A 112869-nucleotide genomic window follows, 5' to 3' on the forward strand; every position below is an offset into this window, starting at 1 on the left:
GCAAGAATGTGATGCCGCGCGTGGCAGCCCTCCTCGACGTGATGCAGGTCTCCGACGTCATCGAAGTGATCGACGCGAAGACGTTCAAGCGGCCGAGCTATGCCGGCAATGCCATCCAGACGGTGGAGTCGGCCGACGCAAAGCGCGTCATCACGGTGCGCACCTCCTCGTTCCAGGCGGCAGGCGAAGGCGGGCAGGCTCTGGTCGAGACGGTGGCTGCCGCAGAAGATCGCGGACTGTCCACCTTCATCGAGAACAAGATCGCCGCCAGCGAGCGGCCGGAGCTCACCTCGGCCCGGATCATCATCTCCGGCGGGCGGGCGCTGGGCTCGGCGGAAAAGTTCCAGGAGGTGATCCTGCCGCTGGCCGACAAGCTGGGGGCCGCGGTCGGCGCCAGCCGCGCGGCGGTCGACGCCGGATACGCGCCGAACGACTGGCAGGTGGGGCAGACGGGCAAGGTTGTGGCGCCCGACCTCTACATAGCCGTCGGCATCTCCGGCGCCATCCAGCATCTTGCCGGCATGAAGGACTCCAAGGTCATCGTCGCCATCAACAAGGACGAGGAGGCGCCGATCTTCCAAGTCGCCGACTATGGGCTTGTCGGCGACCTCTTCCAGATCCTGCCGGAGTTCGAAAAGGCGCTTTGATCCGCCCCGCCGCTGCTGACGCTCTATGACTCCGTATGACTTGTTGCTGGGCACCCCCGTTCGCGGTCGAAAGACCCGCCGCGCCCGCATGGCCCGCATTGCGCGCCCGATGTCGAATGGTTCCTCGTTCAGTTCGACGAATTCGGCTTCCTCGAGCATCGAGACTAATGGCTATTTTTTGATGGCTCCACACGTCTAGCACGTCTCGGTATACGCCGAAGGCCACATCAGTACGTATCTTTGTGGCCGCCAGGATCACGCTCGTTGCAGGTCAACGAGTGATTAGGGGGAAAATTCGCATAAGCGTCGTAGAAATACCACCACCAGAAGAAGGCCGGCGGTGGATAGAACGGTATCCAGCGATCTCGAACCACGGCGTTCCAAGCTGAGCCTGGAAACCTAGGCGCCACGCAGTCCACTGCGTCGCCACTCCATGTCGTCGCCAAAACAATGAAGAGCACAACGGCGAGCTGACCCCACAGTATGCGGACATTCATTTCCTCGCGCGTGAGTGAACGCGCATCGAAAGCCGCCGTGGCGAATGCGACAAGCGAAACCGTCTCCACCCAAGGTTCGATTGCGCTACGACTGGCAATTACGTGCGCGGGGCGAGCCGGAACGTAACCATGCGCAACCACTCCAACAAAGGAGGACAGTTGCTCATTATGTTCGCTTGAGGCGCAAATTCAGCCGCTGCAGCTGCAGTGTTGGACTCACTTCCGTGCAACCAGTTAAGCCGACTCGCTGTTCCGCGCCCAGGGCGGCAGCCCTGCGCGCCCCGTCCCCGACTTTTGATAAACGGATCAAAGGAAACGGCCATCCTGTTCAAGGTGGCCCGCGCATAGGGCTACAGCCATCGGATCGCGAGGAACTCATCCGGGAGATCGCTCTGCAGGTCTGAATTCCGTCGATGGATTCCACGCCGATGCCAGGGTCACCACGTGGATTCCAACTTTTTTCGCTCGGGCATAAGAGATCTGCTCTCAACGATCAGGGGTAAGCTTCTGACCTGGTGCGCTTTGGCCGTGCACAGCGGTGACTTGGAGTCCCGCAACCTCCCGATCTTCCGCCCGGCTGTAGCGGCCGCGTCGTCTTGATCGTGCTGGCCGAAGGTGCTCACGTCTCAAAGCCTAAGTCTCCCGATGCAGAGTGCGCGTGACTCACCCGGTTGAGCTTCCTGATGCATCCAGAGCGAAACTGCCCACTCCAACGGGAGCCCGCCCATCCCCTGCTTCGATGTTTGCTGCGACTCCCTCGGTCGAGAACCCCACCATACAGTTCGATAAGGCCGTATCCTGAGTGGGCCAGCTCCGCGGCGACGCGCGCACCGGTCGCCTCGTCAGGGACGGGAACGAAGGTAGTCTCCTGCGGCGGGGAGACCTTCACGAAGCGGTCCCGACCCGGATCAGCGTCGCGCTTTAGGATCACGAGGGCCTCGCGTGGCGGCTTCCCCTCGCTGAACGCAGAGTTATAGACGGCGGCCGGCTGGAGGGATTCAATGCCGAATGTGACCGAACTCACGCGCAGCTTCGGCCCGACAGCAGCGGCCACCTTTGGCCGCCAGACAGGTGAAATTCCTCCGCAGAGCTCTATGAGGCGGATTCCCAAGTCCGCGAGTTCCCGCGCCACCTCCGAAGCCTGCGCAGCATCACCTGCCGCGACGATGATGACCCTTCCATCGGCCCCCTCCAGCGTGAACCGATCGGCCGCTCCGCGGGCTCGGCGTGGAGCCCGTTGCAGCGCCCTTCGATCTGGGGTCGGCCACGGCGGCGGAGTCTGATCCTCTTTGCCGAAGCGGCGTGCCGACGAGCATTGCCCTGACTGCAGCGGAACCGTTCAGGACCGAATATCGGATCACCTGCAGGGCGGCCTGAGATCACAGACGCGCAAGCGAAGATGAGGAAACGGCGTTGACCTATCGCGAAGAAAACTTCCTGCAATCGCAAATTCGGAGCATCGTCGACTTCTAGTATCCCGTGTGCATCGACCACGAACGCGGCGGCTTCATCAACCAGCTCCTGGACGACGCAGGAGCCTTGATCTGGGAGCACTACCACAGTGATTGGACCCCGGGCTCGGAATACAACAAGGAGGATCCGAGGCATCTGTTCAAGCCCTACGACTATCTTACCGGCCACTTCGTCGAATGGGCCAAGCTGCTCTTGATCCTCCGTCGCTATCGGCCCGAAGACTGGCATGTCGAGTCGGCGGAGCGGCTGTTCAATACGGCAATGGAGAGGGCCTGGGATGGAGAAGGCCAGGGTGTGCACTACAGCTTTGCTCCCGACGGCGGCATCCTGGATACGGACCGCTACTATTGGGTCCTATCCGAAATGATCGCCGCCGCCGCCCTGCTCGCGCTGTAGACGGGGGGGCGGCAATACTGGGATTGGTACGAGCGCGGCTGGGAATATGCCGACCGGCATTTCATCGACCACGAACATGGCGGCTGGTTTCGCGTTCTCGACCGTTTCGGGCGGAAGTATAGCAATGAGAAGAGTCCTTGAGATGAACTCCGCTGCCGAGACGAATAGACGCCTACAATGCCGTTCTATCGCTTTAACCTGAAGCCCGACAAAACCTTCCTCACTGCATAGACGAAGAGGTGCTTTTGCCGAACCAAGAGGCCGCGCTGAAGGAGGCCACCAGAACCTGCGGCGCGATGATCCGCGACATGGACGGCTTACCTCTTGGCTGCGAATGGCAAATGGAAGTCGCCGACGAGGAGGGACCGATCTTCGCCATCACCGTTGGTGCAAAGCAGATGCGCTGGGCATCGCGCTGAAATGTCATTTGATTGCGCCCCCGCTGGCTCCTGCCGGCGGGGCTTTTTTGTTCGCGATCAGTGCTTCGTCAGGGTGTCGCGATAGGCTTGATCTTGCTCCTCATAAGCCTCGTCGACCACTGCGGGCTCGGTGATCCCGCTGCCGTGGGCAAGGAAAGTCTCCAGCCAGATCAGGGTTCCTTCATCATCGAGAGTATCGCCCAGCTGGATTCGATGGCCTGCAGTTCGATCGAGGGCCCATACTGCTCCATCGTCCAGTCCAGCAGAGAGCAGATCTTCGCTTTGATGTCTTCCTCGGGCATGCGAGTCCTCACTTCTTCCGTTTTGACGGACGCTTAGGCGTGGACTGCATTGTGCGTCATCTTCTCAGGCAGCGGCCCCATGAGGTGAACGCCCTTGCCGCCGGTCAGCTTGGCCAGGTCGCGATCCCTTCCTGCTTCAGGTGATCGCGCAGGTTAAGCGCCGTCTCGACCACAAACTCCCACGGGATGCCCTCACCGGGATCCAGGTCGAAGATCAGCGTGTCGGCGTGCTCTATGTCGTCAACCGTCGCCGCTCAGGGGTGCACCTCGACGACGCCGATTTCGACCAGGCCGAGGAGGCCGGCAAGATCGTCCACCCATAGCCGAACTCCTTCGCCGCCCTCGCGCTTCTGGATGCGCAACTGGTGCACCTCCGGCGGGATCGGGGGGAGCGGTCAATGGCCGGCCGCCGAGGGAATCCCAGTGCGCGATCGGCTACCCGCGTCCAGTAGCCGACGAGTTCCTCCTTTGATGGCACGACCGCGTCCCGCAGCAGCTGTAGAATGTTCTCCTTCGGCACGTCGCCGCTGGTTCTCGCGACCTTCGGTGTTTTCCGCGCGGGCGCCTGACTCTCCTCTACCAAACCCTTGAAGGCCGCCTCGCGGAGCAACCCGTTATCCGTCTCAGCACCATAGGCGATCTCCGCCTCAGCGGGCTCTTGCGGGTGATATGAGGATCGAGCCGCTCCCTTATCTCCCGCGCTGCGGCCATGGTGTAGCCCGTTGCAGCCTTGCCGGCATAGACCAGGCGATCTTCCTCCCATCGGCCGAGATAGAGCGAGGCAATCCGGCGCGTCCGGGCCCCAAGCTTCTCCACGAACGCGATGCATTTCTGGCATGTAGTTCCAGCGGTCGTAATTCTTCGAGCTGACGTCCTGGAGCACGTGGTTCTGAAGGCTATCAAACGAGTGGATCGGCGGCGGTGCGGTACCCGGCTCGGTAAGGCTGGGGCAGGGGACTGGGATATGGGATCGACAGATGGTGTCCTTTAAGGACCTCAACTCCTGCCGCTTTGCGCCCCATTTCAGTCGGACAGGAAAGCTGGTCGACACTCCTGAAGCGGACATTCTACAGTGGTCATAGCAGTCTGTACCCGCCTGCTCGGCGACGTTCTATACCAGCGGGCCTGAGGGTTCTGTGAGCCGCCATGCTCACAGCCGTGGCCACTCACCTTTCTCCAGCCAGTGGTCGAGCATCCAGAGGCGGTCACAGCCCCACAGCGGCTCGCCATCTGCAATGAAGAAGGGCACTCCGAAGACGTTGCGCGAGATCGCATACTGAACCGCGTCGTGTAGCCGCTGCTTCAACTCGCGTGATCCGAGCGCTTCCTCCATGCCCGTCGTTACGATGCCAAGTCGCTGCGCTTCTTTGATCACTGTCTCTGGTGGCGTGATGTCGAGCGCATCCGTCCACAGCCTGGCCGAGAGATGCCGGATCAATTGTGACGCGGCCTCGGGATCGCGATCCTTGAGCCAGAGAAAAGCGCGGCAGGCAGCAAGGGAGTTGATGCCGGAAAGCCCGTGCCGGTTCAGCGGCACACCGAACATCGATGCCAAGCGCTGGACGTCGTGCCAGAAATAGACCGATTTCAGCGGCGTCTCCGGCACAGGCTTAAGTCCCATGACCTTGAGGGTAGTGATCCCGATCAAGGTTGGGCGCCAATCAATGGCACGCCCGTGGTGCGCAGCGATTTCGTCTATCCTGGTCGTCGCCAGGTAGGAGAAGGGCGAGATCGGGTCGAAGAAGAACTCGATCGGCGGCTTCACGATGCACTCACCGGCTTGTCCAAGGCTTCAGTAGCCAGCACCCGCAACTTGGCCTTCGAAACCTTGCCGAAGCCGACACGCGGCAGTTGGTCAATGAAGATGATACGGCGCGGAACCTTGAAGCGCGCAAGTGTCAGCTTACAGGCCTCCTCTATCTCGGCGCGAAGCTGCCCTTCCGACCCGTCCTTGGAATGCCTGACCACGAAGGCCACCGGTACTTCGCTGCGCAGCGGGTCGGGCCCGGCGACCACCGCCACTTCTGCCACGCCGGGTACTGCCTGGATCACCGCTTCGATCTCGCTTGCCGCCACGCCCTCGCCCCCTACCTTGATGACATCCTTGATGCGATCAACGAAGGTGATCGTACCATCTTCGTTAAGACGCACGCGGTCGCCGCTGCGGAAGAAGCCGTCTTCCTCGAAAGCGTTGCGGGTTGCGTCCGCGTCGCCAAAATATTCAAGGAAGATCGATCTTCCACGGATCCCGCGCACGAGTAGTTCGCCGTTTTCTCCGGCCAAGGCGCCTCTGCCTCTCTCATCGACGATGCGCACTTCGTAGCCCACCGACGGGCGCCCGACCGCGTTGGCGGCGAGCGGCCCGAGGCGAGGATCGCCGATGATCGGCTGCGAGATCATCTCGGTCATGCCCCAGGCCGATGAGAATTGTTCGATCCCGAAATGCGCCTGCTCGCGCGGCATCTGCCGATTGGTGATCCATTGACGGAAATGGTGCGCGGGAGGCCGCTCCTGCTGCATCAGCGCCGCCATGGTGAACGGCACGTGCGGTGAGACGGTGGAGCGATGTGCAACCGCTGTCGGCCAGAACCTTGTCGCGGAGAAGCGTGGCTGCAGGACCACGGTGCCGCCGGACCAGATAGCTGGCAGGAACGCCCAAGAGAAGCCGACGACGTGGAACAGCGGCAAGAAAAGCTGGGTTACGTCCGAGGCCAGGAAGCCCTGCTGTGCGGCGCCGAGACGTGCTGCCCAGAGCATATTCTCATGGGTCCACAAAACCGCCTTGGCTCGCGCCGTGGTGCCGGTTGTGAACAGGATCAGCGCCGGTAGCGTTAAATCCGGTGCACGCATGGGCATTGGCTCGCCGCAGAGCGAGGCGAAACGGTCAGACCTTTGCGGGAGTTCGTTTGGTCGCGCCGTATGGCCCGCGCCGCTGTCGGTAGTAGCGATCCAGTCCAATCCCCGGACATGCGATGCCACCATCTCCGCCAGCGATGGCTGTGTTATTGCAGCCCTGACGCCGACCGCGTCGGCGAGGACCGCAAGTTCCGGACCCGTCGCCATCGCGTTCGTTGCCACGCAGATGGCCCCCAGCCAAGCACAGGCAAAGCGGGCGATGAGCGCCTCGGGCGCATTTTCGAGATGAACTAGGATGCGATCGCCCACCGAAATCCCCCGCGCGGACAGGCCGCCGGCAACGCAGCGGACCTGATGCACGAACTGCGAATAGGTCCAGCTCGCCTCCTCGCCTTCGGCGGGCACCCATACCAGCATCGGATGGTTTGGGCGCGCGTCGGCCAGGCGCACGAGCATTGTTGCGACGTCGATGCCTGCAAAAGGCGAGACGTGGCCGCCGCCGTCAGTTGAACGCATGTGTGGCTTTGGATCCTCTTACTGCGGCTCGATACCGGCAGCCTCCACGTAGCCCTTCCAGTCATCGATCTGTTGGAGGAGCAATGCCTGGCCTTCCTCGGGCGTGCTGATGAATGGATCGCCGCCATTGTCGTTGAGGAACTTGACCGTCTCCGGCTTTGCCAGGATCGCATTGAAGTGGCCATTGATCTTGTCCACGACCGGCTTCGGAGTGGCGGACGGAACGATCGCCGCGAACCAGCTGAGCATCACGAGATTCGGCATGCCCGCTTCGCCGAAGGTCGGGTAGTCGGGCGCGGATTTTAGCCGCTCGGGGGTGCTGACTGCGAGAATGCGCGCAGCACCGGAGCGTGCCTGCGCCAGCGAGAACACCGGGTTCATCATGGCGAAGTCGATCTGCCCGCTCTTCATGTCATTCACGATTTCCAGGTCCGTCTGGTAGGCGACCGCCGCTGTTTTCAGGTCCGCGGCATCCGTAAACAGCCGGCCCATGACGCGGCCCGTTGTGTTCGAAAAGGCGTAGTTGCCGCCATCGCCCTTAGCCTTCATCGCCTCGACCAGCTCTGCCACCGTCTTGTGCGGACTTGCCGCCGGGACGATCAGCATGAAGGCTTGCTGGTTGATAGTTGCGGCGATCTGAAGGTCCTTCGCTACGTCAATCGGCGGCTTTTTGAATAAGTGCATGTTGGCGGCGATCGAGCTCGCCGCATGAACGTAGATCGTGTGGCCGTCGGGCTTCGAGCGCGCGACATACTCAGCACCGATATTGCCTGCCGCACCGGTCTTGTTTTCGACTACGACAGTCGCACCGGTTGCCTCGGCGAGTTCCTTGCCTAGATAGCGCACGAGAACGTCCGAACCGGAACCTGGCGGAAAGCCAGTGATCAGATGAACGTCACGGATGGGGAATTGCACGTCCTGTGCGATCGCTGACCATGCGCCAAATGCCAGCGCCGTTGCACCGATTGCGCCCACTAGGCAGCGTCTCGTCAAGCTCATGATGCTCCTCCATCGCTCAGCGGGTGCGCCTCTCAGGCGCGATTTCAACCCGCATGCTCCTCCAGCGTATAGCGGTTAGCGGCCGATGGTCGGCTACACTACTCGCTCATGCCTTGGCGACCATAAAGGCTGGGCAAACCTTGACTAGGCGCACGCCGAGAACCTAAGGTACCGAATATGGAACACTCGCAATCGAGGCCAGGGGCTCGATCGCCGCGCATCGATCTGAATGCGCTGATGCTGTTCTACGAAACGGTCAACGCACGCAGCATCAATAAGGCATCGGCGTTGCTCGACATGCCGAAGTCGACAATCAGCAGGCGATTGCGCATGTTGGAGCAGCAATTCAACTCGACGCTGCTGAAGCGCGGCGCGCGCTCGCTTAGCTTGACGGAAACCGGGCGGGCGCTCTACCAGCGCTGTCTAAGCATAGTAGCGGAACTGGAGAAGGCGAACCTCCAGACTGCCGCCATCCAGGAGGAGATGAGCGGTGTCCTGCGGATCAGCATGCCATCATTCTTCGTGGGATGGGTGGCCGAGGCGATAGCTGACTTCGCGCGCCAGTATCCCGCGCTCCGGCTGGAGATCGAGGCGCTCAATCGCCATGTGGACGTCTCCGAAGAGCCATTCGACCTCGCAATTCATTTCGGCAAGCCTGCCGAAACCTTTCATCCGACGCGGTTGCTGGCAGAACTCCCGCGCAACTTCTATGCAACGCCGGGCTACCTAAAAAAGCACGGGACGCCCACGCGCTACTCAGAACTGGCGCGACATGACATGATCGCCCACCAGTTTCAGATGCGCGACAAGGTCTTCCCATGGTTCACCAAGCCGGACGGCGACGCGACGCCACTGCCACCGCGCGCTGTGGTCAATAATGCGGTCCTCGTCCGTGACCTCATCCTTCGCGACCTCGGCATAGGCCTGATGCCGGATATAATGTGCCTGGAGGACGTGGCCGACGGGCGATTGGTGCGCGTGGCGCTTGATTGGCAGAGTCCGCCTCTAGCGGCTTCGGCGACGTATCTTGCCCGCCGCTACGCGCCTGCAAAGACGCGCGCGTTCCTCGACCATCTTTCAGCGTTCCTCCGTAAGCGCGCGTACTGCTAGCCGAAAGAATTTCTCGAGTGGGCCGCGTTTCGAACACTGGATTCGATGACGTCAGCTATTTGAACCGGAATGCCTCTGGTAGCGTCGCTATTGTCGTGGGAGGAACGTGGCGTCCCGACGCCGCGCTACCGGGAGGAGGTATGCAAGTCACACATCCATCCCAAACGTCGCCACATCTGGTCGCCCTGCGCTATCTCAGGGGTGAAACGCCGCTCCCTGCGGTGGTGGCCAGGGGGCAAGGCGGGATAACGGATCCGATGGCGGCCGAGGCCCGCCGCCTCGGCATGCCCATCGTCATGGATCCTCCCCTGCTTGAGCCGCTCTTCGGGAACAAGCGCAACGGCGCCTACATCGCCCAGGATCTCTTATCGCCAGTCGTACGCCACCTGTCCGCCTCGGCCTGACATGGTTGGAGATCACCTGCTCTGGACTTATCATGGCTGCCGATACGGTCGCAGGCTATATCCAACGTTCTGAATAGCAGGAGCCGTAGTTGTTGGATAAGCAAGGGAACTGGTGAACCTCGCGCGTCACCGGCTGCACTCCCCATCGCGGCCGCGGATGAACCCGGGAGTGGATTCGGGCATCACCAGCCAGTGATGCCGGCTCTGCTCGTAGACCGAGCGAGCCGGTGCGGGGAGCGCCGGATCGCCAATCGTGCCCACTGTCACTCCGATGATGTCGGGGAACGCGCTGGCCTTGCCGTAAAGCGTGCTTCCGCACGTCGGGCAGAAGCCGGTGATGTAAATGTAGCCGGAGTCCGTCGGGCGCGAACTCGCGCGCTTCTCCGGACACCGCAACGGCGTCGCGCGGATAATAGGCCATCGTGCCGAAGGGCGAGCCGCTGCGCTTCTGGCAATCGACGCAGTGGCACGCGACCACCGTCGGCTCGACGCCGTCTGCGATCGTGGCGGTTAGACTTCCGCACTGGCAACTCGCTTGCATGGGCGGATCGTAACGCGCGGCCTCGATATAGGAAAGGCCGAAGCCCTCATTTTAGAGGAAGGGGCTAGGGTGCAGGGGTGCCGGGCTGCAAGCTCGCGCGCGCCGCGCACCACCAGCCTCCCTTGCAGCTCAGAAGCCATTGGCTTGTGGAGTGACCGTCACCCGCATCCAAAGACACTGCAGTTGCACCCGCCCATGCGGGGGTCTCCGGTTTGAGTGGAGCAAGCAAGTGAGGTGTTCCGATAGTCGCCTGATAGGCCAGCCGCTGTGCGCCCCACATCGTAGCAAAGGTTGATCCTCGGTAGTCGGAAAGCGGACATGCTAAGCGGCCTAAATGGAGCTTGAAATTGTGAGGGAGGCTGAGTGTTGGATCGTCCGCATGCACATGAACGCTACTTCGGCGTGGGCAATACGACGGCGGCCACTCACGTTTGCGACATTCCTGGCATCCACGGAGCCGATGAGGACCTTGGTTGACGCTATAGGACTTGGGAGCCACACTGCCGGAAACGCATAAGCCCAGAGTCATGATATCTCAGAAAGCAAAATACGCACTCCGCGCCCTGATTGCGCTGGCCAGGAGCGCCCGCCCGGGCGAGGTGCTCCTGATCTCGCAGATCGCAGAGCAACAGCGCATCCCGCGCAAATTCCTCGAGCAGATCCTGCTCGACCTGAAGCATCACGGCATTGTTACCAGCAGGCGCGGCAAGGCCGGCGGCTATCTGCTCCTGAAGGATCCGGCCGAGATCAGCTTTGGCGAGGTGCTGCGAACCATCGATGGCCCAATTGCGCCGCTTCCGTGCTTGAGCCGCATGGCCTACCGGCGCTGTATCGACTGCCGCGAGGAGGAAAGCTGCGAGGTGCGGCGGGTGTTTGCGCGCGTTGCCGAGGCGACGCGCGCCGTGCTCGACCACACCACGATCGCCGATTGCGTCGGCAAGCCTGTGGAAGCGGAAGTGCGCGCACTGCTCGCCTGAGGAAATCCTTTTCCAAGACAAGCCTTGATTTTGGGTGGCGCGGAGGTTTCCATACTCTACTTACTAGATAGAGTTAATGCGCTCACAAGGAGGCAGGCATGACTCTCGACCGGAAATCACTTCTCTTCACCGCCGCGCTGGCGGCCATGGTTCAGTTCGGCGGACTGGGCTTTGCCTTTGCCGACAGCACGATCCTGAATGTGTCCTACGATCCTACGCGCGAGTTCTACCGCGCTTTCGATGCCGCCTTCGCGGAGAAATGGAAGGCCGACACCGGAGAGACGGTGACCATCCAGACCTCCCATGGCTCCGGGGCGCAGGCACGCGCGGTGATCGACGGGCTTGAGGCCGATATCGTGACGCTCGCTCTCGAGGCTGACATAAACGCCATTGCCGAGAAGACAGGAAAGATCCCGGCCGATTGGCGCGGCCGCCTGCCCAACAACAACGCGCCCTACACCTCCACCATCGTCTTCCTGGTCCGCAAGGGAAACCCGAAGGCCATCAAGGATTGGGGCGACCTGATCAAGGACGAGGTTCAGGTGATCACGCCCAATCCGAAGACCTCGGGCGGCGCACGCTGGAATTTCCTGGCCGCCTGGGCCTGGGCCGAACAGCAATTCGGCGGCGACGAAGCCAAGGTGCGCGACTATATCACCACGCTCTTCCGCCATGTGCCCGTGCTCGACACCGGCGCGCGCGGCGCGACGACCACCTTTGCCCAGCGTGGTATTGGAGATATGCTCCTTGCCTGGGAAAACGAGGCCTTCCTCTCCCTGCAGGAGCTGGGCCCCGACCAGTTCGAGATCATTGTGCCCTCAATCTCCATCAAGGCGGAGCCCCCGGTTGCGCTCGTTGACGGCAATGTCGACGCGAAAGGCACGCGAAAGGTGGCCGAGGCCTATCTCGACTTCCTTTATTCCAATACGGGGCAACAGCTTGCGGCCAAGCATTTCTATCGGCCCTCCAACCCTGAAGCGGCGGCGCCTGACGATATCCGGCGCTTCCCTGACCTGAAGCTGGTCAGCATTGACGATTTCGGCGGCTGGAAAGAGGTGCAACCGCGCTTCTTCGGCGATGGCGGGATCTTCGACCAGATCTACAAGCCGGGGAGATAGGCATGGCCGCCGCGCTCACCGGCGCGGGGTGGCGATTTCGGCGGCCGAGCGTCATTCCGGGTTTCGGTCTGACGCTCGGCTTCACGCTCGTCTACCTTTCGCTGATCGTACTGATCCCGCTTTCGGGCATCGTCTGGCGTTCCGCATCGCTGGGCACCGCCCAATTCTGGGCAATCGCCACCGACGAGCGCACCGTTAAGGCGCTGAAGATCAGTTTCGGCGCCTCGCTGCTGGCCGCCACGGTGAACGTTCTTTTCGGCACGGTGGTGGCCTGGGTTCTCGTGCGGTACCGTTTCCCCGGGCGGCGCCTGGTCGATGCGGTGGTCGATCTCCCCTTCGCCCTGCCCACTGCGGTGGCGGGAATAGCACTGACCGCGATCTATGCGCCCAACGGGTGGATCGGCAGCCTGCTTGCTCCCTACGGAATCAAGGTGGCCTTCACGCCGCTTGGCATTGTCATCGCTTTGATCTTCATCGGGCTCCCCTTCGTGGTGCGGACCGTCCAGCCGGTCATGGAGGAGATCGACAAGGAGGTGGAGGAAGTGGCCGCCACTCTCGGCGCCCACCGCTTCCAGACGATTGCACGCGTCATCCTGCCTGGCTTGGCGCCGGCGATCCTGACGGGCTACGCTCTCGCCTTCGCGCGGGCGGTGGGCGAATACGGCTCGGTGATCTTCATCGCCGGCAATATTCCCTATGTTTCGGAGATAGCTCCGCTCCTGATCGTCATCCGGCTCGAAGAGTATGATTACGCCGCTGCCACCGGCATCGCGGCAATCATGCTCGCCATCTCCTTCGCCATGCTCTTCGTGATCAATCTGCTCCAGGCCTGGAGCCGCAGGAGGTACGGCTATGGCGGTTGAAGCCTTCCTTTCAGCCGCAATTGCGCACAGCGCGCGGCCTGTCGCAACGGCGACGGGCGAGCGCGCCGGTATTCGCCTCCTCCTGATCGCGATCGCGCTCGCCTTTCTCGGATTCTTCCTGTTCCTGCCGCTCGTCGCAGTTTTCGTCGAAGCATTTCGGGAGGGGGCCGCCGCCTATGCCGCGTCGCTGGCGGAACCCGAAACGGCGGCGGCGATCCGGCTCACGCTCACCGTCGCGGCGATCGCCGTGCCGCTGAACCTGGTCTTCGGAGTGGCGGCGGCCTGGTCGATCGCCAAGTTCGAGTTCAAGGGCAAGGCCTTCCTGATCACCCTCATTGATCTGCCCTTTTCCGTTTCACCGGTGATAGCGGGACTTGTCTATGTGCTTCTGTTCGGGGCGGGCAGTGCGCTTGGACCGTGGCTGAAAGCCCATGGGATCGAGGTTCTTTTCGCGGTGCCCGGCATCGTGCTCGCGACCGTCTTCGTAACGTTCCCCTTCGTCGCCCGCGAACTGATCCCGCTGATGCAGGAGCAGGGCAGCGGCGACGAGGAGGCGGCGATCTCGCTCGGCGCTTCCGGTTGGCAGACATTCTGGCACGTCACCCTGCCCAATATCCGCTGGGGGCTCCTCTACGGCGTGCTCCTTTGCAACGCGCGGGCGATGGGTGAATTCGGAGCGGTGTCGGTGGTGTCCGGCCGCATCCGCGGACTCACCAACACCATGCCGCTGCAGGTGGAGATTCTCTACAACGAGTATAATTCGGTTGCCGCCTTCGCCGTGGCGTCCCTGCTGGCGATGCTGGCGCTTGTGACGCTCGGACTCAAGAGCCTGCTCGAACACCGTTTCGCCGACGCGATCGCCGCCAAAAACCATTAGGAGTTGCGCCATGGATGTTTCGATCCGGAAGGTCCGGAAGGAATTCGACCGCTTCGCGGCACTTCATGAGGTCTCGCTCGACATCGCTTCCGGCGAGCTGATCGCGCTGCTTGGCCCCTCTGGCTCGGGCAAGACGACCTTGCTGCGCCTGATCGCCGGGTTGGAGAGCCCGAGCGCAGGCGCCATCTTTTTCGGCGAGGAGGATGCCTCCCGCAAAAGCGTGCAGGAGCGCAATGTTGGCTTCGTCTTCCAGCACTACGCGCTGTTCCGGCACATGACAGTGGCGCAGAATGTCGGCTTCGGCCTGAAAGTTCGGCCGGCTGCAACCCGTCCGCCAAAGGCGGAGATCCGGCGCCGGGCGGATGAGCTCCTGGAGCTCGTGCAGCTCTCCGGACTTGGAGGCCGCTACCCGCATCAGCTTTCCGGCGGTCAGCGCCAGCGCGTGGCCCTCGCCCGCGCGCTCGCCATCGAGCCGCGGGTGCTTCTTCTCGACGAGCCCTTCGGCGCGCTCGATGCGCAGGTGCGGCGCGAACTGCGCCGCTGGCTGCGGGGGATCCACGATGCTACGGGGCATACCACCGTCTTCGTAACGCACGACCAGGAGGAAGCCCTCGAGCTCGCCGATCGCGTGGTAGTGATGAGCCAGGGGCGCATCGAGCAGATCGGCACGGCAGACGAGATCTATGACAGCCCTAACTCACCCTTCGTCTTCGGGTTCATCGGCGATTCCAGCAGGCTTCCCGTGCGCGTGGCGAACGGCCAGCTCTGGCTGCAGGATCGCACGATCGGCCTTGCCGCCCGCGGGATTCCAGACGGGGACGCGACGCTCTATTTCCGTCCGCATCAAATCGAGCTTCTTGATGGCTGCGGCGGCTGCATAGCGGGAACCGTGGTGGCGAGCCGCCGCGTTGCGGCTTCAAGGCGGGTGGAGCTGGAGGTCGGAGGGGAGCGCCACCGGGTCGAAATCGAGCTGCCTGCCGGTGATCCGGCAGCGGGCAAGAGCCGGATCGCCTTCCGCCCGAAGCGCTGGGCCGTTTTTCCCGATCGCCTCGCCGGTCAGCCGGGCTTGGCGGAGAGAAATGTCCCGGGCAGGCCGGAGCCGGAACTGGCTCTGACGGGGGTCTGAGCCGAAGCGGTACCACTGGCAGGCGGCTGCTTCTTGGCGTCCCGATGGTATGGGCGCGCTAGTCCTCCTTCGTCGGCACATGCTATTGGGTCGGCTCGGCAAACGGAGACGCATGCGCAGATGATATTCGAGCAGGCCGCGATTCTTCTGCTGCTTGCGGGCCAGCTCGTCATCTTCGCCTCCGACCGCTTCCGGATGGAGGTGGTTGCTCTCGGCGGCTTGTGTCTGGGGATCCTCTTGGGGATCGTTCCCGGGGAAACCGCCTTCCTCGGTTTTGCCAATCCGGCCTTCGTCACGGTCGTGGAAATCCTGCTGATCGTTCCCGTCCTCGGACGCTCGGGTCTATTGGACCGTCTTGCGGCGCGCCTGCCCGCCGAAACACTCGGCCATACTGGCGTGCTTGCGCTTCTATGCGTCATCACCGCGGCCATATCCGCTTTCATGAATAATATTGGCGCGCTTGCGCTCATGATCCCGGTCGTCAGCAGCGTCTGCCAGTCTGCGCGGATCGACCGGCGGCAGGTTTTGATGCCGGTAAGCTTCGCCGCCCTGCTTGGCGGGCTGTGTTCGATCATCGGCACACCGGCAAACCTGCTCGTGAGCCAGCAGCTTGCGGCGCAGACGGGCGAGGGCTTTGCATTCTTCGATATCGCCTATGCCGGCGTGCCCACGGCCGTGGCGGGATTGGCCGCCATCCTCTGGTGGAGCCGTAAGGCGCTGGCTTTGCCTCACGAAAAGGACCAGACGGCCACACCATCGTCACGCCTCGTCGTCAGCGAGTCGCAATCCCTGAGGGGTCTCCCTTGTGCGGCTTGGCGGCAGACGCATTCCCCGCCCGCATCCATGCGCTTCGCCGGCATGGCCGGAACGTGATGTTCCAGCGTCCCGGAACGATTGTCGAAGCGCACGACCACCTCCTGGTCAGCGCCGATCTGCCGGCACTGGAAGGCTGGCTCGCGGACGGCGCGGCAGGGCTTGCAGCGCAGGAGGCGCCCGCACCGGCGGGCAGGTGGATCGAGGCTGTGATCATGCCCGAAAGCACGATCGTCGGCTCGTCCCTCGCCACTTTGGAAAGCTTTGCTCAGCGCGGCATCACCGTCGCGGCGGTCGCCACGCAGAACCCGCGCATCGAAGGAGGCTTCGCTGATGTCCGACTTGGCATCGGCGATATTCTCTATCTGCACGGCGATCCGGAGGCAGTGCGCCAGACGGCCGATGAGTCGGAGATCCTCCTGCTGTGGCCGCGCGCCGAGCAACCGGCTGCAAAAACCTCGTGGTTGGCAGCCGCAGTTTTTGCGCTCGGCGTTCTGCTCACTGCATTCGGCGTGGCCCCTCCGGAGCTTGCATTCGGGCTGGTAGTGATCGTCCTTGCCGGGACAGGCACGCTTGACCTCCGCCGCGGCCTGGCAGAGCTCAACTGGTCGATCCTGATCATGCTGGCGGCGCTGATCCCTCTGGGGCTGGCCGTACAAAGCACCGGTGCCGCCGCCGTCGTCGCCAATCTGTTGACATCCGCCCTTCCTCCCGACGAGCCCCTCGTCCTCCTTGCGGCGGTGCTTGGACTGGCGGTCGCCATCACTCCCTTCGTGAACAATGCCTCGACAGCGATCGTGCTCGGCCCCATCGCGGTGAGTGTCGCCCAATCCGCTTCACTGCCTTTAGAACCCTTTCTGCTCGCGGTCGCCATTGGCGCTTCCATCGATTTTCTGACCCCGGTCGGCCACCACAACAACACAGTCGTCATGGGATTGGCCGGCTACCGCTTTTTCGATTTCGCCAGAACCGGCTGGCCGATTGCTTTTGCGTCGTTCCTCGCCGCTTTGATCGCAATATGGCTGGTTTGGCTGTGAGTTGAGAACCACACGGTAAGACATGGACCCGTTCCCAGCTCCGGATATGCTCTGGTCATCACTCAGAGACTGGACGACCTGCTTACTTAACGGAACTCTGCTATCACGCTGTTGGTGTAGGATGGGGCCTACTTCCGGCCCCAGCTGTAGCGTTGGCGCTCGCCGGTTCTAAAGGCATCTTGAGGTGCCAGTCTTTGCCAGGTCCAACGCTCTCAGGCTTTAGATTGACCAATGACCATGCCTAACCCCCGTCAGGGCACGTGGGAGCGACCGAGGCTTTACGCGTCCTCCGAGGTGAATTCGTAAATGCCGATTTGGCCGTACTCGCAGAATCCGAGCAGCTCGTAAACCGACTTTCCCATCGGAGATGCAGCGATAACCGCCAGATCGTTTCCCATTGAGGGCGGTGCCAAGAACCCGGGACACCGTGCAGCCGGAGCCGTGAGACTACTTCGGCGATCGCGCTGTCCACCTCGTCTGGGGCGAGATGAGCCTGAACCACCGCATTGTGGTAATCGATAGGTGAGCCTCCAATGGTCCAGCACAAGTGAGCGTCGTCATTGCGGCCACCACATCAAGGAGAGAGCACTGCTGAAGAAGGAAGCGACCTTGGTCTGCTGAATGGCTCGTTTAAGGGAACTCATTTTGAGGCGTGCCGTGTCCAGACACATCTTTCCCGCATCGCTTTGTAGATTGAGAAACAGCGGAGCGGATACGGCTGCTGTAGCGGCGATGCCCCAAAACGCATACCGAAACTCCTCAGGCCCAAAAATATGCTGGTCACGCCAGGCGAGCGCCAGGTTGAGCAGCAAGGCGCCAACGGCAGTACCGATGCTCTGGGATATTTGCTGAGCCGTACTCGCAAGGGCGGTTGCGCGGCTCATCTGCTCCTTCTCCGTCGCAGATGGGCACTTTTGGCCCTTTTCCAATGCAGGGGATTTGAGCCGTTCGCCATCTCCCGGCCATGGATGATGTAGCCGGTGTTTTTTGGCCCCACCGATGATCAGCCGCAGAACCACTCGATGAACGCCTGGAGCTTTGGCGGTTGATTGCGCGAGGGATAATACAGGTGGAACTGGTGAGCTGCCGGCTCGAATTGTTTCAGAAGCTCAACCACGTCCCCTGAACTCGCGGCGGGTGTTCCCGTGACCCGATACCGTTGGGCGATGCCCAACCCCTCCTGCACGGCGAGGCCAATGTGGTCGTCGTCGTTGAACACCAGGCGCGGTGATGGGTCGATCTGAAGTATCTCACCTTCGACATTGAAGGTCAGTGGCACCAGCCGCTGGCTGCCTGGGAGCCGAAAGCGGATGATGGCGTGGGCCGCGAGATCCGCCGGATGTTGGGGGGTACCAGCAGTTTCCAGGTATGTGCGCGAAGCGACGGTCACCCGGCGCAGCTTCGGGCCGATGGGTCGAGCGATCATGTCCATCTCCAACGCGTCCGGAAAACGGATGCCGGCATCAAATCCGCCGGCCACGATATCTGTCAGGCGATCGTCCGATGTGAGTTCAAGTGCAATTCCGGGGTAACGCCGGACAAAGCCGGGCAGCTGCGGCACGATACAGACCTGAGCCGCCAGCCGTGACAGATTGATGCGCAGATTGCCGGCCGGCTGCTTCCCGAGCGCCTGGATTCCCTCGATCGCACCCGTGATTTGGTCAAAGGCGGTGTCTACATTGTCGAGCAGGATTCGACCCGCCTCGGTCAGTCGGACGCTGCGGCTGGTGCGTTCGAAAACTCTAACCCCCAAAAGAGCTTCAAGCTGCCGGATTTTCTGCGAGACAGCGGAAGGTGTGACTCCGAGCGGGCCTGACGCGGCTGTAAAACCGCCCTTCGTCGCGACTATGCGGAATACCGGCAGCAACGAGAAGAGTTCCGGTCGCATCGTATAGTTCCGCTTCAAGGCCCTTTTAGCATGCGCCGGCTCAACTTCGCGATCAAGATGCGGCAATCGTAGCGGAACCACTTCCTGACCTGGAGTACCGAATGACCTACGAGACGGTGCCGGTCGCGCCGAGCAGGCCGAACAAGCTGGCATCTGCCATTGATGCCGCTGTCGACGAGGCGCTCACGCAGCGCCGTATCGTTGGTTGCGTGGTGCTGGTCGCCGAAGATGGCCAGCTCGTCTATGAGCGAGCAGCCGGCTATGCCGACCGCGAGACAGGACGGCATATGCAGATTGATACGCCGTTCCGCTTCGCTTCGGTGACGAAGCCGTTCACCCTCATGGCGGCATTGAAGCTCATAGAGGCCGGTCAGTTGTCGCCTGACGATCAGGTGACAATGTATCTGCCAGAATTTCTCCCCAGTCTCGAGGATGGCTCGATCGCCGATATCAAGGTCGCTCACCTGATGGCGCACATGGCCGGACTCGATTATCGCTTCCAGCAAGCTGAAGATGGTACCTACGCTCGTGCGCGTATATCCGATGGAACTGACGAAAGCCAAGGTTCTCTCGCCGAGAATATCGCCCGCATCGCAAGCGTGGCACTGGACCGCCGACCGGGCGAGGGCTGGCGGTATTCCGTCGCGACGGATGTGCTCGGCGGTGTTATCGAAGCCGTCACCGGCACCGCTCTTGACGATGCTGTCCGCGCACTGGTCTGCGAACCGCTGCAGCTTGGCGCAGCATTCTACTGGCCCGGGGAGGACCTCGCCGTGCCCTACTACGACGGCCAGCCGCAGCCGATACGGATGACCGGCACGGTCGAAGTGCCGCTGCCTTTTGTCGAAGGACCGGGCGTCCGCTTCGACCCGGAGCGGATACGCACGAGATCGGCCTGGCCTTCAGGCGGCGCTGGCATGGCCGGGCGGGCTCGGGACGTGCTGGCGCTGCTTGAGGCGTTTCGTGCCGGGGGCTTCCTGCGCGAAGATCTACGCGAGGCGGCGAGGAAGCCGAGAGCTGGCGCGGAAACACAAACCGCTGGGCCGGGCTGGGGCTGGTCCTGGCTGGGCGCCGTCCTGATCGAGCCGACAGCCGCGGGTAGTAGATGGAGCGAAGGGTCCGTCTCCTGGGGCGGTGTGTATGGAAACTGGTGGGGCATCGATTTCGCACGCAAGAGATGTGTCGTATCCCTGACGAACACCGCCTACGAAGGCATGATGGGCAGGTTCGCACAGGCGATCGCCGCCGCTGCCTCGGCGGAAGAGCGCCAGTGCCGTTGAGTGTAAGAACCTGAAGTTTTCCGGCAAGTTGTGGGTCCAATAATATCCTTCCTCCACCAACTCCGCTATTTGCCAGCCTATTGACGTACGGACGATGCGATCTCGATACCAGAGACCTTGAAAGAAGACCTGCCTCTCGCCGTCTCCGAGATCAACGACCATGGGACATGAGCAGTGAACTCGGGCCGAAGCTTCATCCCCATTGATGTTCAGGAGAATTGTCGAGATGGCGTGCTGAGAGAGTACTATCTTTGCCAGAGCTTTCTGAAGGTAGGCTATATGTTCTTCAACGCCGCTTTTAATGCCGCCGGTTACGGTGTCGTCCAATATCGCGTCGGGCGTGAACAGACGGCGATACTCATCCCAGTTGCGATCATCGACGGCGTAGCAATAGCGAACAAGCAGATCCTCAATCTCCAGGCGGTCGGAAATCTGTTGCAGAGAAAGAGTCATGTCGAAATCTCCACTCAACGTGGTATTTCTGCCGGCCTTCATCGATCTGCCTGGCAGGGGGAGAGGCCAAGTGCAGATGCTACAAGGGTCGGATGAGCTCAGGTCGAAAGATCGAGGCAGACTCCGCCCTGCCGCGTGCCTCCATACCCATACCCGATCGATACACTCCAACAAGTCATTCGCTCATGCTGGTGTTGGGAGTACCACGCTATGAGCACCGACACCTCGGACGACACAAAGCGTCGGGATATGCGGCGTTTCTTGATGGCTCGGCGTGCAGCCATTTCCCCCGAGAGCGTAGGCCTGCCCAGCGGCTGGCGACGGCGTACGCGCGGTCTGCGCCGTGAGGAAGTCGCCGCTCTCGCGGGTGTTGGGCTCTCATGGTACACATGGCTCGAGCAGGGGCGCGACATCCGGGTGTCAGCGCAGACCTTGGAGCGGATCGCAAATGCACTGCGCCTAAGTCGAAGTGACACCGACTACCTTTTCGCACTTGCCGGAGTAGCCCGGCTGGAGTCGGCGATCAGGCCCGCCAATGAGGTCGACAGGTCCATTCAGGACACCCTCGATGGTTTTCAGTCGGATCCGGCGCTCTTCCTCAGCCCGTGGTGGGACGTGCTCGCCTACAACGAGCTTGCGGATGCGGTTTTCGAGTTTGACGACTACGACGGCCCGTTCGCCCGCAATCACTACTGGCGCTTCTTCATGGATCCTAAACGCCGGGCGAAATATCTGAACTGGGACGCGCTGGGCGAAGTACATGTGCACTACCTTCGGCTCCTCTACGGCCAGATGCCCGGAGATCCGCACTTTACCCAGCTCGTGGAGGCGCTGCGCAGCAACAGTCCAGAGTTCTGCCGGTTTTGGGAGGCACAGTTTACCGCAGCACCAAGCCACTCCTTCGAGATCGGGATGACACTTCCCCGGGTGGGAGTTGTACACTTCATGTCTATGCGCTTTCGCGCGCTGGGCTCGCAGGAATTATTGATACTGTTGCCTCCTGCGAACGAAGTGACAGCTCGTGCCATGAAAAATCTCCAGCAGATGCTCAACAGGTCAGCGCCTCGGAAGACAGCGCGTGCCCGGAAGAGCAACAGCAACCCTGAAGCCGTGAGTCCCTGAGGAAACGCCTTGCATAGGCCGGCCATACGAGCGCCGCGTTAGCCCAAAAAGGTTCGTGCCATGGGAAGGCCACTAAACGATTGAGGGGCTGCTTTGACGGCCGCAAGGTCCGCTGGCGGCGCGACCACCGGATCAAATCTGTCGGTCCGTCGCGGGGAGGTTCGAGCCTTCAGCTTCCCGAAGGAGACCAGCGATGTCATCATAGCCGTAAACTTCTGCCAGCTCTCGCGCGGTCATACCGTTGTGACCACGCAAGTCGAGACGTGCGCCAGCCGCCACGAGGACGCGGACAGCCTCGAAATGCCCATGCCAGACAGCATCATGCAAAGCCGTAAATCCGTTGTAAGGACCTTGGGCATCCAACTCCAATCCGCGCGCGCCGTGGGCTTCTCGATGCTGAAGCAGGGCCTGCAGCACTGCGTGATGTCCCATATATCCGCCTTTGTGACCTGGTGTCGCCTTCATCAGCCCGTCGACACGCCGTGGATCGGCTCCGGCATCCAAGAGCTCCCTGACAATATCCGCATGGCCGAGAAGCGCTGCAACGCCGAGCGGCGTGTAACCGTCAAAGAAGCTTCCGGTCATTGGTGCGCGTTCGTCCACGGCAGCCCGTTCGGCCACCAGGCGGCGCACGCTCTCGGCATTTCCTTCGAGGACAGCGGCCATGAGGGTTTGTTGCTCGATCGCCTTGGCATCGGCACTGTCACGCTCCTCTATCATCTGGATGATCTCCGCCAAACTGTCCTGCTTCGCCCAGTCCATCGCCGTCCGCCCGTAGTGCGTGCGTAGGGACGTTTTGGCACCGCGGTCGAGCAGAAATCGAACCAGCGTTGCATTCTTGTGCCAGACAGCATCGATGAGCGGTGTGTGGCCCAAGGTAGCCGACTGAAGGTCGATGAAAGCGCCGTGATCGAGCAACAATCGCGCAACGTCGACACTGCCGCTCTGGGCCGCCTTGTGCAGCGCGGATGCGCCCATGCGCGGCTCGAGCATGTAGACGTCCGCCTTGGCAGCGAGGAGAAGCTCGACCATCTGCGGACTGCCCGACCCCGCCGCGATCATTAAGGGCGTATAACCTTCCGGATCTCTACTGTTCGCCGATACGCCTGTGCGAAGCATCAAGGTCGCAACGGCGAGGTCGTTTTGTCGAACGGCTTCGGAAAGTGACGTCATTGGAATACCCAAGCTCTCTTCAGATGGTAGCCCCAGCGCTGCTTGGCATGCGCGGCGACCACCGCGGAGACCAAAGCAGGCCTCTTAGCGCACCCCGTATGAGGCGATCAGCACTCACCAAGCTGTATAGCCGCCGTCCACTAGCATCGCCGAGCCAGTGCTAAAGCTCGCACGCTCCGACAGTTGCCATAGAACGGCGTCCGCGACCTCCTCGGGAGTGGCCGCCCTTCCGATGGGATGTGCCGCCTTGACCGGTTCCAGCACAGAGGGATCGCCGGACTCGTGCACGAACTTCTGCGCCATCGGCGTGTCGACGAGGGCGGGGCAGACTGCGGTCACTCTGATGCCGCGTTGGGCGTAGTCCAAAGCCGCGCCTCTGGTTAGGCCAAGCACCGCATGCTTGCTTCCCGCATAAGCGCCCTGTCCCTGCGCAGCGATATGCGATGCGACACTGCCGACATTTACGACAGCGCCGCCCCCCGAAGCGAGAATGGCGGGAATTTCGTACTTGAGACAAAGCCAGACCCCTTTGGCATTCACAGCCATAAGCTGGTCGAACTGCTCTTCAGCTAGTTGGTCTATTGGCATTGCAGGTTGCGCAATGCCGGCGTTGTTAACTGCTCCGTCGAGCCTACCCGCCCGCGAAACTGCGGTCTCCACCATCCGCTGGACATCTTCAGCATTCGTCACGTCGGCCGCGATCGCTGTTGCTTCCGCGGCGCCTTCGACTGAGATCGCACGGGCGACAGCCTGTACACTTTCCTCGTTCCGGTCGGCGAGCACGACGTGAGCTCCTTCGGAAGCGAGCGCTCGTGCGGTGGCCGCACCGATCCCGGAAGCGGCTCCCGTGACAACGATAACCTTGCCGTTCAGCCCAAGATCCATGGTCTCCTCCTTCAAAAGTTGATCTGCTGCGCCGCCTGACGGAAGCTGCGGAAGCGCCGCTTTATCGGTTAGCCGAAGCACGTTATGCCTTCCCGTTGCTTCTGGCACTCTGTTGCTGATTGAATGTCTTAACAAGTCACCCGATTATGCTGGTGTTGAGAACACCAGTGTGTCGGAGGCGGGAGGTAAGCGGGCTCCGAGGCAAGCCTTCCAGGCATGCTCCGAAAATTTCAAACGGGTCATTCTGGGATCTTAGCTCCACCGGATCGATGTCCGCTATCGCATTTTGAAAGCCAGAAGCGGCCAGTCCGCTTGGCTCCAAAATTGAACTTTTCCAACGCCAGCGGCAGTGACATAACCAAAGCAGACCCGACTGCTCCCCGCGCGTGCAGACTGTCTTGACGGATTCGATCGCTGACATCGGCCGGATCCTCCTTGTCTTCCTCAATGTTCCTGGCCGCCGCGTGCAATCCTCGCCTTGGCCTCGGTCTCGCACCGGCTGTGCGGCGGAGGAAGCAGTTGCAATTGAAACACCGCACCAGCTTCGCGGCCGGGCTGAAGAGCCAAGCGCGTAGAGACTGGAGCGGGTCACGCGTTGGAGGTGGCGACGTCGTCCCTACAAAAAGATCCTCCGATCACCACTGCCGCCATCTCATCAAGGAGAGCACTGCTCATGAAGGGAGCGACCTTGGTCTACAGAATGACTCGTTTAGGAAAGTCCTCTTTGAGGCGTGCCGTGTCCAGAGACGTTTCCCCGCATCGCTTTGTGGGTTGAGAAACAGCAGAGCCGATAGGGCTGCAGTAGCGGCGATGCCCCACGCGGGCTCGATCGCAATCGCTCTTTCCGAACATTGCATCCACCTGGCTGTTTCGCAGAGACAGCCAACCAACCCTCGCCAGCCTCGGCTCACAAATGAAACGAGTATGAGTATGTCTGGAGTATTCAGCGGCGTTTACCAAATCGCCTACGTCACCACCGATCTGGACTACGCTCTCAAGGTTTTCACCAACGACTATGACGTGCCGCGCTGGAAAGTTCTCGGAGAGGTTTCGCTCGCACTAGACGATGGAGGTTCGACCAGAATTCGTCTTGCGCTGACATTCGTTGGCCCACTGCAGCTGGAGATCATCGAGCCGCTCGGCGGCGAGGACGCCCTATACCGTGAGGCGCTGCCGCCCGAAGGATTTGGGCTGAAGTGGCACCATGTCGGCTTCAAGGTACCCTCAGTTGAAGCACTTGCAGAGATTCGCGAAAAAGTCGCCGCGCGCGGAGACCCTTACGTCATCGGCGGCGGCGATCCGAAGTCCGCTAAATTCTTTTACGCCGATGCCCGCCATCGCTTGGGCCACTTCCTTGAATACATCTATCTCAGCCCTGAGCGGCAAGAGCTCCATGCCTCATTTCCCCGCAACTGAGCCGGGGCGATGCCCTTCAATCGCGCCATCGTCTATAGCTGAATTGCGGTTTCGTCCTTGCCCGTCCGGATCACCATCATCGTGAAAAACCGCGCCACATTGCTCTGATCACGGAATAGCTTGTCACACAGCGCATCGAACTCCTCCATGTCTCGCAGGCGGAGGAACAAGACGATGTCGATCTCTCCAGTGACGGCGTAGGCTTGCGCGAATGCCTCCTCCTGACCGCAAGGTCGAGAAAAACCACCCATATGCTGTTCTCCGTCAAGCTTGAGCTCGATGCCTTTGCAGTGGCTGCGACGGCGTTTATTGCGTGGATCATTCGATCTGTCCCGGACGAGACATTCTTCGCCTGGATGTTCGTACGAACTGGCCAGCAGGAAACACCCCTGTAAGATCGAGCGGATCATCGGCTATCGCTTGGTGATCCACAGCGACGTCTACGTGAACGTGCCGCACTTCGCCGGCAAGTACGGTGTCGAGCGGATGATCGTGCAGATGGGGCTCAACGCCAGATCCTGCGCCCGGCCTACTTCATAGACAACGACATCACGATCAAGGCATCATCGGCAGTTATGGCATCTACCCGATGCCTATCGGCAACAAGGGTCTCGCCATGATTGGCGCGCGCGATGTCGGCGAGCGCGCCCGTTTCTCCCCCCCGGCCTTTGCACGCGCTGCAATATCGTGGGGGAGCGCGACCCACCTTGTGCGCGAGGCCACGATCGCCGGCTTGCGCGAGATCATCACCCTCGACCCGCAGAGAAAGATTACCTTCTTCCAGTCGACCGGTCCTCGCGAAGGCGCGATCATCAACGAACTATATGAGGATGACGCGGGTCGATCCTCCACTCGTCGATGCTGTCGGCGCGTGCCAGTAGCTAGTGAACAGCCGCTCATTGAGGCAATCCCTGAGGCGGCCGATGACCCTTCTCCGGGTGGCACTTCTGCCGTTCCCCGTAGTAGCAAGCGCTGTCGCAGCGGCACCGCTCGGCAGCGTCGGTACCACCACCGATGAGAAGACAAGATGGAATGGTGTCATGGGTCGCTCTTCCAGTTTCAGGAGCATTATCGATCCAGGGCGGGAGAGGGGGACAAAGCAGCGGTGATTTTTTATGATGCACTGAATTGTAGGGCACTCATCTGGTGTGACGTCACCTTTGCATGGTGGAAGCCACTCGGAAGCGCCGAGATCGATACGATTCGGATATTCACCACCGATTCATGGACGCCGACACTGATAGTCCCTTTGAACGCAAGAAACGGCCCTAGCTACAGGCAATAATGAGGAGATCATCGCGATGAGATCGGATCTGGCGGAACAGAGCCGGCCGCATGCGATTGTCTACGGGGTGATAAAAGAGCTGTTGCTGACCAATGCTGAGACGGAGGAGATCCGAATCTCGGTCGGGGCGGTGGCGCGGCTATTTTCTGTCAGCCGCTCGCCGGCCGAGCGGGCACTCAACATGCTGGCGCGGGAGCGCCTGTTGGAGAAGCGGGCCAACGGCAAGTTCGCCCGTCCACCCCTCTCGCCGAACGGAGAGCCACGGATACTGGATGTCGAAGATCTCGTGCGCGAGCCGCAAAACGAGATTGCCGGCATTGGACGCCAGCGCGGCTCCTGGTTGCACCTCTACGACCAGGTAGCTCAGACCGTCGTCGGCGTGACAGCCTTCGGGTCCTACAGAATCGTGGAATCGGCGATGGCCAAGCATTTCAACGTCAGCAGAACCATCACCAACGATGTTCTGCTGCGGCTCGAGGAGCGCGGGCTCATCACCCGCGGGCCGCGCGGGAGGTGGCTGGTGGAGCAACTCAGCCAGCAGCAACTCGCCAATATTTATCAGTTGCGGCGGACACTCGAGCCGGTAGCGCTGATCGAGTCCGCGCCGGAACTGGATAAACAGTTCCTCCAGGCAGCGCGCGCCCGCATCGATAGTGCGCTTGGCGCGGAGGGTCAGCTCACGCGCAAGCAGGCGAACGAGATCGAGCGGGATCTCCATACCACGAGCCTTCGGCACTGCAGGAATGGACGGCTGCTCGGCGTTATCCGCAATTGCCAGGTTCTGCGCATCGCACAGCTTTACATGCCGAACCAGTCGGCTTCGAAAGAGGAACGGACAGAGTATCTTGGCGAGCATCGCCTCGTCATCGAGGCACTTGAAAAAGGTGCGGCTCGCCTTGCGGCCGAGGCACTGGTTTTTCACCTGGAGGCGTCGCTGCGCCGGGCCTCCTACCGGCTGGAACTGGCATCGCAAGCGACACCGCCCGAGGTGCCGCCTTTTCTGGTTCCCGCGGATGCGGAATAAGGAACAGCGCCGTCGGACGCTAAGAGAGGACTTTCCTATCCGCAAAGAGCCTTTGCAGATTGCCGCCGAAGAGGAGGCCGCGTTCGGCCTCCGAGAGGAACCTGTAGTGCTGCTGTACAACTTCGAGGGCCTGCGGATACGACATAGCGCGGGTGACGACCGGAAAATCCGAGCCCCAGATCAACCTTTCCGGCCCGAAGGCGCTGTAAAACTCGCGGGCAAGCCATTCCTGATCTGCATAGGGAAAGGCGCCGGAGGGGTCGGTATGGGCGAAGCCGGAAATCTTGAGGAAGATGTTCGGCAGCCGCGCTGCGGCAAGCACCGCGAAAAGTCCCGTTTCGGCGTTCTGCGCCCCTATCCTGATGCCTCCCATATGATGGAGTAGAACAGGGAGCGAGGCATACCGTTCTGCGACCGAGAGCAGTGCCGTGAGATGACGCGACATGGCAGCAATGCTTGCGATGAGGCCAAGCTCGGCAGCCGTGGCGAAGAGCTCCGTTCCCACGGCATCCGCCAGCCATTCGGCATCCTCATCCTCATCGAGATAATGAGTGAAGCCGGCAACTCGGAAGCGTTCCACCGCTACGCGCAGCCTCGCTCCTGCGCCGGGCATGCGATGCTCGGGTGTCCAGCGCGAATCGATGTCCGCAAAAGGAATGAGGCGGCCGGGATATTTTTCCGCCTCCGCCGCCACATAGGCATTGTTGTCGTCATTGCCGTTGAGCCGAGCGCAGATCACGACCGCACGCGCGATCCCGGCCTGGTCCATTTCCTTCACGAGCTGTTCGGCCCTGCCTTGGCTCTCGGGACTGGAGGCGCCCGGCCACGGCCAGCGATGCCACGCGTGGACATGACCGTCTACCATGATGATGGCGCCTGTCATTCGGATTTGCCGGCGGGCGTCGGAGCGTCCGGATGGAGCAGCCCGCGTGACTTGAGGTCGAGCCAGAAGTCAAGCGGAACGGGATGGTGCATCAGCACCCGGTTGCGCTCAACCTCCACCGCCGACACCGCACCTGCCACCACGGACGCCACTGCGGGATGGCCCAGCGGGAACTGTAGCGCTGCAGCAGCAAGAGGCACATCATACTCTCCGCATACAGCCTCTATGCTACGCACGCGGCCAAGAACTTCCGGCGGTGCTGGCCGGTAGTTATACTGCGCGTTTTCAACCGAGCCGGTCGCCAGAATGCCGGAATTGAAGGGCGCAGCAACCAGAAGGCTGATCTTTCTTTGCGCGCAGAGCGGCAAAAGCTTCTCGATCGCGTCCTGCTCAAGCAAAGTGTAGCGCCCGGCAAGCATGATGCAGTCGAGTTCACCGTGTTCCGCGAAGTCGAGGCAGGTCTGTACCTCGTTGACGCCGATTCCTATGGCGGCGACCACGCCTTCAGAGCGTAGCCTGCATAGCGCCGGGTAGGCGCCATCAAGAGCCTCCCGCAAGCGGGCCGGGAAAGCGTCGCCATGTGTCCAGCGGTCGATGTCGTGAATGAGCGCGATGTCGATCCGCGCCAGGCCGAGCCGTTGCAGGCTGTCTTCTATGGAGCGCATGGTGCCGGCATAGGAGTAGTCGAAGACCGGCTCGAACTCGAGCCCACCCTTGAACGGCCTCGGTCCCTGGTCCGCAGCCCTGCGCGGCCGCAGCAGCCGCCCGACCTTGGTGGAAAACACACATTCTGATCGCGGGCCCTGCCGCAGAAAGCGGCCGACCCGATGTTCGGCCAATCCATAGCCGTAAAATGGGGCTGTATCGAAATAACGGATTCCCGATTGGAAAGCGGCCTCGAGCGTCTCTTCCGCCGCGGCTTCGGGCACGAGCATCTTGTGCTCGCCCAGCGGCGCCGTGCCGAAGCCGAACGCCGTCACTTCGAGATCCGAGGAGCCGAGCCGCCGCCTTCGCTGGCTTCCGCTCGGCTCCGTCTGAGGCTCATCCATGTGCTCTATCAGACCTAATAATGTGCGCGAAGTCCATTTCCAGGACGGATCCTAGCCGGCGGACAGCACCCGATCCGCTTCCGCAAACAGTGCGCGCGCACCTTCCTGGGGTGAGGACTGCCCGAAACCGACCTCCTCGCTGATCCGCTTCAGGGTGGCGTTCATCTCCGTCGCCCCTTCCGGTGGCGCCGGCGGCATCGGGCCGCCGACAGGACCAACGAGCTCAAGATACTCGGCCATCTTGCGGCTGTCCTCATCGAGCTTCGGAATGAGCAGCTCACGGATTTTCGCGGAAGCGGGCATGCCGCGCTCGACTCCTAGAACGAGAGCCGCTTCGGGATCCCGGACGAAGAAATTGACGAAGTCGACCGCCAGGTCAGGATCAGCCGTCGTTCTTGCGATGCTGAAGAACTGAGCCGGCTGGAGGTAGATCCCATGCGACCGATCGCCGTTTTCCATCGGTGGCGGCACCAGGGCGAGAGGGTCCTTGTTGACAGCCTGGTAGCCGACGAGCTGGTTCGCGTATCCGTAGGACATGGCCGCATGGCCGAGCGTGAGCATCGCCGTCTCGATGTTCAGCTGGTCGAGCGCCTGCAGGTCGGCCGGGGGGCAGGCGCCGCTTTCGCGCAACCTGGCCCAGAGGGCGAACCAGTCGGCTGCATCCTCCTCCGAATAGCCCAGTTTGCCTTCCGCTGTGTAGAGGTCCTTGCCGCGCTGCCTTACCCAATTCTGCAGTGCGCCAACCACACCGCTGCCATCCTGGATGCCGTAGTGGTTCGGCCGCCCGGCCGCCCTTGTCACCTCGGCCGCCATGCGCTCGAACTCATCCCAGGTCGTATCGAGATTCGGCAATTCGACGCCCGCATCCTCCCATGACTTGGCATTGACGATCATGCCGAATGCGGCGTAGCCGAGGCTGACGCCATAGAACTTGCCATCGACCGTACCGGCATCGATCTGCGATTTGTCGAAGTCGCTGATGTCCAAGCCGTTGCCGACATACTCGTCAAGGGGCAGCAGGATGTCGCGTCGGGCATATTCCGAGATCGTGCTGTGGTTCTGCTGGACGATGTCGGGAGCATTTCCACCGCTCACCTGCGTTGCCAGACGCGGCCAGTAATCGGCCCACCCCGCACCCTCGCCCTCGAAGACGACGCCTGTCTTCTTGCGATAGAGTTCGCCGACGGCGAGCGTCCGTTCCGTCCGGTCGTTGGAGCCCCACCAGGCTCCGCGCAGACGCCGTTCCTGGCCGACAGCGGATGCGTGCGAAAACGTAGGAAAAGCAATCGATGCAGCGCCCAGCTGCAGCAGGTTTCTGCGCGTCAGATGCATTTCATCGTCTCCTCCTCATCAAGGCCGCGGCTCCGTCATTGCGGGCCGAGGCGGGCCCTCCAAAAATCAGGTTCTGCCGAGAATGTCGGTCGCCTGCGCGACCAACGCCTCGCCGGCTTCTGCCGGTGTCAGCTGCCCGAACGCCACTTCCTCGCTGACGCGCTTGAGCGTGGCGTTGATTTCCGCCGCTCCGGCGGGCGCAGCTGGGGGCAACGGACCGGCGATGGGGCTTACGAGCGACACGTATTCCGCCGCCCGGCGCTCCACCTCTCCGAGCTTGGCGGTCAGTGCTTCCCTCACCGCAGCGGAAGCGGGAATGCCCCGTTCAAGCCCGAGGATCGATGCCGCCTCGTTGTCGCGCACGAAGAAATTGATAAAGGCCACGGCCTCGTCCGGGTAATCGGAGCCTGCCGCGACGCTGAAGAACTGCGAGGGTTTGACGTAGATGCCGTTGGTCGGGTTGTCGCCCAGTTTCGGCATCGGCGCCGGCAGGATCGGATCCTGGTTGAGCGCCTGGAAGCCGACGAGTTGGTTCGCGGAGCCGAAAGAAGATGCCGAATGCCCGAGCGTCAGCATGGACGTCTCGATGCTCACCTGGTCGAGTGCCTGCAGGTCGGGTGTCACGCAGGCGCCGCGCTTCCGAAACTCTGCCCACATGGCGAACCACTCGCCGGCGTCTTTAGCGTCGTAGCCCAAGGTGCCGTCCGCATTGTAAAGATGTTTGCCCCGCTGGATGAGCCAGCTTTCGATGACAGCCTCGATGCCGCTCGAATCCTGGAGGCCGAAATAGTTCGGGCGGCCGAGCGCCTTGGTGACCTGTTCGCCCATCCGGCCGATATCTTCCCAGGTGCTTTCCGCCGTGGGCAGTTCTACGCCAGCCTCCTCCCAGGCCTTGGCATTGACCATCATGCCATTGGCCGTGGTGCCGAGACTGACCGCATAGAAGCGGCCGTCCACCATGCCGCCGTCGATCTGGCTGCGATCGAAATCGGAGAGGTCCAGCGCCTTGCCCAGGTAATCGTCGAGCGCTAGCAACACGCCGCGGCGGGCATATTCGCCAAGTGTGCTCAATTCCATCTGCATGATATCCGGCGGATTGCCGCCGCCGACCTGAGTGGCGAGCCGCGGCCAGTAGTCGGCCCAGCCTGCCCCCTCGCCCTCGAACACAATACCGGTCTTCTGCTTGTAGAGCTCACCTACTGAGAGCGTGCGCTTGCTGCGCTCCTGCGAACCCCACCAGGCGCCGCGGAGCCTGACTGCCTGTCCATGGGCGCTCCAGGGCAAGAGCATAGCACCTGCTATGGCTGCGCCGCCCTGGAGCAAGGTCCGCCGCGAAATGGTTTGTTGCATCGGTGCCTCCCAGCTACCGCGCCTCAGGCGCTTTAAACTTGCGTCGCCGTCATCCACGACCGGAAGACGTAGCCCTCTCCCTGCCGAAGCTCTTTCGGTCAACGGCGTGCGATCTGATGAATGCCCAGTTGTAGGCGACTCCCAAACCTGGGCCGGTCGGCACGGGAAACGTGCCGTCGCCCGCAACGCTCTCCAGCGCGTCGGCGTAGTCGCAGGCGTAATAGGGCGAGGTCCATCCATCGCCCGGCCCGACAAGGGAGAGCTCGTAGAAATTGGAATTGCGGGTGGCTGCCATGCAGTGGCGCTGGGCCGGACCGCAGCCGTGATACTCCACGTCCAGCCCCAAGGCTTCCGCAAAGCGCGCGATCTTGATAGCCCCTGTAATCCCCATATCGTAATCGGGGTCGGCGCGGACGACGTCCGTGCCGCCGGCCAGGACAAAGTCCGCCTTCGGCTCCACCCCCCGGACGTGCTCTGTGATGAGGAGCGGCGTCTTGATGGACTCGCGAAGCTTGCGGTGCGCGAAGGCGGAGACACTGCTGTCGCGGAACGGGTCCTCGTACCAGTAGTAGCCGGCCTCGTCGCAAGCGCGTCCAACATAAAGGGCATCGGCGAAGGTGCGCAACTCGCAGGCAGGGTCGAGCATCAGCGTCATGCGGTCGCCGACCCTGCGGGCCACATGGAGGACGTTCTCGGCCTCCTCCCGGGCATTGCCCTCGTTCCAGCCATGGATCTTGAAAGCCCGATAGCCCAGATCGAAGCAGTGCTCCGCGAAATCGGCGTAGGCCTCCTTGCTGTCGAGGCGGCCTTCCCTGTCGCCATGAAAGGTGGAGGCATAGGCAGGCAGCCGGTTGCGATAGCCGCCGAGCAGCTTCGTGACGGAGCAGTCGTACTTCTTGCCCGCGAGATCCCAGAGAGCGACGTCGAGAGCGCCGTGACCCATATGGTCGAACTGACGGATTTCGCGCTTCAAATCATCATAAATCTGTTCACGCGCTTCCGCATCGCGCCCGATGAGGAAGGGGGCCAGATAGGCCGCCTGTTGGAAGGCGATCACGTTAGCGCCGCTGACATATTCGCCGACAAGCCCGTCGCTTGTCGCGATAGAGACTGCGAAGCGGCGCAGCACCCGCTTTTGCGGCGATACAGGATAGCGGGATGAACGATTTGCGACCGCCGCCAGATCAGCTTCGAAGGCAAAAAGCGTAAGCTCCACGCTCTCGATGATGCTCGTCTTCATCATTGCGATCCCGTACGGACGGAGAGAAGCCCGGCGGCCTCCGCATGCCGGAGCGCTATCTTCCTGCTCCAGGATCGGAGCGGCGGCGCAATGCGCGCATGCGCCGAGCCGATGATGCCCCTCGCGGCGAGCACCTCCTTGACGGCAAGGACCGACAGCGGGAGCGACTGCGCCTTGAAGACCAGGAAAGGCATCAGCTTCAGGTGCAAGGCACGCGCGCCTTCGCGGTCGCCCATGCGGTAGCGCCGGGTGATCTCGCGGAAGACGGCCGGCGCCTCGAAGGCAGGGATGACGCCCGTCACGCCGGCGTCGAGAAGGTCGAGATAGTGCAGCCCACCCGTTCCGCCGAAGAAGGTGAGGTGGCGACCGACATCCGTCGCCAGCAGATCCGAGACCGCCTGACCCGTATTGTGCCCCTCCAGTTTCGCGTAGCGTACATTGGGAGCCCTCTCCACGATGCGGATGATAGTCTCCGGCTGGAGCATGACGCCCAATTCGTTCGGCGCGTCCTGAAGCATGATCATTGCTCCGCGCGCAGCGCTTGCAACGGCGGTGAAATGCTCGACTTGCTGATCCGCGGTGAGACCTGCAACGGCGGGAGGGGCGACCATCAGGAGGTCTGCGCCGAAGGACGCGGCCTCGGCGGCAAGCCGGCATGCCGTGGGAGTATCGTCGGCGCTCACACCCACCAGGGTTGGACACCGTCCGCCCACCGCGCGGACTGCGGCTTCTACGACCTGTGACCGCTCCTCCGGTGAGAGGCAGCGGACTTCTGCTGCCAATCCCATGATCGCGAGGCCATCAACGCCTTGCGCAAGGGCATCGTCGACCAGCCGGGAGATGGCTGGGAAATCGACATCGCCGCCGCTGAATACCGTCGGCAGCATGGGGAAAACACCATCAAACAAAGTTCACTCCGAGTCCGCACGTTCCAAGGCGGGCGATACTGAACACTTTAGAACTATGTAATTTTGCACGCAATGCTACTATCGGAAATATCTCGCTGGGGCTCTCCTGCCTCCGTCTAGTGATCCAATTGAGTATATTTGCACGCAAAGCGGGGAATGCGCCGCCGACTATCCCTCAAGAAGAGCTGATCCGGTGGAAAGTTTTTGTTCGCAGGAATTCTGAGCTCCCCCACCACACCAGCGACAGTTGGGTATCTGGTCATCGCCGCTGCCGTGTTCGGCAGCACCAGCCTGTCGGGAAAAGGAACGGTCATCGGCTCGATGTGGGCGCGCGCATGATCGGGCTGATCAACAATGGCCCGACTCTGATCGGGCTCGAATACTCTCGGCAGCTCATAGCGCGCGGGCGGGGGCATGGCTCGACCGCTTCCCGCCATGCCATTTTCTTGCTCCTTCCTCGCCGCTTACTGCACCTCAAAGATGCGCTTGCGGGCGGCTTCGAGGCGCTCGAGGATGGAGTCGCGTCGCGACGGGTCGACCATGAACTCCTGAAAACCGTTCATGCCGATCTGCGCCATCTCCGGATTGGTATCGCGGTCGTAGAACTGCGCCGTTCCCTCGGCCTTTGCCAGCATGTCCAGCCCGGATTGCAGGAGCTCGTCCATGAAGGTGATCTCGACGTCCTTGCGCGGCGGCAAATAGCCCTCGGGCACGATCCACTCTTGGAGATTTTCCGGCCGGTAGAAATAGGCGAGGAATTCCTTGCCAAGCTCCTTGTTGCCCGCGCCGGAAGGCACGTGCATCGAGTTGGCAGTGAATTCCTCGTATTGCGGCACGTTCGGATCGAGCGTCGGGAACGGGAAGAAGCCGGTATTGGCGATCACCTCCTGCGGCAGGAACCGGCGCGCGAACTGGCCGAGAAAGATCATGCCGGCCTGGCCCTGGCTGAAGAAGGTGGCGCCCTGTTCCCAGGAATAGGAGGTGTGGTTGGGCGTGAAGAAGCCCGCGCTGACGAGCTCCGCCCAGCGGTCGAACACCTTTATCACGCGCGGGTCGGTATAGGCTTCCTGGCCCGCCATCAGCCGCATGTGGAAATCGAGGCCGTTGGTGCGCAGGTTGATGTAATCGAAGAAATAGCCGGTCGGCCAGAGATCGCGGCTGCCAATGGCGAAAGGCGTGATGCCGGCCTTCTTCAGTGCCTCGCCGGCCGCCATCAACTCGTCCCAGGTGGCCGGCGGCTGGCCGATGCCCGCCCGTTCGAACAGGTCCTTGCGGTAGAAGATGCCGATGAAGGCCGCTTCGGTGGGGACGCCGTATTGCCGCCCGTCCACCGTGACGGAATCGGCAAGCGCCCCGGTCGGCTCGTAAAAACCGTGCTTTTCCCAGACGTCCGTCACGTCCTCGAACAGGCCGAGCCGCACGAAGTGGCGCATGCGCTCGCCGCTATACCAGAAGCATACATCAGGCGGCGAGGTGACGAGGAAGTTGCGGATCGTCGTCTTGTAGGATTCGGGGTCCGTGGTGTTGATCGTCACCGAGCAGCCGAACTCCTTCCCGAACGCGGCGGTCATGCGCTCCAGGAGGGCGCGGCTCTCGGGGTTGTTGACGTTCGAATTGATCACGAGGGTCTGCCCCTGGCCGATGGCCATGCGGGGCAGAAGGCCTGCCGCGCCGAGGGCGCCCATTCCTGTTAGCGTCTTTCGGCGGCTGATCGGAATTTTGCGGAAGCTGTTCATGTCTCTCCTCCTTCAGACGGTGCATGCTCCTCCCGAGCATGGGAATTCGGTCTCACCCTTTTACTGCACCCACAGTTAAGCCGGCGACGAAGTGTTTCTGCATGAGGAAGAACAGGAGCACCGGCGGCAGCGCGACGAAGATCGTGGCCGCCGAGACGAGGTTCCAGGCGGTGATGTACTGGCCTTTGAGGGTTGCAAGGCCGAGAGTGACGGGCTTCACCTGGTCGCTCTGGACGAGGATGAGCGCCCAGAAATATTCGTTCCAGACGAAAGTGAAGGTGAGCACGCCGAGCGCGGCAAGGGCGGGGCGCACCAGGGGAGTGACGATCATCGACAGCATCTGCAGGGGCGTTGCCCCGTCCACCCGCGCGGCCTCGAACAACTCGCTCGGCAATTGCGCGATGAAGGCGCGCATGAACATGGTCGCAAAGCCGGTCTGAAAGGCGGTGTGGAAGATGATCAGCGCCCAAAACGTGTCGTAGAGCCCGAGCGCGGTCATCAGATTGCGCACGGGGATCATCAGGATCTGCGGCGGGATGAAGTTGCCGGCTATGAAAAGGCCAAGGATCAGGGTCGAGCCGCGGAAGCGGTAGCGCGAGAGCGCGAAGCCCGCGAGCGTCGAAAGCACCAGCACGAACAGGACGCTCGGCAGCGTGATGATGAAACTGTTGACGAGGAAGCGCAGGATAGGCGTGCCGGTGAAGACGGCGCGATAATTTTCGACGAGGTCGAAGGAGGAGGGCCAGCCCCAGTAATTGCCCAACATCAGGTCTTCGTTGGCTCTGATCGCCGTCAGCATGATGGCGACGAGCGGCAGGAGCCAGCAAAGGAGCACGGCCGCCACGCCGAGGCCATACAGCCGGCGCCTCCAGATGGCGTTGGGATCGATGGGCGCGGGATAGCTCAATTGCGAGCCTCCTCGCCGAGGACGCGCCGCAAATACCAGGCTATGAACACCGCCACGATGAGAAACAGGACGACGGCGATGGCGGCGCCGTAGCCGAGGCGGTAGCTGAAGATGGACTGCTCATACATCTGATAGGCGAGCACCGACGAGCTGCCGAACGGCCCGCCCTGCGTCATCACGGCGATCAGATCGAAGCTGCGCAGGGCGCCCACGACGGAGACGGCAAAGGCAATGAAGGTCGCGCCGCGCAATTGCGGCAGCACGACATGCCGGAACAGGGAAAAGCCGTGCGCGCCGTCGATCCGGCCGGCGCCGATGAGGTCCTCGTCGACATTGGTGAGGCCCGCGAGATAGAGAATCATGCAGAGCGCGGTCTGCGGCCAGATAGCCGCCACGACGATGCCCCAGGTGACGAGGCTGGGATCGGAGAGGATCGCCGGCGCCGTCGTGCCGAAGGCGCGGGCGATCGGGGCCAGGAGCCCGAAAGCGGGATCGTAGAACCAGGTGAAGACGACGCCGACTGTGACCGGAGCCAGGACCAGCGGCACGAAGAAGAGGGATTTCGCAATCCCCATCCAGCGCAGCGGCTGGTTGATGAGCATCGCCAGCGCAAGCCCGAGAGGCGGTGCCAGGAGAAAGACGGCGAGCCAGATGAGGTTGTTGCGCAGGCTGACATAGAACTGCGGATCGCCGAAGAGCTCCACATAATTGGCAAGACCCACCCAGCGCGGCTCGCCGAGCCCGTCCCAGTCATGCAGGCTGATCCACATGCTCTGAAGGATGGGAATGATGATGACGACGGTGAAAAGAATGGCGGCGGGCGCAAGCAGCGCAAGCGACGTCAGGAAGTCGCTGCCTGGGCGCCATGGGCCGAAGGTGGCCTGACTTCCCGCGCCGGAGGGCAGCGCGATCTCTCGTGCCCTCCGCCCATGCTCGTTGCCCGCAGCCGTCATTGCTGGAAGACGCGCTTCCGAGTTGCCTCGAGACGTTCGAGGATCGCCTGGCGCTCGCCCGGCTGGACCATGAATTGCTGGAACCCCTGCAGCCCCGCCTGGGCCATATCCGGGTCGGTGTCGCGGTCGTAGAACTGGCTGGTACCATCCGCCGCGGCGAGCAGCGCCATGCCCTTCTCAAGGAACTTGTCGCGGTTGAGCAGTTCCACATCATTGCGCGGCGGCAGGTTGCCCTCGGGCACGATCCATTGAGCAAGGTTATCCGGCTGGTAGAAGAAGGCGAGGAACTCGCGGGCAAGCTCCTTGTTGGCGGCGCGCGCAGGGATATGGAGGGAATCCACCGGATATTCCTCGAAATTGCCGACCGCGGGATCGACTTTCGGGAAGGGCATGAAGTCGGAAGCGTCGAGCACCTCCGGCGTCATTTGACCGCGGGCGAACTGTGCAAGCAGCATCATGGCCGCGGTGCCCTGATTGTAGAAGGCGGCCGCCTGCTCCCAGGAATAGGAAGTGTGGTTCTCCAGGAAGAAACCCGCCTCGATGGCCTCCTGCCAGCGGTCGAAGACGGAGCTGAGCTTCGGATCGAGATAGGATTCCTGTCCGCCCATCAGACCCATGTGGAAATCGAGGCCGTTGATGCGAAGGTTGAGGTAGTCGAACCATCCGGCGGTGGTCCAGGGCCGACGGGAGCCGATGGCGAAGGGGGTGATGTTTTGACCGCGTAGCGTCCTGCCGGCCTCGATCAGCGTGGGGAAGTCGGCGACGGGCGCCTTGATGCCGGCGCGCTCCAGGATGTCTGCGCGATAGAAGATGCCCCAGAAACTCGCCTGCATCGGGATGCCGTACTGCCGGTTCTCGACGGCGAGCGCGCCGGACAGCGCTCCGGTTGGCGCGAAGAAGCCGCGTTCCTCCCACAGGTCGGTGATATCCTCGAACAGCCCGCGCCGCACGAAGGCGCGCATGCGCTCCCCGCTGAACCAGAAGCAGATGTCAGGCGGGTTGGTGACAAGGAAGCTGCGGATGGAGGTGTTGTAGGATTCGTAATCCGCGTAGTTGACCTGCACCTCGCAATTCTCCGCCTTCTCGAACGCGGCCACGATCTGATCGAAGACCGGCCGCAGCTTGTTGTTGGCGTTGCTGTTGATGACGAGCCGGCGCGTCTGCGCGATCGCCGGCATGCTGAGCGTGGTTCCGGCCGCGGCAATGCCGGCGAGAACCTGCCGGCGGTTTGCTCCCTTGCTGAACATATTCATCGCTCTTCCTCCCTGATTCAGGCTTCGAAGACTTCCCGCCCGACGCTGTTGGCGTTGATGAAGGACCAATCATAGGTGACGCCCAGCCCGGGGCCGGTCGGCACCGGCACATTGCCGTCGGCATCCACGCATTCGAGCTGATCGCTGTAGTCGCCGAGATAGACGGGCGGCACGAGGTTTTTCACCTTCGGCCCCAGGAGCGACACCTCGTAATAGTTGGTGTTGCGCGTGGCGGCGATGCAGTGGCGTTGCGCCGGGCCTGCGCCGTGGAACTCGACATCGAGGCCCAGGGCCTCGGCAAAACGCGCGATCTTCATGGCGCCGGTGATGCCCATGTCGTAGTCGGGGTCGGCGCGCACGAAATCCGTGCCGCCAGCGAGCACGAAATCGGCCTTGGGCTCGATGCCCCGCACATGCTCGGTAATGAGCAGCGGCGTCCTGATCATCTCGCGCAGCCTGCGGTGCGCGAAGGCAGAGGTGCCGGCATCGCGGAACGGGTCCTCGTACCAGAAATAGCCGGCCTCGTCGCAGGCCTGGCCGACATAGAGCGCGTCGGCGAAGGTGCGCAGCTCGCAGGCCGGATCGAGCATCAGCACCATCTCATCGCCGACCTCCCTGGCGACATGGAGCACGTTCTCGGCCTCTTCGTAGCGGTTCCCTTCGTGCCAGCCATGGATCTTGAAGGCGCGGTAGCCAATCTCGCGGCAGTGCCTGGCGAAATCGGCGTAAGCCTCCTTGCAATGGAGGCCTCCCGAGCGGTCGCCGTGATAGGTGGAGGCATAGGCCGCCAGCTTCGTCCGGAACCCGCCGAGCAGTTTCGTGACCGAGCAGCCGTATTTCTTTCCCGCCAGGTCCCACAGCGCGATGTTGAGGGGCCCGTGGCCCATATGGTCGAATTGCCTCAATTCCCGCTTCAGGTCATCGAAGATCAGCTCCCGCTGCTCCGCATCCCGGTTGAGGAGGTGGGGCGCCAGATATGCCATCTGCGCGTGGGCGAATGCGTTCACGAGCAGCACATATTCGCCGCGGATGCCGTCGCGTGTCTCGATTGCCACGGCGGAGGCGTTGAGCGTGATGCTGTCGCCCTCCCGATAGGAGGTGCGGAGCGTCCGGCCGGAAGGATCGGCTGCGCCGAGCCCGTCAACGCGATAGGCGAAGCGGACGATCTCGACTTTTCTGATGATGCTCGGCGTCACGCCAGACTTCCGTTGCTGGTGATGATCTCGGCTTCAAGGGCGTGGCGGCGCAGCGCCTCGCGGCTCCATGGCTTGAGCGCCGGAGCGATGCGGGAATAGGGATCCTTCAGGAGACCTTTCCAGGCGAGGATCTGCTTAACCGAGGCTACGGCGATTGCGAGCGACTGCGCCTGAAACGTCCAGAGCGGCAGCATCCGGCGATAGGCGGCAAGAGCGCCCGCCCGGTCACCCGCATCGTAGAGCCGCTGCACGGCGACGGCCCGCTCCGGCGCCTCGGCGGCGGGGATCATGCCGCTGCCGCCGGCGTCGAGCACGTCGATATAGCGCAGGCCACCCTTGCCGCCGAAGAAGGCAAGATGGGCGCATTCCGGATGCTCCCGGAGATCGGCGATCGACTGGCCGTCGAGTGGGCCCTCAAGCTTCGCATAGCGCACATTGGGCGCGCGCGAGACGATGCGGGTGATGAGGTCAAAGGAGAGTTCCACGCCGAGCTCGGCCGGCGCGTCCTGCAGCATGACCGATGCATTCCCGGCCGCACGAGAGACGCTCAGATAATGCTCGAGCAGATCGTCCTCGCTCGCCCGGCGCTCTGCGACGGGCGGGGCAACCATGATGATCTCGGCGCCGAGCGAGACGGCGTGTTGCGTCACGTCCACAGCGTCCCGCGTCCTGTCGCAGCTCGTCCCGATGAGCATGGGCAGGCGGCCGTCCAGCGCGCGGGCGGCCGCTTCCGCGACGCGCTTGCGCCCTTCGATCGAAAGCGCCCGCACTTCGCCCGCTAGGCCCAGCAGCGCCAGCCCATCCGCCCCGCTCTCGACGATATAGGCGACGAGCGCCGGGATCCCGGCGAGCGCCAGTTTCCCATCGCCGTCGAAAGGCGTGGGCAGCATGGGAAAGACGCCGCGTCGGGTTGGATTCACCTGCCTCTCCTCCTCCACAGAGGACTAGCAGTACTGCTTTTTGGGCGCAATATGCAAAAATCAGAAAGAAAACTGCCGCTCGTCTGGCGCAATGGTTGAGTTTTTGCGCTCATAAAGTGACAAACGACACGGGAGCCGCAGCCCTTGGGCGCGGTCGGGCGACTCGGTTAGATTGACAGGGCACGTAGGAAGGAAGCGTTGGAAAACAGAATCGAGACCCGGCGGCCTTATGCCATCGTCCACGAGGCGCTGCTTACTGCGCTTTCGGAGGATCGGACGGGAGCGGAGATCGTCATTTCGGTCTCGTCCGTGGCCGAGCATTTTGCCGTAAGCCGCCCCCCGGTGGAGCGCGCGCTTCGCATGCTCGTAGCCGAAGGGCTGGTGGAGAGGACTTCCGGGGGGAAATTCATACGCCCTGGCGCCAGGGAAAACCCGGTTCCGGTGAAGACGGTCCTCGACAGGCTGCCGCTCGACGTGGTCAGCAGGGCGCGCCAGAAAGGCTCATGGCAGCCGCTCTACGACCAAGTCGAGCGCATGATCGTCCGGTTCCTGCCTTTCGGCTCCTACAAGCTGATCGAAAGCGCGATGGCGGATTATTTCGGCGTCAGCCGCACGGTGACCAACGACGTCCTGCACCGCCTCGAAGAGCGCGGGCTAGTCAGAAGGGGAGAGAAAGGACGCTGGATCGTCGAGCAGCTGAGCCAGCATCATCTGAGCGACATCTACCAGCTGCGCCGGCTGCTCGAGCCCGCCGCTCTCGTCGAATCGGCTCCCCAGTTGGATGCAGCCTTCCTGGAGGGCGCCGTGGAGCGAATACACCGGGCGCTGGCGGTGCGCGGGAACCTTTACGCCGAGGAGCTGCAGGCCATCGAGCGCGACCTGCACACCCATGCGCTTTCCCACTGCCGAAATGCGCGGCTGCTCGCCGTCATCCGGCAGGCGCAGGTGCTGCACATCACCTATCTCTATCTGCCGAACCAGTCTGCATCCGAAGCGGAGCGGACGCAGTATCTGAGCGAGCACCTCCAGGTCTTCGAGGCGTTGGCGCGGGAGGCCTTCAAGGTGGCGGAGCAGGCGCTTGTATTCCACCTGGAATCGTCCGAGAAACGCGCTTCCGAGCGCCTGCGCCAGGCATCCGATGCCGAAGCAGAAGCCGCCCCGCCGTTCCTTCTGCGGCAGCCGTAGCGCAACAGCCCGCCACTAAGCGTTTCGATCTCTTGCATGAGATGCCAGGAGCATCTCTCAAACAGATGGGGAACTCGTCTCCTAAAAAGCGCTGCTACAGTCATCCTGCGTCGTGCAGCGGTAAATGGCGAATGGAGACGAACGGCAGAAAGTGCCGGACGTGACGCCCGGGTCATGAGGTGTATGGCACACATCCGCTTCGTCGTACCAAAGCACCCCAACAGACGGACCCTGCGGATCGTGGCGAAGTGATGGTTCTGGCTCGAAGGCGCCGAGGGATGGACAGCCACTACCCAGCGGCTGCGCAGCGGAAGCCCATATGGCCGGTGCTGGAATCGGGCGTATTCGTGGTCCGAGCCGACAGGCGGTAGCGGGAACAGTAGCTTTCATGACAAAGATAGGAGCCGCCGCGGATCACGCGGGTCGCACTCTCCGGCGGTCCTTTTGGGTTGACGCGGCTGTCGGGTACATCCAACAAATGCCAATCGGTGCTCCACCCGTCCGCGCACCATTCCCAGACATTGCCCACCACGTTATAAAGACCATAGCCGTTTGCGCTGAAGGCCTTCACCGGAGCCGTGGTAAGGAAACCGTCGTCGCGGGTGTTCACGCGTGGAAAATCCCCCTGCCACACATTGCAGCGGTGACGCCCGCCTGGCGCAAGCTCGTCGCCCCAGGGAAAGAGCGTCTGGTCGAGGCCGCCGCGCGCAGCCTTTTCCCACTCCGCTTCGGTCGGCAGCCGTTTACCCGCCCAAGCCGCATAGGTGGCGGCATCGTTCCACGAAACGTGCACGACCGGATGGTCTCCGCGATCTCTCACACTTGAACCTGGGCCTTCGGGTGCCTGCCAGGAGGCTCCCCGCACGGCCAGCCACCAGGGCGCCTGCGGCACGCTTCCTTCAATCACATAGCGCCGCGCTTTGGGGTGCACGGCGGCGTAAAACACATACGACCAGCCATAGCGCTCGGCATCGGTAGCGTAACCCGTTTCGCGCGCAAATTGCGCGAAGCGACGGTTCGTCACCGCCGTGGCATCGATCAGGAATTCCGACACCGCCACGGTGCGTACCGGCCCCTCGCCATCGGCCGGATAGGCTTTCGGGTCGTCGCTCCCCATTCGAAAGGGCCCTGCGGGTATACGCACCATTCCGGCACGATCTGCAACGGTGCGCGACGGCATCGGCACGCATCCGGCTTGCCGCGAGGGAGCGGAGGGCGAGCAACACTCTTTCATGGTGATGATTATCGGTTCATTCAGATGGAAGTCGCTAGGATTGTTCGCTGCAAGGTCCGGCTTGCCATCCTTTCCTGCCAACCAGCGTCCTCGACAGTCACAATCTTCGGGGCTGCCTCACCGGCCTCAGCCATGGCCGCGGCCAGTAAAGAGCGTAGCTCCTCCCGTATGCCGGAATGTGCGCGTGAACGGATCAGGTTTTCGAGCTCGTGCGGATCGGAATGAAGATCGTAAAGACGCGCCTCCACGTAAACCTGCGCGCCGGGAACCGCGTAGCCATCCAGTTCCGGCGCCTCGACCTCATATTTCCATCGCGCGGTCCTGAGCGCGCGGCCGACATGATGTTCGCTGATCTGGATGAGCACGCCTTCCCGTCCTTTCCTCTCGCCACGAAGAGCGGGAAGGAGGGATTTTCCCTGCATGGCCGCAGGCACCGTAACGCCGGCCGCATCGAGCAGGGTCGGCGGGAGGTCGATCAGGCTGACCAGCCCGTCATAAGTGCCCAACCCGTCGAACGCTGGGCCATGGAACAGCGTCGGCACCCGGATAGACGCTTCATGGCTAGAGCGCTTGTACTCGTCGTTGCGGGTCTTGAAGTGGCAGCCATGGTCGGAGGTGAAGAGGACGATCGTGTCGTTGAGAATGCCAAGGCTGTGCAGCGCCTCAATGATGCGGCCGAGAGCCTCGTCCAGTCGCTTGACCATCCCGAGGTAACCCGGCAGATGCTCCAGGGTTGATCCGCCGAGTTGGGCGAGGTCAGTGGGGACGACCAGCTTGTCGCGCAGGCTTTCCTCGTAGCCGAGTGGGGCTGGGTAGCTGTCGGTGCTGTTCTGGTGATGCGGCTCCAGGAAAGACAGGAACAGGAAGAAGGGCCGATCCTGGCGCCGGTCGATATAGCGAATCGCGGCGTCGGCCAGCGCATCAACCCTATAGCCCGGCAGCTTCTGCCGGTGGCCGGACTCGTCGAACAGCACCGTGTCGAAAGGGCCAGAAACGAATTCGAGCAGGTTGGCAGCGAGCCAATCCTGGTACCCCCCCCGTTCCTCCGGCGGCACCGGCTCGTTCTCGGCCAGGTGCCATTTGCCGATATAGCCCGTCGCATATCCCGCATCGCCGAAGAGGGTCGCAAGTGTGGGCAGTGTGCGGGGAAGCGGGATGCCGTTCTTGTAGCAGCCGCTCGTCGTTGGATAGAGGCCGGTCTGGAAAGCCGAGCGCGCCGGCGCGCAGACGGGCTGGCAGGTAAAGGAATTTTTGATGAAGGCGCCGCTCTGCGCCAGCCGGTCGAAATTTGGCGTAAGCCCCATCGGATTGCCGTGGGCGCCGACGGTGTCCCAGCGCTGCTGGTCGGTCAGGACGACGATGACATTCGGCTTTTTTCCAGTCACGAGGTCTTCCATTTGTAGTGAGGTGGCGCCGGTCAGCCCTTCACCGCGCCTTGCAAGAGGCCGCGAGTGAAATAGCGCTGGCCAAAGAAGAAGATGACCAGGATAGGCAGTGCCACCAGGCCGGCGGCGGCGCCAACGCGATTGAATTCGAGGGTGAAGTAGTCGACGAAGTTGACGAGGCCCAGTGTCACAGTCTTCTTTTCCGGCGATTCCAGCAGGATCGAGGCGAAGGCGAATTCGGCCCAGGAGCCGACGAAGTGCCACAGGGCTGCCGTCACCAGGGAGGGCACGGCGAGAGGCAGGATCACCCTGATCATGGTCTGGAGACGGCTTGCACCGTCCACCATCGCCGCTTCCTCGAGCTCCATGGGGATTTCCCGCAGGCCGGCGGTGATGATCCAAGTGGCGAAGGGCAGGCCGAAGGCAGAATAGATAAGGATGAGGGCCCAGGGGGAATCGTGCAGGCCGAGGAAGACCATCAAACGATAGGTGGGCAGCAGAAGCACCGCACCTTGGAACATGCGGCTCACAAGCAGCCCGCCCAGGATCAGGTCGCGGCCCGGGAAGGGGATGCGCGCGAAGGCGTAGCCCGCAATTGATGCCAGGACGACGACGATCACTGTCGAGGTGACGGATATGAAGAAGCTGTTGGCGATGAGCCGACGCCAATCGAGCAATTGGCTCGACTGCGTGCCGGCTGTGAGAAGATCCCGGTAGGCGCCGAGCGTGAACTCATCAGGCAAAATGGTGGCTGGCAACCGCGCAAGCTCGCTGGCAGGCTTGAAGGAAGCGAGGATCAACCACAGGATCGGAAAGGTGATGTAAAGCGCGATAACGCCGGCGCAGAGTGCGAAGAGCGTTGTTGCGATGGGCTCCCTCGTCACCGTCGTCACTCCTTTCGCGACCAGGAGCGCCGCATCACCGTGAGATAGAGCGTCACGAGCGCTGCAAGGCACAGGAGGTTGACGACGGACATGGCGGACGCCACACCCCAATTGAAGAATTCAAAACTCTGCTGGTAGATATAGGTGGACATGATCTGGCTGGAATTTGCGGGGCCGCCGCCGGTCATGACCCAGGGCAGCGTGAACTCCGCCGTCATCCAGATCATCGAGATCACCGTCACCGCGGTGAAGGGGAAGGCGATCTGCGGCATCACGATATACCGGAAAGTCTCCCAGCGATTCGCTCCGTCGATGCGGCTCGCCTCAATGAGCTCGCTCGGCACGTTGCGGATCGCGGCCGTCAGCACGAGTGTGATGAGCGGAACCTTGCGCCAGATGACGACGGCCACTAGCACCCACATGACGAAGTTGGGATCCCCAAGGAAAGACATCGGCCGTTCGGTGATGCCCAGCGCCTGCAAGGTCTGGCCGACGATGCCGACCTGCCCGTGCAGCATCCATTTCCAGGCCATGGCAGTCACCACGTCTGGAAGGATCCACGGCAGGAGGATCAGCGCGCGCAGCACGGTCGTCACGCGGCTTTCGATGGCGAGGAAGGTGGCGAGCGCGAGTCCCAGGACGACGCAGCCCAGCGTGCCGCCGAGGATCCAGATGGCGGTGTTCCTGAGCACCTGGAGGAACATCGGGTCGGCCAGCAGTGTCTTGAAGTTGACAAGCGTACCGAACGCCACTTCCTGCCCCATGATGAAGCGGGTGAAGCTCAGACGGAAGACGTCATAGGCAGGCCCGAGGACGAAACCGACCACCGCGAAGACCACGGGAAGGATCATCGCATAGGCAAGCCACCGATCGTGCCGCCGCAGCGGATCCGGTGCGGCGCGGCTCCTACCAGCAAAACCAGTGCGTCGCCGCACCCCACCGTAGGGTGCGGCCGCGGGCCCCGTGGTGGCTCTCTCAGTCAACTCTCACATCCAGAGGCTGGCTATGGCTATTTGAGCAGGTCAATCTGCTGCTGCGCTGCCGCCGCTGCATCGGCGAGCGCCTGCTCGGGTGATTTACGCTCAAGGATTGCTTCCTGGATTGCAGCGCCCAAGGCTGTCTCCACCTGCGTCACGCCGACGAAACGGGGAATCGGCTCTGCGCCCGCAAAAAGCGTCCCGCCCTTATAGGCTTCCACCCAGCTTGGCCATTTCTGCGCAAGCTCCGGTGTATCCCACGCCGCCTTGGCGGCCGGGATGCGCGAGTATTCGGGATCGCCGTCCCACATCAGGAGCTGCTCGTTCTGCGACCAGAAATCCACATAGGAAAGCGCCGCCTCAGGATTTTGCGTGCTCGCCGAGATGAAGAGGATGGCGGAGGAATCCATCAATGCGTTCACCGGTGCCTGGCCGCCGCTGGGCTTGTCCGGCCGAGGAAAGGGCGCACCGGTCCAGTTCAGCGTCTCCGGTGTTCCCCACGGCGTGTTGAGCCAGGAGAAGGCGATCCACATGGCCACGCGACCCTGCGCGAAGAGCTGCGCCGTATCGCGGAAATTCGTCTCAGCCATGGACGCGGCCGACGGCGTCGATAAGTCCTTCACGAGGTCGACATAGAACTGCAGGGCGTCGACAACGCCGCGGTCGTCGAGCGTCACCTTGCCCGTCGCGGGATCATAGACGCGTCCGCCATTCATGTAGGCGACGGACTCGAAGATGTTGATGTCGCCGGGCGCGGTTGTTGCCGGGAAGGCGAAGCCCGGCCGGTCCGGCTTGGTGAGTTTCTTGGCGTAATCGCGCAGCTCCGACCAAGTGCGCGGTGGCCCATCAAAGTCCGCTTCCTTCAGTGCATCGATATTGTAGGCTAGGAACGGCGCCATATCGACATAGACCGGCAGCCCGTACAGCTTGCCGTCGAAATTGCCGTTGGTAAGAATCTGCGGGACGATCCGTTCCTGCCACCCCGCGAGCTTGTCGCCCGCCAAGTCGTTGAGCGGCTGGATGGCCTTGAATGTGGCGAGCTCGGGCACGTCTTGGCCGAAGCCAACGATCACATCCGGGATCTGCCCCGTCTGCAGCGCGGCCTGCATTTTCTGCCGCCGCATCTGGCCGTTAAAATAGGAGTACTCCAGTTTGACGTCAGGATTGGCCTTGAGGAAAACCTCGTTCTGCTTTGCCCAGAACTCGACTTCGCGCGGCGTTCCACCGAACTTCCAGACAGCGATCGTTCCGGACGCTGCCCTGGCAGGCCGGGACAATCCGAGCGGCGCGGTGCCCGCGACAGCGAGACCGGCAGCGCCGGACATGAAATGGCGACGGGTGACCCTCATGCAGCACTCCTCCCTCACTGCTGGTTCCATGATGACGGATGATATACGTATGTCAATACTGCCATGATGAGAATCGCTGGAGGCAAGGAATGAAAGCAGACGGAAGCCTGGAGGCGGTGCAAAAGGGACAGCAGGATGTGCGCCGGCCGGACATCGTGCTCATCCTGTCCGACGAGCACGCGCCACATTTCTCATCCATCTATGGAAACGACTTTGTCGCGACGCCTAACCTTGCCCGGCTGGCCGGCGAGGGCATGACCTTTGATGCCGCCTATTGCTCCTCTCCCTTGTGCGTTCCCTCGCGCATGTCGTTCATGACCGGGCGCTACCCCTCCCGCATCGGCTGCTTCGACAATGGCTCACCCCTGCCGAGCGATATACCGACGCTTGCCCATGTGCTGAGCGCTTGCGGCTATGAGACCGTGCTCATCGGCAAGATGCACTTCATCGGGCCTGATCAACTCCATGGCTTTGAACGGCGGCCGGTCGATGATGCTCGCGTGTGCGGCAACGCGATCGAGGCGCCCGACTGGAGCGAGCCGCTGGCGACCATCTCCGATGCGCGCAGCCGTCTCACAACCGCCGGGATCGGGCATACGCCGCATCTCGAACAGGATGAGGATGTGCTCCATCATGCGCTGCAATTTATTGAGGAGCGTGCCGCCGCGGGGCCCGAGCGGCGGCCCGTTTTCCTATGCATCTCCTTCAACGCCCCGCATTTTCCGCTGAAGGTGCCGGAGCACTATTTCGCCCGCTATAAACACGCGAACATTCCCCTGCCGCAGGTAACGCGAGATGAGCTGGATGCACAACATCCGTTTCACAAGCGCCTGAGGCGCTATTTCGATATTGAGGAGGTGGATGAGGCGGTGGTGGCGAAAGCGCGCGCAGCCTATTTTGGGCTCGTTGCGCATCTGGACGACATGATAGGCGCCATCCTCAATGCCATGGATGGTGCGGCGCCGAGAGGATTCGACCCGCTGCTTTGCTATGCATCGGATCACGGTGAAATGCTGGGCGAGCACGGCCTGTGGTGGAAATGCTGCCTGTTCGAGGAATCGGTGCGTGTTCCGCTCATCATCCGCTGGCCGGGCGTGGTAGAAGGTGGGGAACGCTGCGCTGTTCCGGTTTCCCTGCTCGATCTTTCCGTGACCTTTGCCGACCTTGCCGGAGCCAGCCAGAAACCGGCAACGCGGGCGTTTGTCGAGGAAGCCGACGGAGAGAGCTTGAAGCCCACGCTTGCAGGCGGCACAATCCGCCCTGAGCGCGCCGTTGTCTCAGAATATCTGGCCCATGCCGCTGAACGACCGATCCGCATGATCCGCCAAGGCTCCTGGAAATACGTCTACTACCATGGGGAGCCGGATGAACTCTTCCATCTGGATGACGATCCGCGCGAGCGGACCAATCTCGCCGAGCGACCGGACCTTGCCGGGATGAAAGCTGCGCTTCGGGGGCTGCTTCTCGAAGGCTGGTCTCCCGATGAGCTTGACCGGCGTATCCGCCAGAGCCAACGCGAGCGCCGGCTGATCGCAGCCGCAGAGGGCGCGCGGGCATGAGCCTGGACGAGGTCAGTCTCGCCAAGGACCGGCAGCGCAAGTCGGTGACGCTCAAGGACGTGTCGGAAGCGGCCGGCGTGTCACTCATCACGGTCTCGCGCGCCCTGCGCCAGCCCGACACAGTGACCCCCGCCACCCGCCAACGCGTGCACGAGGCGATCAACGCCACGGGCTATGTGCCCAACCTCATGGCGCGGGCGTTGGTATCGAGCCGGTCCAACATCGTCGGGCTGGCTGTCCCAACCATCAGCGCCTCGCTCTTCGCTGATCTTGCCGAACTCCTGGCCAAGGTGCTGCAGGAGCACGGAAAGCATCTTCTGCTTGGCATCTATGACTGGTCGCCGGAGAAGGAATACGACGTCGTGACAACCTTCATGGGGCGGCAGGCGGACGCGCTGGTGCTGACCGGATACTCCCATTCGGCCGAGCTCAGGCAGCGGTTGGAGCGCTTCGACGGCCCGATCGTGGAGATGGGCAGCATCCGGGCGAAGCCGATCGACATGGGGGTCGGCTTCGATAATTTCGCAGCCGCCGCCGAGATGACGCGGCACCTGATCGATCGCGGCTATCGGAAGATTGCCCTCGTGCATGGCTCGACAGAGAACAACGATCAGGCGGCGGAGCGCTACCAGGCGTTCCGCACGGTGATGCGCGAAGCGGGATTTTCGGTAGACGATGGTCACATCATTTCGGTGCCAACGCCCACCACCATGGAGCAGGGGCATGCGGCGATGTTCGAACTGCTTGACAGCCCGCGCCCGCCGGACGCGGTGTTCTTCCAAACGGACAATCTCGCCCATGGCGCGATGATGGCCTGCCTCTCGCGCGGCGTTGCCGTGCCAGCCGGGGTGGCGATCGCCGGCTTCGGCGATCTTGCTATGTCAGCCCTCCTGCCGGTACCGCTTACCACCGTAAAAGCGCGCCTTGAAGCGCATGGCCGTGAAGCGGCTTCGCTTATTCTTACACGATTGCGGGGCGAGAGGCCCATTTCACCAGTACACGACGTTGGATACGAGTTGCTGATCCGGGAGAGCACATGAACGCGGTCGTATGATCCATGGCTGAACGGCTTTCTTGATTGTGATCCGCTCCAGGTCGTCCCCGACCGTTTTCTCGTTACGCCACGCATTGGTACTCCGGCGACAACGATGTGCGAGCTATCCTTTGCTGTTGCGATCCGCCTCCCAGCTTCTTAATTGCGAGCGCGAAGTCTCCCGCATTGCGCAAGCGCGCCTCATCGACGGAGTCCAGCAGACCCAGCCCTTGTCATTCGATGCCAGCCACGTCTCGAACTCTTCGAAAGTACCGACCTCGAACCCCTTCTCGAAAACGTTGGGTACATGTTCGAGACGGATAAAATATTGCGAATTTCAGCAGTTTTTCCTGAACCGGCTTCCGACAGGATAATTAAGAAATCGGCATGATAACTGGTTTCCATTGGCGACACATGCGCCCTCCAACGGTGGCCACAACTCAACGCCCGTGGCACCCGCGCGAAATTCCACAACCTCACTAGCCGCCAATCGCCGCGGCGCTCCTCATCAACGGCCTGTTCGTTACGCGTGACGTGAAACGGCGTGCGTTCCCAACCTTTGGTCGTCTTCATCTCAATCAGCCGATTGCCACGAACCGCTCCAGTGATGCGCTCTGCGATGCGCGGCACCGCCGCATCGATCGCAGCTAGCGAGGCTGCGCGTTCCTGAACAGGCAGATAGGTGAGGTCGATATCGTCCGAAAGCCGTGGCAGGTCCGGGATGAATAGATTGATGGCCGTGCCGCCCTTCATCGCAAAGCAATTTTTCCGCTGCGACTGAAGGCAGCGCGCGGATCAGGAGCGCGACCTGGTTGCGGTGGGCATCATGAAAAGCCATCAGGGTGCCTCTTCCAGTTCTTTCGGCACGATCTGGTAGGTGGGATCGTAGCGCCCCTCCTTGACCAGCATGCGCTTCCCCGAGCCAAGATCGATTGCAGCGCGCTCAATGTGTTTGAGCCACGCGTGGCGATGCCGATCGGCAAACGCTTCGGCAGCGGACAAGCAGCTTCTGCAGCCCCGCGGAGTAAGATCGCTCAGTTCTTCCATCAGCACATCGACCTGATGGAAGCTTTCATGATCGGGCAGCTCGTCGAGAAGCTGGAGGATCGCACAGGTGCTGAAACCGTCAGCGGCCAATCCCATTGTCCCCAGGGAAGGAAGCGCAATCCGGCATCTTGGAGAGATCGGTCGTCGCGTATGCTGGCGTGATCCCGATCCATAACAAAGGTTTCAAACCAATAGCTCTTATTATCGGGTGTGAGCTATAGGCCGGCGAGGGCCAATCCGATGCGAATCGGCTGATGACGGTATTTTCCGCAAGAACTCCCCTAAGCGGTTGACACAGGAATTACCTATCGGACAGGCTTGCCCGGTGCTCAGCTGCGTTTCGCAGCGTGGCCGCGAGCTGCTCCAGCTGGTACGGCTTCGGCAAAATCTCGAGCCCCTCGCTCCAAAGATTGGCGTTGAAAGCCTCAGCATTGCCGCTCGTCAGCACCACAGGCAGGTCAGGCTTGCGACGCCGAATCTCGCGCGCGAGCTCGATCCCGTTCATCCCGCCCGGCATCATGATGTCGGAGAACACCACGTCGATCCGGCGCCCGTTAGCCAGCGCGCCGAGCGCAGCTTGCGCATTGGATGCCCGGGTAACGAGATAGCCGAGCTCATCCAACATTTGGCCAAGAAGGGATGCCACCTCGTCGTCATCCTCCACCAACAGCACGCAGAGGGCGGGCCCAGATAGCCCTGGCGCGATGTGGGTGGCAGCCCCGTCCATCTCGGGCGCCGGCGCCTTTGAAGAACGGGGCAGAAGCAGGGAGACGGTGGTGCCTACGCCGAGCCTGCTTTCGATGGTTACCGTACCGCCCGATTGCTGAGCGAAGCCATAGACCTGGGCCAATCCCAGCCCTGACCCTTTCCCGACCTCCTTGGTCGTGAAGAACGGTTCGAATACCCGTTGAAGAGTCTCCTCGGACATTCCGGTCCCGTTGTCTTCGACCGACAACCTGACGAAATCGCCGGAAAGATTCCCATCCTTCATTTCAGGCACGTTGTATGCCCGGACAACGATTGTGCCACCATTTGGCATTGCGTCCCGCGCATTCACGGCCAGGTTCAGGATCACCAGCTCAAGCTCGCCGGGATCGATCTCGACCGGCCAGAGATCCTCGTCCGCTTCCAGTCTCACATCGACGTCCCCGCGCAGGCTGCGCTCCAGCAACTCGCGCATCCTGCTGATCTGGCGTGACAAATCTACCGGCTGTGGATTGAGTTCGGTTCTGCGGGAAAAGGCAAGCAGCTGGCGTGTCAATCGAGCACCGCGCTCGATCGCCTGGCGCATACTGTCGACGATGCGGACGCGCAATCCGAGGTCGTCCCTCCGCTCCAGCATTTGTAGGCCAGCCGAAATCACCATCAGCAAGTTGTTGAAGTCATGCGCTACGCCGCCGGTCAGCTGGCCGATCGCTTCCATTTTCTGTGCCTGCCGCAACGACTTTTCCGCACGCTCACGCTCACGAATTTCGTTGCGCAGCTCGATATTGGCTGTGGCCAGCTCGCGTGTCCGCTCCACGACCAGCGCTTCGAGTTGCTGGGCTGCGCGTTCGCGTGCGGCGAGAAGATCGCGGAGCTGATACTGGCGCTTGCGGGCGCGCAGTGCCGCCCGAATGGCACTCATCAAGGTGATGCCTTGGATCGGCCGCTCGAGCAGCGAAACGTTGCGCAGGACCTCGATCAATCTCTGCCGCCACTGCAGGATCGCGGCTTGCTCCTGCTTGCTCGTCAACACCACGAAGGGCAGGTCAGACCATGTCGGCTGCCGTTCAATCCAGCTGGCTAGTTGCTGATAATTCTGTCCGTACAGGCCCTCCTCGGCCATAAACACAGCCGCGGCGCCCTCCTCAATACCATTCAGCAACGCGCCGAAATCGGTGCAGTTCTGGGTATCTATCCCCGCTCGCCGAAGCAGTTCCGCCGACGCCGCCCCGTCACGGCCGATCGGAGCGAAAACGAGCACGCGCCCGCTATCCTCCTGTTTTGGGTCCATTCTGCTCGTCCACCATGAGCGGCGCCGGATCACCGAGATATTGCGGAGTGCCTGAGAAAACGCCGCTGAACTGAGTTAGCGGGGGGCCGACCTTCAGCCCTTGATTGCTCAACTTGAATTCGCGGATTGTGTGCTCGTGATTTCCGCTGCGCTTCTTCACCACTGACAATGCACGTCTCACCGTCCCGGCATGCTCGAAGTAACGCAGCATGAGGACGGCATCACTGAGATAGCTGATATCAACCGGCGTTTCCATCGGGCCGACAAGGCCATGCTGGGCAAGCACCAACATGCTCAGCACGCCCTGCTGACCGAGATAGCTCAGAAGCTCATGCATCTGCAGGATGAGAAAGCGCTCGTCGGGCATGGCATTCATATAGCCATTCAGACTGTCGATCACGACGAGCCGGGCACCGTCCAGCTCCACGCTGCGCCGTACATTGTTGGCGAATTCACCGGGGGAGAGTTCGGCCGGGTCGATCTGCTGCACCCGCACCAGACCCTCCTTTATCTTGCCGCCGAGGTCCAACCCGAGCGTGCGCGCGCGCGCTTCCATGGTGCCGCGGCCTTCGTCGAAAGCGAAGATCACCGCATGTTCGCCACGATCGGCCGAGGCAATAGCATAACTCAGCGCCAGGGATGATTTGCCGACCCCGGCAGCGCCGATCAGCAAGGCGTTGGTGCCCCGTTCCAGCCCGCCCCCTAAAAGCTGATCAAGCTCGCGGTTTCCACTCGAGGCGACCTCCGCGGAGAATTCCGCATGGTGCTCCGCGGCGATCAAGCGAGGAAAGATCTTCAGCCCGCCTCTTTCGATAATGAAATCGTGATAGCCGCCGCGGAACTTGATGCCACGCATCTTGATCACGCGGAGCCGTCGCCGCTCCGAACCATAGTCGATCGCGAGCTGCTCCAGCAGCACCACGCCATGGGAAATGGAATGCAGCTGGAGATCGTTCTGTTGCGATGACAGATCGTCGAGCAGAATGACAGTACATTGGCGGCTGGTGAAGAAATGTTTCAGCGCCAATACCTGCCTTCGATAGCGAAGTGGGCTTTGCGCGAGAAGCCTTAGTTCCGACAGGCTGTCGATGACCACCCGCGTCGGGCTTAACTCCTTCACCCGCTCGAAGATCAGGTTCGTCGTCTCGCTCAGTTCCAGCTCCGCAGGGTGGAAGACGGTAAGCTCCTGGCTAGGATCAAGCGAGGTTTCGGCGGGGATCAGTTCGAAGATATCTACGCCAGAGAGCGACCAGCCGTGCCGCTCAGCGACCAGATGCAGCTCCTGCGTCGATTCCGAGAGCGTAATATATAGGACGCGCTCACCTTGGCGGGCGCCCTCGAGCAAGAACTGCAGCGCTATTGTCGTCTTACCGGTGCCCGGATGACCCTCATAAAGATAGACGCGGTTCGGATCCAAGCCGCCGCATAGGATGTCATCGAGACCGGCGCTACCGGTCGAGATGCGCGGGTCATTCCCAACACTAGAGCTTCCCTTAGTTTCCGACACCGAACAATCTCCCCGACGATTGCGTTCTGGGAATGATTTCTGGCTGCGCCTGGTTCCCAGTGGTTCCGGGTGACGCTCAGGGTTCGAAAGGAAACAGAGGATCGGCCAAGGCCGAACTTCGCTTGCGGCGGCCAAATATCGACGTGGCGCGCTGGTACCGCGTCAGGTCATGGCGTAAGCCTGTTTTGTGCGTCCCAATGGTGGGCGGCGCTTCTGCCTTCTGTGGGATCGCTCCTAGGGGTGCGCCTTCCGACCACACCTCACCTTTAGGCCGATATTGCCGGTAATGGCGTGGTTGTCGGCGAAGTTTGCAAGCCTGGTGTCGAGGGCGATTTCGCCATGGACGGCATATTTGTTGCCGGCCTAGCTATAGGTGCCGCCAAGGCCGAGCCCGCCCCACAGCCGGTCGTTCTGCGTCGCGAAGCTGGTCCCGGCAAGATTCGATCGCGTGCGCTCCGGCAGGATTTGATAAGCAATCTTGCTGCGGATCCAACGGGTGCTTGCGGATGAGCAGCTTCAGTTTAGCCGTTGCTGCGCGCTAAGCTCATTCCGCGGTAGCGCTGCTTGATTCCGCCCTGGAGATCTTGAGCGGTGATCACCATATGACTGGCAGCCAAGCGGGAGAGCATCGTGTCGGAATTCATCAGCTATCTGTTCGCCATTCTTGTCGTCGGTCCGCTTCAAGCCGAACTCTCCGAGCGGCTTCAGGGCGTCCCGTCCACGGAGATTGTACAGGCCGGCCGCGCCTGCATTTCGGAGGGTGGTCCCGAGCTTCTCCGGCGGGCCCGGGAGGACTGGGCGTGGGCCGCCGCGAATGCGATCGGGGTTGGAGTGGGCGTGATCGACCCGCTCAACCTGTTGGCCGGTCACAGCGGGGATTGCGATCGGCTCTTGCAGGCTGTTTCGAATCGAAGCGGGGGCGAAGCCTGAAAGAAGAAGAATCCAGAGGCGACGTCAGAATTACAGAGACATAGCGATTAGGCTTCGCTCCATCGGTCGGCGACCACAGGGAGCGACGATCTAGGATTGCTGCCGTGTTCTCCGATGGCCGGGTGATCACGACTGACAACGGCGCTGAGCACGCTAGCTCAGGACGCCTTCATATGGATACTTCGGAAGGCAAGTGGACGCCCTCTTCAGTGACCACCACGTCCAGAGCTATGTCATGGCGTTGTGGGTAAATCGTAGGAATCGCGGCAACGCTATAGCCCACTCCTACTACCCGCGGCCGCTTTGGCAGGACCGCAAGTGTTCGATCGAAGAAGCCGCCTCCATACCCCAGACGATAGCATGCCGGATCAAAGCCGACGACCGGCGCGATGACGACGTTCGGAGTAACCTCTAGCGCGCTCGGCGGAGGAACGGGAATATTCCAAATGCCTTTCTCCAGCGCATCACCCTGGGTCCAGGCGCGGAAGACCAGCGGCGCACCGCGTTGCACCACGACGGGGAGTGCCGTGCGGCCGCCCTTGCGGGAAATCCGCTCCAAGAGCGGCCGAAGGTCGGGCTCGCCGCGGAAAGGCCAGTAAGCGCTCACCGTTGCTCCCGCAACTTCCCCGATAATTTCCTCAAGATAGGCAGCGATCCGCTCTCCGTACATCCGCCGGCGGCCAGCGGGGGTTTCGAGCCGCGCCTGTATCAGCCGCTCGCGTTCTGCTTTCCGCCAACGCATTACGTCCAGGCGCTGCTGCGGATCCGTGGCATCCGGTGCCGGATCAACTTCATGCATGAAGCACGGCGGCGAGGCATATCCCGCCGGTCGCTTGTCTTCATCACTCGTCATACGCAATCTCCTGAACGGCGGAGCTCAAGCTCTTCACCGTTGACGCTCACGCTTCGGAGACGCTTGAGGTGAAGACAGCAGTCCGATCCCGCGTCAATATCCGGCCACGTAATCGCAGCCGCAACTGAAAAAATCCGGCGAGTGCTTGCGGGGAATAGGTGCCGAGCGCGGAGGTGCCCTAGCCGTTGCGGGGTCGCAAATTTCCGCGCGACCCGCTTCGGGGATCGCATCCGCCGTCGCATCGGGCTTCTAGCCGCATCGAGAGCTTGTCTTGCGGAGAGCTTCTCGGATGCGATCAAAAGCATCCGGAGAGGCATATGGTGCTTCAGGTAAAGGTCGCCTTATCCGCCTTTTTGGGCGCCGCTTACGACAGCGGCGACAACCGAAACGCAGTCGCCTGCCTGCACCAGCCCTGGAAAATGCCGTGCGGCAAGAAGACCCGCCATCTTTGACTTTATTTCGTGCGGCGCCTGGCCGGTCCTCCCGACGGGATGAACGCGCGCGATGGTCGCGCCTTTTGCGATCTCACCGCCAAGATCGATCATCGGTTCCAGGAGCCCGTCCACCTCGGCAAAGGAGAAGCAATCATCCGAGGGCATGTCGAGCCAGCGCGTAACCTGCCGGTCCACTGGGCCTTTCACGATGCTCGCATGGCGCAGCACGTTGAGCACGCCGCGCTTGGCAATCCTGACAGTCTCCGCGCGCGCCGTACCGCCGCCGCCAAGCTCGGTGGTGACGAAGATCTTGCCCATCTCCTCAGCTGCCGTGTCGTACATGCCCACGGCATCGATCTCCAGCATTTTCACGGACCAGGGCGCGGAGAACGCCTCGACGGCAGCGAAAGCTTTCCGCTCCAGCGCCTTATCGGCAAGGATATGGGCGGCGGCGAAGGGCAGGAAGTCGAGCGTCTTCCCGCCGGAGTGAAAGTCGAGCACGAGGTCGGCCCGCGGCAGCAGCTCGCGCTGAAAATAGTCAGCGATCTTCTGGGTCACGGTTCCGTCCGGGCGGCCGGGAAAGCTGCGGTTCAAATTCCCCTTGTCGATCGGGGAGGTGCGAGTCCCCGCCACGAAGGCCGGATAGTTCATGGCAGGCACGATGATCACGGTGCCGCTCACCTGATCCGGTTGAAGCGTACGCGCAAGGTCATACAGGGCGACCGGCCCTTCATATTCGTCGCCGTGATTGCCGCCCGTCAGCAGCGCGGTCGGCCCGCGGCCGTTGCGGATCACGCAGATGGGGATCATGACCGATCCCCAGGCGCTCTCGTCGCGGCTGTAGGGCAGGCGGAGGAAGCCGTGCTGCACGCCTTCAGCCGAAAAATCGACAGTCGGCGCGATGGGCGACGGCGGCAGGGAATTGGTGGCCATCGTCAGTCCTTCACGAAAAGCTGCCGCGGCACATTGGCGAGGCATTCGACGCCGCTCTGCGTGATCAAGATCGATTCGGTGATCTCCAACCCCATATTCTCCAGCCAAAGCCCAGTCATGAAATGGAAGGTCATGCCCGGCTTGAGTTCGGTGCGGTCGCCCGGCCGCAGGCTCATGGTGCGTTCGCCCCAATCCGGCGGATAGGACAGGCCAATCGGATAACCTGTCCGGTTATCCTTCACGATCCCATATTTTTTCAGGACGGCGAAGAAGGCGTTGGCGATGTCCTCGCAGGTGTTGCCCGGCTTTGCAGCCTCGAGCCCGGCCTCCATGCCTTCCAGCGTGGCTTTCTCCGCATCGAGAAACTCCTGCGTCGGCTTGCCCAGGAATACGGTGCGCGAAAGCGGGCAGTGGTAGCGGTTGTAGCAGCCGGCCACCTCGAAGAACGTGCCTTCGCCGCGCTTCATCGGCTTGTCGTCCCAGGTCAGGTGCGGCGCGGAAGCATCAGCGCCCGAAGGAAGCAGCGGGACGATCGCCGGATAGTCGCCGCCGAAGCCTTCTACACCTCTTGTGCCGGCATCGTAGATCTCGGCCACGAGATCGCATTTGCGCATGCCCGGCTCGACCTTCTCGACAATACGCGTATGCATCGCCTCGACGATCCGGGCTGCCCTGCGCATATAGTCGATCTCGGTCGTGCTCTTGATCGCCCGCTGCCAATTGACGAGCCCCGTCGTGTCGGCGAAGCGCGCATTTGGCAGGTGCTTCTGCAGCGACGCGAAAGCCGCCGCGGAAAACCAGTAATTGTCCATCTCGACGCCGATGGCGAGCTTGTCCCAGCCGCGCGAGGCCAGCACCTGCGAGAGATAATCCATCGGGTGCCGCTCGGTCGATTGCACATAGTGGTCGGCATAGCCGACGATGTTGTCGTGCGAGAGGTATGCCGTGCGCTTGGCGCCGTTGGCATCCTGGCCGCGGCCATACCAGACCGGTTCGCCCTCCGGCGGCACGATCACCGCCTGGTGCACGTAGAAGGACCAGCCGTCATAGCCGGTGAGCCACGCCATGTTGGACGGGTCGCTCACGATCAGGAGATCCACGCCGCGGCTTTCCATCGCCGCACGGGTCTTGGCAAGCCGCTCGGCATATTCGCTGCGGCTGAATTTCAGGTTCGGCTGCGTCATGACTGAAAAACGTCCTTATTGTTGTTGGAGTTCTTTCGCTCAGCTCTCGAAGGCAGTTCCGGCTCCCGCCCGCCTGGCGCGGTCGCGCGCAAGCGTGGCGATGGCGGTGTCCTGCACGCCGGTGCCGGTGAGGTCGGCCACGGTGATGTCGTGCGCGGAGGTGCGGCCTTCCTTCTCTCCGGCGATGATCTGGCCGAGTTCCGCAAAGGCGCTGTCGACCGTCAGCACACCCTGGGCAATGGCGTGGTGCAACTCGCCCAGGCGCCGCGTCTGCGCCAGGCTGTCGGCGACGTAGCGGATCGGGCTGCCGAAGATCTGCGGGTCGAGCTCGTTCTTGTGCTCAGCGTCGGATCCCATGGCGGTGACGTGCTGGCCGGGCTTCAGCCAACCGGCGCGCAGGATCGGGGCGGGGGAGGGCGTCGTGGTCACGACGATATCGGCCCAACCGACGGCCCGTGCCGCGTCGCCGTCAGGCTCAACCGCGATGCCAAGCTTTTCGCTCAACTCCGCAGCGGCCCTTGCCGCTTTCTCAGCCTCGCGCGCCCATATCCGCGCTTGCCGGAGCGGCCGCACCAGCATCAGCGCTTCAAGCTGCAGCCGCGCCTGCACGCCTGCGCCCATGATCGTGACGCGCTCGGCATCCTCCCGCGCCAGATATCTTGCCGCGACGGCTCCCGCGGCCGCAGTCCGGATATCGGTGAGGTATCCGTTGTCGAGCAGCAGGGACTCGACCATGCCGGTGCGCGCACTCAACAGCACCATCATGCCGTTGACGCTCGGCAGGCCGAGTTTCGGATTGTCAAAAAAACCCGGACTGATCTTGATCGCAAAGGCGTCGATGCCCGGCACATAGGCCGTCTTTACATCGACCTCGCCCCGATGTTCCGGAATGTCCAGCCGCAGGATCGGCGGCATGGCAACCGCCTCTGTCGCCAATGCGCGGAAGGCGTTCTCGACGCAGGCTACCGCGTCGAGATCGAGTGGAACGATCCTGCGCAAGTCCGCCTCGGTGAGGATGGTCATGCGCGGCATCATTTCCCTCCCGTGGCAGCGGTCGTTTCGCCGCAGACGATCCGGCGGTGAAGCTCCATGTCGATGTTGCGGCCGGAGAGGATGATGGCGGTCACGCCGCGCGGATTCACCTTGCCCGCAAGCAGCGCGCCGACGCCCACGGAGCCCGCACCCTCCACGATCTCCCGCTCCTCCGCATAGAGGTGGCGGATGCCCGCCGCGATTTCCTCTTCCGAGAGAAGAACGAGATCGTCGAGCAGCGCGCGGCACATGGCAAAGGTCAACCTGTTCTGAAGCCCGATACCGCCTCCAAGCGAATCCGCCAGGCTCTGCGCCTCCTCCACCAGCACCGGCTTGCCCGCGGCAAGGCTGGCATGCATGGCAGCACCACGGTCCATGGAGACGCCTATGACCGAAGCAGAAGGCTTCTTCGCTTTCACCGCCGCGGCTATCCCGGCCGCGAGCCCACCTCCCGAAACCGGCACCAGCACGGTGTCGACGTCTGGCAACTGATCGATCAGTTCCAGGCCAAGCGTGCTCTGGCCGGCGATGACTGCCGGATCGTCGAAGGGCGGTATCATCGCCAGGCCTTCTTCGGCCACGAGGCGGTCGACTTCCTCCTGGGCGTCGTCCTGGCTGTTGCCGATGATCTTGACCTCGGCGCCCAGCCGGCGGATTTCTTCCACCTTGTTGGCAGGTACCAGGCGCGACATGCAGATGACCGCGCGCACGCCTTCCAGCCGGGCGGCATAGGCGAGCGCGCGTCCGTGATTTCCGGTCGATGCCGCCACCACGCCGCGCGCCTTCGCGTCCGCCGATAGCAGTGCCAAGGCGTTGGAGGCGCCACGCAGCTTGAATGCGCCGGTGGTCTGCCGATGCTCAAGCTTCAGATGAACTGGCAGACCCATCCGGTCGGAAAGAGAGGGTGAGGGGACGATCGGCGTCTCCACCACCCTGCCGGCGATCCGGCGGCGGGCGGCTTCGATGTCCGAGATGTCTACCAGCGCGTCTTCCATGGCTCAGCCCGGGTACCCGGCGATCGTCATAAGCCGGCCGAGTTCTGGCCGGGCCGTCGCATCCCCGCACAGCCGCAGGCATGCCCAGGCGGTTGCCAGATTGCTGGTGACGACCGGCCGACCAATCGCCGTCTCGATCTCGGCGGCCACACCGGCCGAGCGCAGGCCGGTGCAGGAGATGAAGAGCGCTTCCGCCGCTGGCGCGGTCGCCCGGTGTGCTGCTTCCACCAGCGCCCCTGGGCTGATCCGCGCCATCTCCCGGTCATCGTCGAGACCGAGGCACGTGAAGCTTTCGATGGCAAAGCCGTGGCCGGCAAAATACTCCGCCATCGGCGCGCTCGTCTCCTCCGTGTAGGGGGTGAGAACGCTGATCCGGCGAATGCCGAGCGCCTTGAGCCCGTGCACGGCGGCAAGGGGAGGGGTCACGACGGGAGCACCGGGCTTGGCCGCCCGGATCGCCCTTGCGATCTCCTCGTCGCCGATGACGACGGACGCAGAGGTGCAGGAATACATGACTGCATCGAGCGCCTCGTCCGGAAGGATCAATTGCGCTGCCTGGGTGAGCGCCGGCTGCATGCGCTTCAGGTTTTCCGGCGTGACGGGGTTGGCATAAGGGACCCGGCTCACATAGACGCCGATCCGCTCGCTTGCCACCATGCGCCGGAAATCGGGCTCTGTCGTATGGTCCGTGGCAAGAATGATAAGCCCGATGCGCTTCTCGAGAGGGCGTTCGTCGAAGGTGAGAGGCACATTGCTGCGCTCGATCCTGACCGGCATCTCCATCTCCTACGCGACGCGGCCGAAGCGCTTTTCGAGCCAGCGCAGGCCGATCACCGAGATGAGGCTGATGACGAGAAAGAAGACTCCCACCAGCGTGATCGGCTCGATGTAGCGGTAGCTCGAATTGGCGACGCTTTTCGCCTGGTTCATGAGCTCCAGCACCGTGATCGCGGAAAGCAGCGGCGTCTCCTTGAACATGGCGATGAAATAGTTGGCGAGCGCCGGGATCATCGGCGGGATCGCCTGCGGCATCACCACATGAATCCAGGTCTGCACCGGCGTGAGGTTGCAAGCCTTGGCTGCCTCCCATTGTCCGCGCGGCAGGTTCTCGATGCCGGCGCGGTAGACCTCCGCCGTATAGGTGCCGTAGTGCAGCCCAAGCCCGATCACCCCGGCGAGCAGTGGCGGGAGCAGGATACCGATGTCCGGCAGCACGTAGAAGATGAAGTAGAGCTGCACCAGGAGCGGCGTGCCGCGGATGAACTCAGCCAGGAAGCCTACGGTCCTGGAAACCGCGCGGTTCGCCGAGCGCCGGGCAATCACGATCACCAGCCCCACCACTGCGGCTAGCGCGGACCCGAGGATCGTCGCCAGGATCGTGATCCTCACGCCCGCAAGAAGCATGGGCATGATTTCCCAGACGAATTCCCAATCCCACTCCATCAGGCGCGCACCCCGTCGAGCCCACGCGCGAGCTTCCTCTCCAGCCTGCGCACGCCCCAGGAGAGCGCCGACGCCATGGCGAAATAGAGGAGGAGAATGGTCGCGAAGGGGATGAGCGTGTTGCCGGTCTGCGAGCGCACCACCTGCGCCTGAAAGGTCATGTCGGCAAGCGAGATGAGGGACACGACCGCGGTTGCCTTCAGGAGTTCGATGGCATTGTTTCCGAAGGTCGGCAGCATGACGATGAAGGCCTGCGGCAGGATGATGTGGCGCATGCACTGCCAGCGGTTCAGGTTGAGCGCCACGCAGGCTTCGTATTGCTCCTTGCCGACGGACAGAACCGCACCCCGAACCACTTCGGCCGCATAGGCGCCGACATTCAGCCCCAGCGCCAGCACACCCGCCTGCAGCGGCGAGAGCGGCACGCCCAGAAGCGGCAGCACGAAATAGGCCCAGAAGAGCTGGACGAAAATCGAGGTGCCGCGGAAGAATTCGATATAGGCGGTGGCGAGCCACCGCAGCGGGGCCAGCTTTGAGAGCCGCCCGAGACCGGCGAGGAAAGCCATCACCAGGGCGAGCGCCGACCCGAGGATGGTGAGCTCGATTGTCACCCACGCCCCCTGCAGGATCAGACCGAGATAGCCGGACCACTGGTCCATTCACGCGCCTTGCTGGTTGGTGCCCGCGCAGACATTGCGGGCCGCTTGACGGTCACCTGGCTTGGCAAGCGACCGGGTGCTTGAAAAAGGCAGCCCCTGCATGGTCGGTCCTGCAGGGGCCGTGGTAGCTGCTATTGCGCCGCGGCGCACTGTTTGTCGCGCGTGGTCGAAATCGCCGCCGCTGCCGAGAAGCCATAGGGCTCGATGATCTTCGCGAACTCGCCGGACTCCTTCATCTTGGCGAGTTCCACGTCGAAGGCGTCGCGCAGCGCCGTGTCGCTCTTGTGGAATGCCGCGCCGTCGCAATAGACCGGCGCCCCCTGCACAGGAGCCACGACCTCTATGTTCGGGTCGTTCGCCTTCTTGACGAGATCATTTATGGAAAGCACTGGGAGCGAATAGACATCGATGCGACCGTCCTGGACCATCTTCAGCCCGCTCTGCGGATCAGGAACGACGATCACGCGGTCGCGCGGCACACCGGCCTCCAGCGCCAGCTTCTCTTCCGTCCCGCCGCCGGGCGCGCCGATCGTGGCGGTCTCATCCTTGGCGATATCCTCGTAGGACTGCAGGTTCTTGGAATTGCCCTTCTTGAGCAGGAAGGCTTCGGCATCGCAGAGGATCGGCTCGGAATAGGCGACCGCCTCGCAACGCTCCGGCTTCATGAACAGGCCGGCGGTGATCACGTCGAAGCGCCGCGCCTGCAGGCCGGGGATCATCGCGCCATATTCCGAGATCGAGGCTGCCACGTCCGGAACACCCAACCGCTTGAACACCTCGCGGGCGACATCCGGGGCTGCGCCCGACACCTTGCCGTCCGGCGCCACGGCCGTGTACGGGGGCTCGTTGGCAATTGCCAGTCGGGCAAAGCCCTGCTCTTTCAACTCCTCCAGCGTGATCGCCCCCGCCGATCCGGCGGTCAGAGCCATCGCGGTGAGCGCGAAGGCCGCGCCTCCTGCCAGTGCCAAAAATTGTCTCATGTTTCCCACTCCTTTGTTCGCCCTTTTTCTTGCGGCATTGGCCGCTGCACGCGGTCAGATGCGTTGTCCAGCCGCGATGATCTTCTTCAAAAATGCCTGTGTCCGCTCCTGCTTCGGGTGCCGGAAGATCTCGCCCGGCTTGCCTTCCTCCACGATCCGTCCGCCGTCGAAGAACAGGATTCGATCGGCAAAATCATTCGCGAAGCTCATCTCGTGTGTGACGAGCAGCATGGTCATGTCCGTCTCGGCAGCCAGCTTGCGCATGACATTCAGCACTTCCTCGACCAGTTCGGGATCGAGCGCCGATGTCACTTCGTCGAAAAGCATGATCTTCGGCGACAGCGCCAATGCGCGGGCGATCGCCACCCGCTGCTTCTGGCCGCCGGAAAGCTGGGCGGGCATCGCCTTGGCCTTGTCGGCCATGCCGACCATGTCGAGCAGTTCCATCCCCCGGCGCTCGGCATCCGCCCGCTTCATTTTCTTGGTGAGGATCGGCGCCAGGGTCACATTGTCCAGCACGCTTTTGTGCGGAAACAGGTTGAAGAGCTGGAAGACCATGCCGATCTTCTGCCGCATCCGGTGCAGGTGCGCCTCGTCGGCGGCAACAAGCTGCCCATTCCGCTCGACATGATAGAGCTGATCGCCGTCCACCTCGATGTGGCCGCTGTTGATCGTCTCCAGCGTCATGAGGATGCGCAGGATCGTGGTCTTGCCGGAGCCCGACGGCCCGATCAGGGCAATCTTCTCGCCCGGTGCGACCTCGAACGACAGCTCGTTCAGGCACTGGAAGGCGCCGAAATTCTTGCTGATACGATCGACTTTGATGATCGGTTGGACCACGCCGATCTCTCCCGCCAGGACCACCTTGCCCTAACGATGGGAGAGGTTTGAAATCATGTCAATCTGCAAAATAATATCATGACAATTTTCCTGCACTCTGCTCAAATCCCGGTCAATCTGCTCAGATGACGAGCAGCGCCGGCTCAGGATCCGCGGCCAGCAGATTGGCGATCGTGCCCAGCCCCCGCCGCAGTTCCTCCTCGGTCGTCGAGCCCACCGAGATGCGGGCGGCCGGATTGTCATCGGCGGCGGTCGTGCGGAAGGAGGAGCCGGGCGCAATGCCCACGCCCTGCAGCCGCGCGTGAGCCACGAACGCATCCTCGCTCCACCGGCACGTGAGCGGCAGCCACAGATGCAGGCTTTCCGGATGGGAACGGTAGGCAATGCCGTTCAGCACTTCGGCCGCGATCCGGTGCCGCCGGTGCAACGCCTCCCGCTGCCAGTCCACGAGCTCGGCCGCCGTGCCGTCCGTGACCCAGTGCGTGGCGATCTCCGTCATGATCGCGGTCGCCATCCAGTTGGAGACCAGATGCCGGTTGGCGACCGCCGCGACGAAGCGGTCCGGCGCCACGAGATAGCCGATGCGCAGTCCCGGCACCGTGATCTTGGTGAAGCTGGTGATGTAGAGCGTCCGCTCCGGCGCATAGGCGGCGACGGGAGGCGGACGGTCGGCGACCAGCGGTCCGAGCACGTCGTTCTCGATGATCGCGATGTCATGCCGCCGCGCCACCTCGGCCAGCGCCGCGCGCCTCTCGCTGCCCATCAGGCTTGCCATCGGATTGACGACGGAGGGCTGCACGAACACGGCGCGGATCGCCGATGCCAGGCAGGCTCGCTCGAGCGCATCGGGCAGGAGGCCTTCTTCGTCCGTGGCGAGGCCGACAAGCTTGAGGCCGAGATAGGAGGCGAGGGGGACAAGCGTGTGATGGGCGATCGCCTCGGTTGCTACTGTGCTTCCGGGCGGCGCCGCGCTCATCAGCGCAACCGTCATTCCCGAGGTGGCGCCGTTGGTGACGCTGACATTCGCCGGCGCTGCCTCTAGCCCGCAGGCCCTCAGCCATTCGGCCGCCACCTCGCGATGGCGGGGAAACACCACGTTCGGCCGGAAGGAGAGCGCCGCGCTTGGCGGCAGGTTCTCGGCCAGCCAGGCCAGCGCCCGCTTCATGTGATCCACATGCAGCGGCTCGCAGACCGGCTTCAGGATCGAAAGGTCGATCACATCGCTCGGCCGCTCCGGCAGATAGGGCGGCGCGGGCTCGCGGCGCTGCGACTTCACGAATGTGCCGCGGCCGGTCTCGCCCGAGATCAGCCCGCGCCGGATCAGCTCCTCATAGGCCCGGCTCACCGTCTGCACGGAAAGCGCCAGGTCCTCCGCCATGCGCCGGTGCGTGGGGAGCTGGGCGCCGTTTTCCAGCTGGCCATTGCCGATTGCGCGTGCAATCTGATCGGCCAGGGACAGATAGGCCGGGCGGCGGAGCTTGGTCGGGTCGGGGCGCCAGATTGTCATGATTTATGGATGGTCGAATTCAGTGCAATTGACAATGCAGAAAATGCAGGGGCATCCTTTCTACGTTGAAATTGACCTGAGTTGCCGATGACCGCGCTCGCCCTCGACGCCATTGACCTGCGCATCCTCGACGTGATCCAGCGCGAGGGGCGCATCACCAAGCTGGCGCTAGCCGAGCGCGTCGGCCTCTCGCCCACGCCCTGCTGGACGCGGCTGCGGCGGCTGGAAAAGGCCGGCATCATCAGCGGCTATCACGCGCGGCTGGCGCTCAGGCTCGTGGCGCCGGTGACGACGGTCCTGATGCAGGTCACGCTCGGCGCGCACCGTCAGGCCGATTTCGACCGCTTCGAACGGGCTGTGCGCGACATTCCCGAAATCGTCGCCTGCTGGTCCGTCGGCGGCGGTGTCGACTACTTCCTCAAGGTCGTCACGCGCGACATCGACGCCTATCAGCGCCTGGTCGACGCGATGCTGGAGCGCGAGATCGGCATCGACCGCTACTTCACCTATATCGTCACGAAGCTCGTCAAGGATGACAGCGTCCTGCCCGTGGCCGACCTCGTCGGCGCCCGATAGCGCCAGCCAATCTTTCCGCGCCGCCCGCGGCAAAGAGAGAGACTCTCTCGCAGACCCTCCGGGAACAGCCTCAATCTCTCCGGCCGAGAAATAAGCTCGCCGGGAGTGCAGTTCCTGGAGGCATCATGTCAGCGCAATTCGTACAGCTGGAGCGCCATGCCGATCTCGGCCGGCTGAAGGACCGCCGGCTGCTGCGCGAGCTCGCCTATGTCGACGGCCACTGGACCGCCGGCGCGCAGGGGCAAAGCTTCGTGGTCCACAATCCCGCCGATGGAGCGCCGCTGGGTTGGGTCGCCTCGCTGTTGGCGGAGCAGACGGCGGACGCCATCGATGCGGCCGCGCGCGCCTTTCCGCAGTGGAAGGCGCTGCTGCCGCAGGAGCGCTCGGCCAGGCTGCGCCGGTGGTTCGAGCTGATCACCGCGGCGACCGAGGACCTTGCGCTTCTCATGACGCTGGAACAGGGCAAGCCGCTGGCCGAGGCGCGCGGCGAGATCGCCTATGCCGCCTCATTCGTCGAATGGTACGCGGAGGAAGCAAGGCGCGTGAACGCCGAGAGCGTCACCAGCCATCTGCCCGGAGCGGAAATGATCGTCCGCCGCGAGCCGCTCGGCGTCGTCGGCCTCGTCACGCCATGGAACTTCCCCACCGCCATGCTCACGCGCAAGGCGGCCGCGGCGCTGGCCGCGGGCTGCACGGTCGTGGCGCATCCCTCCTCGCAGACGCCGTTCTCGGCGCTCGCGCTGGCCGAGCTTGCCGACCGGGCCGGGCTGCCGGCCGGCGTCTTCAACATCGTCACCGGCGAGGCGCAGCCGATCGTCAGCCGCCTCTGCGAGGATGCGCGGGTGCGCGCGCTGAGCTTCACCGGTTCCACCGAAATCGGCCGCCTCATCGCGGCCCAATGCGCGCCCACCATGAAGAGGCTCGTCATGGAACTCGGCGGCCACGCGCCGCTCATCGTCTTCGCCGATGCGGATCTCGACAGGTCCGTGGAGATAGCGATCGACGCCAAGTTCGCGACCTCCGGCCAGGACTGCCTCGCGGCGAACCGCATCTATGTCGAGCGCGCTGTCTACGAAGCATTTGCAGCCCGGTTCGCAGAGCGCATCGCGGCGCTGAAGGTCGGCCCCGGCCTTGCCGAGGGGATCGATATCGGGCCGCTGATGCATTCGCGTGCCGTGGCCAAGGTTGAAGAGCATGTCAGGGACGCGCTGGAGCGCGGCGCGCGCTGCCTCGCGGGCGGCAAGGGTCATCCGGCGGGGCCGCTCTTCTACTGCCCGACGCTTCTTGCGGATGTGCCGGATGATGCGCAGATCATGCGCGAGGAGACGTTCGGACCGGTCGCGCCGATCACCCCCTTCGACAGCGAGGCGGAGGTGGTGGCGCGCGCCAATGCCAGCGAGTACGGCTTGGTGGCCTATCTGGTCACCTGCGATGGCGCCAGGCAGCTTCGCCTATCCCGTGCCCTCGAATACGGCATGGTGGCCGTCAACCGTGTGAATGTCACCGGCGCGCCGATCCCTTTCGGCGGTATCAAGCAGTCGGGGATCGGCAGGGAAGGGTCGCGTCACGGCCTCGAAGCCTTCACCGAACTCAAATATGTCTGCATCGATGCAGCCTGACAAAAGGATGAAAGAAATGCTCGACCGCAACAATGAACTTGCCGCCTGGGATCGCGATCACTTCTTCCACCCGTCCACCCATATGGGCATGCACGCGCGGGGCGAAAGCCCGGTGCGGGTGATCGCCGGCGGCGAGGGGGCGACGATCTGGGATACGGCGGGGCGCAAGAGCCTTGATGCGTTTGCCGGCCTTTACTGCGTGAATGTCGGCTACGGCCGCCAGAAGATCGCCGACGCCATTGCCGAGCAGGCGAGAAACCTCGCCTACTATCATGCCTATGTCGGCCACGGCAGCGAGGCTTCGATCCGGCTCGCCAAGATGATCATCGACCGGGCGCCTCAGGGCATGAGCCGCGTCTATTTCGGCCTCTCCGGCTCGGATGCCAACGAGACCAACATCAAGCTGATCTGGTACTACAACAACGTGCTCGGCCGGCCGGAAAAGAAGAAGATCATCTCGCGCTGGCGGGGCTATCACGGGTCGGGCATCATGACCGGATCGCTGACCGGCCTGCAGCTGTTCCACAATGCCTTCGACCTGCCGCGCCCGCCGGTCCTGCACACCGAGGCCCCTTATTTCTTCCGCCGCGAAGATCGTTCGATGACGGAGGAGCAGTTCTCCGATCACTGCGCGCAGAAGCTCGAGGAACTGATCCTGGCGGAAGGGCCGGACACGGTCGCCGCCTTCATCGGCGAGCCTATTCTCGGCACTGGCGGAATCGTTCCGCCGCCCGCCGGCTATTGGGAAAAGATCCAGGCGGTGCTGAAGAAATACGACGTCCTGCTCGTGGCGGACGAGGTGGTAACCGGCTTCGGGCGCCTTGGCACCATGTTCGGTTCCGACCACTATGGGATGAAGCCCGATCTCATCACCATCGCCAAAGGCCTCACCTCCGCCTATGCCCCGCTCTCCGGCATCATCGTCTCGGAAGGTTTTTGGCGGGTGCTGGTGGAAGGCTCGGATCGCCTGGGCTCGCTCGGCCATGGGTGGACCTATTCCGCGCATCCGCTTTGTGCCGCCGCCGGGGTTGCCAATCTCGAGCTGATCGACGAGCTCGACCTCGTGACCAACGCCCGTGAAGTCGGTGCGCATTTCCGCAGCGCGCTTGCGCAGGCGCTCGCAAGCCATCCGAATGTGGGAGAGGTTCGCGGCGATGGCTTGCTCGCAGCGGTCGAATTCGTGGCCGACAAGGACGATCGCGTCTTCTTCGATGCCGGCGAGAAGGTCGGCCCGCGCATCGCGGCGGCGCTCTTGGAGCGGGGCGTGATCGGTCGCGCCATGCCGCAGGGCGACATCTTGGGCTTTGCGCCGCCCCTGTGCCTCACCCGCGAAGAGGCCGATACGGTTGTCGCCGCCACCGCGGCGGCAGTGAAGGACGTCCTGGGTTGATGACGAGGGAAATGCAGATGAGCCGAGGATTGCCCTTGCCCGAAACCATGGCCGCCGTGCTGCTCACCGGCCATGGCGGCCTCGACAAGCTGGTCTATCGGACGGATGTGCCCGTGCCGCGGCCCGCACCCGGCGAGGTTCTGATCGAGGTTTCGGCCTGCGGGATGAACAACACGGACGTCTGGGTGCGCGAGGGCGCCTATGGCCGCGAGGACGATCCCGGCGCTGTCTCCACCTGGCGTCGGCAGGAGCCGACGCTCACTTTCCCGCGTATTCAGGGCACGGATACAGCGGGCCATATCGTGGCGACGGGCGAGGGGGTTGATCCCGCCCGGATCGGCGAACGCGTGATGGTGGATTTTTCCATCTACAACCGGGATGACGACAGTCTCGCCGACATCGATTACATCGGTCATGGGCGCGACGGCGGCTATGCCGAATATGTCGCCGTCCCGGCCGACCATGCCCATGTCGTGCGAACCGGCATGAGCGATGTGGAGCTCGCCACCTTCGCCTGCGCCTATCTAACGGGCGAGCACATGCTCGATCGGGCGCGTGTGGCTGCGGGCGAGCGCGTGTTGATCACCGGCGCTTCCGGCGGGGTGGGCTCAGGTCTCGTCCAGCTGGTCCGCGCCCGCGATGCTATCCCCTATGCCGTCGTCGGCCCAGGCAAGGGGGATGCCGTGCGCGCCATCGGGGCAGAAGCCGTCATTTCGCGTGAAACGCCCGATCTGCCTGCCGCCGTGGCCCAAGCCACCGGCGGTGGGCAGATCGACGTGGTGGCCGACCTGGTCGCCGGGCGGCTCTTCAATGACCTCCTGCGCATCCTGCGGCCGGAGGGGCGCTATGTCACCGCCGGGGCGATCGGAGGTCCGGTGGTCCAGCTCGATCTTCGAACCATGTATCTGAAGCACCTGGAACTGCACGGCTCCTCCCAGGGCACCCGCGGCGCCTTCCGGCGTCTGGTGCGCTACATCGAAGAAGGCAAGGTGAAGCCGCTGGTCGGCGGCGTCTACCGGCTTTCCGATTTTCACGCCGCCCAACGCGACTTCATGGCAAAGAGCTTCGTCGGGAAGCTGGTCGTGGTGCCGGACCGGAAGTGGTCCTAGACCAGGTCATGGACTTACAAGCTCTGATCGGCCCTAGCGCGGCACACTGATCTTTTGCCCGAGCCCGCCGTCGACGGCGAGCTTGGTTCCGGTGGTGTAGGTCGCCTCGAAGGCGAGGAAGAGCACGGCGCGCGCGACTTCCTCGGCCGTGCCGTGGCGCTTCATCGGTGTCACCGCATTGCCGATCTCGTGGAAGGACCGGCGCTCTTCTTCCGACATGCCGGCCACGCCCGCCGTAGGCGTGTCGATGAAGCCCGGGCTTACCGCATTGACGCGGATGCCGCGCGGCAGAAATTCGGCGGCAAAGCCGGAGACGAGCGAGATCAGCGCCGCCTTGGTGGCGCTGTAAACGGTCATTCCCGGCTCACCGCCTTCGTCAGCCACCGAGGAGGTCACGACGATGGCACCGCCGTCGCGGAGCAGCGGCGAGAGGCGCTGAACCGTGAAAAAAGCTCCCTTGGTGTTCACCGCGAACTGCCGGTCGTAGGATTCTTCCGTCACCTGCTCGAAGGGCGCGAGCTCGGCAATTCCCGCATTGAAGTGCAGGAGATCGATCCGGCCGAGTTTCTGGCCGACGATGCCCGCCAGCAGCCCGATGTCGTTCATGTCCGACACGTCGGAACAGACGGTTTGCAGACCCTCTCCGAGCTCCCGCCGCGCCGCTTCGAGGTTGCGGGCGTTGCGCGCAGTGATCAGCACCCGGGCTCCGCCCTCCAGGAGCAGCCGGGCCGTCGCCAGTCCCATTCCGTGGCTGCCACCGATGATGACCGCATTCTTTCCTTGATAACGCATGTCTTGTCGCCTCCTTTGCCGAATTGGAGCTGCGTTGATATATTCGGGGAGACGATCGGTTGTAATCGCCCGGAGAATGGACAGTAAGTCCACAAATGGGGACGAAGAAGTGCTGAACCTGAACGATCTGCAGGTATTCGTGCAGGTGGTCGACCACGGCGGCATCAGCGCGGCCAGCCGGGCGCTTGGCATTCCTAAACAAACGCTGAGCAAGCGGCTCTCCGTGCTGGAGCGTCAGGCAGGCGTCCGCCTCATCCAGCGGACATCCCGCCGCTTCAAGGTCACGGAAGTCGGGGAGGACCTCTACCGCCACGGCTCGGCCATGCTGGTCGAGGCCGAAGCGGCCGAGAACGTCATCAAGGGCCGGCTCGCCGAGCCCAGCGGGTCCGTGCGGATAACAGCCTCGGTGCCGACGGCACAGCACACTCTGGCGCCGCTCTTGCCCCGTATTGCCAAGGCCTATCCGAAGATCCTGATTGTCCTCGATGCGAGCGACCGCTTCGTCGACATTCTTCGCGAGGGCTACGACATCGCGATCCGCGACCATCTTGGACCCTTGCCTGATTCCGAACTCGTGCAGCGGCGCATCCGTACCGAGGAGTTCTGGCTGGTTGGCTCGCCCGGCTACCTGGACGGGCGGCCACTGCGCGATCCCGCGGATCTGGCGCAGTTGGAAGGGCTCTTCACACAGCCCGGTGAAACCCGCTGGACCCTGCGCAGCTCGGACGGCGGCACGACGGTGGCAGCGCTCATTCCGCGCTACTATGCCGACGAAGGCACCGCCCTCCTGCATGCCGCAACGGCAGGGCTGGGTATCGCTTGCCTGCCGCGCAGCATGTGCGCGCAGGCGATCAGGACGGGCGAACTTGCCCGGGTGCTTCCCGATTGGTCGGCCGGCGAGATCAACACCAGCCTCATCTTTCCGCATCGGCGGGGCCAGCTTCCGTCAGTACGCGTTGTTGCCGACCTGATCATCGAGCACCTTTCACGCGAACGAGAATAGCGCAGCCGTCCCCCGGCCGAATTCTTCCGAGACCGCTCCCTTAGCATGTCTGCTAGTCGGGCCAGCATGGCGCGAGCGCGGCGGGCAGGTGATCGCGGATCACCTGCGCCTTTGCCGAGCCAAGCTTCGATCGCCAGAGCGAAAAGACATCGCAGATAATCGTCGGGGGCGGCGCATGGTGATCCCTCACGCGCCCGTAGACCCGCGCGAAGAAGCTTGGAACATCGAGAACCTGCCGCGGCGTGTAGTCGAGCGACCAGCCTTCCAGGAAAATGCCCCGTTCAAGTGCAGGTAGAACGTTTGCAATTGCGAGAACGGCATTCGGCTCGAGCGAATCGCGCAACTCCAGCATTACCGCCCTCATTTGCGGCCCCGCCTGATGCGTCGTCGCAAGCCCGGCACGTCTCGCCAGATCCACGCACCACTCGATGTGCATCTGGGTTGCACGCTCGACATCGACCGGGTGGCCCATCTGTCCCCCTTTAGATTGAACTGCCGCGGCCGGGCCGGCTCTCCGCAACCGCCTTGATCCCCTCCAGCCACGACAGGATCCGGGCGCGCAACTCGTCATTCCCGATCTGCGGTGCTGCGGGCGCGGTCATGGCCTCCTGGCATTTCAAGCTGGTGGTTCCGTCCTCGACCCGCTCGAGGACATAGCGGTGGGTCATCACCAGACGCGCGGTTGCCGTGCTCCATGTCACTTCGTGAGGTGGGTCAACGCGTCCATACCGCGAGACGAGCCCGACACCAGCAGTAGACCACGTGAATGAGCTGTCCGGAGCGACAGAGCCCGGAGTCACATCATGGATGTCCGAACGGATTTCGGGCCATCCTGCCACATCGGTAAGCACGGCCCAGACTGTTTCGGGCGAGGCAGTGATCGTGATCTCGCCCGCCGCCTGTACCGGCGCATTCGGGTCGATGAGGCCTTTGCGGGAATAGGCTTCATGGACCTCTTCCCAAGATGCTGTGCTCGCGACCATTCTCTTGATCCATTCCTGGCGAAAGCGACTGCGCCGACGCTTGATTGATTCAATGTCCGATACGCTGTATCAATATGTCCAGCCGTCAAGATCTGAACCGCGCTACAGGGAGCCGGCAGCGGAGGCCATGTCTCGAGACAGTCGTCGACCGCAAACGCTGACGCAAACCATGGGGCTGTTATGGTCGTCCCATTCGCGCGAGATCGGGCGCACCGGTCTGACGATCAGCGACTTCGTGGACGCGGCGATCTCGCTTGCGCGGGAGGAGGGTATAGGCGCGCTGTCCATACGCAATGTTGCGTCCCGCCTCGGCGTGCGCGCCATGGCGATGTATAGCGCGGTGCCTGGCAAGAGCGACCTCGTGGCGCTGATGGTCGACAAGGCCTATCGCGACCTTTACGCGGAAGGCGACGAGCCGGACACGACGGACTGGCGAAAGGGGTTGCGTGAGATCGCGTCGGCGAACAGGGCGCTCTACGCTCGGCACGAATGGCTGCACGCGCTTACCCCCGTACGTTCGGCCATGGGACCTTACGAGGCTCGCAAGCACGAGATCGAACTGCGCGTCATCGATCGGATCGGCCTCACCGACTTCGAGATGGACCAGGCGTTGACACTGGTGGTCACGCATGTGGCGCAGGCCTGCCGGATGGAATCCCAGCTGCGCAGGGAACGGATGGATACCGGCCTGGACGATGATGAATGGTGGGTGCAGGCCATGCCGGTTCTCGAGCGCGTCTATGATCCCGAACGCTTCCCCCTCTGCGTGAGAGTGGGAACGGCTGCGAGCGCTGCCCGGAACGGGCAGTTTTGGGGACAAGAAATCTTCGAGTTCGGCCTGGAGCGGATCATAGACGGAATAGGGGCATTGATCTCCAACCGCGGCGCAATGGAAAATCCCTAGGCCGCGAGCTCCGCTGTCCATCACGGGCCGCCAGCTGCTCCCGCGCTTTCAGGGTCCGAATTGGGCCTCCACTGAGCCTACTAGCCTAAACGCAGCCGGGAAGCTTTATCTGCGGTGAGCCGGAGTATCGGGTACGGTTCGTTCACGGGGGCTATCCCCGGCCAAATCCTCCTGCGGTCGGAGTCGTGATGATAACGGCCTCGCCCGCGTCGATCACCGTCTGGTCGCACGCTTTCAGCACGTCCACACTCCCGTTCTTGCGGCGGACCTCGGTCTTGCCCGGCTTCCCGTCGCCGCCGCCTTCGATGCCGCGCGGCGGCAGGGTGCGGTGGGAGGAGAGAATGGCGCATTCCATCCTTTCCAGAAAACGGATCGTGCGCTTCGTGCCGTCGCCCGCGTTCCAGCGGCCCCTTCCGCCCGAGCCCGCGCGAATGTGGAAATCCTCGAGCAGGACAGGAAAGCGCAGCTCCAGGACCTCGGGGTCCGTCAGCCGCGAATTCGTCATGTGCGTGTGGACCCCGTTCGTGCCGTGGAAGCCCCGGCCGTCATTCATGCGCCCGGCGGGGGAGCCCGAGCAGATTGTCTCGTAATACTGGTATTGCGCGTTGCCGAAGGTGAGGTTGTTCATCGTGCCCTGGGCATTGGCCAGCGCCCCCATGGCGGCGAAGAGTGCGTTCGTGACGTGCTGCGAAGTCTCCACATTTCCCGCCACGACCGCTGCGGGATAGGAGGGGCGGAGCATGCATCCGTCCGGGATGATGATCCTTATTGGCCTTAGGCACCCCGCATTCATGGGGATCGAGCCCTCCACCATGACACGGAATGCATAGAGCACCGCTGCGCGCGTCACCGGCTCCGGTGCGTTGAAATTGTTCCTCTCGACCTTCGAGGTGCCGGTGAAGTCCACGGTCGCCTCCCGCTTTTGCCGGTCGATCGTGATCTTCACCTTGATCACCTGGCCGGTATCGGTCGGGTATTCGTATTCGGAGACGTCCGGCAGGCGCTCCAGCACGCGGCGCACGCTCTCGGCCGCATTGTCCTGCACATGGCCCATATAGGCCTCGACCACGTCGAGCCCGAAATCGGCGACCATCTTCCGGAGTTCCGCCACGCCCTTCTCGTTGGCGGCGATCTGGGCCTTGAGGTCGGCGATGTTCTGGTGCGGGTTCCGCGCGGGATAAGGGTGGTTGGTGAGGAGCTCGTAAAGCTCCTTCTCGCGGAAGCGGCCGCGCTCCACGAGGCGGAAATTGTCGAAGAGCACACCCTCCTCGTCCACGGTGGTAGCGAGCGGTGTCATGGAGCCGGGGGCGGAGCCGCCGACATCGGCATGGTGTCCGCGCGAAGCAACCCAAAAGAGGATTCTTCGCGGTTGGCCGGCCTCCGCCACATCGGGGGAAGGGCGCCCGTCCTCGAACACCGGCGTCACCACCGTTATGTCCGGCAGATGCGTGCCGCCATTATAGGGCGCGTTGAGCGCGAAGACGTCGCCCGGGTGGACATCACCCTCGTTGAGCCGGATGATCGTTTCAACGGAACGGTCCATGGAACCAAGATGCACCGGCATGTGCGGTGCGTTGGCCACCAGAGCGCCGTTCCGGTCGAACACGGCGCAGGAGAAGTCGAGCCGCTCCTTGATGTTCACCGAATAGGCCGTGTTCTGAAGCGTGACTCCCATCTGCTCGGCGATGGACATAAACAGGTTGTTGAAGACCTCCAGCATCACCGGGTCGGCCTCGGTGCCGACAGCGGCCTGCCGTACCTTTTTCTCCGCCCGGCGCATCAGCACGTGGTTGCGCGCGGTGATCTCGGCGCGCCAGCCGGGCTCGACCACGATGGTCTGGTTGTCCTCGATGATCAGCGCCGGCCCGGCGATGCGGTGGCCAGGCGAAAGCTTCGCCCTCAGGAAAACACCCGCCTCGCGCCATTCGCCTTCGCAGAAGACCTTCCGCTGCGCGTGCGGCTCTGGCGCATTGTCGACCGTCGGCAAGGTGGGCTCCTCGGGCGCTGCCGTCCTTGCGTCTACGCCTTCCACATTCACAGCCTCCACGACCATCGGCTTGCTGTCGTAGACGAACCCAAACTGCGCCTTGTGCGCGGCCTCGAAGGCTTGCCTGGTCCGGTCGACCGAACGGCCGTCGAACGGGATCGAGAGCGTCGTGTCTGTCCCGTCGTAGCGGATCTCCAGCCGCACGCGCCAGTCGGTCGCTTCCGTATCGACGCCCTGATCTAGAAGCTCCTTGGCAACTTCCGCCTGCAGCTCCGAAGCAAGGCTTTCGATTTCCGGCAAGGCGTCCTGCGACAGCGGCCTTATCAGCGCCTTCTGCCGCGAGGCGGAGACGCTCGCCAGTCCGATGCCGTAGGCCGAAAGCAGCCCGGAAAGGGGATGGATGAGCACGGATTCCATGCCCAGCGCGTCCGCCACAAGGCAGGCGTGCTGACCGCCCGCGCCGCCGAAACAGTTGAGTAGGTAGCGCGTCACGTCATAGCCGCGCTGGACCGAGATCTTCTTTACCGCATTCGCCATATTTTCGACGGCGATGGTGACGAACCCTTCGGCTACCGATTCTGGACTGCGGCCGTCGCCGATCTTGGCGGCAAGGTCGGCGAAGCGTTCGCGCACGATTTCCCCATCGAGCGGCAGGTTCTGCTCCGGCCCGAATATCGCCGGGAAGAAATCCGGATGCAGCTTGCCCAGCATCACATTGGCGTCGGTGACGGCAAGCGGCCCGCCGCGGCGGTAGCAGGCCGGCCCCGGATTGGCGCCGGCCGAGTCCGGCCCGACCTTAAGACGCCCATCCTTGAAATGCAGGATCGAGCCCCCGCCCGCTGCGACCGTGTGGATACGCATCATGGGCGCGCGGATGCGCACGCCCGCAACCTCCGTGTCGAAGGCCCGTTCATACTCGCCGTCGTAGTGGGCGACGTCGGTCGACGTGCCTCCCATGTCGAAGCCGATCACCTTCTCGAAGCCGGCGATCCGCGCCGTCTCCACCATGCCGACAACGCCGCCGGCGGGGCCGGACAGGATGGCATCCTTGCCCTGGAACATCTCGGCCGCCGTCAGCCCGCCGGAGGACATCATGAATTTGAGGCGGGGCGCGCCCGGTCGGCCGGCCTCTCCCCCTGCGGGCGCGAGGGATTGAGGTGCGTCCGGCGACATCTCCCCGACGAGGGGGGATATGGACGCCATGCCCAGCTCCCCTGCCACCAGCCGCACATAGCGGGAGAGGATAGGCGATAGATAGGCGTCGACCACAGTCGTGTCGCCGCGCCCGACCAGCTTGATGAGCGGCGAAGTCTCGTGGCTCGTCGAGATCTGAGTGAACCCGAGGCTGCGCGCAAGCTGCGCAGCTTTCTTTTCGTGATCCGGATATTTCCAGGCATGCATGAAGACGATGGCCGCCGCGGCGATACCTTCGCGCCGTGCTGCCTCGATCTGCGGCCGGACGGCTTCCAGATCGAGTTCCCTCTCCACCGTTCCGTCCACCCGCACGCGCTCGGGCACCTCGATGACGCGCTCATAGAGCTGCTCGGGAAGGATGATCTCTTTGGCGAAAATGTCCGGCCGTGCCTGATAGGCGATGCGCAGCGCATCGCGGAATCCTTCGGTAATGAGCAGGAGCACGCGGTCGCCCCTGCGCTCGAGCAACGCATTCGTGGCGACCGTCGTCCCCATCTTCACCTCGCCGATCAGCTGCGAGGGAATGCGCTCGTCGGCGCCCACGCCCAAAAGATCGCGGATGCCCTGGATACCCGCGTCGCGATAGGCCTCCGGGTTTTCGGAAAGGAGTTTCCGCTGATGCAGGGTGCCGTTCGGATCGCGGCCGATCACGTCCGTGAAGGTGCCGCCGCGGTCGATCCAGAAATCCCACCTCATCTTGGTTCCGCTCCCCGGTTCAGCATGGACATCCTACCGCAACGCTATATTCTGATTTCTAGCTTTTGTCGATAAAATGTCGACATTTTGGAATTGACGTGGAGCATCCGGATGACGAAGCCCTCCTCCATTGGCCCAATTGTTTCGGCGGCGCATCTGGCCGAGGGCGGAATGGCGCCCCTGTCGGAGGTCGAATTTTCGCTGACGGTCCTGACCAACGCATTTCAGCGCTGGACGGTGCGCGGCATGTCGGCTGCGGGCTATCCCGGGCTCAGTCACGTGGAGGTGCTTATCCTGCACGCCGCCAATCATCGCTCGCGCGAAAAGACGCTGTCCGACCTATGCATGACCTTCAATATAGAGGACACCCACGTGGTGGCCTATGCGCTCAAGAAGCTCGAGGGAATGGGCCTCATCGAAACCGGCCGGCGCGGCAAGGAGAAGACGGTGAAGGTGACCGAAGCCGGCGCTGCCGCCTGCCTGCGCTACCGCGATATTCGCGAGGAACTGCTGGTGAAAAGCGTCCGTGCGCTGAATTTCGATGAGAAGCAGCTGAGCACCATCGCAGCTCTCATGCACGCACTATCGGGACAGTACGACCAGGCTGCGCGGGCCGCTGCAAGTCTTTGAACGGAGAACTACGCAGGCTTCTCACGTCGTTGCGTGGACGTCACCGGCTCACCCGATCCGGACGGTCCCGCCGCTGGCGGCGTAGAGTTCGCGCGAATAGGCGTCGTGCAGTGTGCCCCTCCTCAGCGCCTCGACCGGCGCGATCTCGACGATGCGTCCATGCCGCATCACGGCCAGCCGGTCGCAGAGGAAGGAGACCACTGGCAGATTGTGGGTGACGAGCAGATAGGTAAGCCCCTGGTCGCGCCGGAGCCTTTTGAGCAGGTTGAGGATCTCGGCCTGGACCGAAACATCGAGCGCGGAAGTAGGCTCGTCGAGCAGCAGGATGCGGGGCTCGAGCATCAGCGCGCGGGCTATCGCCACGCGCTGGCGCTGGCCGCCGGAAAGCTGGTGCGGGTAGCGGAAGCGGAACCGCTGGTCGAGACCGACGGCGGCAAGCGCCGCCTTCACGCGCGCGTCCCTCTCCCCGATGCCATGCACGACGAGCGGTTCGGACAGGCAGTCGTCCACGGTCTTGCGCGGATGAAGCGAGCCGTAGGGGTCCTGGAACACCATCTGGCAGGTCTTCGCAAACTCACGGTCCGGCGCGTGGCCGCGCGGCTTCCCTTGCACGGAGATCGCTCCCGTCCAGTCGGGCGCAAGGCCGGAGATCGCCCTCAGGATTGTCGATTTGCCCGAGCCGCTCTCGCCCACAAGCGCAAAACTCTCCCCTTCCGCTATGGCGAGTGAAACGCCATGGACCACCTTTGTCGGCCCGTAGGAGATGTCGAGATCCTGGAGCTGGATGGCGGCGCTCATGTCGCCGCCCATGCGCTGCGGTCGAGCACCGGGAGCTCCTCGCGGTCCTCGTCCATGCGCGGCATCGCCGCAAGAAGCCCGCGCGTATAGGGGTGCTCGGCCTTGTCGAGTTCGCGCGCGGCGCATTGCTCGACGATTTGCCCGCCATTCATCACGAGGATGCGGTCGCAGTAGCGCGCGACGAGATTGAGGTCGTGGCTGATCAGGATGAGGCCCATGCCCTTTCCCGTGACGAGTTCCTCGATGATGTCGAGCACCTGCGCCTGTACGGAAACGTCGAGCGCCGAGGTGGGCTCGTCGGCTATCAGCAGGTCCGGCTCGGGGATGAGCATCATGGCGATCATGACCCGCTGTCCCATGCCGCCCGAGATCTCGTGCGGGTAGAGTTTTTCCACCCGCTCCGGCTCGTTGATGCGGACCGCTTCGAGCATGCCGAGCACCCGGTCCCGCAATTGCCGCCGCGGCATCGGCCGGTGGGGCTGCAGCGCTTCGGCGATCTGTTCGCCCACGGTCATGACCGGGTTTAGCGAGAATTTCGGATCCTGCATGATCATCGAGATGCGCGCGCCGCGGATCGCGCGCATCTGCCGTTCGCTTTGGCGCGTGAGATCGAGCCCGTCAAAAACCATCTCGTCGGCGGCGATGCGACCCGGCGGCCGGATCAGCTTCAGGATGGCACGGCCGGTCATGGACTTGCCCGAGCCGCTCTCGCCCACGATGCCCAGCCGCTCGCGCCCAAGCGAGAAGGAGACGCCGCGCACCACATCCACCGGGCCTTTCGCGGTGGGAAAGGTCACGCGCAAATTCTTCACGGAAAGGAGCGGCGCGCTCACCGGTTTTCCCTCTGTTTCGGATCGAGCACGTCGCGCAGGCCGTCGCCCAGGAAACAGAATCCGAGACTGACGAGGATGATGGCGAAGCCCGGCATTGTGGCGACCCACCACTGGTCGAGAATGAAGTTGCGCCCGCGCGAGATCATCGCGCCCCATTCGGGCAGCGGCGGCTGGGCGCCGAGGCCGAGGAAGCCGAGGCCCGCCGCTGTCAGGATGATGCCCGCCATATCCAGCGTCACGCGGACGATGGTGGAGGAGGCGCAGAGCGGCAGCACATGGCGCAGGATGATGCGCATGGCCGAAGCGCCCTGCAGCCGCACAGCGGCGATGAATTCGGCGTCGCGGAAGGTCAGCGTCTCCGCCCGGGCGATGCGCGCATAGACCGGCCAGGAGGTGATGGCGATGGCAATGATCGCATTCTCGATGCCCGGCCCGAGGGCGGCCACGAAGGCGAGCGCCAGGATGAGCTTCGGCATCGACAGGAAGATGTCGGTCACACCCATCAGGATGCGGTCGGCCCAACCGCCGAAATAGCCGGAAACCGCGCCGATGACGAGCCCGACGGGTGCGGCGATCACCGCAACCATGACGACGATCATGAGCGTGATGCGCGCGCCATAGACCACGCGGGAGAAGATGTCGCGGCCGAGCTCGTCGGTGCCCATCCAGTGCTGGGCCGAGGGGGGCACGAGACGGTTGGCAAGGTCCTGGCCGGTCGCCGAATAGGGCGCGATCCACGGCGCGAAAGCCGCCATGGCGATCAGGGCCAGGATGATCAGCATGCCTGCGACCGCGAGCGGGTTGCGCAGGAGCGCGCTGAACATCCGCCAGGCGCGGCCGAAGCTCGCCTGCAGGCGCGAGGACGGGGAATCGTCGAGCAGCCATTCGCGAACTGCGCTCATCGCCGCGCCCTCGGATCAAGAACACGGTAGAGCACGTCGGAGATCTTGTTGACGAGGATGAAGACGGAGCCGATCACGAGCGTGGCGCCCAGCACCGCGTTCATATCGGCATTGAGCAGCGCGGTGGTGAGATAATTTCCGATGCCCGGCCAGGAGAACACGGTCTCGATCATCACCGAGCCTTCCAGAAGCCCTGCATAGGAGAGGCCGATCACGGTGATGAGCTGGATGCGGATCGGATAGAAGGCGTGGCGCCAGATGACCCGCCGCTCCGCCACCCCCTTCACCCGCGCCGTCGTCACATATTCCTGGCCGAGCTGGTCGAGCATGAAAGAGCGCGTCATCCGCGCGATATAGGCGAGGCTGAAGAAGCCAAGGATCGAGGCAGGCAGCAGAAGGTGGCTGACGGCGTTCCAGAAGATCTCCGGCTCGCCGGCGATCAGGCTGTCAACGAGGTAGAGGCCGGTCACCGGGTCGACGAGGCCGTCATAGAAAATGTCGATGCGCCCCGGTCCCGCCACCCAGCCTAGCCCGGCATAGAAGACGGCAAGCCCCACCAACCCTAGCCAGAAGGCAGGAACGGAATAGCCGAGGAGGCCGAGCACGCGGATGACCTGGTCTACCCAGCTTCCCTGCCGGGTGGCGGCGATGACGCCCATCGGCACGCCGAGCGCCACCCCGATGATGATACCGAGCGTGGCCATCTCCAAGGTGGCCGGAAAGACGCGCCCCAGGTCTTCCGCCACCGATCGCCCGGTCGAGATGGAATTTCCAAGCTGGCCGCGCAGCACATCGCCCACATAGGAGAGGAACTGTACGACGAGTGGGCGGTCGAGCCCCATGCGCTCGCGCGCCGCCTCATAGGCCTCCTGCGTGGCGCGGTCGCCCACCACCGCCAGCACGGGGTCGATCGGAATGACGCGACCGATGAAGAAGGTGATGGCCATGAGGCCGAGGAAGGTCAGCGCCAGGACCAGCAGAAAGCGCAGCAGGCTTGCGGCGCCGCGTGCCGCATGCCCCGCCACGGCGCCCGCGTGTAGTCTCGTTTCCGCCGGTGATGGTTCGAACGCCAAGAATGCCCCGCTGCCGCCGGCGGTCAGCGCCCGCCTGTTGAAAAACCTCTTGGAGCATACAAAGAATTCTGCTTTCATCAAAAAAATTTTTGTGAGGGCAAAAGTTTTGAGCAGCCGCCTTGCCAAGGCAGAGAGCGACATGCAGGCCCGGCTTGGCATGCTCATCCGCGCCCGCCGGCGCAAGCTCGGGCTGACGCTTCAGGAACTCGGCAATGCAGCCGGTGTCTCTGTCGGGTATCTCAGCCAGCTGGAGCGTGACAACGCCACGCCGAGCCTCGGCACGCTGGCGCAAATCGCCCGTGCGCTGGGCGTGCCGCTCGACTATTTCGTCGCCGCGCCCCGCGCCGAGGACGCGCTGACGCGGCGTGACGACCGCCGGCGCTTTTCCATAGACGGCTCCTCCATCGTCTATGAGCGATTGGGCGCCGAGTTTCCCGGCAACGTGCTCTCCTCCTTCATCCTCACAGTTCCGCCCGGCTACGCCTCGGAGACGGTGAGCCATGAAGGCGAGGAGATCATCTATATCCTCGAAGGCTCCATCACCCAGTTTCTCGACGGCAAGGAGATGGTGATGGGCGAAGGCGACAGCCTTCATTTCCGCGGCAATGTCCCCCATGCCTGGGCCAATCCGAACGACAGGCCGGCGCGCATGCTGTGGACCGGCACCCTGGCCCTGTTCAACGCGGCAAGCCGCGTTGCGCTCGGCTCGCCGGATATCGTCGCGGAAAGCAGGAAAACTTCCAGAAGCAGGGAGCGCAGACCATGAAGATCCTGAGAACAGCCCTTTTAGCGGCGGCCGTGTCGCTGCCATTTGCGGGCGGCGCCTTTGCCGCCACGCCCGACAATCTTCTCGTCGTGGCGCAGAACATCGACGACATCGTCGCCATCGATCCGGCGCAGGCTTACGAGTTCTCGTCCGGAGAGCTCGTCACCAACATCTACGACCGCCTGGTGCAGTACGATGCGGAAGACCCGACCGTGCTGGCGCCGGGCCTCGCCTCGGAATGGCAGGCGGATGCCGAGGCCAAGACCATCACCTTCACCATGCGCGAGGGCGCGACCTTCCATTCCGGAAACCCCGTGCGGGCGGAAGACGTCGTCTTCTCCTTCTCGCGGGTGATAAAACTCAACCTGACGCCGGCCTTCATCCTAGCCCAGCTCGGCTGGACGCCGGAAAATATCGGCGAGATGGTCAAGGCTGACGGCAACAAGGTGATCGTGAAATACGAGGGCGAGTTCTCGCCCGCCTTCGTGCTCAACGTGCTTGCCGCGCGCCCGGCTTCCATCGTCGACGAGAAAACGGTGATGGAGCATGAGGAAAACGGCGACATGGGCAACAAGTGGCTCAACGCCAACTCCGCCGGCTCCGGCCCATTCAAGCTTCAGACCTATCGCCCCGGAGAACTGGTGCGTCTGGAGTCCAATCCGGATTATTTCAAGGGCGCGCCGAAGATCGAGGGCCTGATGATCCGCCATGTGGCCGAAGCCGCCACCCAGCAGCTTCTGCTCACCTCGGGCGACGTGGACATGGCCCGCAACCTGACGCCCGACCAGATCGCCGGCCTAGCGACGGATGAGATCAAGGTCGAGACCTATCCGCAGGCCGCGGTGCACTTCCTTTCCTTCAACCAGAAGGTCGAGGCATTGCAGCCGGAGGCGGTCTGGGAGGCAGCACGCTACCTCGTCAATTACCAGGGCATGGTCGACAGTTTCCTGAAGGGCCAGATGGAAATCCACCAGGCGTTCTGGCCGAAGGGCTTTCCGGGCTCCTATGACGAGACGCCCTTCACCTACGATCCAGAGAAGGCCAAGCAGATCCTTGAGGAGGCGGGCGTCGAGACGCCGATCAACGTCACTCTCGACGTCATCAACTCGACGCCCTTCACCGACATCGCGCAATCCTTGCAGGCGGGCTTTGCCGAGGCCGGCATCAATTTCGAGATCATTCCCGGCACGGGCTCGCAGGTGATCACGAAATACCGCGAGCGCAGCCACGAGGCCATGCTGCTCTATTGGGGGCCGGACTTCATGGACCCGCACTCGAATGCCAAGGCCTTCGCCTATAACAGCGACAATTCCGACGCCAACTACCAGGCGACCACCACCTGGCGGAACGCCTGGGCCGTGCCGGACGACATGAACAAGATGACCATGGCCGCGCTCGCGGAGTCCGATCCCGCCAAGCGGCAGGAAATGTATATCGAGCTGCAGAAGCGGGTGCAGGCGAAGTCGCCCATCGTCATCATGTTCCAGGCGGCCTATCAGGTGGCCATGGACAAGGACGTGAACGGATATGTGAACGGCGCCACCTCCGACTTCGTCTACTACCGCCTGGTGACGAAGAACTGAGGAGCCCGGAGCTCAGGCGCATTCAAAGCCGCCCGGACCGGGCGGCTTTTTCCTTTCGGGGGCGACGTCAGAAATATCGGCCCACCTCCGCGAAGAGCTCAAGGTCGGCGAGCGAGTCCTCCAGATCCGTTTTCGGGCGCAGGCTCTTGGTCACGCAGTCGTGGAACGCTTCGAGCTCGACGCGGAAAGCATCCTCATAGAAGGGGCCGACGATCTCGGTGCCTGTCTCCGTGTCCGTGGAACTGGTGATTTCCAGCCGCGTCGGCAGGTTGCGGACATAGGGCGTGTCATAGTTGATCCTGTAGTGCCGGTTCTGCGTCAGCACCTCGATACCGGAATCGAAGCGCGCCACTTCGTGGATCACCGCCTCGTAGACGCAGGTGAAGTGACCGTAGTCGAACAGCACGACGACCGCCTCCCCACCCGACTGCCTGGCCGCCACCACGCCGTTAGGGCGTCCGAGAAGCTCGCGCATGGCGGAAAAACTGTGCGAAGACAGCCCGGTCAGCACCTGATAGGCGCGCACCGCCCCCGCCGGCCGATCTTGCCCCATCACCTCGCGCAGCAAGGCCTGGGTGCGGGCGCGGCCTTCCTTGACGACGCTCTCGGGAACATCCGTCGCGCGGACGATGTGCCTGGTCTGGTCGACGAAGAAGCGCGACTCCCGGATCAGGTCGCGGATGCGTACATGGCGGATTTCCTCAAGCGGTGGCATGCGCTGCTTGAGCGCCAGGAAAGGTCGGGCATAGCGCCTCATATAGCCCACGAAGACGGTTTTCGGATTGGACCGGTTGCGCTCGATGAGCGGCAGGAGCTCGCGCTTGGTCAGGCAGACGGGCTTTTCGATGAAGACATGTTTTCCGGCGTCTATGGCCTGGGCAAGCAGCTCGGAATGCAGGTAGTCCGGCGCGAGGATGAACACCGCATCGATCTCGGAGGGCGAAAAAATCTCTTCCGTTCGCGTCGTGCGCAGCGGCACGCCGTAGCGTGTCGCCATCGCCTCCACGAGTGTAGGCGAGACATCACAGACTCCCGCGATCCTGAAGCGCGGATCATCGGCCAGAAGCGGCAGGTGCATGAGCTGGGCGACCTCGCCGAGCCCGATCAGGCCGACGGAAATCGGCATCGGCATTCTCCTAGAGAAGGGATTTCAGGAATTCGGCATTGCGCCGGGCGAGCGCTGCCGGGCTTTCGCCAGACGTTTCGAAATAGTCCTGCTCGACGACGACTGGGCCGGAAAAGCCGCGCTCCTTCAGCATCCGCATCACGGCGGCGATATCGACCGCGCCGTCCGGCAGCGGGCACATGATGCCTGCCTCAAAAGCTTCGCGAACGCCAAGCTGCCCGTCCAGCATGCGCCTGCGGACTATCCCGTCCACATTCTTCAAGTGCGTGTAGCCGATGCGGTCCCAGACCTTCTCCATATAGGCGAGCGGGTCCTGGTTCCAGAAGGCGTGGTGGCCCGTGTCGAAGCAGAGATTGATGTCAGTATCCTGCAGCAACCGGTCGATCTGCGCCTCGAACTCCACGGCGGTGGCCACATGCGGGTGGAAGGTGAGCGCAATGCCGAAGTGATCCGAGAGCAGCGCCTGCGCGTCGCGCAGCATTGCGGTCATCGCCTTCCATTGGGGATCGTCCAGCCTGCCGACCGCATCCGGCGGATAGACATTGCCTTCGTCCATCAGCACGAGCTGGTTGGTGCCCAGCGCATGCAGCAAGGTGCCGATCTTTTCGACATCCGCGAGCAATTGCGGCCCGCTGCGTGGATCGGAGAAGGCGTGCACATGCACCGTCCCGACCAGCCGCAGACCCCTTTTGGAGAGCGCCTCTTCGAGCGCGGCCGGCTCGGTGGGCAGGAAGCCGTAAGGCCCGAGCTCGGTCCCAAGATAGCCGGCGGCCGCCACGTCATCGAGGTAGCGGTCGGCGCTGACCTGCGCGTTGTCGGGGTAGAACACGCCCCAGGAACACGGTGCGTTGGACAAGAACATCATTCGGCCTCTACGCCTTGATATAAACGGGATTGGACACGGCCCGCCGCAGCGGCTCTGCCGTCAGCTCCGCCTCGGCGAGGCCCCACGGCAGAGGCTTCTCGCCCAAGGCTGTCCGGAATTCAGCCATGAGAGCGGTATGGCTCGCATGGGCGAGGATCTCGCAGCGCAGGAATTTCTGCGGCTCCGCCTCGAGCGCCAGCACCTGGTCGTCCGCATCGATCGGCATCCGAGCGATCTCGCCGTTCGCGTCGAACCAGGCGAGGAGGTCTCCCGCCGCACCCTTCACGTGGGCCTCCGCCAGCCCCCCGGAGACCGTGGCGCCCATCGGCGCGCCGCCGACGGCGAGCGCCAGATGCGGACCGGAGGGACCTTCAGTGACATAGCCGCGCCCCGCCTTCATTGCCGCGAGCACGGCATCTTCGGAAAGCTCCTCCAGCCACAGCACGGTCGTCGGCCGGGCGAGCGCGAAAGGTCCTTCGGGCATCAGCCGGTCCGGCTGATGGAAATCGCTCCCGCCGATTGCTGAGATCTTCAGGCCGGCTGCGAGCCGCTCCTGGTAGCGCCGCAGGGAGATCCAGTTCCGGCTCAGCCAGGCCTGCTGCCAGACTTCCATGCAGTCGATCTCCGGCAGCATATAGCTCCACGGGATCGGCGGCTTGTCGTGATTGATCGAGATCAGCCCGCCCTTCTCATGCACGATACGGGCAAGCGTGTGCGCGTCCTCCGGCCGAGTCATGCGGAAGTCGATCCAGTCGTCGACGCCGAAGACATTGGCGTGACCTTCCGCCGTTGTGATCTCCATGGCGCGCACGAAGACAAGCTCCGGCGAGGAGTGCGCATGGAAATAGCGGCGCTGGGTCGTGGTGTTGTGGTCGGCCACGGCCAGGAAATCGAGCCCCGCCTGCTTTGCGGCGGCGTGGAGAAGCTCCGGACCGCCTTTCGCGTCGGAGTGGAAGGTGTGGCAGTGCAGGTCGCCCCTGTACCACCCGGTACGCTTGCGCGCCGGGCGAGGGCGCTCCGGCTGCGGCGCCACCGAACGTGGGCCATCGTCGAAGGCAAAGGTGAGATCGACCTCCACGCCGCGCGCAGGCACCTTGTGAAGGCCCAGCATCACCCGCCAGGTGCCGGAGGGAATTTCGCCATGCACATAGCCGGGCGTGGCCTCGTCCGTGGCGATGAAGAAGCGGTCGCGCGCGCCGCCGCTCCAGCCGCGGAAACCCTGTTCGCTGGGGAACTCGCCCAGCCGCGGGTCGGCGCAGCCAAGATCGATGACGCAGTCTTCGGCGCGCTCGTAGCGCATCACCACCTCGATGCGCGTTGTACCCGCCGGTACGCTGAAGGGTACGTAGAAATACGGCGAGCGCGCCTTGTCCGCCGGCGTAAGATGGAGGCTTCGCGTCAGCATCTCAGGCGCTCTCGTGGTCCATGGGCAGCCTTGTCCCGCCTGGATCGAACAGATGCACATGTTCGGAAGCAAAGCCGAGCTTGACGGTGCCCCGCAGCGCCAGGGATTCGTCGGTGAAGATGCGCGCGGTGAATCGGGCTGCATCGTCTCGTTCCAGCGTCACCAGCGTCTCCGGCCCCATATTCTCGTTCGCGAAGAGTGCGCCGGAGATGGTGTTCTCCTCTCCACCCCTGGCGATCGTTAGATGCTCCGGCCTCACCCCGAGCGTGAGCTTGGTATTGCCGTCCAGCGCTCTTGCCGCCGCCCGGCTGACCGGCAGGGGCGCAGCCGACAGCCCTTCCGCTTTCAGTTGGACGTTGCCGTCCGCGACCATCGCTTCGACGGGCAGGAGATTCATTGGCGGGTTGCCGACGAAATTTGCGACGAAGGTCGTCGCCGGCCGGCGATAGACTTCAAGCGGCGGCGCATACTGCACCACCTTGCCGGCATCCATGACAGCGATGCGCGTGGCGAGCGCCATGGCCTCCGCCTGGTCGTGCGTCACATAGACAGCCGTCATGCCCATGTCGCGCTGCAGATGGTTGAGGAAGCCGCGTGCCTCCAGTCGGAGCTTGGCATCGAGATTCGAAAGCGGCTCGTCGAAGAGGTAGACGTCGGATGGGTAGACAAGTGCCCGAGCGAGCGAGGTGCGCTGCTGCTGCCCGCCCGAGATTTGCGACGGCATGCGCTCCAGAAGATGGCCGATCTTGAGCACGTCGGCCACCTCGCGGGCCCGCGCGTGGCGCTTCGTCTCGCTCTCCCCCCGAACTTTCAGCGGATAGGCGATATTGTCGGCCAGGTTCATGTGCGGGTAGAGCGCATAATCCTGGAAGACCATGGAGATCCTGCGGTCCTTCGGGTGCATGAAGGTCACGTCGCGCTCGCCGATATGCACGCGTCCGCTGGTCGGCGTCTCGAGCCCGGCGATCATCCTCAGCGTCGTCGTCTTGCCGCATCCGGACGGGCCGAGAAGGCAGATGAATTCGCCGTCCCCCATCTCAAGGTCGAGATCCGAGACGGCGGTGAATTCGCCGAATTTCTTCGTGACGCGGTCGAACCGTATCGAAGCCATGAGCCCTCAAGCCTTGATGCCGCCGAAGAACCGGAAGCCGAACTTCCAGCTCACGAACAGGTAGAGAATGATGACGGGAAGCGAATAGAGCAGCGAATAGGCGGCAAGCAGCGTGACGATCGGCGTGCCGGCTTCCGAGTAGAAGGAGTAGATGGCCACCGCGGCCGGCATCTTCTCGCTGGAGCGCAGGAGGATGAACGGGATCAGGAAGCTGCCCCAGATATTGACGAAAGCCCAGACCACGACCACGACGATGCCCGGCCGGATCACCGGCAGCGCCACGTCGAAAAAGGCCTGGACCGGCGAGGCGCCCGCCACCATGGCGCTTTCTTCGTAGCTTTTGGGGATGCTGTCGATGAAATCGCGCAGGATGAACATGGCCGTCGGCAAGAGCCCGCCGGCAAAGACCAGGATCACCGCGATCTGCGTGTCGATCAGGCCGATGCCGTTGACGATCAGGAAGATCGGCACCATCGCCGCAGAACCGGAGACCACGGAGGAGAACAGGAGTAGAATGTAGGTGATGACATTCTTGCCGGGGATAGGCGAGCGCGACAGGGCGTAGGAGGCGAGCGTTGCCCCGGCCCCGACCAGGATGACCCCGCCTACGCTCTGGACAAGACTGTTCCAGAGGCCGCGTAGCGCAAAGCGGTTCCCGAACACGGTCTCGAAATTGGAAAGGGAGAACGGGTCCGGAATGGCCAGCCCCATCTCCGCGCGCGGATTGAAGGGCGCGAAAATGAACCAGACGAGGGGCAGGGCGAAGAGCACCCCGACGAGCGCCGTTAGCACCGAGAATCCGATGCGGGTGAAATAGAGGTTGAGATACCGCGTCACGCCGCCACTCCCTTGGCGCGCCGGCGCGTGACCCAGAGATAGAACAGCGCGAAGACGAGGTTGATCAGCATGACGATCACGCCCACGGCCGCGCCCTTGCCGAACTCGAAATCGCGGAACGCGACGCGATAGGTATAGATCGGCAGGATTTCCGTCCGGTAGGACGGCCCGCCGCTTGTCAGCAGGAAAGGTGTGAAGACATTGAAGGTCCACATGGTGATCAGGATGAGGTCCGTCACCACATGGCCGCGGATGAGCGGAAGCCCGATGTCGCGGAACTTCTGCCAGCTCGTCGCGCCTGCGACATCTGCCGCCTGGAAGTAACTCGGCGGGATGGAGGAAAAGGCGGAATTGAACAGCATCATGGAAAAGGCTGTGCCGCGCCAGGTGTTGAAGACCACGATCACCCAGAACGGGAAGGAGAGCAGCCAGTCGCCCGGTGGCAGGCCGAGCGCATCCATGATCATGTTGAGCGTGCCGTTCTCGTAGTCGAGGAAGGCGAACCAGGCGAAGGCAACCACCACCTCCGGCAGGATCCAGGCGGCGATGACGACGGCCTCCGTGAGGCGCTTGAGCGATTTCGGCACCGATTGCAGCATCCAGGCGAGCAGCATGCCCAGCGCCGCCTGGCCGGCGAGAGCCGAGAGCAGCACGAACTGGACCGTGAGGATGAGCGAGAAGCCAAACTCGCCGCGCGTGAAGAAGGAGGCGGCGTCGAACAGGGAAAAATAGTTGGCGAACCCGACAAAGTCGGGATTCATCGCCGTGCGGCCGAGCAGCGTGCGGTTGGTGAAGGAGACGTAGATCACCCAGAAGAAGGGCGCGATGACGAAGGCGCCGATCAGGAGCCCCGCCGGTGTGAGGAAGGCAGCACCGGCGCTCCGCGACAAAAGGGAAAAGGATCTCATCAAACCGCCGCTTTTCGTCAGGCGCTTTCTCATGACACCGTCAGGGATGAGCCCCGGATTCCTAGCCCGGGTACCAACGCCTCACGATCAAAAATTCGGGCTGTTCGCTTGAGCCCCGCTCCCGCTGGCCGGCGCCAGGATTGGTATAGTTGTCTAGACAACCAAACAACTCTGACGCCAGCCAGACGGGGGAGGAACGGATATCTCGCTGCGAAGGCAGCCGATCTATCCGCCGCGAGCAGGGATCTACTGAAGAAGGCTCACCGTATTCTCCTCGCCGACGATGCGGATCAACGCATCGCGGTACCGGGCCATCGCGTCCTCCGGCGAGAGCTCGCCCGACACGACCGCCTCTGTCATGCGCTGGATCTCGGCGGAAACGGCATTGTAGTTCGCGTCGTTCGGCCGCGCTGTGGTCAGCGGCAAGAGCTCTTTCGACGTTTCCGAAAGGAATGGCGCGTTCGGGATCGGCACGTCGTCCCGGATCGAAATGCGCGGCTCGTATTCCTGGTATTTTCCAAGCTGTTCCTTGCTGTTGAGATGGGCGAGCAGTTCCCAGGCGAGTTCCGGCTCGTCCGTGTTCGGGTTGACCACAAAGCCGGTGCCGCCGGAGATGGTGACGAAGTCCTGCCCGCGGAGACCCTTGCCGGGTTCCTTGGCCGGCATCTTGGCCCAGGTCATGACCTCATCGCGGTTCTCGACGGCGAATTCGGAATCTGGCGCGGTGACCGAGCGGTAGAACCAATCGCCTTCGACCAGGAGCGCCGTCTTGCCGTCGCGGAAATTGGCGAAAGTCCGATTGCGCCCGTCGCTCAGCATCTGCGCCCGCTGATCCCCGAGCTTCTCGTCGACATAGATGGCCTTGTAAAGGTTGAGCGTGTCGAGAATGCCCTGGCTCGCCACGATATAGCGCCCCTGTTCGTCCGTTACCTGCTCGCCCGTGCCGAGCAGCGCCATCCAGTAGCCTTGCATGGTTGTCGCCTCCCCCATCGGCACGCCGGCATTGAGCTGCAGCGGGAAGGAGTCCGGGTTCTTCTCCTTGAGCTTCCTGGCTGCATCCAGCAGCTCCGCCCAGGAGGTGGGCTGCCACGTCTCCGGGTCGATGCCTGCGTCCTCGAGAAGGTCGGCGCGCACGAAGATCATGCGCACGTCGGTGCCCAGCGCGATGCCGTAGGTCTGGTCCTTGTAGGACATGAGGGCGCGCGAACCCTCGGAAATGTGCTGCCAGCCCTCCCAGCTGCTGGCTGGCTCGCCCACCAGTTCCTCGAGCGGCTTCAGAAGCCCGCCCTCTACGAAACTGGGGATCAGGAAGCCGTCGAAGCCGGAAATGTCCGGCCCGGAGCCTGTGGAGAAATCGAGGGCAAGCTGCTGCGTAAGCTGCTCGTCGGAGCCCGCGAACTCGGTGAGCGTGACATTGACCTCTTCGCCCTCCGCCTTCTTCTTCTCCGCAAAGCTGGGGATCACGCTCTCCTTGATCCATTTGGCAAGGTTGGCGTTCGCCCCGCCTTCCACGCAGCGGCAGGTGATGGTGAGATCGGCGGCGGCCGCGGGCGCGGCGAGCGCGGTAGCCGCTGCAAGTGCCATCCAGAAAGCATGTGAACGAATGCGCATCGCGATTTTCCTCCCTTCGCGACAAGGCCGGCTTGGCGGCGGCCATCAGATTCGGCGCCGAACCGGCATCACCTCGTTCGGCCACGCAAAAGTGAACACGTTTTCAGTTTGCCGTCAATCCTGTGTTGGACGTGGTGCTGCCCGACACCCCACGTTCGGTGACACTGTCACTGAAGTGTCATGATCTTCATTGGATCGCGCGGAGCTACGCTTGACCGATGCCAATGGCTGCGGGAAGATGCAGCATGAACACGATTTCAAAAATCCTTCGCGGATGGGTAGCTTGACAGGCAGGCTGAAGGTGGAGCCGGCACGCGCGACGGCGGAAATGGTTGCCGAGGCAGCACAGGTCTCGCGCGCCGCGGTCTCGCGCGCCTTCAACCCGCAAGCGCCGCTCAAGCCGGAGAAGCGGGCACGCATCCTGAGGATCGCCGAGGAGCTGAGCTACACGCCCGATCGAGCTGCCCGCGCGCTCGTCACCCGCCGCACGCATCTTGTTGGCATCATCGTGCCGGACGTCTGCAGCCCTTGGGAAAGCCAGGAGATCGACGCGCTGACAACGGCGCTGCAGGCCGAGGGCTTCGCAACACTTCTTTTCAAGACGCGCACCGATTTCAGCATGGACGAGACGCTCCTCACCTACATGCGCGGCTTCAATCCCGATTCGGTGATCGCCTTTACGGAGAATGTGCGCCCGCACATTCTGGCCCGTTTTCTCGGCCGGGCGGTGCCGATCTATATCAACTATCCGATGGCAGGGGTGGCGGACGGGCGGCGACCTGGCGAGCCGGAGACCCTGTTCGACCGCATCGATGTTGACCAGTGGGAGGGCATGGAGCAGGCCGTCGCCTTGCTTGCGGGATATGGCTGCCGGCGAATCGCCTATCTTTCCGGCAAGCGCGACTCGCTTGCCGAGCAGGCGCGCCGTACGACGCTTCAGGCGCTTATGGCGCGCCGGGCCATGGGTGATCCCGCCGTCATCCCCGGCGATTTCAGCTATGATGCCGGCTATGCCGGCACGGTGGACCTCTTTCGCCTGGGGGAGGGGGTGGACGCTATTGTCGCGGTCAATGACGAAAGCGCCTTCGGCGCCCTCGACGCGCTGCGCTACGAGCTTAAGCTGCGCGTTCCGGAGGATGTAAAGGTGATTGGGTTCGACGATATCGCCCAGTCGCACTGGAAGAGCTATAACCTGACCACCGTGAAGGTGGACCTGGATACCCGCGTGCGCGCGCTCGTGCGGCTGATCCTGCGCCGCCTCAAGGACCCGCAAGCGCCCGCTCTGTCCGAGACGGTTCGCACGCGTCTTGTCGTGCGCGGAACGGTCGGCTGACCTTCACTTGCACTTCATCGACAGAGGCGGAAACATGAGCGCCCGACGCATTCATCTCATCTTCAAGACCCATCTCGACATAGGCTTCACGGATCACGCGGAGAAGGTGCGCCGGCTCTATCATGAGCGCTTCATCCCGCAGGCGATCGCCACGGGCGAGCATTTTTTCGCCGAGGATCCGGAGAACCCGAGATTCATCTGGACCACCGGCGCCTGGCTCATCTGGGACCATCTCAACACGCGGTCGGACGAGGAGGTGGCGAGGCTTGAAAGCGCCATCGAGAGGGGCGTGATCCGCTGGCACGGGCTGCCCTTCACCACCCATTCGGAGCTGATGAGCCCCGCGCTGTTCCGCGCCGGCCTCTCCTACGCGGCCGAGCTCGACCGGCGGTTCGGAAAGCAGACCATCGCCGCCAAGATGACGGACGTGCCCGGCCACACGCGGGGCATCGTGCCGCTGATGGCCGAGGCGGGGCTGAAATTCCTCCATATCGGGGTGAACACCGCCTGCCCGCCGCCGGACGTGCCGGAGATCTTCCGCTGGCGCGCGCCGGGAGGCGAGGAGATCGTGGTCATGTACCAGCGCTCCTACGGCGCCACGCACCTGCCCGAGGGCCTTTCGGACGGCCTGAGTTTTGCCCATACCAGTGACAATATGGGCCCGCAACAGATCCATCAGGTGGTGGAGATTCTCCGCGAGATGGGCCATCGGCATCCGGGTGCCGAGATCACGGCGGCGACGCTCGACGGTTTCGGCGCGATCCTCTGGAAGAACCGCGAGCGCTTCCCGGTGGTGGATGTGGAACTCGGCGATAGCTGGATCCATGGCAGCGCCAGCGATCCCGTGAAGATTGCGCGCTTCCGCGCCCTGCAGCGGCTCTACGATGCTTTCGAGGCGGAGGGACTGTCGCCCTCTCGCCGGTCCTTCGGCTGCAACCTGGCGCTCGTCGCCGAGCACACCTGCGGCGTCGACATCAAGACATTCCTGCGCGACGAGACGGCATGGGACCGGCCGCAGTTCGAGGCGATGCGGACGAAGGATTTCCGCTTCCGCTACACCGAGGCGTCCTGGGCCGAGCAGCGGGCTTATCTCGACAGGGCGGTCGAGGCGCTCTCCGGCGAGGACCGGAGGCGGGCGGACGAGGCGCTTGCTGAACTGCAGGTTCCGCATGAGGTGGAGCCGGACGCGCCAAGGGAGAGGGCCGAGGCGGCGGGGCTCGAAGCCGAGATCGACCGGCAGACGGGCGACATTCTTGCGCTTCGGCTGGGCGGCAGGCGGATCGAAGGGGAGGGCAGGCTTTTCGGATATCGATACGAGAGCTACGACGCCGGCGACGTTGCCCGCCACATGGACAGCTATCTGACCGACCGGCCGGAATGGGCGATCCTCGACCACGACAAGCCAGGCCTTGGCAAGGCCGGTACGGCACTGTCGGCGGCCTTCCGACCGCGGCTGAAGGGTGTCGCCAGGGATGGCGCCCGGCTGGCGATTGTCACCGAATTTTTCGGCGATGCGCATGAGAAGCTCGGCGCGCCCCGCCGGGTCGACTACCTCCTGGAGGCGAGGGATCGGGAGATCCTGCTAACGGTGGTGCTGCGCGGCAAGCCTGCGAACCGCATGCCGGAAGCAGGCTTTCTGGACTTCGCCCCCAAGGGGGCAGGCGAGTGGGAGTTCTGCAAGACCGGTCTCTGGCAGAAGGCCGAGCGCGTCTCGCGGCTCGGCGGCGGCGCTCTGCAGGCCATCTTTACCGCGCGCGCACTGCTTCCGGGCGGGGGGCGCCTCGAGATCGAGCCGCTCGATTCGCCCCTAGCCGGGCCGCTCGGCCACGACTTCATGACTTTCCCGCAGGAGCCGCCCGCCTATGGAGCGGGGCTCTTCTTCAACCTCCACAACAACAAGTGGGGCACCAACTTCCCCATGTGGTGGGAAGGCGACTTCGCCTCCCGCTTCCGCATCGTTCTTCCTGGGTGACGGCACACCACTTCAAAGATCACGCGGCCCCGGCGCGCAGCAACTTCGCCCGGCAGCGCTAATCCTCAGCGCCGCCCGCCGGCGCGCTTGGTGCGGAAAATGCCTGGGGAGAGGCTCCATCGCCGCGCGCCGCAGCAATTCTTGAACTTCTTGCCCGATCCGCACGGACACGGATCGTTCCCGCTGCGCTGCAGCCTCGCAATCAGAGGCAGAAGGAGGGAGGCCGGCAAAAGCCTGGCGGCGACCACGGCCAGCTTTGCCGAGAAGCCCGGCACGACGAGGCGGCGGCGCGCCCTGAACCCCCGCCAGGCGCGCTCCGCGACCATCTCGGCCTCCGCCGTAGGGAGCAGGCGGAAAAGCGCGGCATGCGCCGCTTTCGAAGCTTCGAGGAAATCCGTGCGCACGGGACCGGGCGCCACGCATGTGACCGTCACGCCGGCGCGGCGGAATTCCTGATAAAGCGCCTGGGAGAAGGAGCCCACGAACGCCTTGCTGGCGTAGTAGAGGGTCATGTACGGGCCGGGCACGAAACCGGCGATGGAGCTGAAATTGATGACGCCGCCGCGCCGCCGGGCGGCCATGCCGGGTAGAAAGCGCAGCGTGAGCTCGCTGAGCGCGCGGATATTGAGGTCCACGATCCCGAGTTGCTCCTCGAGCGGCAGGGCCACTGCCGCCCCGCGCAGACCGTAGCCGGCGCTGTTGACCAGCACCTCGCAGACGAGCCCGTTCTCGATCAGGAAGCTTTCGAGCCGCCCCGGAGCGTCGCGCTCCAGAAGGTCGAGGGCGAGAGTAAAGGGTTCGCCGCCGGCTTCAGCAACCTCGCGCGCGGCCTCATCGAGCCCGTCGGACGACCGGCCGATAAGGACGAGCGGCCCACCCTCCCGCGCCGCCACCCTTGCGATCGCCCGCCCGATGCCCGCCGAGGCCCCGGTCACCACGATCGCTGGCCGCGGCTCACCCACTATTGTCATTCGCACTGCTCCATGGGGCTGGATCGCCCGGTGGGAGGGCAGGGAATGCGCTTGCCTATGAGCTCGCGGACCCGCCCTCCCGGCGGAGGAGGTAATTCATCAGGGGAGGAGCGTAAAGCGCCAAGCTGGAGGACGGTACGGCAGGAGACCGTTACCGCAGCCGGCTTTCCTGCAAGACCGGACTGGCCGGCGTTCCCGCGTCTTTCGAAAGCTCCTCGGCGACGATGCCGTTGAGGATGTTTTCGAACCGCTCCAATGCGCGAGCAATGTCCGCGCCGTCCATCACCCGGTGATCGTAGTGGATGCGCACATTGACGCGCCCGTCCTCGCCGATGGGGCCGTAATTGAGGAGCGTCGTGAGCGGGGTGAGCGGGTTCAGCGAATCGGCTCCCAGGCCCGAATAGACGGAGAGCTGGAAGGTGCCGAAATAATTCGCCCGCTGCCGGCCGATATTGAGGCCGAACCACATCAGGAGCCACCGGACGGGAAGCGGCATGCGTGCCAGCCGCAGGGCGCGGCGAAACTCCTTCACCTCCAACACCGAGCGGGTGCGCGCAGTCTGCAGCGATGCATTCAGCTGCTGCAGCGAATGACGCTCCGGCCCCTTGATGAGGCTCAGCAGCACCGCCCGCTCGCCCTCATACTCCCGCTCATGGGCGATCGAGGCCACGCTCATGGGATATTCGTAAAGATGCGGCCAGGGGAATTTCACATAGGCGCGGCGCAGCTCCGGCACGTCCTGCGCAAGGAGCGCATAGCCCCTGAGAAAGATGGCGGTCCAGGAGGGTCTGGGACTAAGGCTTGCCCGCGCCTCCACGAGCGGACGCAGATTCATCTGCCGCTGCACGGCGACCCTGGGGACATTGATCGAAAACCTCATCAGGTCGCCGACCAGGCGGCGGGGCACCGAAAGCTTGAGGGCTCGGCCGCGCATGCATCACCTCTAGTAGAGATAAGGGATGATCCTCTTGGTCCTCTCCATATAGTCGCGGTACTGCGGACCGAAACTTTCCAGCATCATATGCTCTTCCTTGTCCACCCGGAGGAAAAAGAGCGTGGCAAAGCCAAGCAGTCCGACCAGTCCGACGATCCAGTTCGACAGGAGGAGAAACTGGCCAACTGCCATCAGCAGGAAGGACGTGTACATCGGATGGCGCACAAGGGCATAGGGCCCGGTGGAGATGAGATTGTGCTGGTCGCGAATTTCCAGCGTGATCGACCAGTTGCGCCCTAGCGCCTTGTGAGAGATGCGGAAAACCCAGAGAGCGAGGGCGAATAAGAGTGCTCCCGCAGCAATGCTCCACAAGCTTGCCAGAAAATCGGCGCGTTCGGGGAAATCCGTGAGCAGGTAGAATGCCGGGAAGACCGCAAGGCCGAACAATGCGGCGGCAAGGCCGATGGAATCGGAAAGCGAGCGGCTCTCCTTCACCACCCGCACGCGCTTGGCCCGGCGCTCGAAGGGATAGCGGATGACATACCAGGCGATGATCCCCAGGACCCAGAGGATCTCGCCGAGGGAATCGAAGGTCAGCTGCATCCTATGTCACCGGTGCCTTTGCTTCAGGACCCGCTCCGGAGTCGGGAAGCTCCGGCACCGGGCCTGGCGAAATCAAGCCGCCGGGCGCGTGACGCCGATGGCATTCGGGCCGCCATTCATCTCCCGTAGCTTGGTGATGAAGTCGCGCGGCTTCAGCCAGATGAAGGGCGTCTTGTACCCCATGAAGCGCGCTATGTCGGCCACGAAGGCATTGCAGTTGTAGAGTGCGGCATGCCAGGTGCGGGAGTTTTTCTGCAGCCCGCGTATATAGGCGAGCACTCTGCGGTACTCGGATTCGTCGAGCATCACGCGCCAGTTCGCCGACATGTATTCGTCTTCCAGGTCGCCGTCGCTCCAACCGGTTTCAGCCGGCACCGGGAGAACATGGCCCAGCATATAGGGAACGACGCTGTCCGACGCCGGATGCAGGCCTGCGACCTCAGGGTTGATCATGTTGCCCGCCTGGTCCAACTCGCCGAAGATGACGAAGGAATGCCCGTAGCTGAGGGCATAGCGGGACCTGAATTCGATGAAATGTCTCTTCTGGGCGATTTCGGGCGACTGAGTCGCCGCCAATGCGCCGGATGCCAGGGCCTGTGCGGCTGGGGCGCCAACCTGGATGCTCGAGCGCGTATCCGTCTGCCCGCTGGTCTCGCAGGACGCGACGGCGATCGCGAAGAGGCATATCAGGGATAGGCGAAGAGCTGGGCCAAACCTACGCGTCATGCGCGCTCCTACTGCGGATTCACGCAAACCTACCGCCTCCACGTGATGCGGGCTTTGCCGCCGGCGGAAGCCGCCCAGGTCGAATTGCATGAAACGGGCAAGGGCCACCGGCCCTTGCCCGTATTGGTATCGGTCTATGCTTACTTATAGACCGGTGCCGGCTGGGTATCAACCACGGCGGCAGGAGCGGGAGCCGGGGCTTTGCCCTTGCCCTTACCCATGCAGCCGGAGAGACCTGCTACCGCGACGGCGGTGGCGACAACGATGAATACTTTGCTCATAAGCAATCCTTCCCCTCAAGCGGGTTGCGACAGTACGATTCAGCAAATAGCGTCAATCGGCTGGACGGCCTAGTGCACGAAAGACACAATTCCTGACTTAGTGACAAAAATGACAGCCTCATAACCTTGCTGGCTGGGCGAGAGCGCCCGATGCGCCTCTCATTTGCGAGTATCGCCTTGACAGGCAAGCGCGATTCACAGGTCAGATGATGAGGACCGGCGTGCCCACAGGCGTCCGGTCGTAGAGGTGGGTGATGTCGTCATTGGTCAGGCGGATGCAACCGCTCGAGACGGCTTGGCCGATCGACCACGGCTCATTGGTTCCATGCAGGCGGAACATCGTGTCGCGCCCGTCGCGGTAAAGATAAAGGGCCCGCGCGCCGAGGGGGTTTTGCGGGCCGCCGGGCACGCCGCCGGCAAACTGCAGAAGGCGCGGGTCGCGCCGCATCATGTTCTGTGTCGGCGTCCATGAAGGCCACTCCGCCTTCCGGCCCACCTTCACCCTGCCGGTGACCGTCAAGCCCTCGCGGCCGACGCCGACGCCGTAGCGCGTCGCCGTGCCGCCCTCCTCGACGAAGTAAAGGAAGCGCTCGTTCCGATCCACCACGATGGAGCCCGGCGCTTCTCCCCCGCTATAGGGGACCTGCTGCCGCCGGTAGATGGGATCGACCTGGAACGCCGCAGCCGGATCGGCGACGGGCGCCATCGCCAGCGGCACCTCCCGAGGCACCGATGATGCGCATCCGGTCGCCGCAAAAGCGACACCGCCCACCAAAAGGCTCCGCCGCGTCACGCTCGCCTTGTTCATTTTCGTCATTTCAAGTCCTCGTGACCTCTTAAAGCCCCGTCTCCGCGACAGAGCTGTTCTTCGCAGTGCGAACCATATCGACGGGGTGAATGCAATTGCAAAGCTGCAATAGTTCGGAAAATAAAACGTTAAGACGCGGCCCCCTGTACTGGCCGTAGGGAGCTGCGGGGCAGGAATGACCGGGCCCTCTGCGGGGATTCACAAGAGACAGCTTCATGGGGCCGCTATGATCTTGCCGAGGCCCCTCGTTCAGTCTTTATATGCAGCGGGCGAGATAGGCGGGGTTGCTCTCATTTGCGTTATGGGCGCTCAGCATGCCGCTCCGCGCGGCCCGGTGCTCGCGCTTCATCGTCGTGGCAGCCATTGCGGGGGCAAAGCAGGGTGCAGGTATCGTCGCTGAGGACTTCGTTTCGCTTGCCGATAGTCGCTTTGCTGCTGCTGACGGCGCTCTATGGCTGCACCACCACGGCGGTTCTGGCGCCCTCCGTATCGCCGCTCACTTCTGAGAAATACGCGGCGATCGTCGTCGACGCGAATTCCGGAAGGGTGCTTTACGAGAGCGCTGCGCACCAGCCGCGCTATCCCGCCTCGCTTACCAAGATGATGACGCTCTACATGCTGTTCGAGGCGCTCGATACCGGCCGCGTCGGATTGCCGACCCAACTGCCGGTTTCAGCCAATGCGGCCTCCAAGCCACCATCGAGGCTCGGCCTGAAGCCGGGGGAGAGCATCGACGTCCAGACAGCAATACTCGCCCTCTGCGTGAGATCGGGCAACGATGTGGCCGCGGCGGTCGCCGAATATCTGGGAGGCTCGGAAGAGCAGTTTGCCTGGATGATGACGGTGAAGGCGCGCGAACTGGGCATGCGCTCGACCAATTTCCGCAACGCCTCCGGCCTGCCCGATCCGGGGCAGATCACGACGGCCTATGACATGGCGGTCCTGGCTATGGCGTTACGCACGCGCTTTCCTCACCACTACCACTATTTCGCAAATCGCAGCTTTTCCCACGCCGGTCGCGTGATCCGCGGGCACTACGATCTGCTTGGCCGCGTCAACGGCGTCGATGGGATCAAGACCGGCTATATCCGCGCTTCCGGCTACAATGTTGCCACCTCCGCGAGCGCAGGCGGACGGCGCATCGTCGTGGTGGTCATGGGCGGGAAAAGCGCGAAGGAGCGCGACGCTCACGTCGAAGAGCTCATCCACGCCTATCTGCCTCGCTCGACGCCCTCGTCCTGAACGGAAGGGCGACTTGTGGACCGGCGGGCATCCGCCGGGCGGGAAACCCGTGCCTCAGGGCGAAGTGCGGGCGATATTGCGTACCAAGACCGCTCCGATGATGATCAGGCCGGTGAAGATGTCCTGCAGATAGTTGGGCACGCCGAGGATCGTCAGGCCGTTGGCGACGACGGCGATGATCGCAGCGCCGAGCAGCGTGCCCGCCGCGTTGGCCTGCCCGTCGCGAAAAGCGGTCATGCCGAGAAACGCCGCCGCATAGGCTTGCAGCAGGAAGCCGTTGCCGCCGGTCGGGTGGGCACTGCCGAGTCGCGCCGCGAGCAGCAGGCCGGCCGCGGCGGCAAAGAGCGTGCACAGGCCAAAAGCCCAAACTGTGCTGCGCACGACGGGAACGCCTGTGAGCCGGGCAGCTTCCCGGTTGCCGCCGATCGCCAGCATGCGCCTGCCGAGCTCCGTATGGTCGAGGACAAGGAGGGCGAACAGCGTGGCGGCCACCGCCCACAGCGTCAGCACGGGAATGCCGAGGAGGTAGCCGCGGCCAAGGTCGCGGAAAGCGGCGGGGATGTTGGAAAACAGCGTGGCGCCGTCGCTGATCCAGAATGTGGCGCCGCCGACGATCGTGCCCATGGCGAGGGTCATGATGAAGCTCGGCATCCGCCATGTTGCGATCAGGAAACCGCTCACGCAGCCGACGCAAAAGCCGAGCGCCAGCGTGACGAGTATGGCGGGGATGATCCCCCAGCCAAGCCCGAAGAGAGTGACCGAAACGATGCCGGCCATCGAAACCACGGCGCCGACCGAAAGGTCGAACTCCGAAAGCGCCATCACGAAAGTGGCGCCGAGGGCCACGATCGCGAGCAGCGACATCTGCTGCGTGATGTTCACCAGGTTGGAAGGCTTGGCGAAGGAGTCCGGCGAGAGCGCCGAGAAGAGGGCGATGATCGCGACCAGGCCGACGAGCGTGCCGAACCGGGAGAGAAAGGTCATTCCGCGCCTCCGAGAGCTTCCGTCGGTGTGCTGCCCGGCCGGCTGAAGACGGCATCCAGGATCGACTGGCGCGTGACGTTCCTGTTGGGCGTGTCCAGCACGATGCTGCCGCCGGCCATGACAAGGATACGGGTGGCGAGGGCCAGAAGCTCCTCCATGTCGCTTGTGACGAAGATGACGGCTGCCCCGCCCTCGGCGAGCCTGCGGCACATGCCGTGGATTTCCGCCTTGGACCGGACATCCACGCCCCGCGTCGGCTCGTCGGCGAGGAGCAGGCGCGTCGTCTCGGCAGGCCAGCGGCCCATCATGATCTTCTGCTGGTTTCCGCCCGAAAGGGTCGAGACGCGGTGGTCGAGGCGGCGATATCTGACATTGAGTCTGGCTAGGACGGTGCGGGCGCCGGCGCGGGCCTTCCGCCAGGAGATCAGCGGCAAAGGCTTTGCGGCGCGGCATGTCTCGAGCCGCGGCAACACCACATTGTCGAGCACGGAATGCTGCATGATGAGGCCGCTGTTGCGCCGGTCCTCGGGCACATAGGCGACCCCGGCGGCGAGGCGGGCGGCGATTCCCGCCGGCGGCATTGCGTTTCCGTTCACGGCGATCCGGCCGCTGGCATTCGGCTTGGCGCCCCAGGCCGCCTTCAGGAAGGTCGAGCGGCCGCTGCCGACCACGCCGTAGAGGCCGATGACCTCCCCCTGGTACGCCGTGATGTCGACAAGTGGGCGGGACGGGGCCGGCCGGAAGCCGGAAAGCTCTAGCACCGGCGTCCCCCGCCGGTGATGTACCTCCGGCGCAGCATCCACGATTTCCTCGCCGGCCATGAGGGAGACGATGCCTTCGCGCGTGGTGGACTTGAGACTTCCCTCGCCGACGGTGCGCCCGTTGCGCAGGACCGTATAGTCGTCGGCGACTTCGAAGATCTCGTCCAGCCGGTGCGAGACATAGATGATGGCGCGGCCCTCACCGGCAAGGCGGCGCACGACCCTGTGAAGCATGGCGGCCTCGCTCTGGCTAAGGGAGGCGGTCGGCTCGTCGAGGACCAGAATGCGCGCCTCGTCCATGAGCGCGCGCAGGATTTCCACGATCTGGCATTTGGCGACGGACAGCCTGCCGACGGGCATGTCCAGGTCCAGGTCCAGGCCGTGGCGATCGCGGACCTCGGCAAAGCGCGCCCGCATCGCCCGCCAGGCGATGAGCCCGCGGCGGCGAGGATAGGGGCGGCCGACAAAGGCGTTCTCATAGGCCGTGAAACCGGGCACGAGATTGATCTCCTGGTGCACGAAGCGCAGGCCCGCCCGCTCCGCCTCGCGCGGATCGTGCGGGGCGAAGCGCTCCCCCCCGAGCCTCATCGCGCCCCCGTCCGGCCGGTGGACGCCGGACAGGCACTTCAGCAAGGTGGATTTGCCCGCGCCGTTCTCCTCGGGGAGAACGTGAACGCGGCCGGCGCTGACCCGCATGCGGACGCCGTCGAGCGCGGCCACGCCGCCGAAGCGTTTGGTCAGGCCCTCGATCTCGAGCATGAAGGCGGCGCCGCTACTCGCAGGTGGTGCCGAGGCTTTTGCGGTCAATCACCGTGGCGTCGACAAAAATTTCCCGATTGTCGGGCTGGCCCCCGTCGAGCACAGCGGAAATCTGTTCGACAGCGGCTTTTGCAATGCCGGGAAAGTCCTGCCGGACCGTGGCGATGAGGTTGGTGCACTGGCCGATAAGCTCCACCGCCTGCGGATTTCCGTCTATGCCCGCGATCAGGATGTCGGAATCCGGCATGTCGCTCTGCAGCGCCAGGAGTGCGCCGATCGCCGGTTCGTCCCATGCCGCCCACACCCCGTCGATCTCCTCGCCATGCTGGCGGATGAAGGTCTCCATGGCCTGGCGGGCATTGTCGATCGGCCCTGGCACCTGCACATAATGTTCGGCGATAACTTCGATGCCCTGGTTCTTCTTGAGCGCCTCGTCCAGCGCCAGCTCGCGCTGCCGCACGCCCGGATGGGCGGAATGGAAGAATTTCACGATCTTGCCCTGACCGCCGAGCTGTTCGAAGAGATAGTCCGAGAGGATCGTGCCGAGCGCGAAATTATCCGTCGTGATATTGGCCGCCACACCGTCGGCAAGCGCGCCGTCGAGTGAGAAGACGGGGATCCCCTTGTCCGCCGCGGCCTTGACCTGATCGCCGATCTGGTTGGGATCGACGCTGACGAGGACGATCACTTTCGCGCCGGCATTGGTCACGTCCTCCACGCGGCTTGCAAGCTGCTGGAAGTCGCCGCGCGTGTCGACCACGGTCACGCTCCACCCTTTGGCCTCCGAGTCCGTCTTGAAGGTCTCGACCATCTCGTTGGTCGCGACGGAACTGAGATAGGGCGTCAGCACTGCGACCTCCTCCGCCCCTGCTGCGCCTGTATAGAAGCCGGCCAGCGCCGCCATGGCCAGGATACGTCGTCTCATTTCCACCCTCCCCACTTTCGGTTCGATGTACTCGCGCCGCTTATCGCAGCCATTTTGCGTGTTCGCGCGCAAAATGCGATGCGGCAAGATAGGTCCGGTAGCGGCCCTCGAGGCGCTCGGCAAGCCGGGTGCGCGGCATCACGGTCCTGGCGGCGGCGAGCGCCCCCTCCTCGATCCTGATCCCCGCCTTGCCGGCGACCATGCGCAGGACGCCGAGCGCCGTCATCTCGCGGCTTTCCTCGGCCACCCTCATCTCGCGCCCGAGTACATCGGCGAGGATCTGCTGCTGCGCGGGATGCCGCGCCGCGCCTCCGATGAGGGTGAGGGGCGAGGAGGGGAGGCCGGCGGTCTCCAGATTGTGACGGACTGCGAAGGCGATTCCCTCCATGACCGCCCGGGCCACGGCTCCTGGACCGTGCGAGCGGTCCAGGCCGAGAAAGGCGCCGCGCACCTGCTTGTCCTCGAACGGAGCCCGCTCGCCGCAAAGATAGGGCAGGAACAGCATGCCGCAGGGTTCCTCGTCCTCGGCTGCGGCCGCGTCAAGCAGTGCCGCGACCGGTTTGCCCGTCAGCTCAGCTGCCCAGTCCAGCGCCGCGCCCGCTGTGAGAAAGGGCGAAATGATGATGGCGCGGTCGGCGCGAAGGGGATCGGCGAGCGTGTAGATGTCTCTCGGCGGGGCTGCATCGGCCATGGAGAGGGTGGCCGCCACCCACCCCGTGGTTCCAAGATAGGCATAGGCGGCGCCCGGGCTGTCGGCGAGCGCGCCCCATGTGGCGGCGGCCGCGTCGCCCGCCCCGTTGAAGACAGGAATGCCGGCCGGCAGGCCGAGCTCCCGCGCCGGCGCCGGCAGAAGGCTGCCGACAACGGCATCGGCGGCCATGATCTCCGGCAAGGCGGCGGGATCGACGCCTGAGGCCGTCGTCAGGGCCTCGTCCCAGATCCGCGATGAAATATTCATCAGACCGGTCGTGGAAGCCGTGGTCGGGTCTATGGCTGCACGACCGGTCAGCCGCGAGGTCACCGCGTCCTTCGCACCGAAGGTCCAGTGGATATCAGGACGTGAAGCGGCGCCCGGCACGAAACGTTCCCGGCACATGAGCTTGAGGATCGTATGGGCGGGGTCGAGCCGGTTGCCCGTCCGCTGCGCGTAGTCGTCCGGGAGCCTTGAAACGAGGGCGCGCACCTCCTCCTCGTCCAGTCTGCGATCGGAGTAGAGCGCTGCGGGCGCAATCGCCTGCCCGTTGCCGTCGAGCGCGACGAGGTTCTGCATCGAGCCGGTGAAGGCGAGCGCCGCGATCGAGTCCCTGGCTGGCAGGGCGGCCAGCGCAGACTTCAGCGCCGACCACCATTGGGCCGGATCCTGCTCCTGCGAACCATCGGGACCGATGGCGGTGGAGAGCGGCTGGGTCGAGGCGGCGGCGATTCTGCCGCCGGCGTCGAACACGACGGCCTTCAGTGCCGAAGAGCCGATATCCACCGCAAGAAGAGTCCGGTCCAAAGCCTTGCCCCTAGCCCTTTCCGATCAGAGCAATTCCGCGACTGGATTTGTCAAGTGCGGATCGGGTCCGCCGCCGGCTGGGCGTCGATAGGCACAGTCGTTTCCCGCGATGAAGGATCCTGGGCGGCAATGGCGGCCTCCCCGCCGGCAATGGCCTTGTCGAGAAGCGCCAGGAACAGCGCCCTTTCCTCCGCGCTGAGGTTGCGCAGCAGATCCGCCTCGTGCCTCGGAGTCTCCGCTTCCACAAGCGCTGCCGCTCTGACGCCCGCCTCCGACAGGCGCAGTTCGAATATCCTGCCATCGGCCTGCGACCTCCTGCGCGCGACGAACCCCTGTTCGAGGAGAGGGCCGAGGGTTTGCTGCAGCGTCGGTGCCTCGATGCGCAGCAGGCGGGCAAGAGTATTCTGGCTGAGGTCGGGATAGCGGCGGATGAGCAGGAGGACGCCGCCTTGCACGGGCGTCACCTTCAGCCCGCGCCGCGAGAACCATTTCTGCCAATGGGCGAGGAAGAGCCCCTGAAGGCGCCGGATCCGGATGCCGGCAATATTCTCAAGAAGGTTCCTCTCGTGATCCTCGGCCGCTGCCGGGCCGTTCATGCCTATCTGCGGTCCCAATTGCCCACCACGCGCACATCTATCGACCCGATCCCCTCGAAGCTGGCGTGGAGGATGTCTCCCGCCGCGACCGGCGCGACGCCTTCCGGTGTCCCGGTCATGATGACATCACCCGGATAGAGCGTATAGGCCTTGCTGGCGAATTCGATAAGCTTCTGCACGTTGAAGATCAGCATGTTCGTGTTGGCTTTCTGCCGCGTCTCACCGCCGATCGTGAGTTCGAAGTTGAGATTGTTGGGATCGGCGATCTCGTCCGCCGTCACGAGCCACGGGCCCAGAACGCTGAACGTGTCCAGCGACTTGCGGTAGCTGCGCTCCTCCGGGCCGCGGATGGTCATGTCCAGGCCGATCGTATAGCCAGCGACATGGTCGAGCGCCTCTTCCTCCCGGATGCGGAAGCCCCTCTTGCCGATCACCACGGCAAGCTCGATCTCGTGATCGGTGCGCCTGTCGGGCCAGTCGACCACGATCGCGTCGGAAGGACCGATCAGCGAACTGGTCGCCTTCAGGAAGACGCCGGCCTCCGCGATCGGCTTGATCTTCATCCCGTGATGCAGCGCGCTGTCGTCAAGCACCTCGTCGAGATGGGCCCGGTAGTTGACCGGAGCGCCGATGATCTTGCCCGGATTGGCGATGGGGCTGAGCAGCTTCACCTCGGACAGCGGCTTGGCCGGGGCGGTTTTTGCCAGCGCCTCCGTCTTCGGGCGCAGCTCGCCGAAATGGGCCATGAAGACGTCGCCGTGCGGGAACGGCCAGCGATAGCTCGGCAATTCCTCCAGCACGGTGCTCACATCGCGCACCTGGTCGCCCTCGACCACGCCGAGGCGATTGTCGTTAAAACGGCAGAAACGCATGTCTTGCTCCGGATATCAGTTGCAAAGGTGGACGGCTTAGGGCCGGGCGCGGTCTTCGCAGAAATAGCCGAGCTTTTCCTGCGCGACCCGGTCGGAAAAGCAGAAGACGACGCAATCCTCGCTAGCCTTGAACGAGCGCCACTTCCAGCCAGGCACCGCGATGACGTCCCGCGGGGAGAAATCCAGCACCTTGTCGCCGACGGTGATCGTGCCGCTTCCCTCGGCGATGCACATGATGATCCCGTCCGTCGAACGGATGCGCGCCGTCTCCATGTCTCTGGGAATCAGCGTGACCCAGGCCGACATGGTCGGCATGGTCCAGCCGCCGTCCATAGGGTTCGCATAGCGCAGCGTGGTGCCCAGATGCGGATCGACCGCTTCGCCGCGCGATGCCTTGTAGAGCGCCTCGCGCGTGCGCTCGTACGGATAGTTGAAGATGGGCGTGGTCAGCCCGTAGCGGCTGCCGCCCGAGAGCGGCAGGAGACCCGACCCGAAGCGGGCGAGCGAATCCCCTTCCGGGCGCATAATCTCCTGGCGGTCGTCATTATAGTCTTCGCGGAACACCGCCTCGAAGAAGGCGATCATGGGCACGTCCAGCCCGTCGAGCCATACCGCCGGGTCGCTGCCTTCGTTGCCGTGGTCGTGATAGGCCCAGGCCGGCGTGATGACGAAGTCCCCAAAGCTCATTTTCGTGCGCTCGCCGCCAACGGCCGTATATGCGCCTTCACCCTCCAGCATGAAGCGCAGGGCGGACGGGGTATGCCTGTGCGCCGGCGCCGTCTCGCCGGGCATGATCACCTGGATGCCTGCATAGAGCGTGGAGGTGGCGCGGGATTGGCCGGGAAAAGCGGGGTTCTCGAGCACCAGCACCCGGCGCTCCGCTTCCTCCGCCGTCAGCAGGCTGCCTGATTCGATGACGAGCGGCCGGATATCCTGATACCGCCAGCGGTGCGGAAGCGCCTTCGAGCTCGGCTCGGGCGGAAGCATGCCTTTCATGACCTCCCACAACGGGGCGAGATCATGCGGCTTCAGCCGATCGTAGAATTCCTGGCGCTTCGAGCGCGTGGTTTCGTCGACGGAATGCTGCATGACTGCTCCTCCTCACTTGCAGACCGTAAGGTATACTAACGAGTTCTGGGCGGTCAATCGCGATCAGGAGAGCGCCTGTCCATACGTTGCAAAGCAAGGCGGCGCGAAAGGGACGGGGTCCTCCAGCGCTGCGGAAAGAAAAGTCAGGCAGGCGCTTCGCCGGGTATCTTGCGCCTGACGCGAGGGCGCGGAGCCGCCGCTTGTGCGGCTTCCTGCCTCCGCCGCTCGCTGGCGCCAAGTTTCTCCGAAAGCCGGCGGGCGGCGTCGAGCAGCGCCGCAATCGTCGCCTTTCGCCTGGCGCCGGTCAGCTGCTTGTCGGAGCCGAGCACGGTCATCGCCGCCGCGATGCGGCCCGAATAGTCGAACACCGGCGCGGCCACCGCAGCGAAATTGGAGTTTATGCTGTTGGTCGTCATGGCGTAGCCCTGCGCGCGGATGCTCTCGACAAGCCCGCCGAGGTCGGCGCCGCGCACGGCTGCGGGATTGCCGCCGGCCGCACGCTGCTCCTCAGAGGTGCGCACCGCGGACGCCAGCTCATCCTCGATGACGCCGCGCGTCTCGCTTTCCTCCAGAAAGGCGAGGAAAACCTGTCCCGTGGCGGAGGCGAGGAGGGGAAGGACATAGCCGAGCCGCACGGCGAGCGAGCCCTGCCGCTCGCCGTCCATCTTGGAGACGATGCCTGGGCCCCGGTCGCCCCAGAGGGAAAGATAGGTGGCAAAGCCCGTCGCATCGCGCAGAGCAGATAGCTCCTCGCGCGCGAGCTCGACCACGTCAAGTTGCCGGATCGCCGACAGACCAAGCTGGATGGCGAAACGGCCGAGGCCGTAGTGCCCGGTCGTCGGATCCTGGTAGGCGACGCCCTCGCTCACGAAGCTCACCAGATAGAGGTGCACCTTGCTGGGCGGCATACCGGCCGCCGCCGCGATCTCGCGCAGCGGCAGCGGTCCGTCGGCCGCCTCGAGGGCGCGGATCACCTGGAATCCGACCTCGATGGACTGGATGCGGCGCTGCTTCCATTCCTGTGTCGCGCGGTCTTTCTTCGCTGCCATCCAAATCCCCTTTTTCCGTCAGTTAGCGTGAAATGGCGGGGAGGTCGAGCGCCTCGCCATGTTCGAGGGCGCGGATCGCCCACGCCAGCCTCTCGGCCGCAAGGGGTGCCTTCTGGTTCTCCATGAAGGGGCTCTCGGCCGCCGCCTGGGCAAGGCGCAGGACGACCGCCTCGATCGGCTGCTCCAGGCCGAGCTCAGCCAGCGTGCGGGGTAAGCTGACAGCGCCGAAGAAGCCGTGCAGCTCCAGGAACTCGGCGGCGGGGCGTCCTTCCGCCACCACCTGCACCAGCGTTCCGTAAGCAGCGTGCTCGCCATGCAGAGAGTGGGAGCGGACATCTTCGATCGTGCCGAGCTCGGTAGCGATCGCATGCGCGACCGACAATCCGGTATTCTCGAACCCGATCGCGCTCATGAGCAGGACGGCCTCCACGGCGTACTCGAAATCCTCCGTCACCTCTCCCGTGCCCGCCACGCGCATCGCCGCCGGGCCATGCTCGACCAGCGTGCGGTAGCAGGCATCCGCCACCAGCCTGCCGGTGAGCAGTGGCCTCGCGCCATGCTTGGTCAGCCCCGCGCCCGCCCAGTTCGCTTCCGCTTCGAATTTCGTCGACAGCGCGTCGCCGATCCCGCCGCGCAGGAAACGCGCTGGGGCGGCCGCGATGATCGCCGTATCCACGATCACGAAAGCCGGATTGTCGTCCATCTGCTCGACCGCGGCGAGCCTGTGCGCCGCGTCATAGATCACCACGCCACGCGTTGCCGGCGCGTCGGTGGACGCGACGGTGGGCACGCTGATGAAGGGCAGGCGGTTTCGCCGCGCAACCCCCTTCGCCGTGTCGAGCGCGCGCCCGCCGCCGACGCCCACAACCACTTCGCCGCCGCCCTCCCGCACCTCGACCGCGAGCCGGTCCATCTCGGCAAGCGTGACGTCGCCGTCGAAGGGGATGATCTCGGCCACGATATCCTGCCGTCGCAGGCTCTCCTCAAGCACCGGCCGAAGCTGTTCGAGCACCGCCGCATCGCAGAGCACGCTGATCGACCGGCCGAGCGTGGCGGCCTTCTCGCCGAGCATCCCGATGGCGTCCGGCCCCTGGATGTAGAATCGCGGGGCCCTGAAGATCCTCGCCACGCCCTCCTCCTTGTTCCCTGCGGCCGCCCCGCGGTTGACATTGGCCGCGTTCGAAAACGTATAATGCCATTCGAGATGACATAAAGGGAGGATCGTGTGCTGTTTCCAACCACGCTCGTCGGGAGCTACCCCCAGCCGGAATGGCTGATCGACCGCAAGAAGCTCGCCGGGCGATTTCCGCCGCGCGTGCGTGCCAGGGAACTCTGGCGCATCCAGCCCGAGTACCTCGCCGAGGCGCAGGACGATGCGACCGTCATGGCCATCAAGGCTCAGGAGGAGGCAGGGCTCGACATCATCACGGACGGCGAGATCCGCCGCGAGAGCTATTCGAACCGCTTCGCGACGGCGCTGGAAGGCGTGGACCTCGACAATCCCGGCACGGCGCTCGACCGCTCCGGCCATCCCAATCCGGTGCCCCGGATCGTCGGCAAGATCCGCCGCAAGCACCCGGTCGAGGTGGAGGATG

General features: G+C 63.4%; 107 protein-coding genes and 6 pseudogenes (1 of these 113 only partly in view). 35 read left to right on the forward strand and 78 right to left on the reverse strand.

Going from position 1 to position 112869, the window contains the following annotated elements:
• Positions 1–647: FAD-binding protein (locus RIN79_RS10355; RefSeq protein ID WP_309084581.1), on the forward strand; the 647-nt coding region annotated here is incomplete at its 5' end.
• Between the two features lie 296 nt (positions 648–943).
• On the opposite strand, the pseudogene RIN79_RS10360 reads toward RIN79_RS10355, so the two are convergent.
• Positions 944–1144 (reverse strand): annotated as a pseudogene (locus RIN79_RS10360) (hypothetical protein); the annotation flags it as partial.
• A gap of 619 nt (positions 1145–1763) precedes the next feature.
• Complete coding sequence (locus tag RIN79_RS21560; protein WP_375165916.1) at positions 1764–2474, reverse strand: DUF6506 family protein; 711 nt, start codon at positions 2472–2474, stop codon at positions 1764–1766.
• 149 nt (positions 2475–2623) lie between these two features.
• On the opposite strand from RIN79_RS21560, the pseudogene RIN79_RS10365 reads away from it, so the two are divergent.
• Positions 2624–3154 (forward strand): annotated as a pseudogene (locus RIN79_RS10365) (AGE family epimerase/isomerase).
• A 104-nt stretch (positions 3155–3258) separates the two neighbouring features.
• Positions 3259–3432 carry a DUF6894 family protein gene (locus RIN79_RS10370; protein ID WP_309084582.1) on the forward strand — a complete coding sequence of 58 codons (174 nt, stop codon included), beginning with the start codon at positions 3259–3261 and terminating at the stop codon, positions 3430–3432.
• Positions 3433–3602: 170 nt separating this feature from the next.
• Here RIN79_RS10370 and RIN79_RS10375 read toward each other — a convergent pair whose 3' ends face one another.
• The 6 genes from RIN79_RS10375 to RIN79_RS10395 form a co-directional block, all read right to left on the reverse strand.
• Positions 3603–3734 carry a hypothetical protein gene (locus RIN79_RS10375; protein WP_309084583.1) on the reverse strand — a complete coding sequence of 44 codons (132 nt, stop codon included), beginning with the start codon at positions 3732–3734 and terminating at the stop codon, positions 3603–3605.
• 104 nt (positions 3735–3838) lie between these two features.
• The gene (locus RIN79_RS21565) at positions 3839–3970 is read right to left on the reverse strand and encodes a hypothetical protein (RefSeq protein WP_375165917.1); all 132 of its coding nucleotides are present in this window, start codon (positions 3968–3970) and stop codon (positions 3839–3841) included.
• Positions 3971–4310: 340 nt separating this feature from the next.
• Positions 4311–4550: a hypothetical protein gene (locus tag RIN79_RS21570; protein WP_375165908.1), complete on the reverse strand. Its 240-nt coding sequence runs from the start codon at positions 4548–4550 to the stop codon at positions 4311–4313.
• A 334-nt stretch (positions 4551–4884) separates the two neighbouring features.
• The gene (locus RIN79_RS10385) at positions 4885–5499 is read right to left on the reverse strand and encodes a 2-hydroxychromene-2-carboxylate isomerase (protein ID WP_309084584.1); all 615 of its coding nucleotides are present in this window, start codon (positions 5497–5499) and stop codon (positions 4885–4887) included.
• On the reverse strand, positions 5496–7040 hold the full coding sequence (locus RIN79_RS10390; RefSeq protein ID WP_309084585.1) for a class I adenylate-forming enzyme family protein: 1545 nt from the start codon (positions 7038–7040) through the stop codon (positions 5496–5498). Before RIN79_RS10390 ends, RIN79_RS10385 begins: the two co-directional genes overlap by 4 nt.
• A gap of 84 nt (positions 7041–7124) precedes the next feature.
• Positions 7125–8105: a tripartite tricarboxylate transporter substrate binding protein gene (locus RIN79_RS10395; RefSeq protein ID WP_309084586.1), complete on the reverse strand. Its 981-nt coding sequence runs from the start codon at positions 8103–8105 to the stop codon at positions 7125–7127.
• A 237-nt stretch (positions 8106–8342) separates the two neighbouring features.
• Between RIN79_RS10395 and RIN79_RS10400 the strand changes: the two genes are divergently transcribed.
• Positions 8343–9215 carry a LysR family transcriptional regulator gene (locus RIN79_RS10400; RefSeq protein ID WP_309084587.1) on the forward strand — a complete coding sequence of 291 codons (873 nt, stop codon included), beginning with the start codon at positions 8343–8345 and terminating at the stop codon, positions 9213–9215.
• A 140-nt stretch (positions 9216–9355) separates the two neighbouring features.
• Complete coding sequence (locus RIN79_RS10405; RefSeq protein WP_309084588.1) at positions 9356–9619, forward strand: EscU/YscU/HrcU family type III secretion system export apparatus switch protein; 264 nt, start codon at positions 9356–9358, stop codon at positions 9617–9619.
• 126 nt (positions 9620–9745) lie between these two features.
• Here the strand turns inward: RIN79_RS10405 and RIN79_RS10410 are convergent, their stop codons facing one another.
• On the reverse strand, positions 9746–10015 hold the full coding sequence (locus RIN79_RS10410; RefSeq protein ID WP_309084589.1) for a GFA family protein: 270 nt from the start codon (positions 10013–10015) through the stop codon (positions 9746–9748).
• 19 nt (positions 10016–10034) lie between these two features.
• Positions 10035–10160, reverse strand: a pseudogene (locus RIN79_RS10415) (aldehyde-activating protein); the annotation flags it as partial.
• 527 nt (positions 10161–10687) lie between these two features.
• Between RIN79_RS10415 and RIN79_RS10420 the strand changes: the two are divergent.
• From RIN79_RS10420 to RIN79_RS10450, 7 genes are all read left to right on the forward strand, one after another.
• Entirely contained in the window at positions 10688–11137 is a 450-nt protein-coding gene (locus RIN79_RS10420) for an Rrf2 family transcriptional regulator (protein ID WP_309084590.1), read from the forward strand.
• Between the two features lie 98 nt (positions 11138–11235).
• Positions 11236–12255 carry a sulfate ABC transporter substrate-binding protein gene (locus RIN79_RS10425; RefSeq protein ID WP_375165909.1) on the forward strand — a complete coding sequence of 340 codons (1020 nt, stop codon included), beginning with the start codon at positions 11236–11238 and terminating at the stop codon, positions 12253–12255.
• Positions 12256–12257: 2 nt separating this feature from the next.
• Complete coding sequence (cysT, locus tag RIN79_RS10430) at positions 12258–13118, forward strand: sulfate ABC transporter permease subunit CysT (RefSeq protein WP_309084591.1); 861 nt, start codon at positions 12258–12260, stop codon at positions 13116–13118.
• Complete coding sequence (gene cysW / locus RIN79_RS10435; RefSeq protein WP_309084592.1) at positions 13108–13995, forward strand: sulfate ABC transporter permease subunit CysW; 888 nt, start codon at positions 13108–13110, stop codon at positions 13993–13995. Before cysT ends, cysW begins: the two co-directional genes overlap by 11 nt.
• 10 nt (positions 13996–14005) lie before the next feature.
• Positions 14006–15121 (forward strand): sulfate/molybdate ABC transporter ATP-binding protein, encoded by a 1116-nt coding sequence (locus RIN79_RS10440; protein ID WP_309084593.1) that lies wholly within the window; start codon positions 14006–14008, stop codon positions 15119–15121.
• A 120-nt stretch (positions 15122–15241) separates the two neighbouring features.
• The gene (locus tag RIN79_RS10445; RefSeq protein ID WP_309084594.1) at positions 15242–15994 is read left to right on the forward strand and encodes an SLC13 family permease; all 753 of its coding nucleotides are present in this window, start codon (positions 15242–15244) and stop codon (positions 15992–15994) included.
• Positions 15994–16971, forward strand: coding sequence for an SLC13 family permease (locus RIN79_RS10450; RefSeq protein ID WP_309084595.1), 978 nt, complete (start codon positions 15994–15996; stop codon positions 16969–16971). Before RIN79_RS10445 ends, RIN79_RS10450 begins: the two co-directional genes overlap by 1 nt.
• 557 nt (positions 16972–17528) lie before the next feature.
• Here the strand turns inward: RIN79_RS10450 and RIN79_RS10455 are convergent.
• Positions 17529–17990: a hypothetical protein gene (locus tag RIN79_RS10455; RefSeq protein ID WP_309084596.1), complete on the reverse strand. Its 462-nt coding sequence runs from the start codon at positions 17988–17990 to the stop codon at positions 17529–17531.
• A complete protein-coding gene (locus RIN79_RS10460) occupies positions 17975–18859 on the reverse strand; it encodes a LysR family transcriptional regulator (RefSeq protein WP_309084597.1) in 885 nt (294 codons plus the stop codon). Before RIN79_RS10460 ends, RIN79_RS10455 begins: the two co-directional genes overlap by 16 nt.
• Before the next feature lie 101 nt (positions 18860–18960).
• Between RIN79_RS10460 and RIN79_RS10465 the strand changes: the two genes are divergently transcribed.
• Positions 18961–20139, forward strand: a complete 1179-nt coding sequence (locus RIN79_RS10465) for a serine hydrolase domain-containing protein (RefSeq protein ID WP_309084598.1) — start codon at positions 18961–18963, stop codon at positions 20137–20139.
• Positions 20140–20256: 117 nt separating this feature from the next.
• On the opposite strand, the pseudogene RIN79_RS21575 reads toward RIN79_RS10465, so the two are convergent.
• Positions 20257–20634: pseudogene (locus RIN79_RS21575) on the reverse strand (nuclear transport factor 2 family protein); the annotation flags it as partial.
• 168 nt (positions 20635–20802) lie between these two features.
• On the opposite strand from RIN79_RS21575, the gene RIN79_RS10475 reads away from it, so the two are divergent.
• Entirely contained in the window at positions 20803–21714 is a 912-nt protein-coding gene (locus tag RIN79_RS10475; protein ID WP_309084600.1) for a helix-turn-helix transcriptional regulator, read from the forward strand.
• Between the two features lie 132 nt (positions 21715–21846).
• On the opposite strand, the gene RIN79_RS10480 is transcribed toward RIN79_RS10475, so the two are convergent.
• Positions 21847–22887: an ankyrin repeat domain-containing protein gene (locus tag RIN79_RS10480; RefSeq protein WP_309084601.1), complete on the reverse strand. Its 1041-nt coding sequence runs from the start codon at positions 22885–22887 to the stop codon at positions 21847–21849.
• Between the two features lie 114 nt (positions 22888–23001).
• A complete protein-coding gene (locus RIN79_RS10485; RefSeq protein ID WP_309084602.1) occupies positions 23002–23772 on the reverse strand; it encodes a glucose 1-dehydrogenase in 771 nt (256 codons plus the stop codon).
• Between the two features lie 930 nt (positions 23773–24702).
• Between RIN79_RS10485 and RIN79_RS10490 the strand changes: the two genes are divergently transcribed.
• On the forward strand, positions 24703–25188 hold the full coding sequence (locus RIN79_RS10490) for a VOC family protein (RefSeq protein WP_309084603.1): 486 nt from the start codon (positions 24703–24705) through the stop codon (positions 25186–25188).
• Between the two features lie 32 nt (positions 25189–25220).
• Here RIN79_RS10490 and RIN79_RS10495 read toward each other — a convergent pair whose 3' ends face one another.
• Complete coding sequence (locus RIN79_RS10495) at positions 25221–25598, reverse strand: Lrp/AsnC ligand binding domain-containing protein (protein WP_309084604.1); 378 nt, start codon at positions 25596–25598, stop codon at positions 25221–25223.
• Between RIN79_RS10495 and RIN79_RS10500 the strand changes: the two are divergent.
• The 3 genes and pseudogenes from RIN79_RS10500 to RIN79_RS10510 form a co-directional block, all read left to right on the forward strand.
• Positions 25585–25837: pseudogene (locus RIN79_RS10500) on the forward strand (NmrA/HSCARG family protein); the annotation flags it as partial. The gene RIN79_RS10495 and the pseudogene RIN79_RS10500 sit on opposite strands and share 14 nt — an antisense overlap.
• Positions 25825–26030 (forward strand): annotated as a pseudogene (locus RIN79_RS10505) (DUF1857 domain-containing protein); the annotation flags it as partial. The pseudogenes RIN79_RS10500 and RIN79_RS10505, both read left to right, overlap by 13 nt.
• Positions 26031–26675: 645 nt before the next feature.
• A complete protein-coding gene (locus RIN79_RS10510) occupies positions 26676–27497 on the forward strand; it encodes a GntR family transcriptional regulator (RefSeq protein WP_309084605.1) in 822 nt (273 codons plus the stop codon).
• A gap of 19 nt (positions 27498–27516) precedes the next feature.
• Here RIN79_RS10510 and RIN79_RS10515 read toward each other — a convergent pair whose 3' ends face one another.
• From RIN79_RS10515 to RIN79_RS10570, 12 genes are all read right to left on the reverse strand, one after another.
• On the reverse strand, positions 27517–28380 hold the full coding sequence (locus RIN79_RS10515) for an amidohydrolase family protein (RefSeq protein WP_309084606.1): 864 nt from the start codon (positions 28378–28380) through the stop codon (positions 27517–27519).
• Positions 28377–29429, reverse strand: a complete 1053-nt coding sequence (locus RIN79_RS10520) for an aldo/keto reductase (protein ID WP_309084607.1) — start codon at positions 29427–29429, stop codon at positions 28377–28379. The genes RIN79_RS10515 and RIN79_RS10520 overlap by 4 nt, the downstream gene beginning before the upstream one ends.
• Positions 29430–29480: 51 nt before the next feature.
• Positions 29481–30761, reverse strand: a complete 1281-nt coding sequence (locus RIN79_RS10525) for an ABC transporter substrate-binding protein (protein ID WP_309084608.1) — start codon at positions 30759–30761, stop codon at positions 29481–29483.
• A gap of 66 nt (positions 30762–30827) precedes the next feature.
• Positions 30828–32111, reverse strand: a complete 1284-nt coding sequence (locus RIN79_RS10530; protein ID WP_309084609.1) for an ABC transporter substrate-binding protein — start codon at positions 32109–32111, stop codon at positions 30828–30830.
• A 49-nt stretch (positions 32112–32160) separates the two neighbouring features.
• On the reverse strand, positions 32161–33354 hold the full coding sequence (locus RIN79_RS10535) for an enolase C-terminal domain-like protein (protein ID WP_309084610.1): 1194 nt from the start codon (positions 33352–33354) through the stop codon (positions 32161–32163).
• Positions 33351–34259 carry a dihydrodipicolinate synthase family protein gene (locus tag RIN79_RS10540; protein ID WP_309084611.1) on the reverse strand — a complete coding sequence of 303 codons (909 nt, stop codon included), beginning with the start codon at positions 34257–34259 and terminating at the stop codon, positions 33351–33353. The genes RIN79_RS10535 and RIN79_RS10540 overlap by 4 nt, the downstream gene beginning before the upstream one ends.
• A 464-nt stretch (positions 34260–34723) precedes the next feature.
• Positions 34724–35995, reverse strand: coding sequence for an extracellular solute-binding protein (locus RIN79_RS10545; RefSeq protein WP_309084612.1), 1272 nt, complete (start codon positions 35993–35995; stop codon positions 34724–34726).
• 52 nt (positions 35996–36047) lie between these two features.
• Positions 36048–36902, reverse strand: a complete 855-nt coding sequence (locus RIN79_RS10550) for a carbohydrate ABC transporter permease (RefSeq protein ID WP_375165910.1) — start codon at positions 36900–36902, stop codon at positions 36048–36050.
• On the reverse strand, positions 36899–37855 hold the full coding sequence (locus tag RIN79_RS10555; RefSeq protein ID WP_309084613.1) for a sugar ABC transporter permease: 957 nt from the start codon (positions 37853–37855) through the stop codon (positions 36899–36901). Before RIN79_RS10555 ends, RIN79_RS10550 begins: the two co-directional genes overlap by 4 nt.
• Positions 37852–39108, reverse strand: a complete 1257-nt coding sequence (locus RIN79_RS10560) for an ABC transporter substrate-binding protein (protein ID WP_309084614.1) — start codon at positions 39106–39108, stop codon at positions 37852–37854. Before RIN79_RS10560 ends, RIN79_RS10555 begins: the two co-directional genes overlap by 4 nt.
• A gap of 17 nt (positions 39109–39125) precedes the next feature.
• Complete coding sequence (locus tag RIN79_RS10565) at positions 39126–40304, reverse strand: enolase C-terminal domain-like protein (RefSeq protein WP_309084615.1); 1179 nt, start codon at positions 40302–40304, stop codon at positions 39126–39128.
• Entirely contained in the window at positions 40301–41224 is a 924-nt protein-coding gene (locus tag RIN79_RS10570) for a dihydrodipicolinate synthase family protein (RefSeq protein WP_309084616.1), read from the reverse strand. Before RIN79_RS10570 ends, RIN79_RS10565 begins: the two co-directional genes overlap by 4 nt.
• A gap of 198 nt (positions 41225–41422) precedes the next feature.
• Here RIN79_RS10570 and RIN79_RS10575 point away from each other — a divergent pair, with 198 nt between their 5' ends.
• On the forward strand, positions 41423–42409 hold the full coding sequence (locus tag RIN79_RS10575) for a GntR family transcriptional regulator (RefSeq protein ID WP_309084617.1): 987 nt from the start codon (positions 41423–41425) through the stop codon (positions 42407–42409).
• Positions 42410–42698: 289 nt separating this feature from the next.
• Here the strand turns inward: RIN79_RS10575 and RIN79_RS10580 are convergent, their stop codons facing one another.
• The 5 genes from RIN79_RS10580 to RIN79_RS10600 form a co-directional block, all read right to left on the reverse strand.
• Entirely contained in the window at positions 42699–43589 is an 891-nt protein-coding gene (locus RIN79_RS10580) for a formylglycine-generating enzyme family protein (protein WP_309084618.1), read from the reverse strand.
• A gap of 74 nt (positions 43590–43663) precedes the next feature.
• Entirely contained in the window at positions 43664–45028 is a 1365-nt protein-coding gene (locus RIN79_RS10585) for a sulfatase-like hydrolase/transferase (RefSeq protein WP_309084619.1), read from the reverse strand.
• A gap of 32 nt (positions 45029–45060) precedes the next feature.
• Complete coding sequence (locus RIN79_RS10590; RefSeq protein ID WP_309084620.1) at positions 45061–45912, reverse strand: carbohydrate ABC transporter permease; 852 nt, start codon at positions 45910–45912, stop codon at positions 45061–45063.
• 5 nt (positions 45913–45917) lie between these two features.
• The gene (locus RIN79_RS10595; protein WP_309084621.1) at positions 45918–46895 is read right to left on the reverse strand and encodes a sugar ABC transporter permease; all 978 of its coding nucleotides are present in this window, start codon (positions 46893–46895) and stop codon (positions 45918–45920) included.
• A 26-nt stretch (positions 46896–46921) separates the two neighbouring features.
• The gene (locus RIN79_RS10600; RefSeq protein WP_309084622.1) at positions 46922–48238 is read right to left on the reverse strand and encodes an extracellular solute-binding protein; all 1317 of its coding nucleotides are present in this window, start codon (positions 48236–48238) and stop codon (positions 46922–46924) included.
• A gap of 89 nt (positions 48239–48327) precedes the next feature.
• Here RIN79_RS10600 and RIN79_RS10605 point away from each other — a divergent pair, with 89 nt between their 5' ends.
• Entirely contained in the window at positions 48328–49797 is a 1470-nt protein-coding gene (locus RIN79_RS10605) for a sulfatase-like hydrolase/transferase (protein WP_309084623.1), read from the forward strand.
• Entirely contained in the window at positions 49794–50837 is a 1044-nt protein-coding gene (locus RIN79_RS10610; RefSeq protein WP_309084624.1) for a LacI family DNA-binding transcriptional regulator, read from the forward strand. Before RIN79_RS10605 ends, RIN79_RS10610 begins: the two co-directional genes overlap by 4 nt.
• Positions 50838–51031: 194 nt before the next feature.
• Here the strand turns inward: RIN79_RS10610 and RIN79_RS10615 are convergent, their stop codons facing one another.
• From RIN79_RS10615 to RIN79_RS10635, 4 genes are all read right to left on the reverse strand, one after another.
• Positions 51032–51583, reverse strand: a complete 552-nt coding sequence (locus RIN79_RS10615; protein ID WP_375165911.1) for a nucleotidyl transferase AbiEii/AbiGii toxin family protein — start codon at positions 51581–51583, stop codon at positions 51032–51034.
• A gap of 84 nt (positions 51584–51667) precedes the next feature.
• The gene (locus RIN79_RS10625) at positions 51668–51967 is read right to left on the reverse strand and encodes a type IV toxin-antitoxin system AbiEi family antitoxin domain-containing protein (protein WP_309084625.1); all 300 of its coding nucleotides are present in this window, start codon (positions 51965–51967) and stop codon (positions 51668–51670) included.
• Positions 51968–52178: 211 nt separating this feature from the next.
• Positions 52179–53873, reverse strand: coding sequence for a response regulator (locus RIN79_RS10630; RefSeq protein ID WP_309084626.1), 1695 nt, complete (start codon positions 53871–53873; stop codon positions 52179–52181).
• A complete protein-coding gene (locus RIN79_RS10635) occupies positions 53851–55380 on the reverse strand; it encodes an ATPase domain-containing protein (protein WP_309084627.1) in 1530 nt (509 codons plus the stop codon). Before RIN79_RS10635 ends, RIN79_RS10630 begins: the two co-directional genes overlap by 23 nt.
• 630 nt (positions 55381–56010) lie before the next feature.
• Here RIN79_RS10635 and RIN79_RS10640 point away from each other — a divergent pair.
• Positions 56011–56310 carry a hypothetical protein gene (locus RIN79_RS10640; protein ID WP_309084628.1) on the forward strand — a complete coding sequence of 100 codons (300 nt, stop codon included), beginning with the start codon at positions 56011–56013 and terminating at the stop codon, positions 56308–56310.
• Between the two features lie 169 nt (positions 56311–56479).
• Here the strand turns inward: RIN79_RS10640 and RIN79_RS10645 are convergent, their stop codons facing one another.
• The 11 genes from RIN79_RS10645 to RIN79_RS10695 all read right to left on the reverse strand — a co-directional run bounded on the left by RIN79_RS10645 (position 56480) and on the right by RIN79_RS10695 (position 67170).
• Positions 56480–57163: a 5-formyltetrahydrofolate cyclo-ligase gene (locus RIN79_RS10645; protein ID WP_309084629.1), complete on the reverse strand. Its 684-nt coding sequence runs from the start codon at positions 57161–57163 to the stop codon at positions 56480–56482.
• Positions 57164–57504: 341 nt separating this feature from the next.
• Positions 57505–58530 (reverse strand): N(2)-acetyl-L-2,4-diaminobutanoate deacetylase DoeB, encoded by a 1026-nt coding sequence (gene doeB, locus RIN79_RS10650; RefSeq protein WP_309084630.1) that lies wholly within the window; start codon positions 58528–58530, stop codon positions 57505–57507.
• Between the two features lie 2 nt (positions 58531–58532).
• Positions 58533–59714, reverse strand: coding sequence for an ectoine hydrolase DoeA (doeA, locus tag RIN79_RS10655; protein WP_309084631.1), 1182 nt, complete (start codon positions 59712–59714; stop codon positions 58533–58535).
• A 39-nt stretch (positions 59715–59753) separates the two neighbouring features.
• The gene (gene eutC, locus RIN79_RS10660) at positions 59754–60746 is read right to left on the reverse strand and encodes an ectoine utilization protein EutC (RefSeq protein WP_309084632.1); all 993 of its coding nucleotides are present in this window, start codon (positions 60744–60746) and stop codon (positions 59754–59756) included.
• Positions 60746–61741 carry a hydroxyectoine utilization dehydratase EutB gene (gene eutB, locus RIN79_RS10665; RefSeq protein WP_309084633.1) on the reverse strand — a complete coding sequence of 332 codons (996 nt, stop codon included), beginning with the start codon at positions 61739–61741 and terminating at the stop codon, positions 60746–60748. Before eutB ends, eutC begins: the two co-directional genes overlap by 1 nt.
• A gap of 3 nt (positions 61742–61744) precedes the next feature.
• On the reverse strand, positions 61745–62524 hold the full coding sequence (gene eutA, locus RIN79_RS10670; protein ID WP_375165912.1) for an ectoine utilization protein EutA: 780 nt from the start codon (positions 62522–62524) through the stop codon (positions 61745–61747).
• A 3-nt stretch (positions 62525–62527) separates the two neighbouring features.
• Positions 62528–63184, reverse strand: coding sequence for an ectoine/hydroxyectoine ABC transporter permease subunit EhuD (gene ehuD, locus RIN79_RS10675; RefSeq protein WP_309084635.1), 657 nt, complete (start codon positions 63182–63184; stop codon positions 62528–62530).
• A complete protein-coding gene (gene ehuC / locus RIN79_RS10680) occupies positions 63184–63843 on the reverse strand; it encodes an ectoine/hydroxyectoine ABC transporter permease subunit EhuC (RefSeq protein ID WP_309084636.1) in 660 nt (219 codons plus the stop codon). The genes ehuD and ehuC overlap by 1 nt, the downstream gene beginning before the upstream one ends.
• A 131-nt stretch (positions 63844–63974) precedes the next feature.
• Positions 63975–64823 carry an ectoine/hydroxyectoine ABC transporter substrate-binding protein EhuB gene (gene ehuB, locus RIN79_RS10685; protein WP_309084637.1) on the reverse strand — a complete coding sequence of 283 codons (849 nt, stop codon included), beginning with the start codon at positions 64821–64823 and terminating at the stop codon, positions 63975–63977.
• A gap of 54 nt (positions 64824–64877) precedes the next feature.
• Positions 64878–65663: an ectoine/hydroxyectoine ABC transporter ATP-binding protein EhuA gene (gene ehuA, locus RIN79_RS10690; protein ID WP_309084638.1), complete on the reverse strand. Its 786-nt coding sequence runs from the start codon at positions 65661–65663 to the stop codon at positions 64878–64880.
• 121 nt (positions 65664–65784) lie between these two features.
• Positions 65785–67170 (reverse strand): PLP-dependent aminotransferase family protein, encoded by a 1386-nt coding sequence (locus tag RIN79_RS10695; protein WP_309084639.1) that lies wholly within the window; start codon positions 67168–67170, stop codon positions 65785–65787.
• Positions 67171–67257: 87 nt separating this feature from the next.
• Here RIN79_RS10695 and RIN79_RS10700 point away from each other — a divergent pair, with 87 nt between their 5' ends.
• From RIN79_RS10700 to RIN79_RS10715, 4 genes are all read left to right on the forward strand, one after another.
• Positions 67258–67746, forward strand: a complete 489-nt coding sequence (locus tag RIN79_RS10700) for an Lrp/AsnC family transcriptional regulator (protein ID WP_309084640.1) — start codon at positions 67258–67260, stop codon at positions 67744–67746.
• A 125-nt stretch (positions 67747–67871) separates the two neighbouring features.
• Positions 67872–69365 (forward strand): NAD-dependent succinate-semialdehyde dehydrogenase, encoded by a 1494-nt coding sequence (locus tag RIN79_RS10705; RefSeq protein ID WP_309084641.1) that lies wholly within the window; start codon positions 67872–67874, stop codon positions 69363–69365.
• Between the two features lie 16 nt (positions 69366–69381).
• Positions 69382–70755: an aspartate aminotransferase family protein gene (locus RIN79_RS10710; protein ID WP_309084642.1), complete on the forward strand. Its 1374-nt coding sequence runs from the start codon at positions 69382–69384 to the stop codon at positions 70753–70755.
• A 17-nt stretch (positions 70756–70772) separates the two neighbouring features.
• Entirely contained in the window at positions 70773–71864 is a 1092-nt protein-coding gene (locus RIN79_RS10715; RefSeq protein WP_309084643.1) for an alcohol dehydrogenase family protein, read from the forward strand.
• Positions 71865–71897: 33 nt separating this feature from the next.
• Here RIN79_RS10715 and RIN79_RS10720 read toward each other — a convergent pair whose 3' ends face one another.
• A complete protein-coding gene (locus RIN79_RS10720) occupies positions 71898–72656 on the reverse strand; it encodes an SDR family oxidoreductase (RefSeq protein ID WP_309084644.1) in 759 nt (252 codons plus the stop codon).
• A 109-nt stretch (positions 72657–72765) separates the two neighbouring features.
• Here RIN79_RS10720 and RIN79_RS10725 point away from each other — a divergent pair, with 109 nt between their 5' ends.
• The gene (locus RIN79_RS10725) at positions 72766–73659 is read left to right on the forward strand and encodes a LysR substrate-binding domain-containing protein (RefSeq protein ID WP_309084645.1); all 894 of its coding nucleotides are present in this window, start codon (positions 72766–72768) and stop codon (positions 73657–73659) included.
• 52 nt (positions 73660–73711) lie between these two features.
• Here RIN79_RS10725 and RIN79_RS10730 read toward each other — a convergent pair whose 3' ends face one another.
• Both RIN79_RS10730 and RIN79_RS10735 read right to left on the reverse strand, forming a co-directional pair.
• Positions 73712–74131, reverse strand: coding sequence for a DUF2267 domain-containing protein (locus RIN79_RS10730; RefSeq protein ID WP_309084646.1), 420 nt, complete (start codon positions 74129–74131; stop codon positions 73712–73714).
• Positions 74132–74141: 10 nt separating this feature from the next.
• Positions 74142–74642, reverse strand: coding sequence for an SRPBCC family protein (locus RIN79_RS10735; protein ID WP_309084647.1), 501 nt, complete (start codon positions 74640–74642; stop codon positions 74142–74144).
• 169 nt (positions 74643–74811) lie between these two features.
• On the opposite strand from RIN79_RS10735, the gene RIN79_RS10740 reads away from it, so the two are divergent.
• Positions 74812–75546, forward strand: coding sequence for a TetR/AcrR family transcriptional regulator C-terminal domain-containing protein (locus RIN79_RS10740; RefSeq protein WP_309084648.1), 735 nt, complete (start codon positions 74812–74814; stop codon positions 75544–75546).
• A gap of 151 nt (positions 75547–75697) precedes the next feature.
• Here the strand turns inward: RIN79_RS10740 and RIN79_RS10745 are convergent, their stop codons facing one another.
• Positions 75698–79423, reverse strand: a complete 3726-nt coding sequence (locus RIN79_RS10745; RefSeq protein WP_309084649.1) for a hydantoinase B/oxoprolinase family protein — start codon at positions 79421–79423, stop codon at positions 75698–75700.
• Positions 79424–79534: 111 nt separating this feature from the next.
• Here RIN79_RS10745 and RIN79_RS10750 point away from each other — a divergent pair, with 111 nt between their 5' ends.
• A complete protein-coding gene (locus tag RIN79_RS10750; protein WP_309084650.1) occupies positions 79535–80053 on the forward strand; it encodes a winged helix DNA-binding protein in 519 nt (172 codons plus the stop codon).
• 48 nt (positions 80054–80101) lie between these two features.
• Here RIN79_RS10750 and RIN79_RS10755 read toward each other — a convergent pair whose 3' ends face one another.
• From RIN79_RS10755 to RIN79_RS10770, 4 genes are read right to left on the reverse strand one after another with little or no spacing between them, the layout of a single operon-like run.
• Complete coding sequence (locus RIN79_RS10755) at positions 80102–80851, reverse strand: ABC transporter ATP-binding protein (protein ID WP_309084651.1); 750 nt, start codon at positions 80849–80851, stop codon at positions 80102–80104.
• Positions 80848–81684 (reverse strand): ABC transporter ATP-binding protein, encoded by an 837-nt coding sequence (locus RIN79_RS10760; RefSeq protein ID WP_309084652.1) that lies wholly within the window; start codon positions 81682–81684, stop codon positions 80848–80850. The genes RIN79_RS10755 and RIN79_RS10760 overlap by 4 nt, the downstream gene beginning before the upstream one ends.
• The gene (locus tag RIN79_RS10765; RefSeq protein WP_309084653.1) at positions 81681–82586 is read right to left on the reverse strand and encodes an ABC transporter permease; all 906 of its coding nucleotides are present in this window, start codon (positions 82584–82586) and stop codon (positions 81681–81683) included. The genes RIN79_RS10760 and RIN79_RS10765 overlap by 4 nt, the downstream gene beginning before the upstream one ends.
• Entirely contained in the window at positions 82583–83659 is a 1077-nt protein-coding gene (locus tag RIN79_RS10770) for an ABC transporter permease (RefSeq protein WP_375165913.1), read from the reverse strand. Before RIN79_RS10770 ends, RIN79_RS10765 begins: the two co-directional genes overlap by 4 nt.
• Positions 83660–83798: 139 nt before the next feature.
• Here RIN79_RS10770 and RIN79_RS10775 point away from each other — a divergent pair, with 139 nt between their 5' ends.
• On the forward strand, positions 83799–84425 hold the full coding sequence (locus RIN79_RS10775; RefSeq protein ID WP_309084655.1) for an XRE family transcriptional regulator: 627 nt from the start codon (positions 83799–83801) through the stop codon (positions 84423–84425).
• Positions 84422–86008 carry an ABC transporter substrate-binding protein gene (locus tag RIN79_RS10780; protein ID WP_309084656.1) on the forward strand — a complete coding sequence of 529 codons (1587 nt, stop codon included), beginning with the start codon at positions 84422–84424 and terminating at the stop codon, positions 86006–86008. The genes RIN79_RS10775 and RIN79_RS10780 overlap by 4 nt, the downstream gene beginning before the upstream one ends.
• 67 nt (positions 86009–86075) lie before the next feature.
• On the opposite strand, the gene RIN79_RS10785 is transcribed toward RIN79_RS10780, so the two are convergent.
• From RIN79_RS10785 to RIN79_RS10815, 7 genes are all read right to left on the reverse strand, one after another.
• On the reverse strand, positions 86076–87134 hold the full coding sequence (locus RIN79_RS10785; RefSeq protein ID WP_309084657.1) for a Gfo/Idh/MocA family oxidoreductase: 1059 nt from the start codon (positions 87132–87134) through the stop codon (positions 86076–86078).
• Positions 87135–87144: 10 nt separating this feature from the next.
• A complete protein-coding gene (locus RIN79_RS10790) occupies positions 87145–87999 on the reverse strand; it encodes a sugar phosphate isomerase/epimerase (protein WP_309084658.1) in 855 nt (284 codons plus the stop codon).
• Positions 88000–88006: 7 nt separating this feature from the next.
• Entirely contained in the window at positions 88007–89404 is a 1398-nt protein-coding gene (locus RIN79_RS10795; RefSeq protein WP_309084659.1) for a CehA/McbA family metallohydrolase, read from the reverse strand.
• 1 nt (position 89405) lies between these two features.
• Positions 89406–90515 (reverse strand): ABC transporter ATP-binding protein, encoded by a 1110-nt coding sequence (locus RIN79_RS10800; RefSeq protein ID WP_309084660.1) that lies wholly within the window; start codon positions 90513–90515, stop codon positions 89406–89408.
• 6 nt (positions 90516–90521) lie between these two features.
• A complete protein-coding gene (locus RIN79_RS10805) occupies positions 90522–91352 on the reverse strand; it encodes a carbohydrate ABC transporter permease (protein ID WP_309084661.1) in 831 nt (276 codons plus the stop codon).
• Positions 91349–92260, reverse strand: coding sequence for a sugar ABC transporter permease (locus tag RIN79_RS10810; RefSeq protein ID WP_309084662.1), 912 nt, complete (start codon positions 92258–92260; stop codon positions 91349–91351). Before RIN79_RS10810 ends, RIN79_RS10805 begins: the two co-directional genes overlap by 4 nt.
• Positions 92261–92506: 246 nt before the next feature.
• On the reverse strand, positions 92507–93871 hold the full coding sequence (locus tag RIN79_RS10815) for an extracellular solute-binding protein (RefSeq protein ID WP_309084663.1): 1365 nt from the start codon (positions 93869–93871) through the stop codon (positions 92507–92509).
• Between the two features lie 274 nt (positions 93872–94145).
• Here RIN79_RS10815 and RIN79_RS10820 point away from each other — a divergent pair, with 274 nt between their 5' ends.
• Complete coding sequence (locus RIN79_RS10820; protein WP_375165914.1) at positions 94146–95204, forward strand: LacI family DNA-binding transcriptional regulator; 1059 nt, start codon at positions 94146–94148, stop codon at positions 95202–95204.
• A 34-nt stretch (positions 95205–95238) separates the two neighbouring features.
• Positions 95239–97176 (forward strand): DUF5054 domain-containing protein, encoded by a 1938-nt coding sequence (locus RIN79_RS10825; protein WP_309084665.1) that lies wholly within the window; start codon positions 95239–95241, stop codon positions 97174–97176.
• Between the two features lie 65 nt (positions 97177–97241).
• On the opposite strand, the gene RIN79_RS10830 is transcribed toward RIN79_RS10825, so the two are convergent.
• The 6 genes from RIN79_RS10830 to RIN79_RS10855 form a co-directional block, all read right to left on the reverse strand.
• A complete protein-coding gene (locus tag RIN79_RS10830; protein WP_309084666.1) occupies positions 97242–98147 on the reverse strand; it encodes an SDR family NAD(P)-dependent oxidoreductase in 906 nt (301 codons plus the stop codon).
• 151 nt (positions 98148–98298) lie between these two features.
• Positions 98299–99081, reverse strand: a complete 783-nt coding sequence (locus tag RIN79_RS10835) for a hypothetical protein (RefSeq protein ID WP_309084667.1) — start codon at positions 99079–99081, stop codon at positions 98299–98301.
• Positions 99082–99090: 9 nt separating this feature from the next.
• Entirely contained in the window at positions 99091–99684 is a 594-nt protein-coding gene (locus RIN79_RS10840) for a protein-S-isoprenylcysteine O-methyltransferase (RefSeq protein WP_375165915.1), read from the reverse strand.
• Positions 99685–99756: 72 nt separating this feature from the next.
• Positions 99757–100410: a hypothetical protein gene (locus tag RIN79_RS10845; RefSeq protein WP_309084668.1), complete on the reverse strand. Its 654-nt coding sequence runs from the start codon at positions 100408–100410 to the stop codon at positions 99757–99759.
• 140 nt (positions 100411–100550) lie between these two features.
• On the reverse strand, positions 100551–100691 hold the full coding sequence (locus tag RIN79_RS10850; RefSeq protein WP_309084669.1) for an ABC transporter: 141 nt from the start codon (positions 100689–100691) through the stop codon (positions 100551–100553).
• A 202-nt stretch (positions 100692–100893) separates the two neighbouring features.
• Positions 100894–101397, reverse strand: coding sequence for a L,D-transpeptidase (locus tag RIN79_RS10855; RefSeq protein WP_375165918.1), 504 nt, complete (start codon positions 101395–101397; stop codon positions 100894–100896).
• Positions 101398–101913: 516 nt separating this feature from the next.
• On the opposite strand from RIN79_RS10855, the gene RIN79_RS10860 reads away from it, so the two are divergent.
• Entirely contained in the window at positions 101914–102741 is an 828-nt protein-coding gene (locus RIN79_RS10860; RefSeq protein ID WP_309084670.1) for a D-alanyl-D-alanine carboxypeptidase family protein, read from the forward strand.
• A gap of 54 nt (positions 102742–102795) precedes the next feature.
• Here the strand turns inward: RIN79_RS10860 and RIN79_RS10865 are convergent, their stop codons facing one another.
• The 9 genes from RIN79_RS10865 to RIN79_RS10905 all read right to left on the reverse strand — a co-directional run bounded on the left by RIN79_RS10865 (position 102796) and on the right by RIN79_RS10905 (position 112403).
• Positions 102796–103725, reverse strand: coding sequence for an ABC transporter permease (locus RIN79_RS10865; RefSeq protein WP_309084671.1), 930 nt, complete (start codon positions 103723–103725; stop codon positions 102796–102798).
• Positions 103722–105245, reverse strand: coding sequence for a sugar ABC transporter ATP-binding protein (locus tag RIN79_RS10870; protein ID WP_309084672.1), 1524 nt, complete (start codon positions 105243–105245; stop codon positions 103722–103724). The genes RIN79_RS10865 and RIN79_RS10870 overlap by 4 nt, the downstream gene beginning before the upstream one ends.
• Before the next feature lie 13 nt (positions 105246–105258).
• Positions 105259–106170: a sugar ABC transporter substrate-binding protein gene (locus RIN79_RS10875; protein ID WP_309084673.1), complete on the reverse strand. Its 912-nt coding sequence runs from the start codon at positions 106168–106170 to the stop codon at positions 105259–105261.
• A gap of 40 nt (positions 106171–106210) precedes the next feature.
• The gene (locus tag RIN79_RS10880; protein ID WP_309084674.1) at positions 106211–107668 is read right to left on the reverse strand and encodes an FGGY family carbohydrate kinase; all 1458 of its coding nucleotides are present in this window, start codon (positions 107666–107668) and stop codon (positions 106211–106213) included.
• 50 nt (positions 107669–107718) lie between these two features.
• Positions 107719–108264 carry a MarR family transcriptional regulator gene (locus RIN79_RS10885; RefSeq protein WP_309084675.1) on the reverse strand — a complete coding sequence of 182 codons (546 nt, stop codon included), beginning with the start codon at positions 108262–108264 and terminating at the stop codon, positions 107719–107721.
• A gap of 2 nt (positions 108265–108266) precedes the next feature.
• Positions 108267–109136, reverse strand: coding sequence for a fumarylacetoacetate hydrolase family protein (locus RIN79_RS10890; protein WP_309084676.1), 870 nt, complete (start codon positions 109134–109136; stop codon positions 108267–108269).
• A 36-nt stretch (positions 109137–109172) separates the two neighbouring features.
• Positions 109173–110225, reverse strand: a complete 1053-nt coding sequence (gene gtdA / locus RIN79_RS10895) for a gentisate 1,2-dioxygenase (RefSeq protein WP_309084677.1) — start codon at positions 110223–110225, stop codon at positions 109173–109175.
• A gap of 143 nt (positions 110226–110368) precedes the next feature.
• Positions 110369–111274 carry an IclR family transcriptional regulator gene (locus RIN79_RS10900; protein ID WP_309084678.1) on the reverse strand — a complete coding sequence of 302 codons (906 nt, stop codon included), beginning with the start codon at positions 111272–111274 and terminating at the stop codon, positions 110369–110371.
• 22 nt (positions 111275–111296) lie between these two features.
• Positions 111297–112403, reverse strand: a complete 1107-nt coding sequence (locus RIN79_RS10905) for an iron-containing alcohol dehydrogenase (RefSeq protein WP_309084679.1) — start codon at positions 112401–112403, stop codon at positions 111297–111299.
• Between the two features lie 96 nt (positions 112404–112499).
• Between RIN79_RS10905 and RIN79_RS10910 the strand changes: the two genes are divergently transcribed.
• Positions 112500–112869 carry the beginning of a uroporphyrinogen decarboxylase family protein gene (locus RIN79_RS10910; protein ID WP_309084680.1) on the forward strand. 659 nt of this gene lie beyond the right edge of the window, so only the first 370 of its 1029 coding nucleotides appear in the window; its start codon is at positions 112500–112502; its stop codon lies off the right edge, out of view.

Origin of the sequence: Chelativorans sp., from assembly GCF_031180965.1 — a bacterium.
Taxonomy (GTDB): Bacteria; Pseudomonadota; Alphaproteobacteria; order Rhizobiales; family Rhizobiaceae; genus Chelativorans.

What these genes read in the sequence shown, in the direction of transcription:
- RIN79_RS10745 (WP_309084649.1), bottom strand. Translation starts at nt 79,423, where the DNA reads ATGAGGTGGGATTTCTGGATCGACCGCGGCGGCACCTTCACGGACGTG.
- RIN79_RS10865 (WP_309084671.1), bottom strand. Translation starts at nt 103,725, where the DNA reads ATGACCTTTCTCTCCCGGTTCGGCACGCTCGTCGGCCTGGTCGCGATC.
- doeB (WP_309084630.1), bottom strand. Translation starts at nt 58,530, where the DNA reads ATGGCCACCAATTCCCTGCCGCCGTCGCCCATCGCGCCGACTGTCGAT.
- RIN79_RS10755 (WP_309084651.1), bottom strand. Translation starts at nt 80,851, where the DNA reads ATGAGCGCCGCCATCCAGCTCCAGGATCTCGACATCTCCTACGGGCCG.
- RIN79_RS10405 (WP_309084588.1), top strand. Translation starts at nt 9,356, where the DNA reads ATGCAAGTCACACATCCATCCCAAACGTCGCCACATCTGGTCGCCCTG.
- RIN79_RS10780 (WP_309084656.1), top strand. Translation starts at nt 84,422, where the DNA reads ATGAAGATCCTGAGAACAGCCCTTTTAGCGGCGGCCGTGTCGCTGCCA.
- RIN79_RS10715 (WP_309084643.1), top strand. Translation starts at nt 70,773, where the DNA reads ATGAGCCGAGGATTGCCCTTGCCCGAAACCATGGCCGCCGTGCTGCTC.
- RIN79_RS10560 (WP_309084614.1), bottom strand. Translation starts at nt 39,108, where the DNA reads ATGAATATGTTCAGCAAGGGAGCAAACCGCCGGCAGGTTCTCGCCGGC.
- RIN79_RS10885 (WP_309084675.1), bottom strand. Translation starts at nt 108,264, where the DNA reads ATGAACGGCCCGGCAGCGGCCGAGGATCACGAGAGGAACCTTCTTGAG.
- RIN79_RS10465 (WP_309084598.1), top strand. Translation starts at nt 18,961, where the DNA reads ATGACCTACGAGACGGTGCCGGTCGCGCCGAGCAGGCCGAACAAGCTG.
- RIN79_RS10890 (WP_309084676.1), bottom strand. Translation starts at nt 109,136, where the DNA reads ATGCGTTTCTGCCGTTTTAACGACAATCGCCTCGGCGTGGTCGAGGGC.
- RIN79_RS10875 (WP_309084673.1), bottom strand. Translation starts at nt 106,170, where the DNA reads ATGAGACGACGTATCCTGGCCATGGCGGCGCTGGCCGGCTTCTATACA.
- RIN79_RS10615 (WP_375165911.1), bottom strand. Translation starts at nt 51,583, where the DNA reads ATGAAGGGCGGCACGGCCATCAATCTATTCATCCCGGACCTGCCACGG.
- RIN79_RS10450 (WP_309084595.1), top strand. Translation starts at nt 15,994, where the DNA reads ATGTTCCAGCGTCCCGGAACGATTGTCGAAGCGCACGACCACCTCCTG.
- RIN79_RS10480 (WP_309084601.1), bottom strand. Translation starts at nt 22,887, where the DNA reads ATGACGTCACTTTCCGAAGCCGTTCGACAAAACGACCTCGCCGTTGCG.
- RIN79_RS10580 (WP_309084618.1), bottom strand. Translation starts at nt 43,589, where the DNA reads ATGCCGTCGCGCACCGTTGCAGATCGTGCCGGAATGGTGCGTATACCC.
- RIN79_RS10870 (WP_309084672.1), bottom strand. Translation starts at nt 105,245, where the DNA reads ATGCTCGAGATCGAGGGCCTGACCAAACGCTTCGGCGGCGTGGCCGCG.
- RIN79_RS10460 (WP_309084597.1), bottom strand. Translation starts at nt 18,859, where the DNA reads ATGCGACCGGAACTCTTCTCGTTGCTGCCGGTATTCCGCATAGTCGCG.
- RIN79_RS10400 (WP_309084587.1), top strand. Translation starts at nt 8,343, where the DNA reads ATGCTGTTCTACGAAACGGTCAACGCACGCAGCATCAATAAGGCATCG.
- RIN79_RS10395 (WP_309084586.1), bottom strand. Translation starts at nt 8,105, where the DNA reads ATGAGCTTGACGAGACGCTGCCTAGTGGGCGCAATCGGTGCAACGGCG.
- gtdA (WP_309084677.1), bottom strand. Translation starts at nt 110,225, where the DNA reads ATGCAGCATTCCGTCGACGAAACCACGCGCTCGAAGCGCCAGGAATTC.
- RIN79_RS10610 (WP_309084624.1), top strand. Translation starts at nt 49,794, where the DNA reads ATGAGCCTGGACGAGGTCAGTCTCGCCAAGGACCGGCAGCGCAAGTCG.
- RIN79_RS10645 (WP_309084629.1), bottom strand. Translation starts at nt 57,163, where the DNA reads ATGACGAGTGATGAAGACAAGCGACCGGCGGGATATGCCTCGCCGCCG.
- RIN79_RS10750 (WP_309084650.1), top strand. Translation starts at nt 79,535, where the DNA reads ATGACGAAGCCCTCCTCCATTGGCCCAATTGTTTCGGCGGCGCATCTG.
- RIN79_RS10375 (WP_309084583.1), bottom strand. Translation starts at nt 3,734, where the DNA reads ATGCCCGAGGAAGACATCAAAGCGAAGATCTGCTCTCTGCTGGACTGG.
- RIN79_RS10850 (WP_309084669.1), bottom strand. Translation starts at nt 100,691, where the DNA reads ATGAGCAAAGTATTCATCGTTGTCGCCACCGCCGTCGCGGTAGCAGGT.
- RIN79_RS10425 (WP_375165909.1), top strand. Translation starts at nt 11,236, where the DNA reads ATGACTCTCGACCGGAAATCACTTCTCTTCACCGCCGCGCTGGCGGCC.
- cysT (WP_309084591.1), top strand. Translation starts at nt 12,258, where the DNA reads ATGGCCGCCGCGCTCACCGGCGCGGGGTGGCGATTTCGGCGGCCGAGC.
- RIN79_RS10840 (WP_375165915.1), bottom strand. Translation starts at nt 99,684, where the DNA reads ATGCAGCTGACCTTCGATTCCCTCGGCGAGATCCTCTGGGTCCTGGGG.
- RIN79_RS10485 (WP_309084602.1), bottom strand. Translation starts at nt 23,772, where the DNA reads ATGGATCTTGGGCTGAACGGCAAGGTTATCGTTGTCACGGGAGCCGCT.
- RIN79_RS10820 (WP_375165914.1), top strand. Translation starts at nt 94,146, where the DNA reads ATGGGTAGCTTGACAGGCAGGCTGAAGGTGGAGCCGGCACGCGCGACG.
- RIN79_RS10445 (WP_309084594.1), top strand. Translation starts at nt 15,242, where the DNA reads ATGATATTCGAGCAGGCCGCGATTCTTCTGCTGCTTGCGGGCCAGCTC.
- eutC (WP_309084632.1), bottom strand. Translation starts at nt 60,746, where the DNA reads ATGCCGCGCATGACCATCCTCACCGAGGCGGACTTGCGCAGGATCGTT.
- ehuB (WP_309084637.1), bottom strand. Translation starts at nt 64,823, where the DNA reads ATGAGACAATTTTTGGCACTGGCAGGAGGCGCGGCCTTCGCGCTCACC.
- RIN79_RS10735 (WP_309084647.1), bottom strand. Translation starts at nt 74,642, where the DNA reads ATGGTCGCGAGCACAGCATCTTGGGAAGAGGTCCATGAAGCCTATTCC.
- ehuC (WP_309084636.1), bottom strand. Translation starts at nt 63,843, where the DNA reads ATGGACCAGTGGTCCGGCTATCTCGGTCTGATCCTGCAGGGGGCGTGG.
- RIN79_RS10785 (WP_309084657.1), bottom strand. Translation starts at nt 87,134, where the DNA reads ATGCCGATTTCCGTCGGCCTGATCGGGCTCGGCGAGGTCGCCCAGCTC.
- RIN79_RS10765 (WP_309084653.1), bottom strand. Translation starts at nt 82,586, where the DNA reads ATGAGCGCAGTTCGCGAATGGCTGCTCGACGATTCCCCGTCCTCGCGC.
- ehuD (WP_309084635.1), bottom strand. Translation starts at nt 63,184, where the DNA reads ATGGAGTGGGATTGGGAATTCGTCTGGGAAATCATGCCCATGCTTCTT.
- RIN79_RS10815 (WP_309084663.1), bottom strand. Translation starts at nt 93,871, where the DNA reads ATGCGCATTCGTTCACATGCTTTCTGGATGGCACTTGCAGCGGCTACC.
- RIN79_RS10720 (WP_309084644.1), bottom strand. Translation starts at nt 72,656, where the DNA reads ATGCGTTATCAAGGAAAGAATGCGGTCATCATCGGTGGCAGCCACGGA.
- RIN79_RS10530 (WP_309084609.1), bottom strand. Translation starts at nt 32,111, where the DNA reads ATGCAACAAACCATTTCGCGGCGGACCTTGCTCCAGGGCGGCGCAGCC.
- RIN79_RS10545 (WP_309084612.1), bottom strand. Translation starts at nt 35,995, where the DNA reads ATGAACAGCTTCCGCAAAATTCCGATCAGCCGCCGAAAGACGCTAACA.
- RIN79_RS10835 (WP_309084667.1), bottom strand. Translation starts at nt 99,081, where the DNA reads ATGCGCGGCCGAGCCCTCAAGCTTTCGGTGCCCCGCCGCCTGGTCGGC.
- RIN79_RS10630 (WP_309084626.1), bottom strand. Translation starts at nt 53,873, where the DNA reads ATGGACCCAAAACAGGAGGATAGCGGGCGCGTGCTCGTTTTCGCTCCG.
- RIN79_RS10900 (WP_309084678.1), bottom strand. Translation starts at nt 111,274, where the DNA reads ATGGCAGCGAAGAAAGACCGCGCGACACAGGAATGGAAGCAGCGCCGC.
- RIN79_RS10600 (WP_309084622.1), bottom strand. Translation starts at nt 48,238, where the DNA reads ATGAGGGTCACCCGTCGCCATTTCATGTCCGGCGCTGCCGGTCTCGCT.
- RIN79_RS10845 (WP_309084668.1), bottom strand. Translation starts at nt 100,410, where the DNA reads ATGACGCGTAGGTTTGGCCCAGCTCTTCGCCTATCCCTGATATGCCTC.
- RIN79_RS10495 (WP_309084604.1), bottom strand. Translation starts at nt 25,598, where the DNA reads ATGATCCGCTCGATCTTACAGGGGTGTTTCCTGCTGGCCAGTTCGTAC.
- eutB (WP_309084633.1), bottom strand. Translation starts at nt 61,741, where the DNA reads ATGGAAGACGCGCTGGTAGACATCTCGGACATCGAAGCCGCCCGCCGC.
- RIN79_RS10695 (WP_309084639.1), bottom strand. Translation starts at nt 67,170, where the DNA reads ATGACAATCTGGCGCCCCGACCCGACCAAGCTCCGCCGCCCGGCCTAT.
- RIN79_RS10740 (WP_309084648.1), top strand. Translation starts at nt 74,812, where the DNA reads ATGGGGCTGTTATGGTCGTCCCATTCGCGCGAGATCGGGCGCACCGGT.
- RIN79_RS10420 (WP_309084590.1), top strand. Translation starts at nt 10,688, where the DNA reads ATGATATCTCAGAAAGCAAAATACGCACTCCGCGCCCTGATTGCGCTG.
- RIN79_RS10605 (WP_309084623.1), top strand. Translation starts at nt 48,328, where the DNA reads ATGAAAGCAGACGGAAGCCTGGAGGCGGTGCAAAAGGGACAGCAGGAT.
- RIN79_RS10520 (WP_309084607.1), bottom strand. Translation starts at nt 29,429, where the DNA reads ATGGATGAGCCTCAGACGGAGCCGAGCGGAAGCCAGCGAAGGCGGCGG.
- RIN79_RS10855 (WP_375165918.1), bottom strand. Translation starts at nt 101,397, where the DNA reads ATGGCGCCCGTCGCCGATCCGGCTGCGGCGTTCCAGGTCGATCCCATC.
- RIN79_RS10515 (WP_309084606.1), bottom strand. Translation starts at nt 28,380, where the DNA reads ATGACAGGCGCCATCATCATGGTAGACGGTCATGTCCACGCGTGGCAT.
- RIN79_RS10490 (WP_309084603.1), top strand. Translation starts at nt 24,703, where the DNA reads ATGTCTGGAGTATTCAGCGGCGTTTACCAAATCGCCTACGTCACCACC.
- RIN79_RS10830 (WP_309084666.1), bottom strand. Translation starts at nt 98,147, where the DNA reads ATGACAATAGTGGGTGAGCCGCGGCCAGCGATCGTGGTGACCGGGGCC.
- RIN79_RS10710 (WP_309084642.1), top strand. Translation starts at nt 69,382, where the DNA reads ATGCTCGACCGCAACAATGAACTTGCCGCCTGGGATCGCGATCACTTC.
- RIN79_RS10525 (WP_309084608.1), bottom strand. Translation starts at nt 30,761, where the DNA reads ATGCATCTGACGCGCAGAAACCTGCTGCAGCTGGGCGCTGCATCGATT.
- RIN79_RS10775 (WP_309084655.1), top strand. Translation starts at nt 83,799, where the DNA reads ATGCAGGCCCGGCTTGGCATGCTCATCCGCGCCCGCCGGCGCAAGCTC.
- eutA (WP_375165912.1), bottom strand. Translation starts at nt 62,524, where the DNA reads ATGGAGATGCCGGTCAGGATCGAGCGCAGCAATGTGCCTCTCACCTTC.
- RIN79_RS10440 (WP_309084593.1), top strand. Translation starts at nt 14,006, where the DNA reads ATGGATGTTTCGATCCGGAAGGTCCGGAAGGAATTCGACCGCTTCGCG.
- RIN79_RS10555 (WP_309084613.1), bottom strand. Translation starts at nt 37,855, where the DNA reads ATGACGGCTGCGGGCAACGAGCATGGGCGGAGGGCACGAGAGATCGCG.
- RIN79_RS10535 (WP_309084610.1), bottom strand. Translation starts at nt 33,354, where the DNA reads ATGATGAAGACGAGCATCATCGAGAGCGTGGAGCTTACGCTTTTTGCC.
- cysW (WP_309084592.1), top strand. Translation starts at nt 13,108, where the DNA reads ATGGCGGTTGAAGCCTTCCTTTCAGCCGCAATTGCGCACAGCGCGCGG.
- RIN79_RS10700 (WP_309084640.1), top strand. Translation starts at nt 67,258, where the DNA reads ATGACCGCGCTCGCCCTCGACGCCATTGACCTGCGCATCCTCGACGTG.
- doeA (WP_309084631.1), bottom strand. Translation starts at nt 59,714, where the DNA reads ATGACGCAGCCGAACCTGAAATTCAGCCGCAGCGAATATGCCGAGCGG.
- RIN79_RS10730 (WP_309084646.1), bottom strand. Translation starts at nt 74,131, where the DNA reads ATGGGCCACCCGGTCGATGTCGAGCGTGCAACCCAGATGCACATCGAG.
- RIN79_RS10810 (WP_309084662.1), bottom strand. Translation starts at nt 92,260, where the DNA reads ATGAGATCCTTTTCCCTTTTGTCGCGGAGCGCCGGTGCTGCCTTCCTC.
- RIN79_RS10705 (WP_309084641.1), top strand. Translation starts at nt 67,872, where the DNA reads ATGTCAGCGCAATTCGTACAGCTGGAGCGCCATGCCGATCTCGGCCGG.
- RIN79_RS10825 (WP_309084665.1), top strand. Translation starts at nt 95,239, where the DNA reads ATGAGCGCCCGACGCATTCATCTCATCTTCAAGACCCATCTCGACATA.
- RIN79_RS10800 (WP_309084660.1), bottom strand. Translation starts at nt 90,515, where the DNA reads ATGGCTTCGATACGGTTCGACCGCGTCACGAAGAAATTCGGCGAATTC.
- RIN79_RS10790 (WP_309084658.1), bottom strand. Translation starts at nt 87,999, where the DNA reads ATGATGTTCTTGTCCAACGCACCGTGTTCCTGGGGCGTGTTCTACCCC.
- RIN79_RS10795 (WP_309084659.1), bottom strand. Translation starts at nt 89,404, where the DNA reads ATGCTGACGCGAAGCCTCCATCTTACGCCGGCGGACAAGGCGCGCTCG.
- RIN79_RS10475 (WP_309084600.1), top strand. Translation starts at nt 20,803, where the DNA reads ATGAGCACCGACACCTCGGACGACACAAAGCGTCGGGATATGCGGCGT.